Genomic DNA, 115,343 nt, shown 5'->3' with positions numbered 1-115,343 from the left:
ACGCTCTTGCAACTGCTGCAGATGCTGACGACTGCGCACTACATTTTGCGCCAAAATCTGCTGCTGCCGCTGACTGCTGGTCAATTGCAAGGTCAGCTGTTGCCACTGCTGCTGTTTTTGCAACAACCGGGCTTTTAATTCCGCTTGTTGCTGTTGCAACTGAGCTTTATCATCCTGCAAGCTATGCTGCGCTGCTTGATGCTGTTGCAAGGCCTCCTCGTGCAATAACAACTGTTCGCTCAGGCTTTCTTGCTGTAGTTCTGTCTCTTGTTGTTGGGTCTGTAGTCTCTCCAACTCTTGCTCAATACGCTGCTGCTGCTGTTGTTGCTGCTGATGCTGTTGTTGCAACAACAACCTGTTGGTACGCAATTCCTGCTCTTGCTGCTGCGCCTGCTGCCACAACTGATGCGCATTACGCTGTTGCTGCTGCAGGTGATCAACCTCGTTCTGCAATGCATCGAGTTCGTTTTGGCTGATGGATAGTTGCTGCTCTGCCATCGACAACTCATCGGTTAATTGCTGTAAACGCTCGGCTCTTGCCAGATAGCTATTTTGTAGTTCAGGTTGCGGTAACATGCACCAGTTACTGCCAAACCATAGTCCGTTTGCAGTGATCACCGAATAACCTGCAGTCAAACCAGGTAACATTTGTCGAGCTTGTTCCGGTTGTTCAGCCGTCAAAATGCAATGAAAAAAGTCCGGTACTTCACCACTTTGTACCTTGTGGGCTAACGACTCTGCTGAGCCGTTTCTGCCTGAACCAGTGCTATCGCCACTTGGCAACAATACTGAATGCTCTAGCTCCTCAGGCCAATTAGCCTGGAGTCTGGCATGCTGCAAACCACCTAAAGCCATGGTCACGGCTTGTGCCCAGCCCGGCTTAACATCCATTTGAGCAACCAAGGGTTGCTGCCCGGCCTGTCGTTGCGCCTGCTCAAGTTTCTGCTGCACGTTCTGCAATTGCTGCTGCTCCAACTGCAAGCGATCCAGCTGTCGTTGCTGTTGTTGCAAGCGATCATTGCTGTGCTGCAACTGTTGCGCTATCACTTCAGTCTGTGATTTTCGTTCAGCCGTCAACTCAGTCGACCGTTGATACTCCTGTTCTGCAGCATTAACCGCGGCAGGATCTATCGACTGTAGCTCTGACAATTCTTGCTTTAACTGTTGTATAGTTTGCTGATGCTGGCTGAACCGCTGCTGAGCATGCTGCAATTGCATCTGTTGCTGTTGCTGTTGCTGCTGCAATTGAAAGTTATGCTGCTGCCACTGCTGCCACTGCTGTGTTTTGTTTTCGCTTTGCTGCTCCAATGCATCGGCTTGATGTTGCAACTCCTCAACTTGCTGCTGCAATAGCTCCTGCTCTGGTGCCGTTACCTCAATCAACTCTTGCTGCTCAGCCAATTGCTGCTGTTCAGCAGTCAAGTGGGCGTTGGCATCCGCCAATTGTTGCTGCACCAGTTGCACCTGCTCATGGCGCTGCTGACGCTGTTGACGTTGATGCAACAACCGCTGTTCAATATGGCTGATTTCGGCTCCCAAACGATAAAAGGTTTCCTGCTCAGCCGCTTGCTGCTGGCGATGATCCTGCTGTTGCTCTTTTAACTCAATTAATACCCGCTGATCACCCAAATGTGCAGCCTGGTACTTCTCCAGCTCGGTTTCTGCTGCGGATAATTGTTGTTCAAGCTTGGTTTGCAACTGATGGAAAGTCAGCCAACGAAGAGCAGTCACCTCACTTTTTAAGGTACGTTCCCGCGCTTTTAGCGTTTTATAACGTTCTGCGGTACTGGCCTGACGCTTGAGCTTATCGAGATTTTTCGCCAGTTCTTCGCGTACATCAGCCAAGCGCTCCAGGTTTTCACGGGTATGACGAATTCGGTTTTCGGTTTCGCGGCGTCGTTCTTTGTACTTGGATATGCCAGCGGCTTCTTCGATAAATACCCGCAGCTCTTGTGGCTTGGATTCGATCAGGCGTGAAATCATGCCCTGTTCAATAATGGCATAACTGCGGGGGCCAAGACCTGTGCCAAGGAAGATATCGGTGATATCACGACGACGGCACTTGCTGCCATTAAGAAAGTATGTGGATTGCGCATCCCTCGTGACCAGACGCTTGATGGCTATTTCACTGCGATCAGCCATCGAGCCTTGCAAGCGACCTGCGGTATTTTCAAACACCAATTCAACCGATGCTTGCGACACTGGTTTACGTTGGGTAGAGCCATTGAAAATAACATCCGTCATGGCATCACCGCGCAAGTTTTTGGCTGAGCTCTCACCCAGCACCCAGCGCACCGCATCAATCACGTTGGATTTGCCGCAGCCATTGGGGCCAACCACAGCTGTCATTTGCTGTGGAAAAGGTACAGAAGTCGCATCGACGAAGGATTTAAAACCCGCCAGCCGGATCTGTTTTAAGCGCATCTCACCTCAATCAAGGTCGTTCAATGGCCAGCGTACAATGTAGTCTTCAAAGTCATTTAAATCGACCTGAGCTTCCGAAATGGTTTTATTGCGCACTGACATCTGTTTTTTATGCATAAGGCTTTTTTTACCATTGTTCAGCAATGGATGCCAGCTTGGTAAACCCCGCCCCTCATGCAAGCGTCGATAGCTGCAACTGGTTGGCATAAAAAAGATATCGGCCAGATTCTCTTTGGTCAGTTCAATGCAATCAGGAACCAAAATAGTGCGTTGATCATACTGAGTGCACTCGCACTTATGCGCATTCAGATAGCGACAGGCAATGTTGCTGTAATGCACCACTTCGCCTTCATGCAACTCATCCGTCGGTGCTAATTCAGCATCGTCATCAATAAACTTATTCAAGCAGCACTTAGCACAGCCGTCGCAAATCGCTTCCCATTCGGCCTGATCCATGTCGGCCAGAGATTTATGTTCCCAAAATTTATCTTGCAGACTCATGCGGCGATCACCTTGGTGGTCATATTCAGTTTATCGGCCAGTTGCAAGTGCAGCTCATCTCCGGGTAGCAAAGGTCCAACACCGCCAGGAGTCCCGGTCAGCACAATATCGCCTGGCTGCAAGGTAAACCAATGGGACATTTCACTGATCATCTGATAAATACCCCGGATCATATTGGCGGTAGTGCCAGACTGCCGTAGCTGTCCATTGACGCTCAGACTGAAATCCAGTTGTTGCGGGTGCTTGCACTCGGCTTGGGGGAGAAAAGGCCCCATCGGGCAAGCACCATCAAAGCCCTTTGCTATTTCCCAAGGACGACCTAGCTGTTTAAGTTGTTGTTGCACATCTCGCAGCGTCAAGTCGAGTGCCAGACTATACCCCCAAATACTGTGCTGCACTTGTTCAACCGAAGCATTTTTTAATGGCTGCTGCAGTAAAACGGCCAGCTCGGTTTCATTATGAACCGCCCCATGCTGGGTCGGAATGGCAATCGGCTGACTCAAGTCACAAAGTGCCGTCGCGGGTTTCATAAAAAACAAGGCTTCTACTGCCACCTGACTTTTCATTTCCGCAATATGGTCTTGATAGTTCTGGCCAATACAAACCACCTTGCCAACAGGTAAGGCTATAGGGTCGCCGCCTCGGGTTTTATGCTGATACATCATGCTTCTCTATGGTGAATGACTGGCGTGGCATCATGCGGCTCATTTACTCGCCTGCAGCGATTAAATCTGCCAGATAACCCACACTGGTGACAAAGTAATAGGAACGATTCCAATGCATCAGTGTTTTGTAGTTATCATAAGCCAAATAGGCGCGGCCATTTTCATTATCCGGTAAAATCAGTGCCGCTTTAATATCTCGCTCGGGTAAATCCCGGCCATCAGTACGGCGTACGCCCAGCTGTTGCCAATCGGCTAATGTCCGTTCGGTACGTGCCCACTCCTGCAACCACACCCTGTGATTTGGCGTGCCTCGCGGAATGGTATAATCCATCGAAAACCCTTCTGGCAGTTTCACTTCACGACCCCAGGTCAGGCTGTTATCCCAGCCACGGCTTTTTAAATAATTGGCAATAGAAGCAAATACATCCATCTGGTTACCCCAGATATCTTTCTTGCCATCGCCATCGAAATCCTGTGCATAGGCTAAGAATGAGCTTGGCATAAACTGGCTTTGCCCCATGGCACCGGCCCAGGAGCCTTTCATGTCTTCCAGCGCGATGTGACCATCGGCTAAGATATCCAGCGCATGAAAAAACTCGCCACGGAAAAACGCTTCCCTGCGACCTTCATAAGCAAGCGTTGCCAGCGAGGAAGGAACCGAATGATTGCCCATAAAGCGGCCAAAGCTACTCTCAAGGCCCCACAGTGCAACAATAAAGCGCCCCTGCACGCCGTAACGTGCTTCAATTTCTTTTAGTTCTTGCTGATACTGCTGATACCGCTCCCGCGCCATGCGAATGCGGGTTTCACTGACCCGTTTTGGTAAATAGGTATCTAAGGTTTCTACCCGCTCAGGCTGGCTACGATCAGCCGAGACAATACGTTCGTGGTACTCAAGGCTGGCGAACACCTGTTCGATTAACTCCGGTGAATAACCACGCTCAACAGCTTCTTGCTGCAAACCTGCCGCATACTCGGAAAAATCAGGTTTGGCAATCAGAGGAAAAGAAAATAGCACCGTTAAACCGACGGCTTGGAACCAATGACGAAGACGCATAAAACTCCCGAAATTATGAGTGTTGTTGCAAAAAAGCCTTGTTTTGTGCCAGCAAATCATCAACTGGCGGAGGCAATTGCAAATAATAGCCCTGCTCATCTAAGGCAGCGCGCACTTTGGTTAGGTCTGACTGTGCCAGAGAAGTTCGCCGATTCAAGTCCAAAATCGTGACCAGCACTGGCGTACCGAATGTTTGCAATAAGCTTTCAGGCACTGAAGCAAAGTCATCACGTCGTTTTATAAACAAATAGGTGTGCTCTTTTTTCGGACTTTTATATACCGTACATAACATAATGGAAAAACACTTTATCTAACTTGCCTAATAGTGAGCGAAACTATACCATGAAGCGATTGGCTTTGTACCGCGCTTCCAGCCATGAAGCACCTTGATTGGCGTGATTTTTGTTCAATTGCAATAAACCCATTCCAGTCTAGCTGCCTTGCTGTGTTCGTGAGCGGTTTTTTCGATCATATAACAGCACTATACGATCAATAACACGAGCAATAATAAAATAATAGCTACCATACGGATCGCCGTGATCAGCAGACAACCTACAATACAGATGACCCAAACTACATTATGTCAGAACCATTTTTTGAGCTGAAAGGCAGCCTGTTTCCGCTGTCCGTGATCCATAGTACGGATCTATCCGAGGCAGCCATTCGTGCGGCTTTGGAACAAAAGTTATCTCAGGCCCCGGCTTTTTTTCATCAAGCTGCCATGGTCATCCAGCTAACACCTGAACACGATGCCATTGATTTCATCGCTTTGAAGCATTTGTTTCAAGAGCTAAAACTGGTGTTGGTTGGTGTTAGTGGCGCTAGCCCAGAACAAAAAGCATTAGCACAGCAAGCTGGTTTGGCCTCGTTACGACTTGGCCAAAACAGCAAACCGAGCCCAAGCCAACCTCAAACGACGGAATCAACATCCAGCTCGGAGGTTCGGGTTGAAGAAGTGCCGATGCAAACCAAGCTGGTGGAGCAAAACATTCGCTCAGGCCAACAAATTTATGCCAAAGGTGCCGATTTAATTATTTGCGGAGCCGTAGGTGCCGGGGCTGAGGTGATCGCCGATGGCAATATTCATATTTATGGCTCGCTGCGTGGCAAGGCCATTGCCGGAGCGGCCGGAGATAGCAGTAAACGTATTTATTGTCAGAACCTGCAAGCTGAATTGGTGTCAATAGCTGGACACTATTGGCTGAGTGAAAGCTTACAGGGTGACTACTGGACGAAGCAGTGTTGCATCCAGATGCAAGGCGACAGCATCGCAATTCGCGACCTGTAAATTATCAATTGACCGATTTGTATGAAGGAATTTATTACCATGGCTAAAATTATCGTGGTTACATCAGGAAAAGGTGGCGTTGGTAAGACAACTTCCAGCGCTGCTATTGGTACCGGTCTGGCTTTGAAAGGCCACAAAACCGTCATTGTCGATTTTGATATCGGCTTGCGTAATCTCGACTTGATTATGGGCTGCGAACGCCGGGTTGTGTATGATTTTGTCAATGTGATTAATGGTGAAGCCAACCTAAAGCAAGCGCTGATTAAAGATAAACGCTTGGATAACTTATTTATTCTGCCTGCGTCTCAGACTCGTGACAAAGATGCTCTGACCAAGGAAGGCGTTGATAAAGTATTGCAAGATCTTGCAAAAGACTTTGAATTTATTATTTGTGATTCTCCTGCTGGCATCGAAGCCGGCGCCATGATGGCGCTTTATTTTGCTGATGAAGCCGTGGTAGTGACTAACCCGGAAGTCTCTTCAGTACGGGATTCAGATCGGATCTTAGGCATGCTGAGCAGCAAGTCGCGCCGAGCAGAGAATAGTGAAGAATCCATTAAGGAGCACCTGCTACTAACCCGCTACAACCCTGAGCGAGTGGCTAAAGGTGAAATGCTCAGTGTTGAGGATGTGCAAGATATTCTGGCCATTCCATTATTGGGTGTAATCCCAGAGTCGCAAGCTGTATTGAACGCCTCAAACTCGGGTCAGCCGGTGACGCTTGACCAAGAAAGTGATGCCGGTCAGGCCTATCTGGATACGGTCAGTCGTTTACTGGGTGAAAATGTCGATTTCCGCTTCTTGTCGGTGGAGAAAAAAGGACTGTTAAAACGGATTTTTGGAGGGTAACGCATGTCATTACTGGATTATTTTCGCTCGACCAAGAAGAAAAGCGCCAGCACCGCCAAAGAACGGCTGCAGATTATCGTTGCTCATGAGCGCAACCGTCGTTCCGGCCCTGATTATCTACCGCAATTGGAGCGCGATATACTGGAGGTGATCCGCAAGTATGTGGATATTCCAGCCGATCAAATCTCTGTATCTCTGGAGCAACGCTCTGATGAGCTCTCGGTACTAGAGCTCAATGTAAGCTTTCCAGACGAAAAACGCTAAGCGTTCATTGCCAACACCATAATACACGCTACCTTCTCGACAGCAGCAAGCAAATACAAGCACAAAAAAAGCCCACCTTACGGTGGGCTAAGCTGCACATCAGTCAGGATGTGGACACAGAATACCAGCAAACTGTATTAGTCTTGCGGTACAAAATCATCCATCAAAATTAGTCCGACGTCGGCCATCAAACCTGCACCATCACGAGCGATTGCGGTGTAGATAGCATTTGCTTCCAGATCCAGTGTCACCGGACCAATGGCGGCTGTTTTACTGTCAGCTGGTGTTACAGTGACTACGTAGCTGCCTGCGGCCAATGATACATACCCGGTTTCTTGCTTAAACTCGACACCGGCAAAAGCAGGCTCTGCATCAGTAATATCTGCAGTCGCTGTGACATAAATATCAACCGGACCGGCTAAAGTAGAGCCATGCACAATGCGAACTTGAGCTTCAGTAGCAATTCGACGTGGCTGATCAACCAATACCAATGGTTCAATGGTATCTTCGGTCAATGAGCCTACAGCGAGTACGCTGGCAAAAGCACCGGCAACCAAGTCCAAATCAGCATCAATCACTACTACGCTATTATCAGCATTGGCAGCGACTTTCACGTTGTATGTGTCTGGTGCAACACCTAAGTAGTCGGTAAAATCAGGGAAAGCCAGATCTTCTACCAGTTTTGCATCATCATTCGCAATCACATCTACTGCTGGTGCATCTGAAACATTGTGTACCACACGAACAGATGAAGTTGCACCCGCGTCAATCACATCAAAAAAATCACCATCTGGTGCGATAGCTAGTAAAGACACCGGTGAATCACCAGAGAAACGGCTGTTTATAGCAGCAACCACCAGATCAGTACCAGCGGCTAAATCCAGAGTTCCGCTGTCAAACACGACTGCATCTTCACCGGGTAAGGTAATACGAACACGGTACTCACCTGCACCAACATCAAGTGCGCTGGTAGAGTCTTTGTAATCCAAGGTGGCAAGCGGAGCACCTAAGTCATCATCTGGAGCAGTGACGTGGATATCAACTGCGGGGACTTCGTAAGCGGCATGCACTACCTGCAAACGAATGTTTCCTTCAGCAATATCTTCAATGTCCGAAGTCACCACCAATGGCTCGATGGTACCATCTGCAGCAGAACCCACTGCAAATACCTTGTAGTTGGTTACTTCCATCAGATCTAAATCAACTGGACCTATCACGGTAGCTGTATCACCACCAGGCAACAGAGCATCAACTGCAACACTATAGGTGTCTGGTGCCAGTTCAAGTCGACCTGAGCTTTCGGCATAAGACAGTGCCTCGACTGCAACATCGTCGTTGGCAAGAATATTAACATCTGGTGCATCAAAGACAGCGTGAACCACACGCAACGATGCATCAACCACTACCGGTGGTGGAGGCGGTGGTGGTGGATTGATAATAACTTCAGGATCGCTACTACTGTTGCAAGCGGCTAATGATGCAATGATAGCTGTAGAAACAGCCAGTCGTTTTATTCCTTTCATTGTTTTTTGCCCTTTTGATTGGAAGTTGCCTGGAAAGTTACGGCAAGCATTCATGCAGGGATCAAAAAAATACTTATAAAAAATAAAACGTTATCATGCAAAAAAAAGACTGAACCAAAAACCTAACCAAACGTATAAAATTGGTTAAGCACTAAACACTCGTAGGTTTGCTAGGTTTGCGAATGCCTAAACGCTCTGACCAGGGTAAATAGCGCTGCAATAAGTCACGACGCCAACCTCGTAATAGCTCAGGTTCTGGTAACTCAGCGCGGACTTCAGGGCTGACCCGCCAACACCAGTTCAAAAGTTCGGTTTGTTGTCGCTTAGTCGCCAGTAGCTCGGCCGGCACACCTTCACTTTCTGCCGCTCGCTGCACAGCCTGACGGATATGACTCATGGCTTCACGATAACCGGGGAAATGTTCAGCATCATAAAAAGGGTGTGGCCACTCCGAAGTCTCGCCATCAACAGCTTGCTCAATTAAGGCCAGTATGTGGCTGCCATGACGACGTAACTCCCGCTCAGGTAAATCACGAATAGCGAGCAATTGTGACATAGTACCGGGACTTCGTTTTGCCAGCTCAAATAGTTGAGCATCTTTAAAGATAAAGGTCAGAGCTAAATCTTTACTGCGGGCGTACTGAATACGCCACTCGGTCAGCCGTTGCAGTACAGCCAAGGCACGAGGGCTTAACTGCCAACTGTTTTTAATATCGATAAAACGCAAATGATCCGGCCACTGCATACTTCGCCGCAGCATTAGCTGCTCAGACTCTAACTGCAGTAATTCCACTCGTTCTGGTGATAGCTGCTGCATAAGATGTTGATACACAGGTAGCAAATACAGCACGTCGTTAGCCGCATACTGTAATTGAGCATCGCGCAATGGTCTGGCTAACCAATTGGTTCGTGACTCGCCTTTATCCAGCTGCTCCCCGGTAAAACGCTCTACTAAAGCAGCAAAACCAACACTGGCTCCCATACCAAGGACTAAAGCCGCCATTTGCGTATCAATCAATGGCCTGATCAGTTCAACGCCGATCGTTGCTAAAGCTTCGATATCTTCCATGCAAGCATGCATCACCTTAACCACATTTGGGTTGGCGAGCAGTTGCTGAAAAGGCAACCAGTCAGAGATAGTAAGTGGATCAACCAATGCTAGCTGTTCACCATCATACAACTGGATCAGCCCCAGCTTGGGCACTAAAGTGCTTTGCCGAATAAACTCGGTATCCAGCATCAACACTTTTTGCGAAGAAGCCTGCAAACAATAACGCTGCAGGCTTTGATTGTCATTAATGAAGGGTATCAAAAGCGCTCAGGACTCCCGTAGTTCGCGACGCAATATCTTACCCACATTGGTTTTAGGCAATTCATCACGAAACTCGACCTGCTTAGGTACTTTGTAGCCAGTCAAATTTTGCTTGCAGTGTGCAATGAGCTCTTCTTCGGTCAGTGACGGATCTTTTTTCACCACGAAAAGTTTGACTACTTCGCCAGCTGCTTCATTCGCAACCCCAACTGCAGCTACTTCCAACACTTTGTCGTTCATGGCAGCTACTTCTTCAATTTCATTCGGGAATACGTTAAAGCCAGACACCAAAATCATGTCTTTTTTCCGATCTACGATATAGAAAAAACCTTCCTCGTCCATCCGGGCAATATCACCGGTATAAAGCCAACCATCCTTAATGGTTTTTTCGGTTTCATCAGGGCGATTGTAGTAACCCTTCATCACCTGAGGACCTTGCACAATCATTTCGCCAGGTTCTCCGGCAGCAACATCCTGCCCCTCTTCATCAACAATGCGGATCAACGTAGATGGAGCTGGCAAGCCAATACTACCGGTGAAGCCTTCGGCATCGTAAGGAACAATCGTTACCAACGGACAGCACTCCGTTAAACCATAGCCCTCTAACAACCTTGTCTTGGTCATTTTTTGCCAACGCTCAGCCACTGGCCGTTGTACAGCCATGCCGCCACCTAAAGACAGCTTAAGGGTACTGAAATCAATCTCAGTGAAACCAGGCGTATTCATCAGGCCATTGAACAAAGTATTCACGCCGGTGAGTGCAGTGAATGGGAAGGATTTAAGCTCTTTAATGAAGTTGGGCATATCCCGGGGGTTGGTAATTAATAAGTTAGTACCACCATACTTCATAAACACCAGCAAGTTCGCTGTTAAGGCAAAGATATGGTAGAGCGGTAATGCCGTTACGACCTGTTCTTTACCTTCTTCTAAAATAGGATCCAAGCAGCCTGCTGCTTGCTCTAAATTAGCCACCATATTGCGATGCGTTAGCATGGCGCCTTTTGACACACCTGTGGTACCCCCGGTATATTGCAAAAAGGCAAGATCTGAGCCATCAATATCTGGTGCTTGATACTTTAAATGCTGGCCTTTATCCAACACTTGCTTAAACGGGATCACACCAGTCAATTGATAAGCGGGCACCAGCTTTTTCACATGCTTAACGACCAGATTGACGATGGTTCCTTTCAGGGTACCGAGCATATCGCCCATCTTGGTCAGAATGACATGTTCAACTTTTACTTTCTTGCGAACTGCTGCCAGGGTATGGGCAAAATTTTCGACGATTACTATGGCTTTGGCTTTGGAGTCATTAAGCTGATGCTCAAGCTCGCGTGGGGTATACAGTGGATTGACATTGACCACGGTACAGCCTGCCCGCAAGGTGCCGATTATCGCTACCGGATCTTGCAGTAAATTTGGCATCATAATGGCTACAGCATCGCCTTTACCTAAACCAAGCTCTTTTTGCAGATAGGCAGCAAAGGCTTTCGTTAACTTATCAAATTCACGATAAGTAATGCCTTTGCCCATGTTGATAAAGGCTGTGTGATCAGGGAATTTATTGATACTCTGCTCAATAATATCCAATAGGGAATGGTAATGATCGGCATTAATTTCAGCTGGCACACCGGCTGGATAACGTTCTAACCAAACTTTCTCCACCGTCCTCTCCTCAAGTTCTTTGTCTTTTTTCTGTTTTATTATACTAAGTCAGCTCATTACTAAACTGGAGCGCTCAGGTCATTGAGTTTTTACTCTATTTTGCATCATCCCATAAAATGACTATGTTCACAATCCGGTTTAATCTATCCCAGTTTGGCATTCAACACAAAACTCAGCAAGCCATGTCGCAACTAATGTCGCCACCAAAGCAGCTTCTGTCATGTGACAATGATGCCCACCCAACACTTGCTTGACGGCTATCGATTGATAATTACGAAGTAGTTTTTCAGGCTGAGTTTTAAACATACCATCTTCCGCCAAAATCGCCAGTACAGGACATTCAACTGCACGGATAAGCGCTGTTGCTTGTTCCATAGTCATGCGGTAAACCGACTGATGTCGTAGTCGCATATCTGCTCGCCAACTCACGCCGGCTTGATCACGCTCAGTGCCCCGCTCAGCCAATATTAACGCTTGTTGCATCGAAAAATCACTTTGCTTATGTCTGGCTTCAGCGGCTTTTTGTAAGGTTGTATAACGTGGCCTGCGTCCAGCCGGGCGTGCCAAGCGAGATTCGATACCCCGTCTCAATTGCGCGGGCACTTCGTTCTCGTCTGTGGTGATAAAACCAAGGCTATCGATCAAGACCAGTTTAGCCACCAGCTCAGGAAAGCTGGCGGCCAATGCGGTGGCAACCATTCCTCCCATCGAATGACCAATAACGGTTAACTGTTGCCATTGCTGCTGTCGGCAAAGAGCAACAAGATCATGCACCCAATCAAAAAAATAATAATGGGCATCAGCGCTACGATGGCTCGAGTGACCATGTCCCGGGAAATCGAGCGCCAACAAAGGTTCATTGCTTAGCTTGGCAGCCAGTGGCAGAAAACTGGCGGCATTATCCAACCAGCCATGCAAACAAAGGATCGGCGGCTTGTCATCGGCAAAACTCTCATCATGGCTGAGGCCCGCCCAGGTCAGACCGCCTACTTGAAATGAATGCGCATACTGCATACTAATTTGGTTTGATAAACTTTAACGTCATACGGTCACTTTCACCGATTGCGAGGTATTTGTCACTGTCTTGCGATCCCATGGCTAAGGTCGGTGGTAGGTTGTACACACCACGCGGATGATCTCGGGTATCCAAAGGGTTGGCATTAATCTCGCTGCGATCAAGCAGTTCGAAACCTATGCTTTCAGCCACTCGGATGATATAGGCTTCATCCAGGTAACCTTCAGATGCGGTACTGCTTATATCAGATAATCGACTAGACCGGTGCTCGACCATCCCCAAAATCCCACCAGGTTTCAGCACATGAAAAAAGGCAGTCAAGCTTTGCAGCAAGGTGCCTTCTTGATCCAAGATATGCGCATTTCGAAAACTCAGCACACGGTCATATGAAGCTTCCTGTCCAAGCTGAAGCAGCTCTGGCGGATCAAAAGACAACTGCTGTACAGCACCAAAATAATCAGGGTAGCTTTCAATGCGCTCCGATAAATCGCGACTGATCCGAGCCCAAAATCGTTGCTGTCCGTCTTCTTCATCCAACTGGAACTGACGATGATGCGCAATGGTCAACTGACCATTCTCTTTTAAGTAAGGTGCCAAAATTTCGGTATACCAGCCACGAGCTGGCCAAATCTCGAGCACTTGATGCTTTGGTTTTACCTCAAAAAACAGCAGCGTATCCACTGGGTTTCGAAATGAATTACGAGCAATATGCGCCTCAGATCGAAGATCGTGATTGGCAAAATACTGCAATGAAGCAGCATCTGGTTGCTCAGGAGTAGTGATCAATTCTCCGGCCTGAACTGCGGACAGACAAAGCACAGACCAGAGTAGTAAGTACGCATTTATTGGTTTCGTTATTAGCGTCATTGGACAACCTTTGATTGAAATACAAAGCATGACTTTACGGAAATACAAACGTTAACAATTTATCTGAACTCAGCATGGCAGGAAAGTTCATAGATACCAAGTTTTAAGCAACTAAATCGCTGAAAAAGCGTTATTTGTCGTACAAAGCAGGCAATCAGGCCATATGCTTTTGTAACTGTATCCGAGTTTAGATACACTAGCCAGTAAACCACATACGGCCTCGGAGCCTCTATGCGTCTCACTATTTTGCTACTAAGCGCTTTATTCTTCTTGTTAGCCTGTGCGCAATCCTCACAGATTGAGCAGACCAATACCCAACAACCCGCCCCCCAAAATATCATTTTTATGATTGGTGATGGTATGGGGCCTTCATATCTGACGGCTTATCGTTACTATCTCGCGGAAGGAAAGCAAACCGAGATTGAACCAACCATCTACGATGAACTTTGGAGTGGTATGTCCAGCACTTGGCCGGACGATCAAACATTGGTTACTGATTCTGCAGCATCGGCAACCGCACTTGCCACGGGTGTAAAAAGCTTCAACGGTGCCATTTCGGTCGATCAACAACACCTGCCGATTGGCACCATGATGCAGCAGGCCAAACGTTTGGGTAAAGCCAATGGCATTGTAGCAAGCTCACAGATCAATCATGCAACTCCGGCTGCCTTTTTAGCTCACAATCCAAGTCGCCGTAATATGGATGCTATCGCGGATATGTATGTCGATTACCGTATCAATGACCGTCCGGTTGCAGATGTCATGCTCGGCGGTGGTAGCCGCCACTTTATTCGTGACGATAGAAACCTGGTCAATGAGCTGCAACAGCTAGACTATCAATACGCTGCCAGCTGGGATGAACTCAACAAGCTAACTCGAGCCCCTGCCATGGCCTTATTGGCTGAAGGAGGATTGCCTTCTGTACTCAACCAACCTATTGAGGCTCCTTTGCAACATTTAACCAGCAAGGCTTTGGAATTGCTTGCGCCCAGCCAGCAAGGGTTTGTGCTGATGGTAGAAGGCAGCCAAATTGACTGGTGTGGGCATGCCAACGATATTGCTTGCGCCATGGCAGAGATGCATGATTTTGCCTTAGCCATACAAACCGCCAAGGCCTTTGTCGATGCGAACCCGGATACCTTACTGATTATTACCGCAGATCATGAAACCGGCGGCCTTTCACTGGGTGCCAATGGTGTCTATGAGTGGCGGGCCGATTTGATTTACGGAGTGCAGCATACCGTTCGTGAACTGACCAACCGCTTTAGCGACGTTGCAGAGCACGATGTAGCAGAGCTTTGGCGCCACCATACTAATTTACCTCTGACTGACGACCAGCTCGCCAACATAATAGCCGCTCAACATGACAAAGATGATTTGTATTGGGTACTCAATCAGCTAATCAATGACGCCACCCGCACCGGTTGGACCACAACCGGTCATACCGCTGCGGATGTTCCCGTCTTGGCGTATGGAGTTGGTGCCGAGCAATTTCATGGCTTTATGGATAATACCGATATTGCCCAGCGACTCATGCAAATGATCAACGCCTCAGCGCGCAGCCAATAACTGTCTGCGCAACCTCGGAGCACTGGTATCAGGATGCAACCAGATATCAAAAAAAGCGGGGCCAAAGGCACTATCTTCGATGCGGCCTGTCGGTTCATCATTCATAAAAAATTCCACGCTCATGTCTGGCTGTAGTAATGCAGCCAGCCGATCACCCTTATTCACATCCTGCCAAATGTCTTGTAGTTGCTCTGCCCATTGCTGCTGCTCATCCTCAGAGCTATGGCCTAAATGCTGCCATTGATCGATAGTGGCATCGATAAACTGTTGTTTGGTAATGCTACGCTGATAAGTCAACTCGAGCAGTAATGGTGTACTTTGTTGATAATCATTGAATTCACCTTGCTCACTGAATAACCGAGCTTCGTATAGATTCCATAACAGGTAGCGAAAACTGCCTTCACCCACTTTTTGCAGTTCAGGCATGGCTTGCGCCGAACTAAAAACCAGTACAAAGCTTAAGCTAAGTAACCATCTGCTACTGAGTAACCACCTGCGCATGCAATCTCTCCTTTGGTAATTTTGCGTAATAATATGCTAGCAAGGCCCACACTACAGCGAGGCAAACCCACGAAATCCAGCCTAAAGGCATAGTAAGAATACCTCCACTTAGCACTGCACCGCCCAAATATGACATAGGTCCGCCGATAGCTCCCATCAAAGGCGCCAGCCAGAGTGGCTTTAAAAGATCAGCAAAGGCCTCAACCACCGTCAAAGCAAACAAGCACCATAACACTAGAAACCAAAGCGGTAACCAGCCGGAGGTGCTAAAGCTCATTACCCCTAACCACACCAACAAACTATCGAGTACAATACCGATAAGCGCCAATTGCACTACTAAGGTTTGTTGGGTTCTGCCCAATCGCAGCCATGCCCAGCCAACGTAGATAGCCACAGGCAGTACAGCCCACAGCTGAAATATAACTAAAGCCAGCCAGCCCAGTTCAAAACAAATTAATGCCCGCCACTTCATGGTTTCATGCCTCTGGCAACAACTAATCGTAAACGATAGGGGAGGATCCGCAGCACATTTAAGCTCCACACCAGCCGTTTCGGAAAACGAATACGTGCCCGACGTTGAGCAATACCCTGACTGATGCGCTTTACCGCTTCGTCGCTCGATATTAAAAAAGGCATATCAAACTCATTTTTTTTGGTCAGTGGTGTATCAACAAAGCCTGGCTCAATCAAGCATACGTCCACTCCATTACCAGACCAATCTACCCGCAGACTTTCCGTAAAATAACTAACGGCGGCTTTACTGGCGCCGTAGGCTTCCGCTTTGGTAAAAGGAAATACATGAGCCAAACTGCTGACGATAGCCAACTGACTTTGTTGCCCTGCTTTTAGCAATGGCAACAACAGCGGTACAAGCGCCACAATAGCAAAGAAGTTAATGGCAAAAGTTTGTTCAAAATCACTTAACTGGAGTTGCTCAGCATCCACGTAAATGCAGGTACCCGCATTGAGAATAACTAAATCCAGTGATGGGCAATCGGCGGTAATCTCTGCGACTAGTGTCGATAGCGCAGCGCTATCTGTCAGATCACAGGCCATAGGTACGATAGTACTATGCTCAAGTGAGAGTTCCTGTAATGCTGCTTCAGAGCGGGCAACAGCATAAACGCGCCAGCCGTTGTGGGCATAATGACAGGCTAACGCTCTACCAATACCAGAGCTAGCGCCTGTAATGAAACATGATTTCATACAATTCCCTGTCATGAATACTGATCAGTAGTGATTGGTTAATATTATTAATACGCGGCAGCGTAGTCAGACGATCACGAAGGAATGGTGTTAAAAAGAATAAAGACGCTCAGGCGAATAAATCGATGCCGAGCATGCTTTGGATTTCTGCTCGTTGTGATTGGTTGGCTACGTCTTGATAAGCAGCAATACCACTATTGTTTCTGACTCCATCGAGACGATTATTGGCATTTGAGTTGCGCTCAGCGTCGATTTCCAGTAACTCGACGGCTCGTTCAGACCGGCGAATGCCTTGTTGTTGCGGACGTTGTTCTTGCGGACGTTGTATAGATTCGGAGCGATCCACCGGCGCAGGTGAACGAGCAGGCAGATCCCGAAAGATCCCCGCAACACCACCCGCTGGAAAATTGCTGTCAAAGCCAACGCTCATGGCCACACTACTCCGCCAGAATTGTAGAAAGGATGTATTGTATAAAACATCACCAGTATAACCAAGCCTTTATGACTATGCAAAGTCTAACCACGCCCCGGTAGCTTTTTCCAGCTGACTTCATCGCGCACATAGCTCGGTTCAGCAAGTTCAGCTGCAACAAAACATGCCTGCTGCCACGCAGGTTTAGCCAACACCAACATATCCTGAGCAGAAGGATACAAAATGCTACTCGAGCGAGCCGTCTGCCAGTGCTGTAACTCGTCACCATAGGTTTGCCAGCCAGTCCCTACTGCCACATAATCCGCAGCATCCGTTAAAGGGGTTAATGCTGTAGGCTTAATCGCTTGTTCTATGCCTTGCAACTGCATCAGGCCCGCACCATCAAGCTGGTACTGACCAAGATAAATTTCGGCCATACGGGCATCGATGGCGGCAATCACCTGCTTAGCTTGCATGGTTCTAAACGCCGCTTGCGCCATAGCCGCTAAAGTCGACACACCATGCACCGGTAAATCAGCACCAAAGGCCAAGCCTTGCGCCACACCGACACCAATGCGTACTCCGGTAAAGCTTCCAGGCCCTTTACCAAACACCAAGCCATCCAATTGCTGCAAACTCAGCTCAGCCTCACTCAGCAGCTGCTGCACCATCGGCAACACCCGTTTGCTATGCTGTTGCGGGCAAACTTCATCCAACGCCACGATCTGATCATCGACCATTAGGGCTACAGAGCAAGCTTCCGTTGAGGTATCCAGTGCCAGTAATTTCACCATAAACTCCATGCAAGACGACGGGGATAAAGCGCTGAATTCTACCTTGTCAGGCTATTAGTTACTAGCCCGGCTCGATCAGTCAGTTGCCGCATATGAGCCTATACGCGCTTGATCCCGCTCAGCGATAAACGCTTCCACCTCGGCCAAACTGCGCGTACGTTGCATCGGTGGCAGGCTTTTTAAAAACACAGCGCCATAAGGCCGGGTCACTAAGCGGTTATCACAAATCACCAGCACGCCGCGATCAGTGACATCACGAATTAAACGCCCTACCCCTTGCTTTAATGTGATCACCGCTTGCGGTAGCTGTACTTCGCTAAATGGATCACCACCACGTCGGCTAACCGCTTCCATTCTGGCTTGAAGTAAAGGATCGTCTGGCGAGGCAAATGGCAACTTGTCGATAATAACCAGACTAAGTGCATCGCCCCGTACATCTACGCCTTCCCAGAAGCTGCTGGTACCGAGTAATACCGCATGATCCAACTGAACAAACTTTTCCAGCAGCACTCGCTTACTGGTCTGGCCCTGAACCAGCACGGGCTGACGGATATGCTCAGGCAACACCGAAGCCATCCATTGCAGCATGCGATGACTGGTAAACAAGAAGAAACAGCGGCCATTATTGGCCTCTATCAAGGAAATAGCCGTCTTTAATAACGCCTGTTGCATGGCTTGATGTTGAAAGGGCTCTGGCAAATAACGTGGTACACAGAGCAACGCCTGCTCGGCAAAATTAAAAGGGCTATCTAGTAATAGTCGTTCGGCTTGCTCCAAGCCCATTTGACTGAGGTAATGATCAAAACCACCATCCACCGATAAGGTGGCTGAGGTGAAGATCCAACTGCGCGCCTCGGCAAACACCACCTGACGGAACTTGTCAGCAATGCTGAGCGGAGTCAGGTGTAAATTCAGATGCAAACGACTGGTTTCGTACCACAAGCTGACATCGGTTTGATTGGTTTCCGATAGCTTTTTTAGCCGGCTGCGACACAATGCCAACCGCTCAAAACAATGATCGGCGGCTTCACTGCGTCCCAAACTATCTTTCAATACCTGATACAAAAGCTCAAGCCCTTCATTCAGCCGTTGCATCATCAATTGCATCGCAGGTTGCTGACTGCGTTCACGCCAATTACCACGCTCAGGATCAACCGGAAATTGCAATCGCCAATCTTTCACCTGCTGCGCAAGCTTATCATTGATTTTGCGTAGCTGCGGGTGGTCAAGCAAGTCGGTTTTACAGACCAAATCCATATCCCGACACAGCTCCAGCAGTTGCCTCGATGACAGATGCTCGCCAAAATAGTCGCTGGCAATATCCGGTAGCTGATGCGCCTCATCGAAGATAAACACATCCATTTGCGGTAGTAACTCGCCAAAGCCGGTATCACGTAAAGCTAGATCGGCAAAAAATAAATGATGATTTACAATAACGACATCTGCTACCAACGCTTTTTTACGGGCTTTTAGTAAGTGGCAGTCATCATACACCGGGCAATCTTTGCCGAGGCAGTTATCGGTGGTGCTGGTAATGTAAGGTAGCGCTTTGGAGTCTTCAGCAATGTAGGTGAGTTCGCCAATATCACCGGTTTGCGTTTCAGCCGACCATTTATGAATTAAACTCAGGTCTTGCAGCAGCTGCGGCTCGGCATTGGGAATATGTTGTACATGTTGCTCCAACCGGTACAAACACAAATAATTGGCGCGACCTTTTAATAAGGCCAGCTGCAATGGGCTAGCCAAAGCGGCGGTCATGGTGGGTAAATCACGATAAAACAGCTGTTCCTGCAGGTTTTTGGTCCCGGTAGAAAGCAATACTTTTTTACCTGATAGCAGTGCAGGCACCAGATAAGCAAAGGTTTTGCCAGTCCCTGTGCCCGCTTCAGCGACCAACACCGCATCCTGATCGATGGTCTCAGCAATTTTTCCGGCCAATTGCAATTGCGCTTCTCGGGCATTAAAACCCGGAATTGCACGAGCTAGAGGGCCATCCGGCCGAAATGTTGCAGCAACGTCTTCACGAATAGAGGCCATGCCTGCCTTAACTTAAAATGCTTGGAATTCAGTATGGCGGCTATGGTAGCAGAAAACACGCTCAGATATAGATATCGACGTGGCCATGGGTATCGGCTGTTTGCTCCACTTCAGAGGTTATATCAGCTTAAAACCGGTTAAACCGTGCCTGATAGGCCTGCGCCAGCTGTTTAATCTTTTGCTCCGCTTCTTCCGGCGATGGTCGCACGCCAGCGGCCATTTGAGCATCCAACCAGTCACGCACTTCACTGCTAACATTGCGACTTTCTTCCAAACAATAACCGGGATCACTGACCCAAACTTCCATCGCCATCGCTTTTGGCGCGGTCATAGGGCCGCAGTAACTGTAACCATGTTTTTCCAAATAACCATCCAGAAAAAAGCCACCATAAATTATCCGGGTGGCTATCATTGCAAACAGGAGAAAGCCACACATCTTGAAACCAGCATTGAGCAGACTTTCATTCAACTTGTTGAGCTCTTTTAATACAATAGCTACTGCAAATAATAAAAAAACTGGTATTCCAAATATCAAAGCCATCACATTGTGACTACCCATGATATATAGCGGCCGATCTTCAATATTTAACAGCTGATTAATAGTAAGAAATAATTCAATGGCACCATAAATGCTAACACATAGTACAAATAGTAGAGTGAAACCTCTGTATAAACGATCAGACGAAGTCCTCGTATTACTTTCTTGTAAATTATCGCTCATCAAACAACCTTACATCAGGAATAGCAAACAATCTTTTTAAGAAACCAATACGGTCATTTTTATAATAAGATTTTACTTGTCTCGCGTTATCAATTGAAGCCTTAAGCTGTCCCTCACACTCCTCAAGTAATACAGCTATCTTCTTTGCAAGCTGCAAATGACTATCAATATATAAAGCAATGAAAGTAAGACCGACACCAACCGCAACAACTGCCAGTATCGGGCCTATGGCCAGCATAGCAGCCGTACCAACTACACCAGAAACAACTGCCCATGAACCAACAGAAATCGCCACTGCATAAATCGTATCAGCCGCTACACCACCAACAAAGTGATGCCAGGTGCGTTGATCATTCATTAATTGGTCCAAACCATGAAATGCAACCGACACAATCACCGACACGACGAAACCGGTTTTAATCGCATTTAAAGCGCCTAGCTTGCCAATTCCCATAGAGACAACTTTTGGATTGGCGGCCAAGTAGCGGGTGCCTGTAAGATGCTTACGCAAACCCGGATAGCCTTCAAACACAATGTGTGCATTGCCCTGAAAATATTGCACCTGAAATGTCGAAAAAGTATTGCCACCACGCTGAAGATCACGCGCCAGCACGCCTAATGCAGCGGCATCAATGCCGGAAGCAGTAAAGGCAGAAATAAATTGTACTCGATGATCATGATGTTGCCACTTTTGCTGCAAATCGCCATGCACATCCAGCAAAGCACAAAGCCAGTCTCTGGATGCTTGCTCGGTCATACCATGCAGTTTTTTTACATTCAGTGCGTACTCGATAAACTCCCCGGAGTTCATCACCACCAGAGTGGTTTGATGATGCTCAAGTGCATGAGCTATTTGGGTTTGTCGTTGCGCTTTTTGTACTTTTTCTGCCTGAAGATTTGCGTAGCCAGAACTATGGGGAGGTCTCATGCTTATTCATCCTTGATATTTATACAACATAGATGATAGCAAGGGTAACGATAAAAATGAACAAAAAAAATAAATTCAGTTAACTATTAATTCTCTACTAATGAACCTGGAAAGTAGGGATGTACTAGCAAAACACGCTCAGATATAGATATCGACGTGGCCATCTTCATCGATGGTTTGTTGGTCTTCTGGGGTGGTGTCTGGGGCGGCAGGCAAATCATCTTTTCTTCTGCGGTACTTAGATCTGTACTGTTGGGATGCCTCTCTTTGCTCTTTTTCTTTTTTTAACGGTGTTAAGCGCGCTTCTTTAAAGACTGGCGGCACGACTCTCGGCTCCTGTTCGACAGGCGTTCCCGGGGTACGCTGTAAAAATGGAATGATGACATCCATCACTGGCCTCCAGTGAGATGATTTGCACAAAGCATAACAGGTTATCGACCAGTATGGTTAAAACTTAAGCAACAGTATTCAACAAACTGTTGCTTAAGTAAGACTGCACACTAAATGCTTTAGTTCCCCGTTAGGCTGGCTTGCCAAAAGGCTGATCGATGGCATGAGCTGGCTCGGTAAACCAGACGGGACCTGCCTCGGTGATATAGAAATGATCTTCTAGTCGAACACCAAACTCACCCGGCAACACCAACATTGGCTCATTGCTAAAACACATGCCCGGCAATAAAGGCGTCACATCACCTTGAACCAAGTAAGGCCACTCATGGATATCAAGCCCGATGCCATGTCCAGTGCGATGAGGTAAGCCAGGTAAGTTGTAATCTGGGCCATAACCCTGCTCAACCAGATAACTTCGGGCTGCATGATCGACGGTTTCACATGGCTGGCCCGGCCTTGCAGCTGCAAAAGCGGCCAACTGCGCCTGTTTTTCATGCTGCCAAACCTGCCGCTGCTTATCACTTGGCGTGCCAAACACATAGCTACGGGTGATGTCCGATAAGTAACCATGCACACGACAACCGGTATCAATCAACACCATATCACCGTCTTCCAACGCTTTGGGGTTGGCGACCCCATGTGGGAAAGCGGTATCGCCACCGAACAGCACAATGCAAAAATAGGAGCCGCTGGCACCGACTCGCCGATGCGCTTCGTTAATAAAACGGCTCACCTCATCGGTGCTAATACCGGGATACAAGATACTAGCAGTGGCTTGATGCACCGCCAGCGTCATGTCCATTGCTCGTTGGATCAATGCCAGCTCCGCGGCTGATTTTTGCATCCGACAACCTGCCGTCACCGCTTTGGCATTGCTGAGCTGCAGCTCAGGCCCAGCCTGGCGGATGCCATCGGCAATAAAAAACTGCGCGCTTTCATCTATGGCTAACCGGGCTTGCTGGCCGGCAAAAGCCATCACTGCCTCGGCACAGATCTGGTAAGGGTTTTCATGTTCATGCCAGCTTAGGATGTCGCCCGATACCAGCATTAGGGGCTCTATGCTACCGATTTCAAAGTGCGGCAACACATACAGCAAGCGGCCATCGCGCAGCAATAAAGCGGCCACCAGCCGCTCACTGGCGTACCAATCTACCCCGGTAAAATAACGCAAATTGGTGCCGGCATTGAGCAAGACTGCATCCAGTTGCTGCTGTTGCATCAACATCCGTGCTTTATTAATACGCTGCCGGTATTCAGAGACTGCGATCGGAGCCACTGAGGCTGTCATATCATGCAAGCCATTCAAGGCTTCTTCTTTGTTTTTACCGCCAATGCCGTTTACCATTAAAAACTCCTGTTGGTTCGTTCGCCCCCCTAAAACCCGGTTTTGGGTGGGGGCTAGTGACTACTCAAAATACCAGGCTGGTACATTCTGATAGCATACCGGACGCACAAAGCGCTGTATCGCCCGACTACCGACTGCAGTATACCGACTGTCGGAAGCGGCCGGGAATGGCCCGCCATGGTTCATGCTGGCACAGACTTCCACCCCGGTAGGCATCTGGCCAACAATCACCCGGCCCGCCTTTTGCTCCAGCGCTTGCAATAGCGAGCGCACGCTAGCCTGCTCGCTGTCGTTGGCGTACAGGGTGGCTGTTAACTGACCCGCCAGAGTGGTCAGCAACATCTGCAGCTCAGTGATGTCACTGCATTCAATCAGCAGGGTTGCCGGGCCAAACACTTCTTCACGCAGTAATGGCTGCTCGACAAAGGTACGGGCATTGGTACAAAAAATACGAGCTTTGGTAACACAGCCCTCTTCCTCGCCCTGCCCCTCCGCCAATAAAGTCACACCAGCACTCTGCTGCAAGGTTTCGACCTGCTGCCGATACGATGCTGCGATCTTGGCGGTAAGCATGGCGCTGGCAGGGTGCGGCTGGCACAAAGCCTGCAACTGCGCTTTCAAGGCGTCACTGGCACTGTCGCGCAGTAAAAACACCAGGCCTGGCCGGGTACAAAACTGCCCCTGTCCCATCACCACTGAATTGAATAATTGGCCAGCAAAGGCTTCGCTATGCTGCTGCAGATAAGCGGGCAACACACAAAGCGGGTTTTGTGAACCCAGCTCGCCGTAAAAAGGAATCGGCTCTTTACGCTGCCAAATCAAACGCTGAAAGTGCATGCCAACCTGCTCCGAGCCGGTAAAAGCCACCGCTTTAATCGCCGGATGCTGGATCAATTGCTCAGAAAAGGCATGCGTCCTCGCATGCACCAAGGCAAACACCCCCATTGGCATCTGGCACTGCTCAATCGCTTTGGCGATGGCTCTGGCGACCAGCTCACTGGTAGCCGGGTGGGCATTGTGAGCTTTGACAATCACCGGGCAACCGGCAGCCAGAGCTGAAGCGGTGTCGCCACCAGCGACCGAAAAAGCCAGTGGAAAGTTACTGGCACCAAACACCACCACCGGGCCCAGCGCCACAGTGCGCAAACGCAACTCGGGTTTGGGCACTGGCTGACGGTCTGGCTCAGCCTGCTCGTGCACTTCCTCTTGCGGTGAACGCAACAAACGGGCAAAAAGTCGCAGCTGATTGCAGGTACGGCCTCGCTCTCCTTCCACCCGGCCCTTTGGCAGGGCAGTTTCAGCCATCACCGTCTCAATCAGAACCTCGCCCATCGCTTCGATATTCGCTGCAATTTGCTCCAGAAAGTCAGCCCGCTGCTGCCGGCTACTTAATCGATACGGCATAGCGGCACTTTCCGCCAATTCGGTCACTTGCTGTAACTCCATGGAGCCTGCTTCAGCAAAGGTCCAGCGTAATGGCTGATTTAATGCTGGGTTAAACGAGCATGTACCAGCTTGGGGCTGGCCATGCCAGCAGCCACCGATGTAATGTTGTCCTGTAATCAGGGTTCCTGTATTCATAGTTCCTGTCATCATAGCTCCTGTAATCATAGCTACCTCACTTCAAAACCAAAGGCATAGGGGTCAGCATCGTCCACCAGGATCTGGTTAAACCCGATCACCCGGGCCCAGCCTGCAATGGAAGGAATAATCGCCTCGGTCGAGCCGAGCATTGTTTTCGCCTCGACTTTACCAACAAACTGACTACCAATAATGCTTTCGTGCACAAAAGTATCGCCCACCGCCAGTTTGCCCCGGGCAACCAGCTGCGCCATGCGGGCGCTGGTGCCTGTACCGCAGGGGGAGCGATCAATGGCACCATCGCCATAGAACACCGCATTGGCAGCATCGGAACCGGCAGATTTGGGCATCCCCGTCCATTGCACATGACTGATGCCGCAAATGCTCGGATCCAGCGGATGCACACAAGGATAGGCCTCGGCAGCCAAAGCTCGCAGCAATGGGCTGTAACGCAGCACCTCGGCTGCAGTCCAGTGCTCAAGGCCCGGGAAGTTCGGCTGCAGTTCGACGATGGCATAAAAATTGCCACCATAGGCCACATCAAAGCGGATCCGCCCAAGGCCTGGCACATCAACCTCGGCATCGCGGATCGCCAGGTAAGATGACACATTGCGGATCTGTACCTGGCTAACTTTTTCTCCTTGCTGTTGATAGGTCACCACCAACTGCCCGGCCGGCACATCCAGCACCAGAGTTCCGGGCACCGCTGGCTGAAGCAACCCCTGCTCCAGCGCGGCAGTCACGGTACCTATGGTGCCGTGACCACACATAGGTAGGCAGCCACTGGTTTCAATAAACAAAATCGAGGCATCCGCACCCTCATTGCACGGTGGGTACAAGAAAGCCCCGGACATCATGGCATGACCGCGTGGTTCAAACATCAGTGCCTGACGGATCCAGTCGAAGCGCTCGATAAAATCCAGTCGCTTCTCACTCATACTGTGGCCGCGCAATTGTGGATGGCCACTGGTGACCAGCCGTACCGGATTACCACAGGTGTGGGCATCAATGCAAAAGTAAGTGCCTTTGATCATAGCTGCCAGAATTCCCGGTTCTGACCTGAGGTGCCAAAGCCAAACTGACTCAGATCAGGCCGGTTGGCCAACGCCTGTTGTACCACCTGTTCAACATAGGCTCGCTCCTGCCCTTCCAACGCTAAACGCGGTAGCCGGACATTCTCACTGCCCCGCAGCAGCAATTGCTCCGCCAGCTTGATGCACTGCACCAGCGTTGGAATGGTATCGAGCCGCAGCAACGGCATAAACCAACGGTAAATCTGACGCGCTTCATCAAGCCGCCCCAAGCGGGCCAGGTGAAATAAGGCCACGGATTCACGGGGAAATACATTGGTCAGTCCGGAAATCCAGCCAGTTGCACCCAGCAAAATGCTTTCCAGTGCAATATCATCCACGCCACAGAAAATGGTAAAACGATCAGCAAATCGGCTTTGTAACTCGGTGATACGGCGGGTATCTGTGGTGGATTCTTTGATAGCGACAATATTCGGTTCTTCGGCCAGAATGGCTGTCATCTCCAGGTTGATATCAATGCCGTAACCCACCGGGTTGTTGTAAATCATGATAGGTAACGCCGTTGAGCGCGCCACATATTGATAATGTGCCACGACTTCGCGGTCTGTCCCACGGTAGACCATGGCAGGCAACAGCATCAGGCCATTCACACCGATGGCTTCTGCATCACGGACATAGAGTGCCGCTGCCTGAGCAGTGTTCTCGGTACAACCGGCAATGACCGGAATACGCCCGGCGACTGTTTCTACGGTATGGCGCAGAAACTCTCGCTTTTCATCCACGGTCAGCGATGCATTCTCCCCGACAGTCCCTAAAGCAATGATGCCATCAATACCATCCTCAATCAGTTGATTCAGCATGCGGGCATTGCTGTCGTAGTTGATCTGCCCATCCGGGTGGAATTGGGTTGAAATTGCCGGGTACACACCGCGCCAGTTTATTTGCATTTTTTTACTCCTGAAGGTTGCTGTCGATAAAAGAATATTGTATACAATCTACATTATCAAGTCTTTCTGGAAAATTTTATGCAGCAAGTTACCGTGGTGGGGGCAGGAGTGGTTGGTTTATGCACTGCTTATTTCTTGCAGCACAGCGGCTACTCTGTGCTTTTAATGGATGCCAACCCGCCAGCCGAAGGCTGCTCTAAGGGCAATGCTGGCCATTTTGCTACCGAGCAAGTGTTTCCACTGGCCGATCCATCCTTGCTACGCCAGTTGCCTGCCTTGCTGCTACAAGCCAATAGCCCATTAAAAATACGAGCCAGCTATCTACTGAAAAGCTTGCCCTGGTTTTGCCGTTTTATCGGCAATATGGCAGCGGCCAAACAGCAAGCGCTGCAAGCAGCCCTTAGCCAGCTAAATGGGCCAAGTATGGCCAGTTGGCAAAAGCTGGCTACGCTTTGTCAAAGTCAGGATTTGTTTTGCCACCATGGTGCTTTGCTGGTATCGGAGCACTCCAATCAACTCAACCTGCAGCAGCAATACCAGAGGTACAGAGCAGCTGGGATTGATGTTAGTTTACGGGATCAGGCCGAAACACAAACGCTGGAACCCCTGTTGGCCAACAACATTTGCGGCTCGCTCGATTTTACCGAGGTAGCCCACACCGTCGATCCCTGGTTGTTGTGCCAACGTATTTTTGCCGCTTTTAAAGCAGCTGGTGGTCAATGGCTGCAAAGTAAGTTGCTGACCATCCAGTCAGGATCACCGCTGCAACTGAGCACCAGCAGCAGCATTTTTAACACCGAGCAGCTGGTGATTTGTGCCGGAGCGCATTCTGCCGCCCTGACGGCTCAGCTTGGCTGGCGCATCCCACTGGAAGCGGAGCGAGGCTATCACCTGATGGCACAAGCTGTTGGCCTTAGCCGACCAGTCAGCTCGCTGGAACGTAAATTTATTATGACACCAATGCAAAGCGGGTTGCGCCTGGCCGGTACAGCTGAGTTTTCCGGCCTGGATGCAGCCCCGGATTTTCATCGGGCGCACATGTTGCTTCAGCATGCTCGCAGCCTGCTTAGCACAGCGATAGAGCCCACCAAGCCAGCAAGCGTTTGGTATGGCAACCGGCCATCCTTGCCAGACTCCCTGCCAGTGCTGGGCCCCTGCCCTGCGCATGCAGGGGTGCATTACAACTTTGGCCATCAACACCTGGGGTTAACGCAAGCAGCGTACTCAGCAGAGCTGATATGCCAGAGCCTGCACGGCAATCTGCCACAAGGCAAACTTGCTCCTTACCGTATTGATCGGTTCGGGCCATACCGCCACCAGAAGAAACAGGCTTAATTTTGCCTGAAAATATTGCATACAAAATACTTTATTCAATAAATGCAGTGCCGAGGTGACGGCTGTATTCACCAAAACAACAGGAAGAAACAATGAAACATAAAAAACTTACCTTACTGATGAGTATGCTGCTCGGCACCACGCTGTTGCCCGCTCAAGCCCAACAACAAGACGAGACGCAGGCCAGTTCAGTCGAGCGCATTGCGGTGACAGGCTCGCGTCTGCGTCAGGTCGATATGGAAGGAGCCAGCCCTATCACGGTTATTGATAGTGATGCCATTATTGCCAGTGGTTTTAACAATGTGGGCGATGCGCTTCGGGCTTCTAACTTCAATTCGTTTGGTTCCTGGGGAGGCGGTGCCAATAATTCCTGGGCTTCGCAATCGACGGTGTCGATGAAAGGCGCTGGTTCAGCCCGTACTCTGGTGCTATTGGATGGCCAGCGCATGGCTAAATCACCCGTCATGGACGGTGGTTCAGCCAACCTCAATACCCTGCCTATGACGGCGGTAGAACGGATTGAGGTATTAAGCGATGGAGCTTCTGCCATTTATGGCACCGATGCCATGGCTGGTGTTATCAATATCATCCTGAAGAAAGATTTCTCTGGCAGTGAAGTCAGTTTGCGCCGGGAGCAAACCAGCCGTAGTGGTGGTGGTGATAGCTACGATTTTTCATTCTCTACAGGCTTTAGTGACAGTCGTAGCAATTTTATCATGACCTGGGAACACCAGCAGCGCGATCCTATCAGCATGAACTCCCGTGCTTATGAAGCACCTTATGTTGTGGAGGGTGGCGATCCAAGCCTAATGGATGATTGGCGTATGATATGGGAGTGGGGCCGCACCATTGTCAAAGCATCAGATGGTTCCTGGGATTATCAAACGCCGTTGATGAATAACGATTGCTCGGTCTACAACAAAGATGGTCAGAATGCCTTTGTTGGCCCGGTTTCTTCATTGGACTATCCAGCTGATCGCGCTTGCTTGTACGATCACTCCGTTGCAGCCAACATGACCTCTGGCAGTAATCAGGATAATATCTTAGTGATCTACAATCGGGAGTTAACCGCAGATATTCGCCTGAGTGCCAGAACTTACTGGGCCAGTAACCGCAGCAAAGATGTATCAGCCCCAGTACCAGGCGACATTACCTTCCCACATGATTTACCTTCCTACACCACAGCTGCGGGCCACACCTTGCGAGCGGTGAATGAAGGCGATCTGTTTTATTATCGCTTTGACTCAGCCGGTGATCGGGTGGCAAAACACCATGATCAAATCCTCGACTTCATGGTCAGTGTGGATGGAGACACTTCCTGGGGTTTTTGGGAAAGTGCGCTCAACGTAAACCGCTACGGCAACTTCACCTGGGGAACCGGCTACCTTTATACCGATGCCGTGGTTGGCCTGATTGGGCAGTTTGATGAGGACAGCAATAGCTTTGTGGGCTGGGATCCTCGCGACCCGGATTCTGCTGTGCCTGGTGGGGCCGCAGCCAATGTCGACAAATATTCCAAAGCCAGGGCGGTTGATTTCAGTATTGGGGCTGGTTTTGATTTGTTCGAATTGCCAGCAGGCACCATCAGCAGCTATGTCGGTGCCGCCATCCGTAAAGAACACTTCTTATCCGACATCGACTCTTTGACCAAAGCCGGCAAAATCACTGGTGGCAGCGGGGGTGCTGGTGGTGAGGGTGATCGCACCGCGAAGGCTGTCTATGCCGAGCTGGGCTTGCCATTGCTGGACGATCTGGAGCTGAATATTGCTGGCCGTTATGACCATTACAGCGACTTTGGCAGCACCTTTAATCCACAATTCGGCCTGCGCTACACGCCAGTGTCGAACCTGCTGTTACGCGCATCTTATGGTGAAGGCTTCCGGGCGCCTACCCTGGCGGACTTGTACCGGGGTCCAACCCAGGGCTGGTATACCATTACCAACTACCCGCTTTGTCATGATACTGCAGGTGAAGACATCGCTGGCTGTACCCGCCGCGACAGCCTCTATGTTGATATCGGTGGCAACGACAAGCTGGCAGCAGAAACATCCAAAACCACCAATCTGGGAGTAGTCTGGGATATCAATGATGCACTCAGCCTCACAGCTGACTTCTGGGAGCTGAAAATTGATAATATTATTACTCAGTTAAGCCCCGACCTGATCTCCTATACCCAGTCACAGCTATGGCAAGCAGCCGATACGGCTGGTATAGCACGTCCCTCGGTTTCGGAGTTATTCCCAAATACCGCTATCAGCTTTTTGCCCAATGGCCGTATTCAGAGCATGCAAATTACCACCAACAATCGCGGCTTTGAAGAAAAGCGCGGTATTGATGTACGCTTGAATGGTCGGCTGGCTACCGACTTTGGTGAATTCCGGGCCGATCTCGGCTTATCCCATATCACCCGTTTCAATCGCTCCCAGACCGTGCAAACCAATATGCAAGAACTGGAGCTGGGTATCAATGAAATTGGTCGCCTTGGTTATCCATCGGACAGGGTCAACCTGACGCTCAGCTACCGCTTAGGTGATCACAGCCTGACTTACTACGGCAACTACACCAGCAGTCAACAAAACAAAGAGCTGGATACCAATAACAACTGGGTGGTAGACAACCAGGTGGGATCCATGGTGGTACACAATATTTCTTATCAGCTGGATCTGCCCTGGCAAGGAAAACTCGCTCTTGGGGTGAATAATCTGACCGATGAAGATCCCCGGTTCGATAAGTGGGGTGGCTATTCGACCAGCTTGTACAGTGTCTATGGCCGTACCATGTATCTGAGTTACACCCAGAGCTTCTAAACCCTGGTAGGCAAAAGATGGCTTCTCCCACTCTTTTGCTTTTTGCTCCCGGTGAATCCCGGGAGCTTTTTTGAGGAACATCATGAATACCCTAGTTTTTCCAACCTGCATTTTGCTCGGGTGGACTACCCTGGCAAAAGCAGAGTCCGTACAGCCTGTGGAGTCTAGATTTATGGACTCCATTCAATACAGCAGCCAGCTACTAGAGCGGCATGTAATTGAACTTCCAAGGCTGGAGTCCCGGCTACGTTTTTTACGTGATTTATCGTATGAATTCGACTGGCACCAGCTGAGTAACGAAGCCAAAGCCGAAATGACGCCTTTACTGCTAAAGCTATCCGGGCACCCTGATTTCTTTAAATCAGTCCCTGAAGCCTGGCGCTGGCAGGAGCAATTCAGCGTACTGAGCTATCGTTACCCATCAACAGAGCCCAGCCAGCGGCTAGCGCTGCTACAAAAGCTGCAACGCATTAGCAGTCAACTGCCACAAGACCAGCTGGCTGCTGACTACGCCTGGTGGGAAGCCATCCGCGCTCAGGCATTTTTAGCGGTTGCTGCCCGCAATCAGGATGATTTAAAACAGCTCCTGAACCAAAGCAGATGGCATGAACCTTTACTGGATCTGGTGCCAAAGGCCAGTGGCTGGCAACTGGAGCACCTGTTGTGGCTATTGGCTTACCAGCATGTTCTGCTGCCAGAGGATGCCAAAGAGGCGTTCGATAGTGCTGTGCTCACAGCCTTACAAGCCCAGCCAAAGCTTAGCTTGCAAGAGCAAAAGCAACTTTTTACTCAGCGCTACCTGACCAATTCCTTTCGGGTTCGGGACAACTGCCTGCAGGAGTTTGCCGACTGGTGCCAATTGCCACCGCTTAAGCAAGCACTGCCCCATCAACACCAGTGTCACTCTGGCCTGATGATCCGATATCGCAGCATCAATAACCGTCAGCTACAGCAGCTTTGCCTGCAAATGATGGCTCAGGAAGATGACTTTCATCAGCTGCTTCGAACCGAACGTAAGCCTGTAGCCAATGACTGGAATGACCGACTGGAAGTCATCATCTTTGACGATTACAGCGACTACAACCTTTATGGCGCCCTGCACTTTAATATTCGCACCAATAATGGTGGCATGTACTTAGAAGGTACGCCGAGCGATCCGGACAATCAGGCCCGATTTTTTGCTTTTCAAAAGTTTTGGCAACCAGAGCCATTTGCCGTCTGGAACCTCGAGCATGAATACATCCATTATCTGGATGGCCGTTACGCCAGTTATGGCCCTTTTGGTCACTTTCCCAGCCATAAAGTCTGGTGGTCAGAAGGTTTGGCCGAGCTGATCTCAATGGGCAAGCAGAATCCCGAGGCTAACCGTATACTGCTAGACACGCCAGCGGAAGATGTACCATCGCTTAGCACTATTTTTGCTGCCAGTTACCAGGATGGGTTGGATATGACCTACCGCTGGTCTTACTTCACCTGGCGCTTTTTGCAAAGCGAGCTGCCAGAACGCATTCCTGAGCTAACACAGGCCCTTCGCACTGATTTTTTTGCCGGTTACCTGCACCAGCTCGAACAAGTGGCCGAGCTGCATCAGGATAGCTTTACTGCTTTCCTACAAGCGCAGCAACAGCAAACAGCAAAAAGAAAGACTGAGCAGCAAGAGCCACCGATTCTGGGGCGCTACCTATACCGTCGTTACCTGCAACCTGCTCATTTACTTAATCATGAGCAACATTTTCACCGCCTTAGCCTAAGCACCGATACCAAGGATCAGACCAATGACTGACTCAGTTCATAAAACAACCGACTTATGGGGTCACCCGAAAGGCCTCTTTTTGTTGTTTGGCACCGAAATGTGGGAACGCTTTTCCTATTACGCCATGCGTGCCTTGCTGGTGCTGTATCTGGTGGACCGGGTACAGGCTCAGGGTGGAGGTATGGGCTGGGATCATGCCAGCGCACTGCAATTGTATGGCACCTTCACCATGCTGGTGTATGTTACGCCACTGCTGGGCGGCTGGCTGGCCGATCACATCACTGGCCAGCGGCTGGCGATTATCCTTGGCAGTATCCTGATGGCCATTGGCCAGTTTAGCCTGGCTTTGCCCCACAGCTGGCTGCCCGGTTATGAGCTTTATGCCTTTTATACCGGCCTGGGTTTTCTGGTGGTCGGTAATGGCCTGTTTAAACCCAATATATCCACCATGGTCGGCGATTTGTATCAGCCCGGGGATCAGCGCCGTGATGGTGCTTTCACGGTGTTTTATCTGGGAGTGAATCTGGGGATGTTTCTGGCCGGGATCAGTGTTGGCCTGCTGATTGATCAGTTTGGCTACCAGCTCGACGTTGATGGAAACACCATTCAGGTACGCAATTACCAGGCTGGTTTTTTCTTGGCAGGGATTGGTATGCTGATTGCCTTAGTGTTGCAAATGACACTGGCGAAACGCTTCCTGGGCTCTATTGGCATTGAGCCAGCAGCCAAACGTGAGCGCCGCTTGCAGCAACAGGCTCGCCAAACACCTTTAACCAAACAGGAAGTGGATCGGCTCAAAGTGGTGCTGATTATGGGGCTCTTTACCATTATTTTCTGGGCTGGCTTTGAACAGGCTGGTGGCCTGATGAACATTTATGCCGACCGCTTTGTTGATCGCACCATTGGCAGTGTCGAGCTGAACCCTGCCTATTTTCAGTCATTAAACCCACTGTTTATTATGATTTTTGCCCCACTGTTTGCAGCGCTCTGGATGAAGTTAGGCAAACATGATCCCAACTCGCCGGTCAAGTTTGCTCTGGGTCTGGTGCTACTGGGTATTGGTTTTCTGATGATGGTGGCAGCCACCATGCAATACAGTGAAGCACAACAATCCAGTCTCTGGTGGTTGGTGCTGGCTTATCTGTTTTTTACGTTGGGCGAGCTATGCCTATCACCCATTGGCCTTGCCATGGTCACGCGCTTGTCGCCGTTACGAATGGCCTCGTTGATGATGGGCGCCTGGTACTTCTTTATGGCCGGTGCCAACAAACTGGCCGGGCTGATTGGTGCTCTGGTAGGGTCTGGTGAAGCAGCTACCGACGAGCAAATGGTTGCCAATGCCTTTGCTATCTTTGGCGGCTTTACGCTGGCTGCCTTTTTGGCAGCACTGGTGTTGTACCTGATGGCCGATACACTCATTCGCTGGATGCACGGCGCCGAACCCTCGCGAGCTGAACAAGCATTGCCGGTAGCAGTGGCAGAAACCAGCAAAGCATCCTGACATCATACCGAGATCATAAGGACATGATCTCTAGTACTTTTGGGTTAAACGCCCGTCCCTGATACTCATCCTAAGTACCAATAGAAGGTATATCAAGCTCAAACAAGTCAACCATTTAAAAATTAAAAAACAATTACTTACCATAAAAACCTGCCTATAAACCAGTAACTATTCCCAGTGGCTTAGCAGTCAGCACTTTCAGACAAAACACCCAAACAGACTATTGTATACAATATTTCATATGCTAAAAATAACAACTGCCAACAGGCAAACCACTAAAACGATAAGCAACAAGCAGGAACATCACCATGAAAACACCATTTCGATTCACTGCAGCGGCCGTATTGGGAGGGGCATTGCTGTCAACAGCTGCTGCTGCCCACCCACACCATCCGCCAGCAGCAGAAGCCCATCCTTCGCATCCACAGCAACGGATGCAGGAATTAAAAGCCCAGCACAGTCACAGCAATACCGAAGCACAACATCCCAGACCACCGCGGCAGCTATCACCAATCGAGTTTCAGCGTATTCAGGCACAAATTGATGCTGAACGCCGTAATACCAAGCTACCAGCTCAGTTGCTGGCGGATACGCCACATCTGTCTGAAGCTAAGTCGACACTGCGACTCTCCTCACTACAAAGCGGCAGCTGTACCGACCCATCGCAGCTGCAGCATTTGAGCGGCGATGCCCTGGTAGAGGCGGTAAAATCAGCTGAGCTCAGCAGTTGCCTCTATGGGATGTACAATGCCAGCCTGGTAGGTACCGCCCTGTTCTCTGATGCCAACCTGCAAAGCATTGTGCACGCCATGCTGCAGTTGCTGACACACTACAATGCCAACTCCATGTCGGATAGCTCCGAGTTAGAGAAGCTGGTGACTTTCCTGCGTGCTGTGCATTGGGCTGAATCGTCGGCTGGCAGCAATAGGGTTTATCCCGCTTCGTACACCAGTAATCTGCAGCAGATGTTCGATCAGTACTTTGCTGGCGAGCATTTTGTGCAATTTAACGGCAGCAGTAGCCGCGATTTTATGGTGCGCTATGAAATGCTGATCCTAGTCAACAGCAGCAACAGTGATCGTCTGCGCTATTTGCCCCGCTTCAGTGAAGCTATTCTGGGCTATGCCCATACGGTCTCCAGAGCGGACAACTGGGGGGTCGGTTATGAAGAAAGTGGCATGACACAACTGCTGACGCATTATTTTAATGCCTTAACTAATACCGGCCCGGCATTGGAAGCGGTACTGCTTGATCACCCGGAAATCATCACCAACCTGCGTGATTTTGTACTGAATGATGGGCTCTGGTTGGTCGGACATACCCGCGAATACCAATGGTCCGATGCCATTAGTGAGCTCGGCCGCTTTTTAAAGCTCGGTGGCAGTTTTGCCGACACAGTTCGTCCGGCGATGCAGCATCTACTGAGCAGTTACAGCTATAATGGCATTGGCGGTAATGGTTGGGTCAATGCCCAAAGCATGGTCACGCATTATGATGCAGCCAACTGCCATCTCTATGGCGATGCCTGCAGCTTTGACTTGGAAGCTGCGGTACTGTCTGGCCAGCATACCTGCAGCGACAGTCTGAAAATTCGTTTTCAGGAGCCTATCAGCGCTGCCAACCTTGGGCAAATCTGCCAAGATCTGGCAGTAAAAGAGCTGGACTTTCATCAGCTGTTTGGCACCATCCCGGAAACGCCCGTGGCCAATGATTACAACACCGATCTCGAAGTAGTGATCTTCAGCTCTTCTGGTGATTATCAAAACTACGCTGGTACTTTCTTTAACATCAATACCAATAATGGTGGTATGTACCTGGAGGGTACGCCTTCAGACCCGGACAACCAGGCTCGTTTTATTGCCTTTCAGGCAACCTGGCTATTACCTGATTTTGTGGTATGGAATCTGGAACATGAATACATCCATTATCTGGATGGCCGCTATAATCTCTGGGGCGGTTTTTCGGATACGCCAGGCAATGCCGTCTGGTGGAGCGAAGGTCTGGCCGAATACCTGTCGCAACCAGCCAATAATCCCAATGCACTCAATGTGGCTGCCAGCAAGCAGTATCAATTGAGCGAACTGTTTCAAACCACCTACAGCCATGGCACACCACGCATCTACCATTGGGGCTATCTCGCCAACCGTTACATGATGGAACAGCAACGCCAAGAAGTCGACAGTCTGTTGCTGCCCAGTTTCCGGGCACCGAAATATGCAGTGGTAGAGGCTCCCTGCCAGTTTGACTGGGGTTGGCGCGCCAAGCCTGAAGCCGAAGCCAATGGCTGGTACTGGTTGTACGACGACAGTGAGTGGGGCTCAGGCCACTGGGTCTGGACCTGCGGTCAGCTGCTAACGGATGACCTGCCCGAAGTGCCAGATTTTACGCCATACGACGATATTCTGGCAATCTGGGGCAACCGCTTTGATGCTGATTTCCACGATTGGCTGGATTGCATCATTGCAGGCAATGGTCACTGTGAAACCAACACATTCCACCCCGCCGATCTGGATCGCAATGGCATCATCGATAGTCGCGATATTCAGCTGTTCCGGCTGTGGCTGCGTCAGGGAATAAACCTGACTCCAGAGCTTGATTTCAACGGTGACGGCGTTGTTGACCAACGCGATATCCGCGCCATGATGAATTTGTGCGATCTGCCGCGCTGCCAAATCCCACAGTAACCCCAGGAGAGAATGATGAAAACTTTACTTACCACCTTGCTACTTGCTCTGTCGTTCAACAGTCAGGCGGCTCTGATTAAACTCGAAAGCCTGCATAATGATTATCAGGTCGGGGACACCGTAGAGCTGCAACTGAGCATCAGTCATCTAAGTACGACACTCGGCGGCTTTTTTTCAGAACTAAGTTACGCCACTGAAGGCTTTTCGCTAGTGGGCTGGCAGTTTGGCAACGGCTTTGACGATGGCTTTGGTAGCTGGCAGTTTGCCGATCACAATGCACTGGCGGGTCTACTGGCACTGGATGACTATGCCGATCCAGCGGCCGATGAACAGCTGTTGGCTGCCAACCAGGGTTCGGGCTTTGTGCTGGCGACGCTGCAGTTTTTGGTGCTGAGCGCGGGTGATTTCTGGTTCAGTTTCAATCCGGATTGGAGCGGTGCTCTTAGCTTCGACAATGAGTTTGTGACTGTTAACTTCAGTGATCTGCAACTTCAGGTTCATCCGGCATCTACACCGGTACCGGCACCAGCAACATTGGTATTGCTGCTTGCTGGCTTGTTGTTCCTCGGCGCCCGTAAACGCTGAAAACAGACAGGCATCCGGCAGGCCTGGCTGCCGGATGCCTGTCGCTTACTAAAACCAGGTGCATGATAACTAAAACACTCAATATTCAGGAACATCACCATGAAACTACAACGACAGCATCCAAATAAAATCAACTTAACCATTTCTTTTCTGGCACTGAGCTGTTTTGCTGCTATGGCAAGTGAACCGCAAAGCGTAGAGGAAGTGCAAAGTTCAACCCCTCAGGTACAAACAGCACCCAAGGTATCAGACCAGCAACATATTATGGCGCCTGTTGAGCCAAAGCCCATTGAAGCCTTTCGAAACCCGAATGACTTTTACCAAGCCCATACTCTGGAGCAAGCCAAACGCTTTCAACTGGATACCAGTGAGCTGATGGCACAATCAGACATGGAAACACTGGCCACCTGTACAAGCGCGATGATGCAAGGCTATGGCAACCAGACAGGTAGCGCACTGGTACAGCATATTTTAAACAACCCAAGTACCTGTATTGATGCCTTATTTAATGGCGGTAGCATCGCTTTTAATGCATTTTCGGCCAACAATATGTACAGCGTAGCTCAGCAAACAGCTCAACTGGCAAACCAATACAACGGAACATCCGGCACCGAGATAGGCAAGTTATATTACTTTCTGCGAGCAGGCTACTACGTTCAATATTACAATCCGCAGCAAATTCCTGCCTACCCTACCTGGGTAAGAACATCGGTTCAGTCAGCACTGGATAACCTGGTGAATAATTCATCATTTTATACCGACAGCGATTTTAATGGCCGTAATATCATTGATGCGCTAACGCTGATAGACAGTGCAGGCCTCAATGCGCGATACATTTATGTCATCAAAGAGTGGCTTCAGCGCTGGAACCAAAGCTATGCACAGAATTGGCATATGCGATCTGCGGTAAACTCCATTTTTACGATACTGTTTCGAGGTCACCAAAACTCAGACTTCGTACAAGCAACCCGCAATGATACGGTATTGATTCAACGATTAGGAGCTTTCGCCCGTAGCGACTGGATGTTAAACAGCCAGGCGTCTTTCTTACAGGACAATGCTGCCGCTGAGCTGGCCCGCTTCATTCAGTATAAAAATGCGCCTATCTACAATACGGTTCGTAGCGAATTGCAATCTTTATTTGACCGCTACAGCATGAACGGTACTGGTGCTTCCGTTTGGCTTAGAGCTGCGGCTTCAGTGGATTTTTATGGCGAATGCGCCGAATTTTCAATTTGTGGTTTCCAGCAGCAGCTGGAGCAGCAGATATTGAGTATCAATCACAGCTGCAGCTCAAGCATGCGCTTCCGTGCTCAGGATATGACCTCGCAACAACTTAACGAGTCCTGCAATATAGTAGAAGCTGAAGAACAATGGTTCCATCAGTTTCTGGTCACAGATCATCAACCGATTGCCAATGACTTGAATGACAGTCTTGAGATGGTGGTTTTTGACAGCAGTAACGATTACGGTTTGTATGCTGGTATCTTCTTCGGTATTGATACCAACAACGGCGGCATGTATCTAGAGGGTAACCCAGAAGACCCGAACAACCAGGCGCGCTTTATTGCCTACGAGGCCGAGTGGTTACGCCCAGACTTTGTTATTTGGAACCTTACCCACGAAATGGTTCACTACCTAGATGGCCGTTTTAACATGAAAGGCGGCTTTGCCGATTACCGGATTGGCACCCATAAAACCGTATGGTGGATAGAGGGCCTGGCTGAGTATGTTTCCAAGAAAAACCGCAACGACTATGCCATTAGCTTAGCCGCAAGCAAAGCATTTGCTCTTAGTGACATTATGGCCAATACTTATTTTAGTGGTACAGAGCGTGTTTACCACTGGGGTTATCTGGCAGTGCGATATATGTTTGAACGGCAGCCAGAAACCGTCAATCAAATTCTGACTAATTTCAGAACCGGCCAATACGATGCTTATTTAAGCGCCATCAACAGCATTGGCAGCTCTTTTGATCAGGATTGGTACAATTGGCTGGAGACGGTCGATAGCAATGATGATCAACCAGATATCACCATTGGCGGCGGTGGAACCACACCAATCCCCGGAAACGAATTACAACCCGGAGTACCGGTAACTGGGCTTAGCGCTGGTCAAGGTGAATGGCTTGAATACACACTGGATGTACCAGCCAATCAAAGCCAATTAAATATCGTACAAAGTGGAGGCAGTGGCGATGCAGATTTGTACGTTCGCTTTGGTCAGGAACCGACTTTGCAACAATACGACTGCCGCCCCTACCGTAGTGGCAATAATGAACAATGTGAGTTCACCAACCCTCAACAAGGTCGCTGGTACGTTTATACCCGTGGTTATAGTGCATTCAATGGCGTTAGCCTGGTCGCTAACCTGACAGGACAGCCTACACAACCGGATGCATGCAACAGCCAGAACCCAGTGGACTATATTCAGATAGAGCCAGGCCAACAGTACTGTGTTGTTTCAGGTCAAAATGACAACTACAGTTATTTCTACCTTTATAATACGGTTGCAAACGCCCGCTATACCTTTAACCTGTATGGACAGGGCGATGGCAATGCCGACTTATACTTCAGTCGCAGCACATGGCCAACAGCAGCCAATTATGAGTTGCGCTCTGTCTCATCTGGCCACCAGGAACAAATTACTACGGGGCAGCTTCCGGTTGGCTGGGTGTATATCAGCATCCATGCTAACTCTGAGCGACCAGAAACGACCTTGATAGTGACCCAAAACTGACAGAGAAAGCTAAGCGAGAACTTTCACAATAAAAAATGGCTAAAGTAACTCCCTTTATATAGGGGTTGCTTTTCCCATTTTGTCAAATTAGACAAACCAGAAGTTAAACGCTACCCTTCAAAAAATAGATAAAAACAATGCACTTATATGAAGAATTTCCCGTTACTATTTTTGATATTGTTATTTAACGTTTCAATAAGTAACGCGCTCGAAACTAATCTTGAATTCACTGATTTTGAAAAAAAGATTTGGTCGAAAGTCATGTCATACCAAACCAATAAACCAGAGGAAATTTATGATGCTCTTTTAACTTTAAAAGATGAGGCTACTTCAAAAAAACAGCACGAGTTATTGTCTATGCACCTTTGCAGGCTTTGGGCCATGCAGCATGTACAAGTTCCTGACTCAAGTACCACCCCAGAAAATTATGGATTCTCTGAACTATCTCCACCGGCTGCGGCATACTATCGCTGTCAGCAGGCAAAACTAGTAAGCATAAATCAATTGCGTCAAGCTTCCGAGCTATCCCACCTTGCCTACCATAGCTTAAGTAACGATGATTTGCCTGCTTTACGTATCTGGCTTGCTTATGACTACATTGAAACTGCAACAGAAGCAGGCGCCTTTGATGATGCAATAATGGCTGCACAGCTTTCTATACAAATAGCAAAAGCAAATGATTTAGCCGAATGGGAAGGTGAAACGCTTGCACGACTTGCTTTGATCCAAAGTGCCTTAGGGAATTTCGAGCAAGCATTATCGACTAATAGTGAAGCGCTGCAATTAATTAAACAGCCAGATAATCTTTTTGAGACGCAGGCAAACCGGGCTTACATTCTGATGACTGCAAACCGCTTAACAGAGTCAAAAGAAATCTACCGTGCTCTCTTGAATCAGAACAAAGGTATTGATGACTTTAAGTATCTAATTGCCGGCATAAACCTTACCGGCATTTATTTTTCACTGGGCATGTACGATGAAAACCGCAAGCTGACTAACGAATTACTAGAGTTGGCTATCAGATACCCTGGAAGCTATGTATTGGCCTATACAAAAGTGGCCATGGCCAATACCTTGCTTCAGCAAGGTGACAAAGAGGCTGCAGAGTCAATGTTTCTCCAGGCCCGCTTGTGGTTTGAAGAAAACCAGGTGCTCGAACCTTTGTCTCGCTTTTTAACTGAATGGGCTGATAACCTTTATAGATCAGGGTTTTACCTGGAGGCTTTTACTGCACTGCGCGACAGCATGAAGCTAACACAAGACATTGATGCCAGCAGGCAAAAAGAAAATGCCACGCTAACCAATGCATTGATAACAGCTGAGCAGCAAAAAAGGGAGTTACTTCTTTACGAACAACAACAGCAACAACGTGAAGCAAAACTGGTACAAAAACAACTTGAACTTCGCTTAACACTTACTATCCTGACGGCAGCATTTTTACTTATTTTTTCAATCGTTATGGCATATAAACGCGTTCAAAAAACAAATCAGCTGCTTTCAGAAAAAAACCAGCACTTAGATTATGCCAGCAACCATGACCCTTTGACGAATGTTTATAATCGTCGTTATTTCGAGAGTTTTGTACTATCTAGAGAAAATTCAGGGGATAAAGCTTTTGTTCTTCTTATAGATATTGATCACTTCAAAAAAGTGAATGATGTATACGGGCACAAGGCTGGTGATGAAGTACTCATTGTTGTTAGCAAAAGGCTTGCCAGTCGATTAAGGAGCACTGAATGTATTGTACGTTGGGGCGGAGAGGAATTTCTCATTTTTATTGATAGGCCAGATCAAAAAGAGCAATGCATTCAAATCGTTCAAAGAGTTTTGAGTGAAATAAATTCGTCACCGATCTACGTGAATAATCAACATATATCAGTGACAATTTCGATCGGTTTCATGGCGTTGACTCTTGAAACAATTTCTGAATTCGAAATAAAATTAAAAAAAATAGACTCATTTTTGTATCAAGCAAAAGAACAAGGTCGCAATCGAGCTATCGGCTACCTCGATGAGCACCTTGAAAAACTGACTATTGAAAGCACAGCTGTGGAGCTCTGATTTAGGATGGTATATAAATACACTGTAACCTTCCAGGCAGGATACACCACAGTATTATAAATAATATTTACCTAGCAGCAATTAAACGTCCCGATAGAAACTAACTTTTTTCAGAACGAACCAAAATATCATTTATCTCATCTGCCGCTTCCAGAATATGTTTTCTCAACAGCTGGCAGGCTCCGTCGATATCTTTCGCCTGGCAAAGCTGCAACAAGGCATGGTGCTCTGGATCGGCTTTGGTCACTCCGCCAGCTAACAGTAAATGAAAGCGAATGTAGCGATCAGAGTTGATCATCAGATTGTGCACCAGCTCAATCGTCTTGTGACGGCCGGCCGGACGATACAAGGTCAGATGAAACTCGGTATTGAGATCACTCCAAGAGCTGATCTCATCGCTTTTTTCAAAGGCGACCGTCATGTTCATACGCACCCTGTCGGCGGCTTTTAACACCACATCCGTCATCAATGGAATAGCCCGGCGCAATAAATCACATTCCAGCAAGGCCCGAAGCTCAAACAACTCGGTCACCTGCTCCGCCGACAGGCGGGTAGCCGTGGCACCTTTATGGGCTTCAAACTCGACCAGGCCTTCAGCTTCCAGCTGCAATAAGGCCTCACGCACGGGGATCCGACTCACATTGAGCTTCTCGGCCAATGCCGCCTGACGCAGAGGTTCACCTGCTTTGATTTGACCTGTCAGGATTTGCTTACGGATTTCCTCCACCACCACCTGAGTGCGGGTTTTGTATTCAACAGCCATGTCTGCTCCATCTGCTTATAACTAAAAATAATATGCAGTATACCAAATATAATAAGTCTTGCAGCCGGCATTGTAATATCAATCGGCAGAAATTGCCTTTACCCTGACAAAAGTATATTGTATACATTTTGCAAGGAGTAAAACCATGCGTTTACAGCACCTGCAGCAACAGCTTGGCAGCTGCCAAAGCCTGCTGATCACTGAGCCATCGAATATTCGCTACCTCAGTGGCTTCACTGGCAGCGCTGCTAGCTTGTTACTCACGCCACAGCAGGCTTTTCTTATCACCGATTACCGTTATACCGCCATTGCCCAAAGCCAGTGTGCCGGACAACCATTGGCTATTATTTGCCGTGATCGGGCCCACGAATCTCTGGCGGCCTGCATTGCGCGACTGCACCCAACGCAGCAACAGCTGTTATGCGAGTTCGATCACCTGACCGTTGGCTTTTTTCAACAGCTGCAGCAATGCCTGCCTGCCGTCTCGCTGAAGGCAGCGCCTAACTGGCTGGCACAGATGCGGGCCTGTAAAGATGCCGATGAGCTGGCCGCCACCCGGCAAGCGGTGACCATCGCCGAGCAGGCCCTTGGTTGGTTACTACCGAAGATACAGTTGGGCATGACCGAGTTACAACTGGCTACCTTGCTGGAACAGAAGTTATTTGAGTTGGGTGCTGAAGCGTTGGCCTTTCCAACCATTTTGCTGTCGGGGCCACGTTCCGCCCTGCCCCATGGCAAACCATCAGAACGCGTGTTGCAACACGGTGACTGGCTGCTGCTGGATTTTGGAGCTGAAGTACGGGGCTATCGCTCCGACATGACCCGCACTTATGTGCTGGGAGCCGCTAGCACCAGCCAGCGCGATTTTTATCAGACTGTGCTGCAGGCCCAGTTGGCAGCACTGGCTGTCGCTGGCCCTGGAGTCAGCGGCCATACCGTCAATGCAGCGGCCCAGCAAGTGCTGGCAGCCTCCCCCTATGCGGACTATGCCGGTGAAGGCATTGGTCATGGTACTGGTTTGGTGCTGCATGAATACCCGCTGATGCGCGAAGGTTGTGACGCTATTCTGCAAGCCGGCATGGTGGTCACCATAGAGCCCGGTTTGTACCAAGCAGGCTTTGGTGGGGTGCGCATCGAAGACGACATTTTAATTACCGAGACAGGTATCGAAATCCTGACCCAAAGTCCGAAGGAGCTGACCATCTTATGCAACTGATCCAAGCAGACAGTATTCATCAGACCATGCAATTTCCACCTCTTATCGCCAGTTTACGTCAGAGCTTTGCCGGTGATTTTGGCATGCCCGCCCGTCAGCTGTTGCCGCTGACAGCCGGGCAACCAGAAGCCTTGGCTTTGCTACCAGCCTGGGATGAAAAAGTGATTGGCTGCAAGCTATTTACCTATTTCCCGCAAAACCCAGCCCAAGGTAAAGAGCGCTTGCACGCCAAAATTATGCTGTTCTGCCGGCACAGTGGCGAACCATTGGCCCTGTTGGACGGGACGAGTATTACCCTGTGGCGCACAGCCGCCATCTCAGCATTGGCTGGATCTTATCTGGCCAATCCGGCCGCCAGTACCTTGGTGCTGTTTGGCACCGGCAAGCTGGCACCATATCTGGTCAAAGCCTATGCCAGTATCCGGCAACTGGACGATGTGTACATTGTCGGCCGGGATCCTGCTAAAGCGCAGCAACTGGCGGCCTCTTTGCAGGCAGAGTTGCAAACAGAGCGACCAGCACTGCGTATTCAGGCAGCTGAACGCTCTGCCTGTTTGCTGCAAAAGGCCGATATCATCTGCTGCGCCACCGCGGCTACTGAGCCACTCTTTCCAGCCGACTGGGTGCAACCGGGCACTCTGGTGGATGCACTTGGTAACCACCATGCCAATTGCAGTGAAATCGATACCCAGTTGGTGGTTGATGGCCTGCTGTATGTAGATAGCCGCGCCAATTGCCTGAACGAAGCGGGTGAAATTCTGCTCCCGCTGCAGGCGGAGAAAATCCAGCCGCACCATATCCGGGCCGAACTGGCTGAGCTTTGCCGCAACGACAGCCTGTGTTGGCAGGCCGACCGCATTCAGGTGTTTAAAGCAGTTGGCACTGCATTGGCCGATTTGGCAGCGGCCAGATTAATGCTGGAGTTCCCCTGACAATTTAGCGTTACCGGGCACAGACTTACTGTACCCGGTTCCAGTCGGGAGTATCTTGCTGCTTCAGATGACGTAGAAAAAAGTCAAACTGCCGACGCTGAACATAACGGATAGGTCCGCTTGAACGCCCAACACTGTGCTCTCCACCTGGGACAATCAGTAAATCAAAATCTTTATCTGCCCGGATCAGCGCATCCACCAGCTGCATAGTCGAAGCCGGATCGACATTGCTGTCTTGCTCGCCGTTGATAATCAAAAGTTGCCCCTGTAGCAAGTGCGCCTGCTCCACCACCGAGGATGCCGCATACTGGGACCCAATAGGATAACCCAACCATTGCTCATTCCAGCTGATCTTGTCCATTCGATTGTCATAGCAACCCGCGTAGGCGACGCCAACCTTATAAAATTCAGGGTGAAACAACAACGCAGCGACCGTACTTTGACCACCAGCCGATGCACCGTATATACCCATACCGTCCTCTATGTTGTACCAGGGAAACTGCTTCGCCGCGGCCTGATGCCATAAAATCCGATCGGGAAAGCCTGAGTCGACTAAGTCTTGCCAGGCTACATCATGAAAGGCTTTAGAGCGATTCGCCGTGCCCATGCCATCGATTTGCACCACAATAAAGCCCAGATCGGCCATAGCCTGCATCCCAATGACCTTATCGCCACCAGAATGAAAGCCAAAGGGCCAGAAACTTTTCGGTACAAAGCTATCGTGCGGGCCAGCGTAGATATTCTCAATCACCGGATAGGCTTGGTCCGGATCAAAGTTTTGTGGCTTGACAATCAAGCCCCAGATGTCGGTTTCACCATCCCGGCCTTTGGCAACAAAGGGCTGTGGCGGCCGAAAGCCAGCAGCGCTTAACTGGCTAATATCCGCCCGAGCCAACTCACGTACCAGTGAACCATCATGGCTTTGGCGCAGCTCAGCCACATAAGGTAAATCAACCCGTGAATAACGCAGGATAAAATGCTGGTAGTCCGGCGATAAAGTCACTTCATGGTGAGCATTACCTTCAGTCAGCGTCGTAAAATCACTGCCATCCAGACCAACACGGAACAGGTGTTCATAATAAGGGTCTTGTCCCGGATAGTAGCCACTGGCGGTAAACCAGATAGTACCTGAACTTTCATCGACAGCCAGTACCTGCCGCACCCGCCAGTTGCCCTGGGTCAATTGCTGTAGTTGTTGTCCGGCACTATCAACCCAATACAAATGCGACCAGCCATCACGCTCGGATAACCAAACAACGCCCTGATCGCCTTGCTGCCAGGCCAAACTATCGATGCGATAAGGGCTGGGAAACAGCGTAGTCGGAATATCAATTGCTGTTTTATCAGCTGGCCGAACTAGCACCGGTTGATCGACATCGACTGCATCTCCAGGCTTGGGATAAAGTTGCTGAATAACTTGTGGTTCAAGCTGATCGGCAGGCGCCGATAAAACCCTTGTGACGTAACGCGCCTTGCCCGGCTGCACCCTTACTAAGGCCAGTGCAGAGCTGTCAGGAGCCCAACGGATCAATTGCGGATCATAGAAGTTGCTGCTCACACCATCCTCAGTCTGAAATACCAAACGCCCCTGCTGATCGAGCACCAAAAGATTATGACCACTCACTTGAGCTTGATAGTTTCCATCCGGCGATGGCACAGGTCCAGATGCTGCTTGCTGCTGCAGATCCCTGACAACACCAAATGCGCTGGGCTGCCTTTGTTCGGTCACATCCTGACAATTTGCCACCTGCAGCTGGCACTGCCAGTGGATGTTGTGCAGATAAAATCGTATTGATTGGCCATCGTCTGCGTATTGAAATCTATCAAAAGGTAAGTTTAAAGCGGTGTAATCTTGCCCGGTCACGCGACTTAAACCGGTCGCAACCAACTGATGATCAAATGCGGGTTCCGTTTGAGATTGGTAGACCTGATCACGAAAAAATAAAAATCCCCCTTCCACACTGAGCTTATAATGAAAAGCATCCCCAGTTCGAGTCCAGACGGGTTCCAGCATCAGGTTGCGGGTCAATGGCAACCAGTTTTCGCGCAGATCCAAAGAACGCTCAATTACCGCTCTATCCGGAGCGGACTGAGCCACAAGGCAAACCAGCAGCAAACTGCCGCTAACCAATTGAGTTAAAGTCATTATTCACGCTCCACATCACATTGCCATGCACCCTAACAGGAACATATAGAATATGGTATGCAAAATCAAACCCCCGATAATTTGCACACACACAATGACTATACAACCTGAGCACTTTTTGAACTCAACTCGTTACAAGCAAACCAGTTACGATGAATTAAATTACCACCCTTACTGAACAACAATCAAACAAAACCTATAAAATCAAATATTTAAACAAAACCTTTCATTTTTGATTTTTCTAAAAATAACTTGCCATACCGCTGCCAAGACGATAACTTGTATAACAACTTATTTGACATAACCTGAGAGTAAAATGAACACTCTACGCTTCCACCACCATCATCACTACTAAGCCATCCGGCTTTGTCGGAGGGCTGTTAGTTGGTTCCTCTGGTGGCAGGTTATCGTAAAACCCCGGGAGAACCCGGGGTTTTTCTTATTTATTTCGGAGTACAGTATGACATTCAATCAACATTCTTCACGTTTGCGCATTGCCACGCAAAAGTCAGGCCGTTTGTCGCAAGAGTCACAAGCCTTATTCACCAGCTGTGGTTTAAAAATCAATTTACGCGAACAACGCTTGATTGCCCATGTGGAAAACATGGACATCGATATTCTGCGGGTGCGTGATGATGATATCCCCGGCTTGGTGATGGATGGAGTCTGTGATCTTGGCATCGTCGGTGAAAACGTGCTGGAAGAAGAATCCTTGCAGCGCCAGCTGGATAACGAGCCATGCGATTATGACATCTTAAGTCGTCTCAGCTTTGGTGGTTGCCGTTTATCCATCGCCGTACAGCAGGAAGCCGATTATCAGGGACCAACCAGTCTGGCAGGTAAAACCATCGCCACCACTTATCCACGCTTACTGAATCGCTATCTGAAGCAACAAGGGGTTCAAGCCCGTATTGTCAATTTAAAGGGCTCCGTTGAAGTGGCGCCACGGGCGGGTTTGGCTGATGCCATTTGTGATCTGGTATCCACCGGTGCCACCTTAGAAGCCAATGGGTTACGGGAAGTCGAAGTGATTTATCGCAGCAAAGCGGTCCTGATCCAGCGTAAAAACGTCAGCGATGCGGCGCAACTGAAGATTATCAACACCCTGATGCCGCGTATTTCTGCCGTGATGCAGGCCAATGAAAGCAAATACATTATGCTGCATGCTCCGAAAGCTAAGCTCAATGAAATCATTGCCTTACTTCCCGGCGCCGAGAACCCGACTTTGCTGCCACTGGCCGGCAATGATGAACAGATGGCCGTACACGTGGTCAGCAGCGAAACCCTGTTCTGGGAAACCATGGAGCAATTAAAAGCATTGGGTGCCAGCTCCATATTGGTGTTACCGATTGAGAAGATGATGGAGTAAGTCATGAGCCGTATTCTTGACTGGCAACAACTGAGTGGCGAGGGGCAACAAGCCGCGCTGGCTCGCCCTGAGCTGGCTGACTCTGCTAGCCTCAGCGCTCAGGTTGCGGATATTATTGCGCAGGTGCGCCGTGATGGTGATGCCGCGCTGGTTCGGTTAAGCCAGCAATTCGATGGGCTGGAGACTAATCCATTGCTGCTGGATAGTCAGCAGCGCCAGCAGTTGATAGCACAGCTGGATCCGAAACGGAAAGCCGCCATCGAGCTGGCTTACGATAACATTCGTAAATTTCATGCCGCCCAAACGCCAAAAGATATTGAAATAGAAACCAGTATCGGCGTGTTTTGCCAGCTGCGTAACCGCGCCATTGCCTCAGTTGGTCTTTATGTGCCAGGTGGTAGTGCGCCCTTGCCGTCAACCGTGTTGATGCTGGGTGTGCCAGCTCAGCTGGCAGGGTGCAACCGGACCGTGCTGGTAACGCCGCCGGGAAAACCAGCCGCTGGTGATATTGCACCAGAAATAATCTATGCCGCTGAGCTGTGCGATATCGATGAAATCTACACCATTGGTGGCGCTCAGGCTATTGCCGCTCTGGCCTATGGCACCGCAAGCATCGCCAAAGTCGATAAAATATTTGGTCCTGGCAACCGCTACGTGACGGAAGCCAAGCAACAAGTCAGTCAGGATGCCAAAGGCGCTATCATCGATATGCCGGCAGGCCCATCCGAAGTGCTGGTAATGGCTGATGACAATGCCAACCCTGCTTTTGTTGCTGCTGATTTGCTATCACAAGCTGAGCATGGCCCGGATTCGCAAGTGTTACTGGTTAGCCCGAGTATGCAACTGATTGAGCAAACCATGATTCAGGTTGAAAAGCAGCTGGCTACCCTGCCACGGGCTGATATTGCCCGCCAAGCTTTAAGCCACAGCCGTGCTATTTTTACCGCAGATTTGGCTACAGCCGTTGCGGTGACCAATCGTTATGCACCGGAACACCTGATTGTACAAACTTGCTGCGATGATGAGCTGGTCGATCAGTTCGACAGCGCCGGCAGTATCTTTGTTGGTCCCTGGACGCCGGAGTCTGCTGGCGATTACGTCAGCGGCACCAACCATGTATTGCCAACCTATGGCTATAGCCGCAGTGTGTCGAGCTTATCCTTGATCGATTTTTACCGCCGCTACACGGTGCAGCGTTTAACTGAGCAAGGCATGCGTACCATCGGCCCTGCCATCGTCACGCTGGCTGAAGCCGAGCAATTAGATGCCCATGCTCTGGCGGTGTCACTACGTCTGCAAGAACTGGACAAACAGGATCTGAGTGTACAACGAGTGGAGTCAGGCAATGACAACTAATATCTCCCCATTAGCACGCGCCTCGGTGCAAGCCATTGAGCCGTATGCGTCTGCCCGGCGCAGTATGAGCGGCGGTGCGGTCTGGCTTAACGCCAATGAAAATGCACTGGCCCCCAGTTATCAGCTGAATGGTTGTTTTAACCGCTATCCATCCTGTCAGCCAGCTAGTCTGGTGCAGGCCTACGCCAGCTACGCCGGTGTACAGCCAGAGCAGGTTCTGGTCAGTCGCGGTGCTGATGAAGGCATTGAATTGCTGATCCGAAGCTTTTGCGAGCCGGTGGAAGATCGCATCGCCATCTGTCCACCAACCTATGGCATGTACGCCATCAGTGCCCAGAGCAATCAGGTCGCAACCGTGACCGTGCCCCTGCTACCTGACTTTACGTTGGATACCGACGCGTTAATGCAATGCAACGCGAAGTTGGTGTTTATATGCAGCCCAAACAACCCAACGGGTGATTTAATCCCACGTCAGCAGATTATTGAGGTGCTGGAGCACTTTCATGGCGAAGCGCTGGTGGTGGTAGATGAAGCCTATATCGAATTTGCTATGCAGGCGAGTGTCATTGATTTGCTGGCTACATACCCGCACCTGGTGATACTGCGCACCTTATCCAAGGCCTTTGCTTTAGCTGGCTTACGTTGTGGCTTTACTCTGGCAGCACCTGAAGTCATTCAGGCATTGAAACAAATGATTGCGCCTTATCCTATCGCTGAACCAGTTGCTCAAATCGCGACCCAGGCATTATCGGAACAGGGCATTGCAGCCATGCAACAGAGTGTCGCTACCATTAATCAATTACGGAATGACTTCAGTCAGTTTGTTGCTGGTCAGCCTGGCGTCACGACCGTCTGGCCCAGCAATGCCAACTATGTGCTGCTGCAAGTGGATGATGCTGCAGCCTGTGTCTCAGCCTTGCAAGCCGAGGGCATTTTAATTCGCAACCAATCCGCCCAACGTGGCCTGAGTGAAGTGGTTCGGGTCTCCATTGGTAGCCCGGAAGAAATGCAGGCCTTGCAACAAGCTATGCAGCGCTATTTTTCAAGCTGTACCTCAGCCGACAGCACTCCCGATCAATCTATGCAAGTACAGGAAGAAAACACATGAGTGGCCAACCTATTCTATTTATCGACCGCGATGGCACCATGGTGGAAGAACCAGCTATCGACAAGCAACTGGATAGCCTTGAAAAGCTGGTGTACGAGCCGGGCCTGGTGCCTGCCTTGTTAAAGTTACAGGCCGCTGGTTATCGTTTGGTGATGGTCACCAATCAAGATGGCCTTGGGACCGACAGCTTTCCCCAAGCCAACTTTGATGCACCGCAGCAAAAAATGATGCAGTTGCTCAACTCGCAGGGCATTGTCTTTGATGACGTGCTGATTTGCCCGCACTTTGAACACGATAACTGCAGCTGCCGCAAACCCAAACTGGGTTTGGTCAAAGACTACCTGCAGCAAGGCCGTATTGATTTTACCAATTCCTATGTGATTGGCGATCGACTAACCGATGTGCAACTGGCCGACAATATGGGACTGCCCTCGTTTCAATACCAACGTGAGGCGCTGGGCTGGGCGGAGATCAGCCGTCGTTTATTAAGTCGTGGCCGTCAGGCCAGTGTACAACGCACCACCCGAGAAACCGATATTCGTATCGCGGTCGATTTGGATCGTGCCGGGGATAATGTCTTTGATACCGGCGTGGGCTTTTTCGACCACATGCTCGAGCAAATTGCTACCCATGGTGGTTTTTCGCTGCAGGTCGAAGTCAAAGGCGATCTGCACATTGATGATCACCACAGTGTGGAAGATACCGCCTTGGCGCTCGGCCAAGCACTGAAACAAGCCCTTGGCAATAAGCGTGGCATCAACCGCTTTGGTTTCGTGCTGCCGATGGATGAGTGCCGGGCAGAATGCGTGCTGGATTTATCTGGTCGTCCTTTATTTAAATTCACCGGTGAACTGGGTGAAGGCATGGTCGGCGGCCTGAACCTGGAAATGGTGCCACACTTTTTCCGCTCCATCAGTGACAGCATGCTGATGACATTGCACCTGAGCATCACCGAAGGCAATCGCCACCATCAGGTCGAGGGTTTATTTAAAGCATTTGGCAGGGCCTTGCGCCAAGCTATTGCCGTATCAGGCGAAGCCTTGCCCAGTTCAAAAGGGGTGTTGTAATGACGGATCTGGTGATTGTCGATACCGGTTGCGCCAATATCAGCTCCGTGTACTGTGCCTTTCAGCGCCTTGGCTATGAAGCATTGATCAGCAATGAAACCTCGATTATTCAAGGGGCCAGTCGGGTGGTTGTGCCCGGTGTTGGTAGCGCTGGTCAGGCGATGCGTAATATTCGCCAGCTGGAACTGGTAGACACCCTGCAGCAACTTCAGCAACCCGTGCTTGGCATCTGCTTGGGTATGCAAATGCTCACCTCACATAGCATGGAAGGCGATGTGGCTTGCTTAAGCCTGATCCCTGGCGAAGTCGTGCCTCTGCAGGCCGATGGCTTACGACTGCCCCATATGGGCTGGAATACCCTACACAGCATCCAGGCGCACCCACTACTGAAGCAATTTGGCCCAGAGGATTATGTCTATTTTGTGCATAGTTTTGGTGTAGCGCCCAATGAATACAGCCTGGCGCAGTGCAACTATGGTACTGACTTTTCAGCAGTGATTGGCAAAGGCAATGTCGCCGGTGCTCAGTTTCACCCTGAGCGCTCCGGTAAAGTGGGTGCCCGCTTATTACAGAACTTTATGGAGTGGAAACCATGATTATCCCAGCCATTGATTTAATCGACGGTCAGGTCGTGCGGCTGTATCAAGGCTCATACGATCAAACGACGGAGTACAGTTTCAGCCCGCTGGCACTGCGCGATCAGTACGCAGCGGCAGGCTCGCCTATTCTGCATGTAGTGGATTTATCTGGCGCTAAAGACGCCAGTCAGCGCCAGCTAAACTTACTGACGAAACTAATGACCGAAGCTCCGCTTCAAATTCAAGTCGGAGGCGGCGTTCGCTCCGAACAAGACGTGCAACAACTGCTAGCAGCAGGGGCTAGCCGTGTAGTCATTGGCAGTTTAGCCATTCGCCAACCTGAATTAGTGCAAAGCTGGCTACGTCAGTATGGTGGTGAGCGCATTGTGTTGGCATTGGATGTCGCCATTAATGAACAAGGCGAAAAAACACTGCCAAGCCATGGCTGGATAGAAGCGTCCAATGTGACGTTGGAGCAGGTGCTGGATGGTTTTATTGCGGCTGGTGCCAAGCATGTGCTCTGCACCGATATCAGTAAAGACGGCACCTTAACCGGCTCCAATGTAACTTTGTATCAGGAACTCACCAAGGCTTACCCACAAATTTCCTGGCAAGCTTCTGGCGGTATTGGTTGTCTGGATGATATTCGCGCTTTGCGGGGTTCAGGCGTGGCTGGCGTGATTTTAGGACGCTCACTATTGGAAGGAAAATTCACCCTGCAGGAGGCTATCGAATGCTGGCAAAACGGATAATTCCCTGTCTGGACGTACGGGATGGTAAGGTCGTTAAAGGTGTGCAATTTCGTAACCATGAGATTGTCGGTGACATCGTGCCGCTGGCGCAACGTTATGCCGAAGCGGGCGCTGATGAACTGGTGTTTTATGATATCACCGCATCGAGCGATGGCCGGGTGGTTGATAAAAGCTGGGTGCGCCGTATTGCCGAAGTCATCGACATTCCTTTTTGCGTGGCCGGTGGTATTAAAACCGTGGCGGATGCTGGCAAGATCCTGGAAATGGGCGCGGATAAAATCTCAGTCAACAGCCCTGCTCTGCTGCGGCCTGAGTTAATCAGTGAACTTCGTGATACCTTTGGTCAGCAATGTGTGGTGGTGGGTATCGATAGCTTTTTTGATGTCGCCAGTGGCCAGTATCAGGTGTATCAATTCACTGGTGATGAAAGCCGTACCCAGAAAACCCGCTGGCTCACCAGCGATTGGGTCAAGCAGGTGCAGCAACTGGGTGCTGGTGAAATCGTGCTGAACTGCATGAATCAGGATGGTGTGCGCAGCGGCTATGATATCGCTCAACTCAGCGCCATTCGGGCCATTTGCCAAGTGCCGCTAATCGCCAGTGGCGGCGCTGGTGCCATCGAGCACTTTAGTCAGGTGTTCCAGCAAGCTGATGTCGATGGTGCACTGGCTGCCAGTGTGTTTCATAAAGCAGTCATTGAAATTGCGGATTTAAAGACGCAGCTTATTGCTGAGGGTATTGCGATCCGGCCTTATACTTAGTTCAGATGAGTACATGGCTTAACCTTATAGCTCGGGTCTTGGATAGCTCGGGCCTTATGTAGACACAAGTGCTGCGTACTTTTTTCTGCGACACGCCATAAACCATCCATGGGGCTCGGTTACGGCCATCCATGGCCTCCAACGGTCGCAGAAAAAAGGACATCCGCAGTTGTGCTTCTGGCCAGCTGAAGCTCATAGCGCTCAAACAACATGTCACAATGACAAGAAAACAGATAAAGGCTTTTTATGAACAAAGACAGCATCAGCCAACTAAATTGGCCTGAAAGCGGCCTGCTTCCGGCCATAGTACAGCACGCTATTTCCGGCAAAGTGCTAATGCAGGGGTATATGGATCAGGCGGCTTTGCAGCAGACCCTGAGCAGCCGCAAAGTGACCTTTTTCAGCCGCAGCAAACAGCGGCTCTGGACCAAAGGCGAAAGCTCCGGCCATACCCTGGATCTGGTGGCCATCAGTAGCGATTGCGATCATGACAGCATCCTGGTGCTGGCTGAGCCCAACGGACCCACCTGCCATGTCGGCACCGAAACCTGCTGGCACGACGATAGCAGCAACAGCCCACAATTGAGCTTTTTGTATGACCTGGAGCAGGTAATAAAAAGCCGCAAAGATGCTGACCCGGCCACCAGCTACACCGCCAGCCTGTTTGCCAAAGGCGTCAAGCGCATGGCACAAAAGGTTGGCGAAGAAGGGGTGGAAGCAGCATTGGCAGCGACAGTTGGCGATCGCGAAGAGCTGAAAAATGAATCGGCTGATCTGTTGTTTCATCTGCTGGTCCTGCTACAAAGTCAACAGCTGGATCTCAGCGATGTGCTTGACGTCTTGCAGCAACGGCATAAGGAATAGCAGTACCTTACAGTGGCAAGCGTTCGTTACAATCGCCGGGCGCATGCTGCTAAAGTATCCTGCCACTATCTGGCGAAGCGGCCCTGGCTACACTAAGATAGAGTGTCATGACAAAAAAAATGCCACACTTACATCGTGAGGCAGACCTTATCCAAATGCTGGATCCGCTCGCGAGTGATTGGAATTTGGCTCTGCATTCACCAAATAATCCGGCTACACACGAGTTAGTAGCCGCAGCAAGCTTTTCTCAATTAAGCACCTTGTTTGATAATTTCCTGGATGTAATGGGCATTCCCATTGCTTTAATTGATTTGCAAGGCAAAGTGCTTGCATCATCGCGCTGGCAGCGAGCTTGTGCCCAGTTTCATCGCCAGGCACCAACCACCTTAAGCCGTTGCCTTGAAAGTGATAAAGACCTGGCACTGCAGCTTCAGGATGGAAAAGATTACTCCGTGTACCGCTGCCGTAATGGCTTGATCGATTGCGCCACCCCGATTGTTCTGGATGGTCAGCACATTGCCAATTTATTTATTGGTCAGTTTTTTACTGAAGAACCCGATGTGGAGTTCTTTACTCAACAAGCCGAACAGTCAGGTTTCGACAAAGACACTTATTTATCTGCTATTCAGGAAGTTCCTATTGTCGATGAAACTAAACTGCCGGCCATGCTCAATATGTTATCGTCACTGGCGCTACAAATAAGTCAGCTAAGCCTGCTGAACAGCCGCTACCAGGATAGCTTGCAGCAAACCGAGCAGCTGGTTGCTCAACGAACGCTTGAACTAACCATGCAAAATGAGATTCTCAGCCTGATCAGTGAAGGGGCGGAGCTTTCTTCTGTACTGCACCATCTGGTCGCACAAGTCGAGCAGCTGCATCCTGGGACACTCTGTTCTATCTTACTATTGGATAATGATGGAGCAACTCTCCGTCATGGTGCGGCTCCCTCATTGCCCGATGCATACAATCAAGCCATTGACGGAGTCGTTATTGGTAAAGGCGTAGGCTCCTGTGGTACTGCTGCATTTACAGGGGAAACCGTCATTGTCAGCGATATACAAACGCATCCGTACTGGCAACCCTATCTGGCATTGGCTGAACTGGCTCAGGTAAGGGCTTGCTGGTCAGAGCCTGTGAAAAATGCGGATGGCAAAGTGCTCGGCTCCTTTGCAATTTATCACCGTCAACCTGCTGAGCCTTCGGCAGGGTTGCTCGAAAAAATCAACGCTTATGGCAAACTTGCAGAACTCGCTATCAGCCGTAGTAAGAGTGCAGAACAAATTCGACGGCTGGCTTTTTACGATAACCTGACCGGTCTTGCCAATCGAACCTTGCTAGAAGAGCACTTACTGCAAGCCATTGCAGCGAGTCAACGCAGCCAAAAACTTTCTGGTTTAATGTTTATCGATTTAGATAACTTTAAGCCAGTGAATGATCTTTATGGTCATAAAGCAGGTGATTCCATGCTGGTTGAAATTGCCTCCCGCTTGCAACAAACAATTCGGAGTGCGGATACCGTCGCCCGCTTCGGAGGTGATGAGTTTATAGTGCTCATACGAGATATTGATGATGATGAAGATCGCTGCCGGCTGCATATGCAAACGCTAGCCAATAAAATCCAACAAAACTTGATACGACCATACGCACTGTCCGACGACAGCATGCATCAGTGCAGTTGCAGCATAGGCTTGGTTTTGTTTCAAGGAAATGCCAGTTGTGACGAAATTCTCCGGCAAGCTGACTCAGCAATGTACATAGCAAAGAAGAAACAATCGCAAACCAGCTGGTTTAGTCTGTAGTCATCAGCAGAAAGATCACTGACCACTTGATTCAAGACTCCAGCAACTGCCCTGCCAGCCGAACAAAATCAGAAGATGTTAGGATCCCCAATAACTTATCGTCCGCATCTACCACCGGTAAACACCCATGTTTGTTTTTCAAAAAGTAGCTAATTACTTCAGACAGAGTCTGTTCTGGCTGTACAGAGGCAAAGTCAGTATCCATTAACTCGGCAATAATCTGCTGCTGTTCTTTGCGCTCCAAGGCTGTCGTGCCATATTTCGCCAGTAAGCCCATCACGGTGGCAATCATTTTTTTCTGCGTTAGTACGCCTACTAGCCGCTCCTCGGTATCCAGTACCGGGATGTGACGAATGTTTTTTTGCCGCATCAAGTCATGAGCATCTTTCAAGGTTTGATCACGGCGCACAAATAAGGGGTTGGCCGTCATTAAATCTGCAACAATCTGAGCCGTCATAGTGAAACACTCCTCGGGTAGTAGCCTGTTTGCTATAGCATAGCTTACTGCACCCAGACTTTCAGGAGCCAGATCAAACTTTAGGTCGTTGGCAATTCATGGGCTGGTTGTTTCACTCACTGGTTTTGTAACCGCCTTGGTCAAACTACTGCCTAAGGAAGCTGTAATCACCAAAGCAATAGCCAGCCATTGCCAAAGGCTTAATAACTCAGCCAAAATCAATAACCCAGCCAAAGCTGCAACGGCAGGTTCTACACTCATCAGCACACTAAAGTTTTTTGGTGGTAGTCGCTTTAACGCCACCATCTCCAGCGAGTAAGGCAGCGCACTCGACATCACAGCAATCATCAACGCTAGCGGTAAGATCTGCCACTGAAACAAGTCGGCACCGGCGGTGACCACACCAATAGGAAACAGGTAAAGAGCCGCAATGGTCATGCCTAACGCCACAGTGGCGCCACCAGGAGCTAGGTTGCCCGCTTTTTGGCCAAATAAAATATAGCCTGCCCAGCAACCACCGGCGGCGAGTGCCAGCATCACGCCAACAGGATCCAGCGCATCGGCGCCACGCATGTCCGGCATGAGCATAAACACCCCAGCCAGAGCACAAGCCACCCAAAGCACATCCAGTTTACGCCGGGACGACAGCAAAGCAACGGCCAAAGGCCCGGTAAACTCCAACGCAACGCCCACGCCAAGTGGAATACGCTCGATAGCCATATAAAACAAGATATTCATACCGCCCAGACAGCCACCATAAACGATCAAGGCTTGCCATTGACGTCCTTGTGGCCAATGTCGCCAAGGGCGGAATACCAACCACAAAATCAATGCCGAAAAACCAACACGAAGTGCGGTAGTGCCTTCCGGGCCAATCACCGGGAAAAGCTGCTTCGCAATGGAAGCACCGGATTGAATAAAGACCATCGCCAAAATCACGCTGACCACAGCCAGCAGCAGCGATTTCAGACTTGCATCAGACATAAAAGGGAGTCTCAGAAAAAAGTAGACCTTGTCAGTATATCACTGTTGAAAAGTCAGAGTGGAATTGAAAGCTTAAGCCTTGGGGTAACGCCCGTCACTTTGCTGCCGCTTTCTCCTTTGGCTGCAGTGCATAACGCAGCACATCTTTCCAGGACACAATGCCCTGCAGCCGTTGTTCGCTATCTACCACTGGCAAACAGCCAATATTGTGTTCCAACAACAACGCCGCGGCTTCTTTAATTGGTGTTTTTTCAAACACACTAAATACCGGTGAGGTCATGACATGGCGCACTTTGCGGCTTTGCACGTAATTCTCCACACTGGTTTCAAAAGCCGACTCCATAACCGGACTCAGCGCTTTAAAGTAATCCTTAACGGAAATAATACCCAGCAAACGATTCGAGCTATCCACCACTGGCAGATGCTGATACCGCGCTTGTGAAAACACCTGCCGTAATGACGCCAGACTGGCATCTTGTGTGGTGGTATGCACTTTACGGGTCATAATGGCTGCTATCCGGCTCATCAGAACGCTTATCTCCAACGAAAAATCAAACTCACTGAACAGAAAAAACCGTATTCAACAAAATAAAAGCCGGTGATTAATCATCCGGCTTTTCGAATCCTTCAATGGTCACGCCCGACAGCCGCCCAGAGCCTTGTGTATCGTTACTGCGTAGCTTAATCATCAAGCGTAAATCATTCGGTGAATCCGCATGATGCAATGCATCTGCATAACTGATACGGCCACGCTCGTACAGATCATACAAGGCTTGGTCAAAGGTTTGCATACCGAGTTCACGCGACTTGGCCATCAGCGCTTTGATTTCACCCACCTGGCCCCGGGAAATTAAGTCTGCCACCAAGGGCGAGTTGAGCAATACTTCAATCGCGGCTACCCGTCCGGTGCCATCGGCAGTCGGAACCAGTTGCTGCGCTACAATAGCTCGCAAGTTCAACGATAAATCAAACAACAACTTCTGGTGCATTTCTTTTGGTACCAAGTGCATGATGCGATCAATAGCTTGGTTTGCATTGTTGGCATGCAGAGTCGCCACACACAAGTGGCCGGTTTCAGCAAACGACAAGGCATACTCCATGGTTTGCATATCACGCACCTCACCAATCAGAATGACATCTGGCGCCTGACGCAATGAGCTCTTCAGTGCAGACTCAAACGACGCCGTATCAATGCCGACTTCCCGCTGCGTGATCAAGCTTTTATGATGTTCATGCACAAATTCGATCGGATCTTCAATGGTTAAAATATGCCCTTTGGCATTACGGTTGCGATAACCAAGTAACGCCGCCAGTGAGGTCGATTTACCGGTACCTGTGCCACCAACAAACAGCACCAGCCCCCGCTTTGACATAATAATTTCTTTTAGAATGGGAGGCAGCCCCAAATCATCGGCATTCGGGATATCGGTGACAATGCGACGCACCACCATACCCGCCTGATCGCGTTGCCAAAAAGCAGAGACCCGAAAGCGCCCTGCTTCATTGGAAATGGCAAAGTTACACTCTTTGCTGGTGACAAACTCTTGCTTTTGCTTTTCCGACATTGGCGACACCACCAATTGAAAAGATGCATCTTCCGTCAGTGGTGTTTCATCAATCGGTAGCAGTTCACCATTAATTTTGGCGGCCACCGGCATGCCAGCGGTGACAAATAAATCCGATGCACCACGTTTCACCATCAGATCTAAAAAATCGGTCAGTTGCATACGATCTCCTTACATTCGGCCCATGGTACCGAAGGTATTTTTATCCTGCGCCTTGGTCATGGCATCTTTTTGCGACACCATACCCCGATTGACCAGATTGACTAAGCATTGGTCCATAGTCTGCATACCGGTCGCGGCTCCGGTTTGAATCACCGAATACATTTGAGCAATTTTATCTTCGCGGATCAGGTTACGAATGGCCGGCACCCCAATCATGATTTCATGGGCTGCCACCCGACCGCCACCGACTTTTTTCAGCAGCGTTTGAGAGATAACCGCCCGTAGTGATTCCGACAGCATCGAACGCACCATGTCTTTTTCTTCACCGGGGAAGACATCGATAATACGGTCAATGGTTTTAGGCGCCGAGGTGGTATGCAAGGTGCCAAACACCAAGTGACCGGTTTCTGCTGCTGTCATGGCTAAACGGATGGTTTCCAAATCCCGTAACTCCCCCACCAGAATGACATCCGGATCTTCCCGCAGCGCCGAGCGCAATGCATTGCTAAAACTATGGGTATCCCGGTGTACTTCACGTTGGTTAACCAAACACAGCTTATTGCTGTGAACAAATTCGATGGGGTCTTCAATGGTCAACACATGATCATGCCGGGTCGTGTTGATGTAATCCACCATCGCTGCCAGGGTGGTACTTTTACCGGAACCGGTTGGTCCGGTAACCAATACCAGACCACGCGGGTTTTCTGAGATGGTTTTAAATATATCCGGCGCTCCCAAATCATCCAGCGTTAATACCTCGCTGGGGATGGTACGGAACACCGCTGCCGCGCCTCGATTCTGCACAAAGGCATTGACACGAAAGCGAGCTAAATTTGGTACTTCAAAAGAAAAATCCGTTTCGAGGTTTTCTTCGTATTCTTTTCGTTGTCTATCAGTCATAATTTCATACACTAAGGCATGAACTTCTTTGTGATTCAATGCTGGAATATTGAGTTTCCGCACATCACCGTCGACACGGATCAGCGGTGGAGTGCCGGCAGATAGGTGTAAATCCGAGGCCTTATGTTGCACACTAAAAGCCAGTAACTCTGTAATATCCATGATCATTCTCACTTAATACGATTGAATTTATGAATACCATAGCAGAACGCTTGCAAAGCGCCTACCATCAAATAACGCAAGAATGCACTAAGCTTGGTTCAAACCCCGCCAATGTGCAATTAATTGCGGTCAGTAAAACCAAGCCGTTGGCTGCAATTGAGGCAGCCTATCAGCAGGGGCAGCGTCATTTTGCCGAAAACTACCCGCAAGAGTTCGCCGACAAAGCATCGCAACTCAACTACCCGGATCTGATCTGGCATTTCATTGGCCCTCTGCAATCCAATAAAACCAAACTCATTGCTGAGCATGCAAGCTGGTTTCACAGTCTGGATCGGCTTAAAATAGCGAAGCGCTTGTCTGGGCAGCGATCGGATACTCAGCCTCCTTTGCAGGTATTATTGCAGGTCAATATCAGTGGAGAAGCGACTAAGGCAGGGATCCAGCCTGAGGATTTGATGTCGTTAGCCGAAGAGGTCCATCAGTTAGCCAGACTGCAGTTACGGGGACTAATGGCCATCCCTGCACCCTCGGATCAGCAACCAGTAGAGCATTCTTTTCAGCGGATGCAGCAACTGAGTCAGGAGTTACAACAAGCCTATCCTGCTGCGACTGAATTATCCATGGGCATGAGTAATGACTGGCCAAGCGCTCTGAGATACGGCGCAACTATGATACGATTAGGCACCGCAATTTTTGGCGAAAGGACTTATGAAAGAAATGAATGACAACATCGTCGCTTTTATCGGCGCAGGCAATATGGCCCGCTGCGTTATTGCCTCCATGGTACAGGCTGGCTACCCAGCCCAGAACATTATTGCCAGCAACCGTACCGAACCGAAACTTCAGGCGTTAGCTAACGATTATGGCATCCAGACTACGCTGGATAATATCGAAGCGGTCACCAAAGCCGATGTGATTGTGTTGGCAGTTAAGCCACAGATGATGGGCGATGTGTGCCAAACTCTGATTGAGCGAGCACCGGAAATTCAAGAAAAGCTGTTTGTCACGGTTGCGGCTGGTTTGCCGGTCAGCCGTTATGAAAGCTGGCTCGGAGACATCCGCATGGTCCGTAGCATGCCCAATACGCCTTCTCTGGTTGGCCTTGGCGTAACAGGTTTGTTCCCCAGTCGTTGCTCCAATTACGAAAAGTCTTTTGTCGATGCCATGTTTAAAGGCACCGGCATGACGGTTTGGTTGGAGCAAGAGCACGAGATTGATCATGTCATTGCCGTCACCGGTAGCTCACCAGCTTATTTCTTTTACTTTATGCAATCGATGCAGCAAGTAGCAGAAGAGCTGGGTTTTGAACCAGAACAAGCTAAGCGCATGGTCGCTCAAACGGCAATGGGGGCAGCCAAAATGGCACTGGATAGCGACTCAAGCTTTGCAGAGCTACGTGCTCAGGTGACATCAAAAGGTGGCACCACGCATGAAGCCGTCACCTCTTTTGCCGATCAAGGGCTGGAAGCAATGGTAGCCAATGCCATGCAAGCCGCCATCACACGAGCTCGCGAAATGGCTAAAACACTGTAAATGTAGTGAATACTATCACTTACTAAACACATTATTATTTACTAACTGTGCGCAACGTCTGGAGACACTATGAACAACGCGTTGTTTTTTTTAATTAATACCGCCTTTAACTTGTACTTGATGGTAGTGGTGCTTCGTCTGTGGCTGCAATTGGCAAGGGCCGACTTCTACAACCCTTTTAGTCAGTTTATTGTCAAAGCAACCAACCCTTTGGTATTGCCCATGCGCAAAGTGATTCCAAGCCTGGGACAGCTGGATACGGCTACCTTGGTACTGGCTTGGTTGGTCGCCGTGGTCAAAATGCTGCTGATCCAACAATTGTTTCTGGGTCAGATTGCTATCCCTGCAGCGCTGGTTGCTGGTTTGATTATTTTATTAAAAGAAACCTTAAGTCTGGTGTTCTGGATTGTGATTATTCGTGCCATTTTAAGCTGGTTTAGTCAGGGCCGTAACCCGATTGAGCAGGTGATGCATCAATTGACTGAGCCACTGTTACGGCCGATTCGTCGCGTGATCCCTCCGCTGGGCGGTCTGGATTTATCGGTACTGGTAGTATTGATAGGTTTGCAGTTTATACAAATACTGCTGGCGGATGTATTGCGCGGTTTTTAATGCGATGGAATCACTAACTATACTGAGAACAACAGCCATTACGCCGAGGCACTAATGAAACAATTTATCTATCTTACCACCCTGCTGATGCTATTAAGTATGCCATTGCATGCCGAGCAAAAGCAGACACTTGGCCCCTGGGATGTGCATTACCTCGCCTTTAATGCCACCTTTTTAACGCCTGAGATTGCTCGCAGTTATGGTATTGAGCGCAGCCGCTTCACAGCGATTATCAATGTTTCAGTGCTGGACAAACAGGATCAGGCAGCGCAACAAGTCACCGTGGAAGGCAATGCCAGAAATTTGCTTGGCCAAAACCGCCCACTCAGCTTTAAGCGCGTACAGGATGGTGATGCCATCTACTACTTTGCTCCTTTGACCATTCGTAATGAAGATTTGTGGCGCTTCCAAATCACCATTCGACAAGGCAATGAACAACAACAATTGCGCTTCGAACAAACCTTCTACGTGGATTAATCGCCGTCTATTGTAAAGTTGTTACCGATGAGGTGTTATGAATAAAATCGTGTTGGCCACCGGCAACCAAGGCAAGGTGGCCGAGCTAAGCAGCATGCTGGAGCCTTTCTCCTGCCAGGTGGTGCCACAAAGTGAGTTTCAACTGAGTGATGCCGATGAAACCGGCTTAACTTTTGTCGAAAATGCCATCATCAAAGCACGCCATGCGGCTCTTGCTACCGGCCTTCCGGCCATTGCTGATGACTCTGGCTTAGCGGTCGATGCGTTGCAGGGGGCCCCCGGCATCTACTCAGCCCGTTATGCGGGAGAAGGCAGTAACGACCAGCTGAACATCGAAAAGCTCCTCACTGAGCTTTGTTCGACGCCAACAGAGCAGCGCCAAGCACAATTTCATTGTGTGCTGGTGTTTATGCGTCATGCCGAAGATCCTACCCCCCTCATCAGCCATGGCAGCTGGGCAGGGCAGATCCTAAAGCAGCCGGCTGGCGAAGGTGGCTTTGGCTATGATCCCGTATTCTACCTGCCTGAACAGGATTGCACAGCCGCACAACTGAGCAAAGCAAAAAAGCAGCAGTTAAGTCATCGCGGCCAGGCATTGCGGCAGTTACTGGCTCAATTGCAACAGCATGGATATCTAATCTCTTGAGCCTGTTATTACCTCCTTTATCGCTATACATTCATATTCCCTGGTGCATTCAAAAGTGCCCTTATTGCGATTTTAACTCCCATGCAGTGAAACAAGGCATACCCGAGCAAGAATACATCAGTCACTTGCTGCATGATTTAGAGCAGGACTTGCCATGGGTACCAAACCGTAGCATTGCCAGTATTTTTATCGGCGGCGGCACCCCCAGCGTGTTTTCAGCACAGGGTATTCAGCAACTGCTGGATGGCGTTCGAGCGCGTATCGCACTGCAAGCTGATTGTGAAATCACTATGGAAGCCAACCCAGGTACAGTGGAAGCCGATCGCTTTGCCGGTTATGTCGCCGCAGGGGTTACCCGGTTCTCTATCGGCGTACAAAGTTTTCAGCCGGAGCAACTGCAGGCATTGGGCCGTATTCATCGTGCAGACGAAGCCATTCGCGCCGCCGAACTCGCCACACAGCTCCCTTTAAATAGTTTTAACCTCGACCTGATGCATGGTTTGCCCAAGCAAAGCCTGACCGATGCAATAGCCGACTTAAGTCAGGCTATTGCGCTGAAGCCGCCCCATTTATCCTGGTACCAACTGACCATTGAACCCAATACTGCTTTTGCCTCACGGCCTCCGGTTTTGCCTCAGGATGAACAGTTATGGGATATTCAGGAGCAAGGCCATCAGCTCTTACTAGCACACGGCTATCAACAATACGAAACCTCAGCCTATGCATTGCCAGGCCATCAGTGCCAGCATAATTTGAATTACTGGCGTTATGGTGATTATCTGGGCATTGGTTGTGGTGCCCATGGCAAAGTGACTTTACCTAACCGAAACACCATCCTTCGCACTGTGAAAGTGAAGCATCCAAAAGGGTATATGGATTTAACACGCCCTTATCTCGATCAGCGTACAGAGGTGAATAGCGACGACCGTCCCTTTGAATTTTTTATGAATCGATTGCGTTTACTGGAGCCCTGCCCAACCACGGACTTCACCGCATACACCGGGTTACCGGTCGAAACCATATCGGCAGCGATGGCTGATGCGATTAAGCTGGAGCTGATACAACAGCAGCCGCATCATTGGCAGATCACTCCAAAAGGAGCCCGTTACCTTAACGATGTGCTGACTTTATTTATGTAAAAGGATACGCTCATGAACACCACTCGTCTGACCCTGATAGCATCAGCTATCAGCTTGGCTTTAGTCACTGGCTGTGAACCTGCCACCACCACTCCAACATACAACCATCAGTCCAACGAAACGGCTGCTGTAAGCACTCAATCTGAGTCTGAACGAGCGAATGCCTTGTTTGAGCAAATTTTTGATGACGAGATTGCTACCAACCCCGTCCGACAAACTCAGCTCGGCTTAAAAACCAATTATGGTTTATGGCAGGACCTATCCGACGAACGTCATCAACAAGACTTGCAGTTGGCACAACAGCACCTGTCACAACTAAAAAAACTCAACACCGACGCGTTGGATCCTCAGGTACTGTTAAGTTATCAGCTGATGAAACAGCGGCTAGAACATAAGCTGGAAGACGACCAGTGGCGCTTGCATAGTTATCCGGTCAACCAGATGCGTGGTACCCACACTCAAGTGCCGGTCACTTTACTCAATCAGCATCGCATTGATGATGAGTCGGATGCCAAAGCTTATATCAGCCGACTCAACCGGGTGCCACAATTATTTGAACAGCTGCAACATCAATTGGAACAACGGGCAGAGCTGGGTGTTATCGTGCCAAAATTTGTCTTCCCCTATGTGATTCAAGATAGCCAGAATGTCATTACTGGCGCTCCATTCGATGATGGAGAAGACAGCATCTTATGGGCCGACTTCAAGCGCAAAGTTGCCGCTTTATCCTTGTCAGACGCCGAGCAGCAATTGCTGCTGAATGAAGCTGAGCTAGCGCTGTTAAGCAGCGTACAACCAGCTTATCAGCAATTGATCGGTTATTTACAACAACTGGAGCAATTGGCAGGCACCGATGATGGTGTTTGGCGTTTACCTGACGGCAAAGCCTTCTATCAGCATGCATTGAATCGCATGACCACAACAGAGCTAACTGCAGAGCAGATCCATCAAATTGGTCTCGATGACGTCGACCGGATCCATCAAGACATGCTTGAAATTATGCAGCAGGTCGAATTTGATGGCAGTTTGCAGGATTTCTTTGCTTTTATGCGAACCGACTCACAGTTTTATTACCCGGATACCGAGCAAGGTCGGTCAGATTACTTAACCGAAGCAACGGCACTGATTGATCACATGCGCACCCGCCTTGATGAGTTATTTCTGGTGAAACCCAAAGCCGAGATGGAAGTGCGGGCCGTGGAGCCATTTCGTGAGCAATCGGCCGGTAAAGCATTTTATCAGCGTCCTTCGATGGATGGCAGCCGCCCGGGTATTTATTACGCCAACCTCTATCGTATGAGTGACATGCCAAAGTACCAAATGGAAGCTCTCGCCTATCATGAAGGTTTACCGGGCCATCATATGCAACTGGCCATTCAACAAGAGTTGGAGGATATTCCCCGTTTCCGTCGTTTTGGTGGCTACACCGCCTACACGGAAGGATGGGGGCTTTACACCGAGCTGCTCCCCAAAGAAATCGGTCTGTATCAGGATCCCTACTCTGACTTTGGCCGGCTAGCTATGGAGTTATGGCGCTCAGCCCGGCTCGTCGTTGACACCGGCTTGCATCACAAAGGGTGGACTCGTGAAGAGGCCATTCAGTATCTGGTTGACAACACCCCTAATCCCGCAGGTGATGCGCAAAAAGCCATTGAACGCTACATCGTGATGCCTGCCCAAGCCACCGCTTATAAAATTGGCATGATCCGCATGTTAGAGCTGCGTGAAACGGCCATCAATCAATTGGGTGATCGCTTCGATATTCGTGAGTTTCATGATGTAGTGTTAAAAAATGGCGCCGTGCCACTCGATGTACTTGAGCAGCTCGTGCATGATTACATTGCTTTAAAACAACACTAATCCTCCTAAAGACTTAGGATCCGGCCATACGGCAGTGCGTTTTTCTGCTGTATGGCACTCCACTATCGTACCCGTTAAAGAAACATGAATTTTTTTATAAAAAAAAGGTTGTTCATTACCCGGTAACTGCATAAAGTTAGTAGTCGACAAGACGACAAAATAAGCACAAGGAAGCGCGCATAATAAACTAACAGGCCGATATAATAATGAGAACAACAGAAAATCGAGTCCCTTTATCGACGGGCGCGCCGATCCATAACTACAGCGTAGTCAAAGCCATCTCTAGTGACGACATTAGTATTTGTTACCAGGCACTAAGCTCCACTAGTAATAGACTGGTCATTCTGAATGAGTTTTTCCCTGCCACACTAGCCACACGACACAGCAGCTTTCGTGATATCAACCTGATGGATCCTGACAAAGCAAGTACCTTGCAAGACAGCATTCAGAACTTTGAGCGGGTGACAGAGCTACTGATAGATTGTGAACACCCCAATTTGCACCGCACTATCGCCTGCCTGGCACACGGCGGGACAGTACTCAGCGTACATGAAAAAGTCGATCTGCCTTCTTTAGCCGAGTTCACTCAGCAGCGACAGAGCCCCATCTTGTCAGAAGCTGAAATACGCCAGTTGCTGCTGCCCATCCTTCATGGGCTACAGCAACTGCATAGCAAAGGCATACTCCATCTGGGGATCCATCCCCAGCATATCCTGCTCGAAGAGCTGGCCGCCCCCGTGCTGACACACTTTTGCCAAGCTCAATGCATTGGCAGCAACAGTAGCCTGGCAGCGGTGTTGTCTTTAGAGTCAGTTTCTGCGTTTCTGGCGCAAGAGCTGCTTTCAAAAAAATCTGAGCTAACACCGGCTAGTGATATCTACGCACTTGGTATGATGCTTTATTACTTAATGACTGGTCTGGAGCTTCCTCTGGCTCAGGATCGGCTCAACGCCATTCTCGAGCATGAGCCAGATCCTCTGCCGCCACTGCTGAAACAAACCACGGCTTATAGCCATAGCTTGCACAACTTGGTAGAGGCTTGCGTTGCACTGCGTCAAAAAGATCGACCGCAAAGCGTAGCGGAGGTGCTGGCCAAGCTTGATAAACCGGCGAACTCTCCGACAACTCGCCCAGCAAGCGGCACCGAAGCAAACCAGCCTGGCATGGCACAATCAAAGCATGCAAAAGCCCCTCAGCCTGCCAGAACTGCTGACGTGCAGCATGCAACCGAGACCTTAGAGTCACCTAAACGGACACCGCACTTACAGTATGGTGCTATCGCCACTGCTGCCTGTCTGTTGATTACAGTGACCTATGTTTTTAGTAAGCCTTCATCAGAAGACCAACAACTGCTCAGCCAACATCACAGCATGGAGCGGCTGGCTCAACTCGAGACGCAGCGGCTGAATGACATTCGCCAGCTGTATCAGCTGGTATCAATACCAGCTGGGCAGTTTAGCATGGGGTGCACTGGTATTGATTGTCCAGCAGCAGAGGTGCCTGCCCGAACCATTGAAGTGACAGCGTTCCAAATGATGGCACATCAAGTGACGTTTGCCATGTGGGATGCTTGCGTAGAACAAGGCGGTTGCACACATCGCCCACGTGATGAAGGCTGGGGGCGAAGCAGTCGGCCAGTCATTAATGTCAGTTATGAAGACATCGTGTTGGAATTTATTCCCTGGTTAAATCAGGCATCCAGGCAGACCTTTCGTTTACCCTCCGAGGTAGAATGGGAGTATGCCGCTAAGGCGGGCAGCCAGAGTGCCTATCAATTCGGAGAGAACATCCGTTGCGAACACGCCCGCTTTGGTCGCCGCAGTGGTGGGGAGTGCAGTACTCAGCTCGATGGGACTTCATCAGTGATGTCATTTGAAGCCAATGCTTTTGGTTTGCATGATATACACGGTAATGTATGGGAGTGGACTCAAGATTGCTGGAACGCCGACTACCAGCAAGCGGCAGCGACTCAAGAGCCAAGGCTGACGGGTAATTGTGTGCGACGGGTACAACGTGGGGGAGCTTGGCTGTCGACACCAGCAGAGCTCACCGTAACCTATCGCAACAGTCATGATGCCAAACTACGCCATCGAAACAATGGCTTCAGACTTTTACTTGAATAATAACAGGATGGGATTTACTACTCCCATCCGTATCCTTTTATTTTTCTACCACAACATCGTAAGCCATTAACGCTGGCAAGCTTTGTTGTAACTGGCTTTCAATCTCGTTCAGCTCAATTAAGCGCTGACAAAACAAAGCCGTTTTTTCTTCCAGTAAACTGGCCTTTTCATCAAGACCACTATTGATCCTGTCCACTAAATGACCGACGGCATCCCAGTCTTGCGGGTCGGTTTGTTCAAAATTGGCATCCGTATGTTGCAAGGCATCACGTAAGGCTTCCCACACCGCACCAAAGGAATGCCGTGCTAAATTATTGAGTTGAGGTTTTAACTCGCCATTGAGGAAGTGCTCCAGCTCATTCAAACTTTGCGGTGCCAGATAAAAATGATCGCCACTACGAACAAAGCGGGATAACAATTGAAAGGTTGTCTCTCGAATTAAATCATTCCACTCGGCTTGTTGCGAACGGCTACCGACGCCAGATAACATACGCTCCATGGTCGATAAGCCTAGTTCAACACCATCTACAGCAATCCCCACAATTTCGGGCACAAACTTACGTAAGCCCTGACTGTACTCTGTCACCAAAGCCGTTTCTTCTTCGGTCAGCTCTAACCACTCACCCTGAATAAATAATTGCGTATCATGATTAATTTGCATCATGGTCTGATTATTGTCCATGATACGAATTTCTGCTGGTGAGATAAGCAAACCATAGCCAAAGCCCATATTGCATTCACGGGCGAATACACCGGCTGAACAGAATAACAAGCCTAACAACAAAGCACGCATGAATAGTGATCCTACTATCGTCTACCCCATATAACCGCACGTACAGTGTAGCCTCTTCAGCTTGAAAACAAAATGCAAGCAGCCTCTACTCATCGGAAAAACGCACCAGCCTGACGTAGAGCTGCTGATCTTTGTGCTTCAGGTTATTTTTACCACTGTACATCGCTATTGCCCATGCTTGAGACGCAGCACCACGGTAAGTCGTACTGGTCCAGAGGTTTTCGCTGTTGGCCGAAGGAAATAAAGCCATATCGATTGCAGGATCGACGCATTGCCGCTCCACCACACTCATGGCTTCTTTTATATCCGGCAGGCGCCATTCAGTCCGCTCCATTTGACCGGCCGTAACACTCATCAGTAGCGCTTCAGACCAACTCAACCGGATAGGCTGACCCGAGCAGTGTTGTTCTGTCTCTTGCCATTGTTGGCCGTACAAGCAGCGCTGCCACACCAAGCCTGTGATTTGGTGCGCAATTTGGCCATGCGGCAACGCACTAAACTGATTAGGTTCAGTAGAGCGGTTGATGCTATCAAAGCATTGTTGCTGAGCAGCCACACTCATCGAAATGAAGAACCAACAGCATGCACTGATTTTCATGATGATCTTCTCTCCTTAAGGGTTCCGCACCAAGCGGATATAAGCGCGGCTATCGCTTCGCTTTGGCAGCGAGTTGTCGTTGCCATTTTGCATATCAATCACCCAAGCGGAGTGGCCACCTCCACCTTCGGCACTGCTTTGCTGCGTCCAGTAATACAGGTGGCCGAGTGCGGCTGGCTCTGCTTCGTGTAAAAACAGCTCCTCATCCAAGGTGGTTTCACCGCCAAAATCAAGCAAACTATTTAACTCAGTTACCGTCGGCAAACGCCAGTTTGCGCCGCCACAATATAAGCTGGCATTCACATCTGCAATATACTGCTCTGTGCCGCAATCGACGGAGCTCGGGCAAGAGCTAAGTGCAGCAGCCGCTTCACCGGGCTGTTCGCCATTACCATCTTCATTCAGAGTCCAGCTGTAGCTATTGGAGGCCGAGCGCAATTCAGCAGTTGCCACACCAGGAGCAGCAGGTTGTTTTAGCTCCCAAATTAATCCAGTGACGTTGTCTCTTAAACAAGAAAATACAGTCGCTGATGTTGGTAGTTCATCCCCAAACTGATCCAACTTACTGAAATCAAAGCCTGCCCGCCCCTGCCCTATTTTATTGAGAAAGGGGCTGATAGAATCCCGGCCAAAATCAGCATCCTGCCTTGGAAAGCTGGTATTTTCGCAATCAATCTCACCGATCAAATCAAAGCAACGATCCTGTCCGGTATCCACTTGAAAATGCAACTGTGAACTCAGCACCGTTAAGCGCAGAGTTGCACTGTCCGTTTCATCACGGCTATCACGAACATGCAATTGAAGTTCAATCAGCGGCTCTTGACGACTATCAGGCACAATGAAGTTCGTTTGGCAAGACAGTGGATCAGCCACGTCGATAGTTGCACCCGTAACTTGCTGCCAGTGACACTCTAGCTCACCATGCAAGGTTGCAGAATGCCTGCCATCAAGTTGCACACGCGCAAACTCCTGAACCGTTCTGTCCGGCCCTGCATCCGCATAAATACCATTCGCATTGGCCTGCACCTGAAACTCAATATCCGCACTGTCCAATAAACCTGCCGTATTGGTGACCGTCAGTTCAAAACGAAAGTTGGCATCGTCAGCCAAAAGCGGAGCTTTGAGCACCAACTCTGCAGCCGAAGATGGCTGAGGTAACCAGGGCATTGGCCCTGCAAGCTGTTGCCAATGATAGGAAAGACTCTGCCCTTCTGGATCGAAAGAGTCTTCCGCCGTCAGCAGTAAAGGGACACCGGTAGTTAGAGAAGTTCCAGGCGCAACAGAACTTTGAATTAAGGCAACAGGCGAAGAAACGCGGGGGATAACACGGACCTGTACCCGATCTCTGAGCACATTGCCATCGGCGAGGCGATACTCAACTTCAAACATTAAGAGTGCATCAGTGATTTCTGTTGGCAATGCAATGGTTAACTCTGCCCCTGTGGCAGGCAACTCACTGAGGGCAGGGCCTGACAATTGACGCCATTGATACTCACCACCAGCAGGATCACCCTGAGCCCGGAGTGTAAAACTACCCCCGGCGATGATTTCACGATCAGCACCGGCATTGACACTAGCAAGCGCAGAGGCTTCTTCCCCTTTACCTCCACAACCGAGCAAGAGACCGATCAACAACAGAAGCAATGAAAATCGTTTTATCGTCATGTTCCAGCCTTATTCAGCGTCTTCATTCATCAAACCATTCAGGCAAAGATCACTTTGCAGGACTCGCTTTGATGAAATAATCAGCAAGTTTCAAGCCAGCATGACAGAGTTATAATGGTTCGATTTCAGCTTTACCAGAAACGAGGTGAATTTTAGAGGGGCCATACTCCCTGCGACTCCGTACAATTTCTTTATCAAAATGAACCTCAACCGCAGAAAACAGCTCATTGCGTGCAATTACTTCAGCCTGCGCCAATACAGTTTTACGCTGCTCTTCTAATTGTCGAATATCCGCAATCAGCTCAGAAGCTGTACGACGGTTCTCTTCAAACTCTTCAGCTAACTCGTTGAGTCTGGCTTCAATTGCCGGACTGCCGTCCAATTTTTTGAATTGTTCAATTTTTTCTTTTACCGCAGCCAAATCGGTTTTTAACCCAGTGACACTAACGCGCAACACCTCTTGCTTCTCAACAATCGGATCGGTTAGCCGATTCACTTTAATCAACACCGAGCTGGTAGATAAGGCCCCTAAGCTCCCCGTGTAGACACCTTTATCCAGATAAAAGCTACCACCAATGACTTTACCAGTTGGCTTTTCTTCTGGTCCGGCATAAATAGCATGGGCATCTGCGCAGCTATGTACCAGCTGTTTATTAACATAAAGGTTCCCTCCGCAATAAAAACGCGCATACTGCGCCATATTGCACTGCACATCACCGCCTGCTTTAATGGTGGTACTGTAATCACTATCAGCATTAGGGTTGGATATCTGATGGCCTATTACAGCACCACCAATGGTGACATTTCCACCGGCTTCTAACAGTAAACCTTCGACAAAGCCTTTGACAAAAATATTGCCACCTGCAATTACTTTCATGCTTTCAGCGACATCACCACTTACCACCACAGAGCCTTTGAATATAATGTGCCCCGTGCTGTTATCGACTTGCTTCACAGTAAAAACATCATCAACCGTCGCACCCGATTCAATCACACGTGGCAAACCATCTTTGGTCGCTTGCAGTAAATCTGCATCGTCAGCTGACAAGCCAACACCCTCTCCCAAATTCCACTCAATAGTGAGGCCTGGCATCGCTGGTAAGGGTTCACCAGTCACGGTCATGCCTTCTTTACCAAGTGTAGGCGGGTGGCGACGCATCAAGGACTCGCCTGGTGCAATTGATGGGATCACACCAAAATCACGTAAATCTGCTTTTTTATCATCACGATTGACTACCGGACGATTACGCCGACTTTCCATCGATGGGATCAGCGCTTCAAAGCGAGAGTTCTCACCTTGCTGAACACCGCGACCTTGGGCAATCACATGCTTTAACTTTGCACCGGGATCAGCTTTACTGGCCTGAGATACCAGTTGAATAATATTATTTTTGATAAAGCCAAACACAATACCTTCTTTTTGTGCGGCTTTAACGAGCGCATTGGCTGAGATAGGTTCACCACCATAAGCCGCTGTGATATGTGCCGAAGCTGACATTTTGTCTTCTGCAACGGCAAAGCTAAGCTCTGCCGGGACTTTTTCTGCCACGGTGTAGGACAAAATTTTTGCTCCGGCCGCAACCAGCTTTTCTTTCACCTTTTGTTGGTCTTGTTCATAATGGGCAAGTAAATTTTTGATTTGCTCTGGTACGAGCTTACAACGACCATAGCCAGCTTGTTGCAATTGCTGTTGCAATTCCTCTTTTGTCAGAGGCAACAGTCCAACAGCAACTTCAGCCACTACCGCTTGTTCTTTTGCTTTAAAGGTGATTACAGTTTCACTCACAAGGAAGCCACACTACCATTAATTAGATAGTATCTAATGAAACAAATAATTGCGGGAAAGGCAAGCCCTGTACCCACTTTGGACAGGGCAAAAAGGAATTATTTAAATATAATTATCTTGGTGGACCCGAATGAACAGGTTGGTGCCCGACTTACTAAAATCAATTTTATATTCTTTGTTGTTCAAGGCTTGTACAAATAGCAATGTTTTGCACTCACCAAAAACGTCAGTGCTGGAAATATCAACCAACTCCATGTAGCGTTCTTTCGCTTCAATACGGTTGGCCGGTACGGGCTCATTAAATGGTTTGACACCATGTCGCGTGACGATTACAGGTGGATCTTCATCATCATTGATAATAATTAAATCGACTTTTTTCTGCTTGTGTATAATGGTATTTCGGCCACTGACCAAAAAAGTCTTTTCATAATTGCTCATTCACACATCCACCTGATTAGCAAAACTTAATTCTTGTTATTATGATACAGCACACTCCGGCTGTCTAGCCTACTCGGCTTTGTCCAACTGTTGCAAGCGCATTCGGTTCACTTCCTGACAAAATACTTCTGCAGGAACATCAATACAGTTCACCGGGATGAATAATTCGTAGCCACAAAATAACCCCAACTTTTGCATCCGATTGGCAAACATGGCTTTAACACCATCGTATTGTTTGCGTGGGGTATTGAAACGATCCTTCTCTGCCATCCATTCGGTGGCGCACTCCCCTGCCGGGCACTTTTCTTTTAAGATAGCAAACCAGAGCGCCCGTTGCTCCATCATTAACTTGATGGCGAGGCGAAGCGGCAATGGCTCCAAAAAAGCCGCTATATCGGTTACTTTAAACGCAATGTAATTCACTTCAACATCCAGATCAGGTTGTGGGCTGCAATGCGAGAATGCCTGCCAGGGTAGCAACCAGCTACCCTTTTTGTGGTGATAATGCACACCGGCTTCATCGCACTCGATACCATAGACAGGCTCTGCCAGTTTGGCAAAACCTGCATAGATGCCTATTCCAGCAGAGATAAAGCCAATGGCCAAAACCAGCGTCAAGGCATCCATAAATAAGATAGAAAAAACAAATAACCCGAAAAAAGCTCCTCCGCTGTAGAGCAAGGTTTTTGCACCACCTTCATTACCGCTTGCTTTGTACTGCTTGTGCATCTTGGTTACTCCCGTGCCATCTAGCCTGCTTGAACTCACAGAAAGAACTATACTTGATTGCAGTGTCTGTTGTCATATCAAGCAGTGTATTGCAAAAAAGGGACTTAATACGACCAATGCCATCTGCACTGCGACGATAAAAAAACCAATCGCTGCTTATTTACATACAATAGTCAGGTTTGTTAATCCTCAAGTCATTGGAGTTATTGTGGCCAGATCATATTCAGGTGTTGTGTTGTTTTTACTGGTAGCCCTACTGGTATTTGCTGGTTATTTATTTTACCAGACACAACAAGAGCCCAATGGGCAACGTCCGCCTTCGAGTGCAGTGACAGTGAAAACTGCAACCGCCAATGTCGAGCCTTTGCTTCGACAAATTTCAGCGTTAGGAACCGGCATTGCCAATGACTCAGTGCAGTTGATTGCCTCCAGTAGTGAATACTTGACCTATCTCAATATCATTGAAGGTCAGTCTGTACAACAAGGAGATATTATAGCCAGACTGAATGATGTAGAACAACGCGCCCGGGTTGCCGAATTGCAATCGCAATTGGAAGAGCAAAAGCGTCAACTTGATCGGTTAAAAAATCTGGCTGCAACTCAAGCCACCGCTCAATCCATGCTGGATGAACAACAAACACGAGTCAACAGCACTGTCGCTCAATTGGAAAGCGCTCAATCCCGGCTGGATCAAATGACCATCAAAGCCCCATTCGGCGGCATCCTTGGTCTTCGTCGGGTCAGCCAAGGGGCATACATTAATAGCGGCAGTGTTATTACCACCTTGGATGATATTTCTACGCTACGCATCGAATTTAGTGTACCTGAGCGGCATATTGCCGAGCTGGCTATCGACATGCCGTTAAGTATTGCCAATGTCGCCTATCGTAATACTGAATTTAAAGGGCGTATTAAAGCCATTGATCCTCGATTAGATCCAGTAACCCGCTCTGTTCGGGTACATGGTGTAATTGACAATAACGACTTACGCTTGCGTCCTGGTATGTTGATGAATGTCACTGTCACACTCACCAATCAGGATGCACTGATGATTGCTGAAAATGCACTGGTGCCGCTGCAGAATCGACAGTACGTCTACAAAGTCGGAGAAGATGATCGCGTGACCGAGGTTCAAGTGGAAATTGGACAGCGTATCCCGGGGTGGGTCGAGATTATTGATGGCCTTGAGGAAGGTGATGAAGTCATCATTGAAGGTGTCCAGAAGGTTCGTGATGGCGTCTTAATAAGCCGAGTGGAGTAAAGCACATGTTGTTATCGGACTTATCGGTTAAACGCCCCGTTTTTGCCACCGTTGTTAATTTGCTGCTGCTAACCTTTGGTATTGTGTGCTTTACCATGCTGCCGCTACGGGAGTACCCGGATATCGACCGTCCTGTGGTCAGCATCAGCACCGTCTATCCGGGCGCCTCGGCTGAAATAGTCGAATCAAGGATCACCCAATTATTGGAGGATAGGATCAGTGGCGTTGAAGGCATCAAGAGTATTAACTCCACCAGCCGCAACGGGCGCTCCAATATTACCATCGAGTTTATCGTCAGCCGCGACATTGACGCTGCTGCCAATGATGTCCGCGAGCGAGTGTCACGAGCATTAAACAATTTACCTGATCAGGCCCTGCCGCCAGAAGTATTTAAAGCAAGTGATGATGAAGATGTCGTAGTATGGTTTACCTTAAATAGCGAAACCATGACCTCATTGGAACTAACCGACTATGCCGATCGCTACATCGTTGAGCGATTCTCGGTAGTGGATGGGGTAGCACGTATTCGCTTAGGAGGGTCAAGGCGCTATGCCATGCGTGTTTGGCTCGATCAGGATGCCATGGCATCCCGACAAGTCACCATTCAAGATATAGAAAACGTGCTTCGAAGCGAAAACGTCGAGCTCCCCGCAGGTAACATCAAATCCAGAGATCGAGACTTCACGGTGCGGGTCGTTCGTACCTTCCTCACTCAAGATGATTTCAGTAATCTGGTGATCAAACGGGGGGATGACAATTACCTGGTGCGTCTTGGCGAAGTTGCTCACGTGGTACTGGCTTCGGAGGACGAGGAGAGTGAGTTTCGCAGTGATGGCCAAAATGTGCTCGGTATTGGTATCGTCAAACAATCGAAAGCCAATACGCTTGATGTTGTTCAAAATGCCAAAGAAGAGATGGAGCGGCTGATACCGAACTTACCAGCTGGAACCACCATTGTTCCCGGCTATGATTCATCACTATTTATTGCTGAATCAATTAAAGAAGTGTATCGAACCTTAGCCATTGCCATGTGCATGGTGGTGCTGGTGATTTATCTGTTTCTGGGCAATGTCAGGGCAACCTTTATCCCTGCTATCACTGTGCCAGTCGCGCTTATTTCAGCGGTTACCGTGTTGTATGCGCTAGGTTTTTCTATCAACCTGCTGACTTTGTTAGCCATGGTACTCGCCATCGGGCTGGTGGTGGATGATTCCATCGTCGTATTAGAGAACATCTATCGCCGTATCGAAAAAGGGGAAAACCCGTTATTAGCAGCATATCGTGGTGCGCGTGAGGTCGGTTTTGCTGTTATAGCCACCACCCTGGTGCTTATTTCGGTATTCGTGCCTTTAGTCTTTATGGAAGGTCAAATCGGCCGTCTGTTTACCGAGTTTGCCCTGGCCGTAGCGGCAGCTGTCGCCTTCTCAAGCATCGTGGCGTTAACCTTAACCCCGATGCTATGCAGTAAAATACTGACACACCGTAAGCGAGAAAGTAAACTGGGTAGCTGGCTACACCAAGGCTTTCAAAAGCTTGAGCATGGTTACACCAAGCAACTACAAGTGGTCACCAAACAACGCTGGCCTGTGCTTGGCCTGGTTGTATTGTGCTTACTTTCAACCGGCATGCTATTAAAGCTACTGCCTTCTGAACTCGCGCCTACCGAAGACCGTGGTACCTTTTTTGTCAGTGCCAATGGTGCAGAAGGCGCCAGCTACGCCAGTAATAGCCGAAATATGCAACTGGTCGAAGACGTGTTGATGCCCTATTACGAGCGTGGCGAATTCAACCGTTTGCTGATACGGGTGCCTGGTTGGGGCAATAGCGGTGGTATCGCCATTGTTGGTTCCGAGAACTGGCATAATGATCAACGTCCAACTGAAGAGCTGATGAATGAAGTTCGTGGTAAATTGAATGAGTTACCCGATATTCGTGCCTTTACCTTTATGCGAAGTGGCCTGGGCGGAGGCGGCGGTGGTGGCCGGCCTATCCAATTTGTGTTGCAAGGCAATACCTACGAAGAGCTGGCCCGCTGGCGTGATATTGTGTTGGAGAAAGCAGCTGAGAATCCAAACATTCTGATGCTGGATCACGATTATCGCGAAACAGTACCGCAAGTATTGGTTGATATCGATAGCGATCGTGCAGCTGATCTCGGTATATCGATCGGTGCCATAGGCCGCTCTCTTGAAGCCATGCTTGGTGGCCGCCGGGTCACTACCTTCCTCGACCGTGGCCGCGAATACGATGTATTGCTTGAAGGCTGGGATGATGACTTCCGCTCGCCATCCACCATCAGCAATGTCTACATTCGTTCAACCACGTCCAATCAACTGGTGCCATTGGGTAACTTAGTCACCTTACGAGAAGAGGCAACCGCTTCCAGCTTGAATCGCTACAACCGCATGCGCAGTATTACCATCAGCGGTAATATGGCATCAGGTTACAGCCTTGGTGAAGCACTAGAGTATTTGGAAAACATCGTTCGTACAGAAATTGATGACACCGTAGGCATTGATTACAAAGGTGAATCATTGCTGTATCAAGAAAGTGGTGATGCCACCTTCCTGGTTTTTTTACTTGCTTTGTTGATCACCTATCTGGTGTTGGCAGCTCAATTTGAAAGCTTTATTCATCCTTTGGTGATTATGATCACCGTTCCTCTCGGTCTGGTTGGTGCCTTGTCAGGGCTCTATTTTTCTGGCATGACACTCAACATTTATAGCCAAATTGGCTTGGTGATGTTAATTGGTCTGGTGGCAAAAAATGGCATCCTGATTGTCGAATTTGCCAATCAATTGCGTGACTCAGGTGTAGAGTTTGAGGAATCGGTGCGACGCGCAGCCGTACAACGCTTACGCCCGATTACGATGACGGCCTTTACCACTGCCATGAGTAGCCTACCGCTGATTTTGGCATCAGGCCCTGGCTCAGAAAGCCGTATGGTGATTGGTACCGTTATATTTTCAGGGGTTGCCTTAGCCACTATTATGACGCTTTATGTCGTGCCAGTGACCTACATGGCACTAGCTCGCAACACCGGCTCGCCAAAACGCCTGGCCAGAGAGCTGGAAGCGCTTGAAGAAGCCGCCGGTGAAGAAAAGCATTATTAAAAGCAATGTTGAATCATCAGTTAGCAAAACGGTCAGCTTAAGCTGACCGTTTTTTTATCCATAGACATCGTATGGTCTCTATGACCGAAAGACCAATTTAGTAAGGTAGGCTACTGCCATCCCAATGGAGTAAATGCCCGGTTTTTTCGCTCGTTAGATCAGCCGCAACCTGAGCAAGCCGGCTAGCCGTTTGCTCAGGTTGTTGCAATTGGTGAACAGGCACATTCGCTTGAAAAGGCGCCGATAAAGCAGTCGCCGTGGTACCCGGATGGACCGCAACCAACGAGGCGGTTTTATTGCGCCGGTGCAATTCAATACTGGCGGTTTTCACCAGCATATTTACTGCCGCTTTGCTGATGCGATAACTGTACCAACCTCCGAGCGCGTTATCGCTAATACTGCCAACTTTGGCACTTAGCACCAGCACACGAATACCGGCTGAACGAAATAACCATGGCATCATGGCTTGCAGATAACGGGCAGGAGACACTACATTCACCTCCATCGCGCGCTGTAGCTGCTCTGGTTTAAGTTGAGCAATGGCTTTTTCAGGTTGACACTGCTCATCATGCAACCAGCCCTGACATAAAAAAATGGTATCCACTTCCTCGATAAAACAGTGCTCCAGAGTAGATTTAAGCGCAGTTTCATCGCTTTCATCGACCCGATACCAGTTTAAGGCAGGGTGTTCGATTGTGGCAGGTTGTCGACTTAAAGCATCCACCTGCCAATGTGCTGCCAAATAATGCTGAATCAACCCCTTAGCAATACCACCGCTGGCACCAACAATAATGACCTTAGCCATGCAGCAACTCCTCGGCAGCTGCCTGCCCTGCCAGCCAGGCATTTTCGACCCGGCCACCAAAACTCCAATCCCCCATCACCATGCAAGGCCGATGCTGGCTTCGTAGCAGACCGACCTGCCGGCTTGAGTTGTCCACACTAGCGTACAACCAGCGATGATGATAACTGTCTTGTACTTGAATTGGTTCTGCCATCATTTCGCTCAGCTGCTCAGCTGCAATTCTGGCTAGATCAGCTGCTGATGCTTCCAGATGTTGCGCAGTGAACTCCGCAGTAAAGTGCAGTACCCATTGCTCGTGCTCTGTTAGACGCCCGGGCTTACTGCTGTGCCGGGCTACCCAGCTCAGTGGGCCCTGGCGCACAAAAACAGCGGCAGCTTCATGCCGAATAGATTGAGATAACTGCATCGCCACTGCATGACAGGGCAACAGTACCTGCGATGGCAGCCGATGTTGCAAATCAGTATCCATCCCCAGTAAAGCATGAGCCTGAGCTGGCGGTATAGCCAACACCACCTGATCAAAGCCAGAAAAATGACGGTCATCTTTCGACATGAGTTGCCAATGGCCGTTGTAACTGAGAGAGGTAATGCAGCAGTTTAGATGAATGGTTTCATTTGATAGCCCTGCACGAAGCGGCGCGTGCATGGCCGGCAGGCCAACATAGCGTAATTCACTGTCTGGAGAGGCTGCTAAACGATTATCTTGGTAGCGATAGACCTTGCCAAGCCATGGTGCCACCAAACCCGCCTGCTGCCATTGACGAACCTGCTGGATAAACGCCGGATCACGTGCGGTAAAGTATTGAGCACCGAGATCAACGTGGCCTCCCCACAACCTTTTGGCAGACATGCGCCCGGCCACCGCTCTGCTTTTTTCAAACCAACTGACATCAACACCTGCCGCCTGCAATAATTGACCGCAGCGCAACCCTGCAAGACCAGCACCAATAATAGCGACCTTCATTAAAACTCCTTGTTAGTTCACAGAGAGTGAAGTTGTTTGGGTATTTACCATAGCTTACGTTGAACCAATCACGTACGATCAGACTATACTGTTAAAGTTAAAATCGTTAAGGATCCACATGACCGATCAACGCGCGACCTTTGGTGCTGGCTGTTTTTGGTGTTTGGAGGCTGCCATGAATCAATTGCAAGGTGTCACACAGGCATTAAGTGGTTACATGGGTGGGCATGTCAATAATCCCAGCTATCAAGCAATTTGCACCGGCCAGACCGGCCATGCTGAAGTGGTCGAAGTGACTTTTGATCCTGATATCATCAGCTATTCTCAGCTGTGCCAGATCTTTTTCAGCTTGCACGACCCTACTCAGTTAAACCGACAAGGTAATGATGTTGGCACTCAGTATCGCTCGGTTATTTTTTACCATGATGCTAAGCAGCATAGCACAGCACTTGAAGTGATAGCAGAATTGACCAACATGAAGTTATTCGACGCCGCTATCGTCACTGAAGTAACTGCTGCCAGCGAGTTTTATCCGGCAGAGAGCTATCATCAGGGATATGCTAACAACAATCCGAACCAAGGATACTGCCAGTTTATTATTTCACCTAAACTGGCCACATTCAGACAGCGCTTTAGTACTTTACTGAAATCAAACTAAGCTCAGACCTACTTCATCGAGGCAGGTCTGATCATCCATTACGCATTAAAAGCCTTGGTAACTAAGACGTAATCCTAAATTACGACCGGCTGTCGCGTAGCCAATGCTGGTCTGATAGACCTTATTGGTCACATTATCCAGTTTCAACCGAAGTTGCCAACTTGGGTTAAGTTGGTAACTGCCACCAATGCCCACTAAGGTAAAGCCACCTAAATCCGGATAATTGGCATTGCTGTTCCAATCAAAGCCCTGAAAGGTTGCACTTTGGTAATCGAGCGTGGCAAAGCCGCTCCATTGTTGCAGTTGCAGCTGAGTTCTCAGATTCACGCTGTGCTTTGGTCTGCGGATCAGCGGTTCGTTGCTTTGCTCATTGCGAGCATCCAACCAGGTGTAGCCCAACTGATGCTGCCAGTTTGCTTGCTGAATGCCTAAGCTATACTCAGCTCCCCGCACCGTCGCCAACCGAACATTTTCTACCTGATCAAGGCCTTGAATCAGATTGGTGATCTCTCTATCGAAGAACACCAACTCAGAGTGGATTTGACGCCCTGAGTAGCGTAATGCAATTTCATCGGAACGAGACTCCTCAGGACGCAAATCAGCATTACCAAAACCAGGCCAATACAACTCATTAAACGATGGAGCTTTAAATGCCGTGCCCCGGCTTACTCTGAGTAACCATTGCTCTGTAAAATAGTAACCGGCGGCCAACTGCCAGGTTCGTTCGGTCCCATACTGGCTGAAGCGATCCTGTCGGGCTGCAATTTCAAGTAACCACTGCTCTGGCTGATACTGAATACCAGAAAATAATGCGCGGTTGGTGCGGCTACGCACCTCATAATCGGGCTCATTTTTAGCCACTTCTTCCTGATACCAGTTCGCACCCAACAGAACAGACCACTCCGATGAAAGCTGCTGGTTGATCTGATAATTAGCCTCATCACGCCGGGTCTCGAACGGACTTTCTGAATCAGGACCAAAGGTGGTATCGGCATCCAGGTTACGACTCAGTTGCAATTGATGCTGGCTTGCCGCTATTTGATGCTGCCAGCCAAGCACATGACTGCGTTGCAATATGGCTGAGCGATCCTCACTGCCCCAGCTGGTATCAAAGTCGTACCGACCAGAGTTAATATGGCTATGCCAATAGAAGCGCCCTAACTCCGCATCGTAATCAGCACCCAATTTAGCGAAACGCTGCCAGTAACCATCTTTATCCGGGTCAAAAGCTGGCTGCACATCAAAACCATCCGCCCGGCTATACCCCACATTTGCATGCAACTGCAAGGCCCCTTTGCGGTGCTGAAGCGCCAAGTCGCTTTCCAATAACCCATAGCTACCGGTGGCCACATTCAATTCTGTGCTCTGTGCTCTGCGCGTAGTAATGGCAATAACGCCAGCAACAGCATCCGAACCATACCAGGCGGCACGGGGGCCTCGGATCACTTCGATGCGCTCGATCAAATCCAACGGGATCATGGCCAGCGAGCTGATGCCAAGGGTAGCAGAACCAGTCCGGACACCATCCACTAAGACTAGTGTATGGCCGGTATTACCGCCGCGTAAAAAGATACCACTGTTTTGACCACGGCCACCATCACGGGAAATAGTTACCCCGGGCAGCTGATTCAATAACGCCGGTAAATCCTGCGCCTGACGAGATACAATCTCAGCACGATCAAGTACGCTAACACTATTCAGTGCTTGCTCAACAGGCTGAGCATGGCGGCTACTATAGACAGTAATGGTTTCAATGGATTCGGCATGAACTACCGACACAGCAGTGGCTACGGCTAAAGCCGCTAATGAGACGTTCAACATGAATAACTCCTGCAATGTGCCCACCGCACATCGATTGGGTGAATGGAATTTTCAGGCCGGTCTCCGGGCTTACAAGCAAATCAACCCATGTCATGGGTATAACGCCCTCACCTTCCCATCCTAAGACAGTGGTTTCGGGCTTAGCTTGTTACCGTTGCGGGGGCAGCTCTGGATTGTCACCAGATTCCCGTTTCACTGTACTTTCGCACAGCACCTGAAAAAAGCGCTGACAGTGTAGCGGGCACATCAAAAATGTCAATAGAAATCCAGATGGCTAAACCTGGTAAGCAGTTGCTGGGCTACCAGGTTATTGCAGGAGCGGGAGCATTGGAGGTGTTAATCGCGGAAATTAGTAAACTGGAACGGCTGCTCCAGATCCGATTGCTTAACGAGGGCCATGGTTTGCTGCAAATCATCACGCTTTTTGCCAGTCACTCGTACTTGCTCGCCCTGAATAGCGGCCTGCACTTTGACTTTACTCTCTTTAATCAGCTTCACCAGCTTCTTCGCCGTAGCACTATCAATCCCCTGCAGTAAGCTCAGGCTCTGACTATAGGTTTTTCCCGAGTGAACCACATCGTTTTCTTTAAAGGAACGGACATCAAGGCCTCGTTGCACTGCTTTAGCACGGAAAATGTCCAGCATTTGCTGCAACTGAAACTCGGCATCCGCTTTCATGGTGACAACCTGATCAGTTAAACTAAACTCGGCGTCTACGCCTCGAAAGTCAAAACGAGTCGCTAGCTCACGGTTGGCGTTGTCGACAGTATTGAGGACTTCCTGATTATCGAGTTCGGATACAATATCAAAAGAAGGCATGTGAGCTCCTTAGCTTGGCCTAAAAGTTACTTGTAGGATGATTATACTCAGAAAACTGCTACAATCCGAGCATTGTTATTGGTCAGTATGCGGTTATGAACTCCAACGTCGAAGTGTCCGCGAAGCCTCGCTGGACAGTAGTAGGTCAGGGAGCCATTGGCTTGCTGGCAGCCTGCCAGGCACAGTTGCATCATTGGCCCGTTGCCCTATGGCTGCGCCAGCCACAAGTCGTTGATATCAACTTCCAACAACTTAACCAACAACAGAGCCAGCATCACTTTGTAAGTTGGCCTCTGGATACAGCCATCACTCATATTTTTATCGCGGTAAAAGCCTTTGATGTCGAAGCCTGCTTACAACAATTGCAGCCACATTTAAGCCCCGAGGCTCATATTGTCCTCAGCCATAATGGCATGGGCACGCTCGATTCTGCCCGCTCGCAGCTATTACCTCAACAACAGCTGTGGTTTGCCAGTACCACTCATGGCGCCTACAAGCCAGCCCCGGATCAGTTAATCCATAGTGGAGCAGGCCAGAGTGTGATCGCAACCATTAATGCGCCGATACAGGCTCCATCACACAAGGCACCGAGACAGCACCGCCCTGAAAGCGTCACTTCTTTTATGGCCGATGCGCTAGGGCCGCTGACCGAAGTGACCGCTATTGAACCTTATTTGTGGCAAAAGCTGGCCATCAACTGCTTAATCAACCCAATCACGGCATTGCACCACATCCGTAATGGTGACCTGGCTCAAGCGAAGTATCACACTCAACTGCAACAACTACTCAAAGAAGTCTGTTTAGTGGCGGCAGCTGAAGGGGTCCCATTGCAGGAACACGATTGCTGGCAGCAGGTACAGCAAGTTATCAAAAATACAGCTGCCAACGTATCATCCATGCTGCAAGATCGGCAGGCGGGGCGGCCCACCGAGCTTGAGTTTATTAGTGGTTTTATTCTCAGAAAAGCACAACGTCATCAATTGCAGCTGCCAGCCCATACCAAGCTGTATCAACAATGTCAGGATGCGGGCTTCTGATACACGCCAACCTGTTTGAACCCTTGCTCTTGCAATAACAACGCCTGCATACGGCTCATCACGCCCTGCTCACAGAATAAGTAGTAGGGTTTATCTTGAGGTAGGCGACCGAACTCGCTGGCCAATCGATAAAATGGCAATTCAATCACAGCATGATCGTCAACCTGCAGCGGAGCCAGCTCGATTTCATCTGGCTTACGAATATCCAGCACCACCGCATCGACCGGCATGGCATTGACAGCATCGATGGTATTCACTTGCTGGCTGGATTGGTAATCAATGGTACGAATATCCATAATTTTGGCATCACGTACGACTGAGGCGAGTACTTCAGCATCAAACCGTTGCTCACTGGCTTCAACATCTGCCAGTATTGCTTTCACCGTTGGTTTTTTCGAAATCACTCCGCAGTACTCGGGCATACTTGCCGCCATATCTTCCACGCCAATGGCACGCGCTATATCAATAATATCTTGTTTATCATGGGCAATCACCGGCCGTAAAATCAGCATCGAGCTGACTCGGTCAATCACATTCAAATTAGCCAATGTCTGGCTGGATACCTGGCCAGCACTCTCACCAGTGACAATGGCAGGAATCCCCAGCATTTCTGCCAGCTCAGTAGCTGCCCGCATCATTTGACGCTTAAGAATAACACCCATTAACCCCGGATCTGAGCGCTCAAGGATCTGCTGAACCACAGGTGCAAAATCCACACTGATAAACTTTACTTTGTGCGACAAGCTGTATTTTTGCCATAGAAAATAGGCAATCTCTCGCACACCAGCCTCATGTGCCTGGCCGCCTAAATTGAAAAATAAAAAATGATTACGGGTGCCTTTTTTAATCATCAGGTAGCTGCTGATAGCAGAGTCAAAACCACCTGAAATCAGCGACAACACATCCGATTGCGAAGGCAGAGGAAACCCACCCATGCCACGATAGAGTGCTCGTACCATGATCAATCGTTCACCCCGAATTTCCAGTTGCACTGTGACCTGAGGGTTCTTGAGCCGAACGGTTGCAGTTGGAATATGCTGGTTTAAACCGCCACCAATGTAGCGTTCAGCTTCAGTCGAAGAAAAGTCATGATTCCCAGTCCGCCGTACCCGAACACAAAAGGTTTTCCCTTGCAGTTGTTGCTGGAATACCGGCAGCACCTGTTGAAAGATATCATCCAGACTGATAAAGCTACTGGATTGCATCTCTGCATATTGCGCAATACCGGGAATACAAGCTAACCGCTCCACAATCTTCTGATGTACGCGATCAGTGCTGTGCTCCAGCCGGACCGTCAGGTGATCCCAATGACTGTCGATACTGATGGAGTCGTCTATTTGCAATAAAATAGTTTTCAGATTTTGCTGCAGTAACTTAGTCTGGCGCTTACGCACCGACTTACTTTTGATGGTGATTTCAGAGTGAAGTTTAATGATAAATTCGAGCATGCCAGACTTTTATTCGCTTAAAAGTCCGGCATTATACCGAAAGATGAGCTATCTGACTAATGACTCCTCGTGGCTTTAATTCTCAAAACTCACCGGATCAGACTCTTTTGCCTGCCCTTGCAGTATGGAGATTTCTACCCGACGATTACGACGCCGATTTAAATCGCTGTTATTGGGTACCAGAGGACGGGTATCTGCATATCCCACCACTGCCATACGATTCCTGTCAAACCCGGGCGCCTTTAGCATCTCGGTTGCAACTGCAACGGCTCGTTTAGCCGATAAATCCCAGTTATTGTCATGCAGCTCATCACCAATTAAAGCATCATCCGTATGCCCGGTCACGGTAATTTCTCCGGGGATATCCGTCAATAAGCCACCAATTTTCTGAATGATCGGTTTAAAGCGTGGCTGCAAAAACGAGGAACCAGAAGGAAAAGATCCATTCTCACGAATACGGATAATAATCTGCTGTCCTAACGACTCTAATTCAATAGCGCCATCCAGAATTTGCTCTTCCATTTGTTCAGCAATACGCTTGACCAGCTCATTCACTTCTTGCTGAGCTTGCTCTGCCGCGGCTTCGCTTTCAGCAACTTCATCATCGGTACTACTGGAAATGCCCCCGGTCTGATCCTGCTGCTGCTCTTGACGACCACCGGATGAGTCCTCCTCCCCCGCCTGAAACTCAATCATTTGCTGGGTGATTTCAATGGTTTGCTGCTGCAGCGTTTCAATAGGTGTCGGGTCTGGCCGCCCAGGGCGAAACTCAAGGGCAATCACACTGGTTCCCTTAGGAATGTCTTCCACTTCTATCTTATTTTGCACCCCAAACGCGAACTTCATCGAGCCAGCAATCTGCTTGAATTTCAGTACATCCATTTCAGAGAAAGCCAACAGCAAGACGAAAAAGCACATCAACAATGCCATCAAATCGGCAAAAGTTCCCATGTACTGAGGCAGCCCCTTGGGGGGGCATTTACACTCTTCGAGCTCTTCTTCACTCATCAGCATTAGCCCTCTTCAACAGCAACTTCACGCTTACCCTGAGCAATATAATTTCGTAATAAGCCCTCGATGACCTTGGGGTTCTGGCCATCTTGTATACCCAAAATAGCATCCAAAATCAGTTGATTATTGAGCTTCTCTTGTGCATTGCGTAACTCCAGCTTATCCGCTAGCGGGATAGCAATGACATTGGCAATAAAAGCACCATACAGGGTAGTTAACAAGGCAACGGCCATCGCCGGGCCAATAGCTTTTGGGTCATCCATATTGGACAGCATGGCGACCAAACCAATCAGGGTTCCGATCATGCCCATGGCCGGTGCGACATCGCCTAAGCTACGGAAAATATGAATGCCTTGCTGGTGGCGCTTTTCCGTTAAGCTGATATCTTTCATTAAGGTTGCCCGAACTACATCGCCATCGTGGCCATCGACCAACATATTGATGCCCTTCTGCATAAAAGCATTGGAGATTTCAGCTTCTTCTAACGCTAGAAAGCCGCCCTTTCGAGCGGAGTCAGCCAATTGAACAGCTTGTTCAATCAAGGCCTCAGCTTCTTCTATTTTGAACATAAAAGCTTTAACAACCACTTTACCGGCGCCAAAGAACTGCCCCAATGGAAACTTTGCAATCACGACAAAAGTAGAGCCACCAACCACAATCAACATGGAGACTACGTCAGCAAACATGCCGGGGTCACCCGAGCTACCAATGATCATCGCCATGACTACAAAGCCAATGGCGCCAACTAAACCTATGAGCGTTGCTAAATCCACATCTGACTCCCCACAATGGACAAATGATTGAGGTTAATTGCTTTTATCTTAGCCGATAGCTGTTTATCGACAAAGTAAAACAAAGCTTAAATTCACTTTTACTGCAAAACCAGTTCAAATAATGCCGCCAATTCGCCATAATAGGCGGCTTACACCGTAAAAGCGCCGTTTTATCCATGAGGTTGCCATGACAAAAAAGAAAGCAGATCTAAGTCAATTTGAACAGCAGCTGGCTGAACTGGAACAGATTGTTAGCCAGTTAGAACAAGGTGATCTGTCTCTGGATGATTCGCTGAAACAATTTGAGCGTGGTATTCAGTTGGCCCGCCAAAGCCAACAACAATTACAGCAAGCAGAACAAAAAGTACAGATTTTGCTGCAACAACAAGGTAGTGAGCAATTAACCGACTTTACTGAAGCGACTGGTGATGCCAAGTGAAACCTTCTTTTCTGCACACTGATCAACATCGAGTAGAACAGTTTTTAAGTCATTACCTGCAACAACACGCTTCTCCAGCCGCTGACTTACAACAGGCCATGGCTTACAGCATATTACTTGGTGGCAAACGGATCCGCCCATCTTTGGTCTATCGCTGTGGAGCCATGTTAGGCGCTCACGCTGAGGACTTAGATGCAGCAGCGGCGGCCTTGGAAGCGATGCATTGTTACTCACTCATTCACGATGATTTACCGGCTATGGATAATGATGCCCTTCGTCGAGGCAAGCCAACTTGTCATATCGCCTTTAGCGAATCGACAGCTATTTTGGCTGGCGATGCGATTCAAAGCCTGGCTTATGAGCTACTCACCAGCCATAATTACCATCATGTGAGTAGCAGCCGTATCCTCGACATGGTTCGTTCATTATCTCGACACAGTGGCGCACAAGGCATGTGTGCAGGTCAGGCATTGGATCTAGCGCATACCAACCGCAGCTTTGCCGCCGATACTTTAGAGCAAATGCATCGGCTTAAAACCGGTGCTTTAATACAAGCTGCCGTCGAATTGGCGTACTACGCCAGCCCGGTGAATAATTCAGACCACCTGGAACTTTTACAGCAATTTTCTGCCTCACTGGGGCTGGCATTTCAAGTGCAAGATGACATTCTGGATATAGAAAGTGATACAGAAACATTAGGTAAACCGCAAGGCTCAGACCATAATGCTAATAAAGCAACCTACCCATCCCTATTGGGGTTAGCGGCAGCCCGGCAAAAAGCGCGACAACTCTATCAGGACGCCATTCAGGCATTGGAGCAACTGCCCTATCCCTGTGATGATTTAAAGGCCTTGGCGCAATTTCTTATTGCCCGGAAAAATTAGAATAAAAGGCTCAACGATGACTGTTGATATCAAAGATTATCCATTATTAGCTCAGGTAAATGTACCTGAAGAGCTACGTAAAATCCCGCAGGAACAACTGCCCCGGCTTTGTCACGAGCTGCGTGATTTTTTACTCAACAGTGTTAGTCAAAGTAGCGGCCATTTTGCCTCTGGCTTGGGCACTGTTGAGCTGACTGTTGCTTTGCATTATGTCTACAACACTCCCTTTGATCGGTTAATCTGGGATGTCGGCCATCAGGCCTATCCGCATAAAATCCTTACTGGCCGGCGCGATCGCATGGCGAGTATCCGGCAAAAAGATGGCTTACATCCTTTCCCATTCCGTGAAGAAAGCGATTACGATGTATTGAGTGTCGGCCATTCCAGTACCTCGATCAGCGCCGCTCTTGGCATGGCGTTAGCTGCTCAAGCCGAACAAAGCGGACGCAAAGTAGTCGCGGTTATTGGCGATGGAGCCATCACTGCAGGTATGGCGTTTGAAGCCCTGAATCATGCCGGTGAAACCAAACCCGACATGCTGGTGATCCTAAATGACAATGATATGTCTATTTCGGAAAATGTCGGCGCATTAAACCAGTATTTTGCCCGTATTCTATCCGGTAGCTTCTACACCAATTTACGTGAAGGCAGTAAAAAAATTCTTAGTGGCGTGCCACCACTGCATGAATTAGCTAGTAAGGCTGAAGAGCATTTCAAAGGCATGGTAACACCCGGTACCTTTTTTGAGGAACTTGGTTTTAATTACATAGGGCCTATTGACGGCCATGATGTTGCCTCGATGACAGATACCATCCGTAACATGCGGACGATGAAAGGCCCGCAACTGCTGCATGTAGTGACCAAAAAAGGCAAAGGCTACAGCCCGGCAGAGCAAGATCCTATCGGCTACCATGCGGTATCACGTTTTGATCCAACCAGCTCCAGTTTACCAAGCAAAAAGATCAGTAAACCCAGCTTTTCCAATATCTTTGGCCGCTGGCTCTGTGACATGGCCGAGCAGGATACACGCTTACATGCTATCACGCCTGCGATGCGGGAAGGCTCTGATCTGGTCGAGTTTTCCAAACGCTTTGCCGACCGCTATTACGATGTTGCTATTGCCGAGCAACACGCAGTGACATTAGCTGCGGGGATGGCAATTGAAGGTTTAAAACCGGTGGTGGCCATTTACTCGACATTCTTACAGCGCGCTTATGATCAACTGATCCATGATGTGGCATTACAACAACTGGACGTTTTATTTGCCATTGATCGGGCCGGTGTGGTCGGTCAGGATGGTCCAACTCATCAGGGAGCTTTTGATATCAGCTTTTTGCGCTGCATCCCAAATATGGTGCTGATGGCCCCTGCCGATGAAGATGAATGCCGACAGATGTTGTATACCGGTTACCAATTTTCAGGGCCTGCTGCCGTTCGCTACCCACGCGGCAGTGGTACCGGTGTCGCCGCTCAACAGACTATGCAAGCACTTGAAATAGGCAAAGCTTTGCAAATACGCAGTGGCAAACGTGTGGCCATACTTGTGTTCGGCCCCTTACTGCAAGCTTGCGAATCAGTGGCTGAGCAGTTGAATGCCAGTTTGATCAATATGCGCTTTATTAAACCACTCGATACCGACATGATTCATGCCATGGCAAGCAGTCACGAGTGGTTAATCACCGTGGAGGATGGTGCCATTCAAGGCGGTGCCGGATCCGCGGTAAATGAAGTCGTGCTGCAGCAGCAAATGGGCTGCAAGGTGATGAACCTTGGTTTACCTGATCAGTTTATTAAACACGGTACTCAGCAGGAGATCCATACCGAGCTTGGTCTTGATAGCGCTGGTATTTTAAAGCGTATTCAGGCGCTACTGTAAGATAATACTTTAACCTAGCCGACTATCTGGTCGGCTACTAGGACTCTGAGCGACTGCCCGCTGCCGTTAATTCAAAACGGACCAGTCCCTCAGCCAGTAGTTGCTCAATTTGCGCCTCAATATGCAATGAATCTTCAAATTCAAAGGCATCGACCTGCTGATCAAACACCAGGGTAGCTACACCGTTTTTGCCAGCATGCTTCACTCTGTACAATGCCATTTCAGCCAGCTGAAGCGAGATTTCCCAGTTAATCAACTGGCCACCTATCAGTTGCAATGGATAGATAGAATAGCCAATTGAGCAGCTTAAGCTCATGCTTTCTCCATCCGGTAACTGAAAACGAGTTGTGCTGGTTAGTTGGTGCAAACGATTGACAAAATCCCACAGCAAATCCATACCAATATCACGTAGCACCAACATGAACTCTTCACCAGCATAGCGCACTACGTAATCTGAACCACGCGTCTCTCGCAGCAACAAACCACTGACCTGCTGCAATAAACTATCGCCAGCACTATGGCCAAACTGATCATTGACCAGTTTAAAGTTATCCAGATCCAAGTGGATAAGAGCAACACACTTGCCTTGCTGCTCCAGACTTTCACGGTTGCGTTGGTAGTGTTCAATATCTTTTGGTAGTTGTTCAAATAAAAAACGACGATTGCGCAAACCTGTCAGTGTATCTTTATGCACCAACTGCCCTAACTGTTCATTTAGATCATTCAAGCGATTATTACTGTTCTCAAGCTCTTGCGTTCGTTGACGAACCAGACGTGCTAGTTCATGCTGTTGCATGAGATGATTACGACGAAAGAGCCAGAAAACGGCATATACAATCATGGCTAGCAAAGCCAGCCAAAGCGCACGATACAAGGTAGTCTCATCAAAACGGCGCGGTACCATCAAAGTAAGGCTGGTCCCTTGTGCATCAGACCAAGACTGGTTTTGGTGTCTGACTTGCAGAGAAAACTGATAGTTACCAGGCAATAAATTAGTATAAATCGCTTCACGTCGACTGCCTGCATACTGCCAATCCACATCAAAACCATTCAGTTGATACCGAAAATCCAGGGCCTGTGCATTAAAAAAATCAAGCGCCGTGTAATGCAATGAGACACTGCGTTCATTCATTGGCAATACCAGTCGTTGACGATCTGGGATCAGCTGATAATGTCGTTGACCGGTCAGGTGCTGCAATACAGGGCGAAAATCTTGATCTTCTTTGACACGAAAATCACGCTCAATCGCGACCACACCTTGCAAACTTGGATACCAGAGCTGGTCATGCCACATGGCCACTTTGGCATGGCCTGCACCATTACAGCATCGACCAGGCGCTGTCCCCAACTGCCGCTGATAGGGTGTTAATACATGCTCGGCTTGGAAAGGTTCACTACGAAACGTTGGTAAACGATCCATCGAGAAACGAAACACTCCTTTCAAGGTGCTTAGCCATACTTGTTGATGCATTTCATCAAACAATATGCTCACCACAGGGCTGTGAGGCAAGCCGTTGCTGTTATCAAATTGCACCCATTCGTTATCAGGGTAACGAATAAAAAAACCATCATCCAGGGTGCCCACTAACAAATGGTCATCCGGCAGAACCAACATTGCCGTGATGTAACTATTGTACAAAGGCGTACCTATGCCTAACCGCTGCAGACGGTTCTGTTGCAGTTGATACAAGCCACGACTGGAGCCAATCACCTGATACCAGACTTGATCGCTCATCACCGTCACGTTTCGTGACTCCAGCTCTCTATTCAGCAAAAAAGGGTGCAATTGCTCATCCTGCCAATAGTACAATCCAGCCGAACCACCGATCCAGACACCGCCTTCAGCTCGCGGTTGAACCAAGCGGACTGTACTGCCCTGAAGCTCTGGAAAAATAGGTGTTAAATACTTTGTTTCAGGTTCAAACTGATACACACCAACATCGGTAGCCAGCCACCAGTGTTCGGTATGGAAAAAAATATCATGAATAGTTTGAGAGCCAAGCTCGGCTTCCGATAAAAGCGATTGGAAGTACCCTTGCCGACTGAGATAACCAAGACCCGATTGCGTTGCAATCAACAATCGTTGTTCAGGTGTGACGGCGACGCTTCGCACCACAGCATCGTGCTGGCCTTGTCCGACAATACGTCGAACATGGCCAGGCGAAGCACGGAAAATACCGTCACTAAAACTGGCCAACCAGATGTTATGATCCCGGTCTTCAAAGATGTCATAAAACCAGGGAGCACTGCCAAGCTCGTTGGAACTAATATGTTGCCAGTTTTGGCCAAAATGGCGATGATACAACTGACTGTAGCTCGACACCCAGTCCGCACCTTGTTGATCACGGAAAATTCGGTAGATGGCGTTATTATCCTGCTGCAATAAGCCACAACGCTCAATCGTGCCTGATGAAGTGAGGCGATAGTACCCAAGCTCACTTGCCAGATGTAGCTCATCGTCGTAAACGCTAATGTCATAGATAGGATTTTGCTTCAGTTCGGCAGGTAATGGGTAACGCTGCTGTTCTCCATTACTCATATCATAGCGGATCAGCTCACTGCTGGTGGTCAACCACACATAAGAGCCAGATACTCGCAGCTGGCTCACCGGCTCACGGATCGATGAAATCCGACTGATCTCCCCTTCTCTTACCCGAAATAGCTGCTCAGCTGCAACCCACACTTCCCCTGGGCGTACCTCGGCCAGTGCCGTGACTTCCGTTAAGATATTGAGTCGCTCAAAACTTAGTTGATGCGGATCAAGCAGGCTTAAACCCGCTTTGGTACCAACCCAAATATCGCCCTGACTATCGGTTAATAGCACATTGATGGCATTACTGGCGAGTTGACGGTGTTGTTGTGTGGTAAAGCTTTCGAAGGAGTAACCATCAAATCGATTCAAACCAAATAAAGTTCCCACCCAGATGTAGCCGGTACTGTCCTGAGTTAAAGTGCGAGCGGAGTTGGACGACAAACCATCGGCACTATTCCAATGTTTGATGTCGTAGTCATAAATAGATTGAGGAAAGGCCGCATGCAGCGAAAAGCTGAACAATAGACAAAGCAAATACCACCTTGTTCTCATCCCTGCACCTTTTAAACCACCAGCCACCACAGCAGGCCGTGCAACACCAGACAGGCCATAATGCCTGCCACCACATCATCCAGCATAATGCCATGCCCACCATGTATTTTCTTATCCAGCCAACCAATTGGCCACGGCTTTACAATATCAAAAAATCGGAATAACACAAAGCCTAACAATAAAGTCCACCAATGCAACGGAACCAACAACATAGTGACACCGTAGCCGACAATTTCATCCCAAACAATAGCGCCATGATCATGCTCACCCACATCCTGAGCGGTGCTACCACACAGATAGACCCCAAGAACATAAGCCAATACCAGCACCAGTAGATAGCTCCATAAAGGTATCAGCATCAACAATGCAACCAATGGTACCGCAGCCAAGGTACCAAAAGTCCCTGGTGCTTTCGGGGCTAAACCAGCACCAAACCCCAGTGCCAGAAAGTGCCGCCAATTAGCGAGATTAAATAAATGTCGACTCATACAAAATGTTCAAAACCATGATGTTCGTAAGCGAAGGGTTGATTACCAGCTTTTAATTCTAACTTACCTGCTACGCCGGTAATACGACCAATACAGGTAACGGGAACGCCGTATGGGGATAACAACACATCGAGAGTGCCACGTTTGTTTTCCGGAACGGTAAACAATAACTCATAATCTTCACCACCGGATAAGGCCAAAGCAATAGCTGTCGTATGGTCACAGCTATCACGCAAGGCCTGCGACAATGGTAGTTTGTCTATATCTAAACTCACTCCGACTTGGGAGCGGCGCAATAGGTGTTGAATATCTGAGTACAAGCCATCTGATAAATCCATGGCACTACTGGCAGTTGTTCGCAATGCCTGGCCCAGAGCAACTCGAGCCGTTGGATAATGGAAACGCTGTAAAATATGAGCACTGTGCTTTTTACTGACTTCAACCTGCCCTTGGCACAAACGCAGACCAAGCGCAGCATCACCCAAGGTACCGGTGACATACACGTAATCCCCTACCTTGGCACCACTTCGACTGAGCATTTTGCCACGCGGTACCTGTCCCTTAGCGACCACGCTTAAGGTCAGTGGGCCACGGGTGGTATCGCCACCAACCAACTGACAATTGTAATAATCGGCCGTTTCACTGAATGCAGCAGCAAACGCCTTGATCCATTCATCATCCACTTTGGGTAATGTCATGGCTAAAGACAGCCAGGCAGGCTCTGCACCCATGGCGGCTAGATCACTGATATTGACCGCCACAAGCTTATGCCCTAAGGCTCTTGGATCGACATCAGGGAAGAAGTGAGTGCCTGCCACCATGGTATCAGTGGTCACCACTAAATCGTAGCCATCACGCAACTGCAACACAGCGCCATCGTCACCAACGCCTAATAACGTATCTGAGCGATGGCGGCCTGAATTGGCAAAATACCGCTGTATGACTTCAAATTCACCCATAGAAGAAAAAAGCCGACTGATGTCGGCTCTCCTTTAATTTGGTCGCAGTACGCGGACCGCTTTATCGAGGATGCCGTTGACAAATTTGTGGCTGTCGTCAGCAGCAAAAGATTTGGCTAACTCAATGGCTTCGTTAATCACCACTTTATAAGGTACATCCAGCCGATACTTCAATTCATAACCAGAGACACGCAAAATCGCTTTTTCGACCTGATCGATTTCATTAAAAGGGCGATCAAGAAAAGGAGTGAGGATGTCATCCAATGTTTGGTGGTAGCTGGCAACACCTCGCAGTAAGTCTTGGAAATACGCAACATCAATTTGCCTGACGTTATTTTCCAACAGCAATTGTTGCTCAACATCCTGAATTTTGTTGTGACTGATCTGCCAGCTATAGATACCTTGAACCGCTAAAGCGCGCGACTTGCGACGAGCATTCGGTTTCATTCTGCATTCCTCACAGCAAATCCAACACGTTAACCATTTCTAAAGCAGACATCGCTGCTTCAGCACCCTTATTGCCCGCTTTTGTGCCTGCACGCTCAATGGCTTGTTCAATCGAATCGACCGTCAATACACCAAACGCCACAGGTAAATCATGCTCCATCGCAACCTTTCCAATCCCTGAGGTGCATTCAGAAGAGACATATTCAAAATGCGGGGTACCGCCGCGGATGACAGCCCCTAAAGCAATTACTGCATCGTATTTCTTACTGGCAGCAACACGCTGAACGGCTAACGGCATCTCAAAAGCACCGGGTACGCGGATCACCGTGATATCGTCATCACTCACCTGTCCTACTCGTTTCAGAGTATCAACAGCGCCTTGCAGAAGGCTTTCAACAATAAAACCGTTAAAACGTGCTACAACCAAAGCAAACTTTTTATTCGGTGCAGTCAAACCTGCTTCAATTACCTGCATCTGCAGCTCCAATTGATCTATTCCACTAAAATTGCCGCGTATGATACCACAACTGCGGCAAAGCCGAAGTATTTAAGCATTCACAACCAAGCCCAACGCTGTCGTCAAGCGATCACCGTGACATCTTACTCGCTGACGTAGTCCACTACTTCCAGACCAAAACCAGATAATGCATGGTACTTCTTCGGCTGGCTCAGTAAACGCATTTTCCCGACTCCCAAACTAGCCAAAATTTGTGAACCAACCCCGACATTGCGCGATGTACCCTGCCAAGGCTTGGTTTTTGGTTGCTCGCCCTTATCTTCAGATTCAAAGGCTTGTACCATACGAATGAGCTCATCAGGTGTTTCATGCTTTCCTAGCAAGACCAACACCCCGCCCTCATCGGCTATGCGTTTCATCGCCTGATGCAATGGAAAGCTGCGATTAGCGGCCCGATCAGCCAGCAGCAAATCACTAAAGGTATTGTGTAAATGCACCCGCACCAGACAAGGGCTATCCGCTGAGATTTCTCCTTTGACCAAGGCAAAGTGTATTTGATTATCGATAGTGTCGCGAAAGGTCACCAGCTCAAACTCACCCACATCGGTGGTCAATTGGCAACGAGCCACTTGCTCAATGGTGGTCTCATTTAAATTTCGGTACTCGATCAAATCCGCGATGGTTCCAATCTTAATGTTGTGCTTGGCGGCAAACTTTTCCAGATCAGGCCGGCGCGCCATGGTGCCATCTTCATTTAATATTTCTACGATTACGGCCGCTGGCTCTAGCCCCGCCATCCGGGTTAGATCACAACCGGCTTCGGTATGACCGGCTCGGATCAGCACGCCACCATTCTGTGCCTTTAATGGGAAAATATGTCCCGGCTGCACAATATCACTGGCGCGAGCGTCTCTTGCGACCGCGGCTTTCACAGTACGGGCACGATCAGCCGCAGAGATCCCGGTGGTGACCCCTTCCGCCGCCTCAATCGAGACGGTAAAAGCGGTGGAAAACTGCGATTTATTGCTATCCACCATCAACGGCAAGTTCAACTGTGCACATCGTTGCTCGGTTAAAGTTAAACAAATCAACCCCCGGCCATGCGTCGCCATAAAATTGATGGCTTCAGGCGTCACATATTCAGCGGCCATCACCAGATCACCTTCATTTTCGCGATCTTCATCATCCATCAATATCACCATACGTCCCTGACGAATGTCTTCGATGATTTCCGCTGTACTATTTAATTGCATATAAACCTTCTTAGATAAAGCCTCAACTTTACAGCAATGAGGCAATGACTCCTGACAGCTGATCGTGATCAGCCTGTGGTAAACAATTCAGATAGCGCACAATGCCCGTCAACCTTGTTATTTCTCTTGCGTGTGCACACGGGCAATCAGGCGCAGATCAGGCCCAACATGGCGAATATCCTGCCAACTCAGTTCAATCGCTTGAGACAAGTCAGTCAGCTCGGGGACATCGACCAGACTACGGCTATGATGCCCTAATAATGTGGCAGCCTGATACAACACCAGCTCATCCACCAGACCAGCCTGCAACAAAGAGCCAGCCAAACGAGCACCAGCTTCGACCCACAAACTATTGAATGCACAATCCTTCAAAGCAGCAAAGACCGCCATAAGGTCGAAATAACCATCTGAGTCCAGCTCAGCGTAGCAAGTTTTGGCATGGTCAGGTGCAGTTGCTGCGCTCCCCGCGGGATACACCAGCAGAACATCACCGGCTTGTTGAAACAAGGGTTCATCGCCAGTCAGACGTTGTCGCGCATCCAATATCACTCGCACCGGTTGACGCCACTCGCCATCTTGCATAGGGCTAATAGGGTGGTTGGCTTGTTCAGCACGCAGGGTTAATCGCGCCTGATCCTGCAATACCGTCTCGGCAGTTGATAACACAGCACAGCTCAAGGCCCTAAAATGCTGTACATCTGCTCTGGCTTCAACCGAGGTGATCCACTGACTCTTGCCATTGGCCAATGCGGTTTTACCATCTAAACTGGCCGCTAATTTCAAGCGAACTAAAGGCCTACCCCGTTCCATGCGACTTAAGAACCCGGGGTTCAATGCTCTGGCTGCATCGGCCATCAACCCCGAGACCACCTCAATTCCGGCTGCTTGAAGCATCTGTGCTCCAGAACCTGCCACTGCGGGGTTTGGGTCTTGCATCGCCATGACGACTTTGGTCACGCCAGCATCAATTAGCGCCTGAGCACAAGGAGGAGTACGCCCAAAGTGACTGCATGGCTCCAAAGTAACATAACAAGTAGCACCACGGCTCTGCTCACCAGCCTGACGCAAGGCCATCACTTCCGCATGCGGCCCCCCCGCCTGATGATGGTAGCCCTGACCAACGACCTTATCCTGCTTCACGATGACACAGCCCACATTCGGATTTGGCGTGGTGGTATACCGGCCTTTCGCTGCAAGTTGTATAGCTTGCGCCATAAACTGTGCATCCAGTGGCGACCAGTTCACTCCTTGTCCCCTAATCGTGCAATGGCTTCGCCAAACTCACGAATATCCTTAAAAGAACGGTAGACTGAAGCAAAACGGACATAGGCCACTTTATCCAACTGCATCAGCTCATCCATGATCAGATTACCGAGTAACTGACTACTGACTTCACGCTCACCAGTGGCACGCAGTTGTGACTTCACTTTATTGATCGACTGTTCAATTTTTTCAGTGGCTACAGGTCGCTTTTCCAACGACCGCAGTAAACCACTGCGTAACTTATCTTCATTAAAAGGTTCACGAGAGCCATCTCGCTTCACAATACGAGGCATCACCAATTCGGCCGACTCAAAGGTGGTAAAACGCTCATGACAAGCTCCGCATTCTCGTCGACGCCTCACCTGATGGCCATCGGCGACCAAACGTGAATCAATGACTTTGGTTTCATCTTTACCGCAGAATGGACAAAACATAGTTGATAGTCCTCTGGCTGCCTGTTACAGGCAAAAAAGGCCGCAATAGCGGCCATTTTAGCATGAAAATCAAGCTTTAGGCATAGACAGGTAAACGACCGCACAACTCTGAAACCTGAGCGCGTACCCGATCGATCACGGACTCATCGCCCAGATTATCTAAAATGTCACAGATAAAATCAGCAACCAGCCGTGCTTCAGCGTCTTTAAAGCCACGACGAGTAATCGCTGGTGTACCAATGCGCAGACCACTGGTTACAAATGGTGAGCGTGGATCATTAGGAACTGAGTTCTTATTCACCGTAATGTGAGCACGCCCTAAAGCCGCATCGGCATCCTTACCCGTGATGTCTTTGTTGATCAAGTCTACCAGGAACAAATGGTTTTCCGTACCGCCTGAAACAATATCATAGCCTCGTTTGATCATCTGATCGCACATGGCTTTGGCATTCACAATCACCTGCTGCTGATACACTTTAAACTCTGGCTCCAATGCTTCTTTAAAGGCGACGGCTTTTGCTGCAATTACATGCATTAATGGCCCGCCTTGGCTACCTGGGAATACCGCAGAGTTTAGCTTCTTCTCAATTGCCTCATTGCTACGAGCTAAAATCAAACCACCACGAGGTCCAGCCAACGTTTTGTGCGTCGTAGTGGTCACCACATCGGCAAAAGGTACTGGATTTGGATACAGCCCGGCAGCAACCAAACCAGCTACGTGCGCCATATCAACCAGCAAATAAGCACCCACTTTATCGGCAATAGCACGGAAACGCTGCCAGTCAACAATACCGGAGTACGCAGAAAAGCCAGCAATGATTAACTTTGGTTTGTGCTCGAGCGCCAATTGCTCAGCCTGATCGTAATCAATGACGCCCGTTTCAGGGTGCAGGCCATACTGTACAGAATGGTAAAGCTTGCCCGATGAGCTCACGGTAGCACCGTGTGTCAAATGACCACCATGTGCCAAGCTCATGCCTAAAATCGTGTCGCCTGCATTCAGCAGTGCCAAAAACACAGCCGAATTTGCTTGAGAGCCAGAATGAGGTTGCACATTGGCATAATCAGCACCGAACAACTCTTTGGCACGTGCAATGGCCAAATCTTCAACAATATCTACGTGCTCACAGCCGCCATAATAGCGTTTATGAGGATAGCCTTCCGCATACTTATTGGTTAACTGGGTGCCTTGCGCTTCCAGTACCCGTGGGCTGGCATAGTTTTCAGAGGCGATCAGTTCAATATGATCTTCCTGACGCTGAGTTTCATCAGCAATAGCCTGCCACAAGGCAGCATCATAATCGGCAATCTTCATGTCACGCTTCAACATACGTTCTCCTGCGGCGCTCAACCATCATCAGTTCAATACGCTCGGTTTAATAGGTTTATACCTGAAATGCGACATATTCTACCTGCAAATTCAGGTTGATGCACTTAGAATTTAGACATCTAAACTTCCATAATCAGACAGGTCCGGTGAAATTGTGCATGAATACTGACAGTTCATACATCAAATACACTCTGTGTTACTTTGCGACGGCGAAAAAAACAGCTACAATACTGTTTATACATACAGTTATTATGGCGAATGCTTATGCAACGGAAAATTATTCATATCGATATGGATTGTTTTTTTGCCGCCGTCGAAATGCGTGATAACCCAACCCTATGTGATATTCCCATCGCTATTGGCGGCAGTAAAGTCGCGCGAGGCGTCATAGGTGCATGCAATTATCCAGCACGAGTGTTTGGAGTTCGCTCCGCCATGCCAACCGCTCAGGCGTTAAAACTCTGCCCCCATTTACTGCTGCTCCCAGGCTCGATGCATAAGTACAAAGCGGCCAGTCAGCAAATCATGCAGATCCTTGCCCGCTATAGTGACCACATTGAACCACTGTCACTGGATGAGGCCTATCTGGATGTCAGTGAGAGCCCGTTGCATCAGGGCAGTGCCACCCTTATTGCGGAAGAAATCAGGGCTGTCATTCTGGCCGAGACTGGCTTAACCGCATCGGCAGGAGTGGCACCCAATAAATTTTTGGCAAAAATTGCCAGCGATGAACGAAAACCAGATGGACTTTTTGTCATACGGCCCGAGCAAGTAAATGACTTTATAAAGCAACTTGCCATTGAAAAAATCCCTGGTATTGGTCCTAAAACAGCGAAGCGGTTGCATGATCTTGGGGTCTATGTTTGTCCTGATATCTTTGCACTGCCACTGGCTCAATTAGTACGACAGTTTGGAGCTTTCAGTCAATTATTGTTAGAACGCTGCCAAGGCATCGATCATCGTGTTATTTCCAGCCAGCGACAACGGAAATCGGTCGGTGTCGAACACACCTATTCTGAAGATATACAGCAACTGGAGCAGTGTCAGGCGCAATTGCCGGGGCTGCTTGAGACATTGAGGCAGCGATTAGAGCGGCAACAAACCAACCAACCGATCCAGAAACTGGGCATTAAACTGAAGTTTAATGATTTTCAACAAACGACGGTAGAACAGCAAGCGCAGCAGCCATCCTTAGCTGTGCTGCAACAGTTGCTGGTCACCGCGTGGCAGCGAGGGCAAGGACGCTCGGTTCGCTTAATTGGTATTCAGGTCGGTTTGGCGGATCAGGATCATCGTCAGCTATCACTCGAACTTTGAATCAAAAAAATAAAAAAACCAGCGCAATTGCGCTGGTTTTATAAGCTGGATCCACCGGTATTATGCAGTGACCGTTACATTCTCTGCCTGTGGTCCTTTTTGACCATCAACTACTTCAAATGTGACCTGTTGGCCTTCAATCAGGGTGCGTCGACCGGAGCCATTAATAGCACGGAAATGAACAAATACATCTTTGCCCCCTTCTCGCTCAATAAAGCCGAAACCCTTATCTTCGTTGAACCATTTCACTGTACCGGTAATTAAATCTGACATAACTCTCTCTTACTTAACTTTAGTAGCCAGCGAACTGGCCGGACTTAAACGTAGCAGTCATTCAAGCAGATGTGTATTCGCAAACCACACGACATAAAGCCGAAGCAACCTACCTATCAACCGCACTACCAGACCACTCAAACCGGCAGCTTATGACCATAAAGACAAAACCTAAGCACTTTGCTGTTGGCCTTGCTATGGGTAGTGAGACCCTCGCTCCCATAAATTTAGTGTAGCACTGAAAAAATGAAATACGACAGCAATGCATGATTAATTTTTTACGACATCTTCCGTGTAGTTGTTAACTTTTTTTGCGCAGTACAGGGATATCACCATCATCACCAGCGGTATACCCTTTCTGCTTTTTATCTGCGATCACAGAATCTGAAGGTTTATTTCGTTTGCTCACTGTGGCTTTGGCTTTTGCTGTCGATGTCTTTTTCTTTGCAACGGCTTTGGTGGGCTTTTTGGCCGTTACTTTGCCAGTAAAGCGAGCTGGTAAACTCTCTATCACATCAAATTGGATTGGCTTATGAAAAAATGCTTCCAATAATTGCAAGCTAGGCCAATCTTTTGGTCCGACTAAAGAAATCGCCTTCCCTTGCATACCCGCTCGTCCGGTACGACCGACCCGATGCACATATTCTTCAGCAAACTTAGGTAAATCAAAATTAAAAACATGCGAAACTTGCAGTAAATCGAGCCCTCTGGACGCAACATCGGTAGTAATGAGGATCTGTACATTGCCTCTGGCAAAATCCTGCATCACAGCATTGCGTTTGGCTTGCGATAACTGGCCACTTAAACCAATGGCTTGAAAACCCAACTGTTGACACCACACAGCCAAGCGGTCAGTATCTGCTCGGGTTGCCGTAAAAATAATGACCTGTTTAATAGTCTCTTGCTTCAAATGATACTCAAGAATCGCTTCTTTATGGCTTAAGTGATCACAAAGATAAAAATACTGTTGTATATCAGCGTGCTGCTTGTGAGCATCATCAGTGGTGATGCGATGCGGTCGGTTCAGTAAGGCCAAAGCAAGTTCATTGATGTCCAGTTGATCCAAGGTAGCGGAAAACAATAACGTTTGGCGTAAACGATGGTTCGCAGCTTTATGAATGGTTAATAACTGACTGGCAAAACCTAAATCCAACATCCGGTCGGCTTCATCAAGGATCAACAGCTCCAAGCCTTCAATAAAGACGGAGCGATGACTCAGGTGATCTGTAAAGCGGCCTGGTGTTGCAACAATGATTTCAGGTTGGCGTTTTAGTAATTTTTCCTGATCATTGAAGTTTTCTCCGCCTATGATCAAAGCAGCATTAATTCGTGTATTCGCTACCAATAAACGAAGCTGACCATACACCTGCGTGGCGAGTTCCCGGGTTGGCGCCAGAATGAGCGCGCGAGCATCTTTTTGCGAGAGCGGCTTGCTTTTCAGTAACCGCTGCATCATCGGTAACAAATAAGCCAGTGTCTTACCCGAGCCAGTCCGTGAGGAAACCAGTAAATCTTTACCACTAAGGACGGCTGGAATAGCTTCCTGCTGGATTTCTGTTGGGCGAGAAAACCCCAGATGTTGCATAGAGCGTAATAATCTAGGGTCTAAAGATAGTTCAGCAAAAGGCGTCATTCGTTACTCCAATGAATAGATGACGCCATTATAACGGATAATTAATCAGCCGGCTCAACAATTGCTTCAATCCGACGGTTCTGTGCTCTGTCTGCATCAGTGACGCCAGAAGCCCGAGGTTGTGTTTTGCCATAGCCTTGCGTACTAATTCGGCCTGATTCAATTGCAAAGCGATTGACCAGTAAGTCAGCGACTGCTTTGGCTCGCCGCTCCGACAAGCCTTGATTGTACTCGTAAGATCCCCGATCATCAGTGTGTCCGGCAATCAGCACCCGCGTATTGACAAAGCGTTTGAGGTAATCGGCCAACTGTTCAACTTGATCATAATACATTGGCTTGACATTATGTTGGTCAAAGTCGAACAGAATATCGATCTCCAGTACCACCTGATCCTCTTCAAAAATACTGCACCCAAAAGAATCAACCCGATCACCTTCTGGCGTATTCGGACAACGATCACATTCATCTGGAATGCCATCACCATCTGAATCCACTACAACAGGAGGCTCCGCATGCACGATCGGCCTTTCACGAGGATCATCGGTCGCTGACCAAGCCATAACCGATAGCACAAGGCAAGCCAGCAATACCCCACGGCCAATAAACTTCAATGTCATCGTATTTCTCCTTTATTAGATACGGTTTATATTTGATTCAGTTTGTAAAAATGGTTCAGGCTGATGCAAGTACCCTTGGTACCCATCAAACCGATAATGGGATAACTGCTCTAATTGCTCATTGTCTTCAATATGTACCGCAAGTACCTGAATACTTAGCGCACGTATGGTCGAGACCAGAGACGTTAAAAAGACACTTTCCTGTGGCGATGATGCCAGTGATTGCGTGAAAGCAGCATCAATCTTCACATAATCAGGCCGAACCTGTTGGACATAGGCCATGGATGCAAAGTTACGACCTACTCGGTCCAAGCCAAAGCATACATCAAATTCACGTAGCAATGTCACCAGCGATTGCACGGCTGCGCGATTGTACAAAACACTTTCCTCAGAGCACTCAAGACCAAAATGAGCTGCCACATCAGCATAATCTTGCAGCTGCGTACGTAACCAGCGCTGAAATGCTGTCGACTTTAATGATGCAGCCGATAGATTCAACACGACTCTGGCTTCCGGCTGCTTCCGTAGCTGCGCCAAGACCAAACGAATGGCTTGCTGGTCAAAACGAAGACCTAACTCACATTCATCCAAGGTTGACATAAAGTTGGCCGCTGGAAGCAAAGTACCTAATGGAAATTCCAGTCTGGCAAACAGCTCATAATGCACCAGAGCTTTCTCAGTCGACAACACATAAACCGGCTGTTGCGAGAAGCTAATCGAACCTTGCTCCACTGCTTGTTGCAGTGTACTGACTAACTCTGAACGCTGAATCACCTCAGTTTGGTCAACCTGCACCAGAACCTGACTATCATCTGCGGTTCTAGCCTGTTGCAAAGCCTGATCAACCAAGGACATGGCCTCTGAAACAGCCATCGGTTGATTCACCCAGCAAGCACCAACCCAGACCGAACGGTTTGATGCACTAAAGAGTTCCAATAATACTTGTTGCATCTGTTGCAATAATCGCTGGCTCTGCTCAATGCTTTGTCCCGGCAGGATCAGGGCAAACTCATCCAGCCCCAACCGGCACAATAATGCATCGGACACACCAGTCAGCTGATGCTGCATCAACTGGCTAGCTTTGGCAATGGCACGATCGCGTTCGACAAAGCTTTGTTGATCCCGTTGCGACAAAGCTGGTAATTTCAGCATGGCCAGAACCCCCCGGGGCTCTTGCTGCAACCAGACTTGCAATTGCTGATTAAAAAACCGTCTATTAGCCAAACTACTGACCGGATCGCGAAACGCCTGATCTTTCAGCTGTTGCTGACGTTGATCACTCTCGGCAAAATCCTGTTGCAACTGCTGCGACATTTGATTGATAGCCTGCACTACAGCACGAAGTTCACGAGTCTTTGGTAATGGGATAGCCGTATCAAACTGATGCTGACGGATCCGCTCGGAGGTATGATGAATATGCTGCAATGGCCGAAGTATTTTCCGGATCCCAAGCGCAGCTAAAGCCACGATAATCAGCGTGATCATGGCAAACCAACTTAATAGCTGAATCAAGGTTTGCCATAAAGTTTGAGTGGCCAGCCCCGGATGGCCTTTTATGGTGAGCTCACCATATTGCATCCAACCACTGGTCAAGATCACCCGTCGTTCGACGACAGGCAGTAAATTCAATTGCAAAAACCAATCGGGAACACCATCACGTGACACCTGCCGGCTTTCTGTCCAACGTTGTTCACTATCATACAAGGTCACCTGTAACTGCTGATAAAAACCGCCATCGGCATAAGCTTTTAACGTACTTTCAATAAGCACTGGCTGCAACGGGTCCAGATGGGGTTGCAAAGCCCCAGCCAAGGATACACTGGTGTTATCAATATCAGTGGTCAGCTGACTGGCCAGAAAATCCCGGCTATTATCAAAACTTAACCAAAGCACACCAGCCAAACTCAGCGTAAGACTAAGTAATATCAAAGCCAGTAGCTGTCGAAAAAGAGTCATAGTGCTATCCTTTCATCACTCAGGGTGAGCATAACGTTCGAGAAGTTCCATCCACTGTGGCAAACGCTCAGGCGAGCCTATCGCCTCGCTACGACCACGCTGACGGTTCAGCCACAGTTGCTGCCCATTAAAACTAAACACGGGGATCAAATCAGGCCGCTGAGACGCTGGTTTTATCATTCCATCCAAATTATCCAGTATCAGCGGCACGGCTGTTGGTGTTGGGTAATAAGCCAGAACCATATGAAACTGATTCAACTGTACCGCTTTTACATACACCAATCGCAGCTTGTTAATATCCACTCCCAACTCGAGCAGGGTAAAGTACTTGGCAATGCTAAAATCTTCACAATCACCAGCACCTTGACCAATGAACTCGAGCGGTGTTGCCCAATAATCTTCCTGCTGCCACAACACCGAATCATCGACGAACTCGAATAAATTAAAAAACCGATTCACCACCTCAAGCTGCTCAACCTCTGGCAGTTGCTGCTGTTGTTCTATGAGTTGGCGCCAACTCTGATAACGGCGGATCGCCTGCTCATTATAGTGTTCATTCAGGTAGCTAAGGGCCTGTTCTTGCTGCGATGCAGCTATGGCGAGCCAACCGAGCATCAAACCAAAGCCCGCAACCACAAAAGCCCTAAACGCTAGCATCACAAACCGTTACCAACCACTGGCCGAATGCGCATCCACCTCATCACCAGCACGCCCTTCCATCGAGTAAATGTGCCATTTTAGTACCTCCCCACTCGATAAGTTCTTCGCTTTGATCGCAATCTGGTTTGGGTTCATGACAAAAGCATCATCAACTTGCACCGTATCCACCCGAACTTTGATTGCTGGCAACTTGTGGCGGTACTCAGCCCATAGCCGCTCTTTCAGGTAAGCGATGCGGCGGTCAAACAGCCCTCTATCAAGCGCAGCTTGGCCTTGGATCTGATGGGCCAATAAAGTCAGCTCAATAGGCTCTTCTGCTAATTGAAAATGCTTAATCAATGCCATCAAGCTTCTGAGCTCAGCACAGCCAAGGATGCGATCGTCCCGGTAAAACTGCAATGGATGAACAGAAACAAAGTGTTGAGTTTGCAGTGAGCTGCATCCATCAACCGTCACTAAAGCCGCGGATCCTGTTTGTGGACAGAGATCACGCTGCCGGATCACACCATCCTCATCTCTATCTTTAAGCTGCTCTAACTCACTGTTGGTTAAAGCACCTACATGATTGGTTGGTGCTTGTGCACAAGCCAATAAGCTAAAAGCCACTAGTGCTATGATCGTCGCCTTCAACATCCTTTTACTCCTTTCCTTTCGTTTGGAAGAACTGATCAGCATCAATACGAAGCGCAGTCAATAATTCACCCTTTGCTTGTAAAATGCGGAAATTGGCAAAAACATGATCCATTTCAGCCGCAACGAAACTGCCCCGAGCCTCAAAAAGTTCATTTTCTGTATCCAACAAATCCAGTAAAGAGCGACGACCTAAATCAAACTGTTCACGGAAGGCAACTTGAGTTTTATAACTCTCTTCCACATGCTCTTGCAAATATGCCAATTGTTGAAATAAGGTTTGCTTGGCAGACCAAGATAAACGTGCACTCTCAATTACTTGCCGATAAGCTTGCTCACGAATTTCTTTTGCTTCTGCCGTCCGGTAGGCCAACTTAGTTTGTTGGTGATAATCACGACGACCGTTAAATAAGTTGTAACGCAGTACCAGACGCGCCTGAGTTCTATCTACGTAATCATTGTCTCGTTGCCAGCGGTTAAATTTATTGGCCTGTACTTCAAGGTGCAATTGTGGCCAGTAATTTGAGCGATGAGCTGCTTGATGCGCCTCAGTTGCATCAACATCAAAACTCGCTGAATACATAATAGGATGTTGATCCCGAGCCTGCTCTAGCAGCTGTTGCTTTGAAGCAGGAAGTAAACGTATATCAGGGACTGGCACACGCAGATTAGACGGGTAATAGCCAACCACTGCCATAAAAGCAGAACGAGCATCCACATCATTATTTTGAGCGGCCAGGTAATTTGCATGAGCTCTGGCTAGTCGCCCTCTGATCTGAGATAGATCCGATTGCGAACCAAGGCCTGATTCCACCCGGTCACTAATTTGTTCATAAATCGCCCGGTGAGATTGCAAGTTCTTTTCAGCGAGTGCTTTTAATTGTTCCGTTTTCAACACTTCAAGATAAACACGAGCCACTTCCAGTGCGACTGATTCGCTGGTCGCCAATAAGCTCCAAAATTCAGCCTGAGCTTCAGCCTTATTACGGTCTACCTCGTTTGGCGTATAAAAACCGTCAAAAAGCATCTGGCGTAGTGTTAGTGACACATTACCAGCACGACCAGACTCAACATCATCACGCAATCTGGATAAAGGCGATTCTGACTTATTAAGCTGAGCAACTGCTTGTAAATCCAACGTTGGAAGCCAGCCTCCCCGAGCCGTTTTTCTATCCTGCTCATAAGCGTGGTAGCGATAAAACACTTCACGGATCGCCGGGTTACTGTGCAGCGTTTGTGCCACCGTAAACTCCAGCGAGTCCGCCTGACTAACGGCAACAGGCACTGATGAAATCACCAGACAAAGAGCCAGCTTCCATGTTGTTTTTTTGTTGAACTTCAAGTCATCTCTCCTTTAAAGCACTTTGTTTTGCACGAGTAATGGGTTTCAATAAGTATTGCAGCAAGGTTCGCTTCCCCGTCAAAATATCGATGGAGGCAATCATACCAGGCATAATTGGCAGGGGCTCACCTGCGGGATCAGTGAAGTTTCCTTCGGTTCTGACTCTCACCAGATAATAACTATTGCCTTGCTCATCCACCATAGCATCAGCACTGATGTATTCAAGCGTACCACTTAGGCCACCGTAAATCGTAAAATCATAGGCAGTGAGCTTCACCATGGCCGTCAGCCCTGGCCGAATGAAAGCAATATCACGAGGTGACATTCTAGCTTCAATCACCAAGGCTTCTTCCTGTGGCACAATTTCAATTAAATCCATCCCAGGTTGGATCACTCCTCCGACGGTATTAATTTTGATGGAATTGATGATACCATTCACTGGCGAAACCACTTGGGTTCGATTTAACCGATCAGACAACTGTACCAAAGAGGCCTGCAGCACACTCAGACGAGAGGATGCCTCAGCTAGTTTTTGCTGACTTTCGGTGCGAAACTGCAACGCAGCTTCAACTTGCTTGCGATAACTTTCTTGCAGTGCGGCATTCACGCGTGGCAGGTTAAATCGGGCAGTATCCAATTCAGATTGGACTTCAGTAAAGCGGCGCTCAAGCTGCAACAGCTCTACTTCCGATACCACCCCGCGCCGCGCCAAAGGGCGAGTTAAATTGATCTCTTGTTCAACCAAGGCATAGCTGCGTTGCAAGTGACCAATACGAGATTCAATCTCAGCCCGCTCTTGCTGACGCTGTTGAATTTGCTCGGCGACAATACCAAACACATTTTCCAAGCCTTGCATACGCTCACGAAACAGCGCCTGATAATGTTGAAGGTTGCCCGATTCCATCTCCAGTGATGAAAAGTCAGGCTCCTGCAACTCGATATAAGCTCTGGCTACCTCAACTCGTACGGATGCAAGCTCAGCTTGGTATCGGGCAATATCAGCTTGCAAGGTTGATCGTTGATACTGCTGCTCCTGGACATCGGCTAAAAATCGAGTTCGGTCAATCGACATTAGCGCTTGCCCCTGAGTAACCTGCTCCCCTTCCCGCACTAATATCTGCTGTAAGATCCCACCTTCCAGGTTCTGCACAACTTGCAGCTGCTGCGATGGTATGACCCGCCCCTGCCCGCGCGATACTTCATCAATTTCGGCAAAAAATGCCCAGCAAAAGAAAACCAATACCATCACACTGATGATCATCAGTACTCGTCTGGCCCTGTAGGGTGGTTTAAAGGAGATACGAGAATGCAAATCATCAATGTATTCCAACTCTTGATCAGAAATCGCTGGTTGCGCGGGCCAAAACCAGCCAAGAAAACGCTCTAGTCCCTTAGTTAGCATGAGAAGCAGTTCCTTGCTTGAGAGCAGCTAACACCGTCGCTTTGTCTCCATCCGCCACAACGCGGCCTTTCTCCAACACGATCACTCTATCGACCAATTCTAACATCGACATCTTGTGCGTAATCAGCAACAGTGTTTTGTCTTTAGCAACCTGGCTGATATGGCGTGTTAACTGGAACTCAGTATAACTATCCATATGACTGGTCGGTTCATCCAGCACCAATATGGGAGGGTTGAATAACAAAGCGCGAGCCATCGCAACACTTTGCCGCTGTCCACCCGATAAATACATGCCTCGCTCACCCACTTGGCGATCTAACCCATTGGGCTCATGATCGGTAAATTGGGTGACGCCAGCCAGTCGAGCTGCTTTCAGCACCCGCTCATCATCGACATGCGGTACCCCAAGCGTAATATTGTCCCGTACACTGCCATAAAAAAGGTTGATGTCTTGCGGTACACAACCAATTTTCTGTCGCAGATCAATCGGGTTGATTTGCTGACTATCAACACCGTCAAAGCGGATAGCCCCTTCAGCAGGCTGATAAAACTGCAACATTAGTTTTTCAATGGTCGTTTTTCCACTACCAATACGGCCAATAATAGCCACTTTTTCACCTGGCCGTATGGTAAAACTGACATCAGTTAACACCTGATGCTGTGTGCCCGGATAGCTAAAACTCACACGTTCAAATTCTATTTTGCCGTCAAAGTACGAGCGATGAAGGAAATGGTCGGTCTGCTCTTCTTCCAAAGTCATCATCTGTTCAAGACTGGCTAAAGCTGCTTTAGCATTTTGATATCGTGTTGAAAGTAAAGAAATCTGTGCAAAAGGGGCGACCAAACGGTTGCCTAACAACACAATGGCAATCAAGCCCCCCAAACTTAGCGCATTATCGGTAATAAGATAAACACCGCTGACCACGATACCAAGCGTCACGCTGTGCTGCACAAAACTGGTGACACTGGCCACGGCAACCGTGTACTTTTTAATTTGCATCGACCATGCCGCGCTGTCGGATACCAGTGATTCCCACTTGCCCTGAAACTGACTTTCTGCACCGGCAAGTTTTAACGAGTCCAATCCAGACAAGGATTCCACCAAATGCGCTTGTTTTTGGCTGTTTAATCGAACACCTTCTGCCACCAAAGGCTCCATACGACGGAGTACCCATAGCGAAAACAACAACATGACGACAATACCAACAAAAGGGACCAGGGCCACAGGCCCGGCTAAAAACACAATGATCAGAAAAAATAACAACGCAAAAGGTAAATCAATCAGTGCCGCCATGGTTGATGAAGCAACAAAATCACGAATAGAATCAAAATCCTGCACATTCCGGGTAAAAGCGCCAAGCGAGTTTGGTCGTGCTTTGGCTTTGAGATTCAGCATTTTTTCAAATAAGCGTGATGACAAGATGACGTCGGATTTACGGGCCGCCACATCCAGCAAATAGCCTCGTAATTGCCTCAGAATAAATTCAAATGCAAAAATAATGACCATGCCACTGGTGAGTACCCAAAGGGTATCCATCGCCAGGTTAGGTACCACACGATCATAGACATTCATCACATAGAGCGGCGTCGCAACCGCAAATAAGTTGATAAAAAATGCGGCAATTAACGCATCACGATAGATTGGAGAAGATAATTTAATGGTATCCCAGAACCAATGCCCTTTTAGGCTGTGCAGTACTTTTGGCGATCTGGCATCAAACCGATGTTTCTTCTTAACCAGCAATAAGTGCCCGCTAAAACGAGCTTCAAACTCAGCCAGTGGGATCTCTTCTTCCGAATCTTCCACTTCTGGCCATGACACCGTCACGGTTGCTTTTGCCTGATCCCTTGCGAGTAAAACACATGCCTTGCCGTGCTCTAATAAGACCACACAGGGCAAAAAACCCTCGGCAAGGGTATTGAAATGCTGCTCAGAAAACTTAGCGGCAAGACCACCACGCTGAGCAGCACGGGGAATATCTTTTAATAGCAAACGGCCCTGATGCACAGGCAACCCCATGCTTAGCGTTTTGGCTGATAACGGGCGACCATAGTGCTTGCTAAAAAATACCAAGCACTGCAATAGCGGATCATGTTCCAGAGGATCAACCGGTATAGGTTGTGAAGACATTGCTTGCATTTATCCGTTCTTTTTTGTGCAGAGGCAAAAGCCTCTGCTTTATAATTACACCGGATCTATCACGAGTTGCCCAAGATCAAGCCATACATCAATCGCTTGTTCTGCTGAGCCAAAGACTGCCACCAGTTGCTCGTAATCCGCGTCTTGGATCACCACCGATTCAACTGCACCAGTTTCATTATTGGTTAACTGAAGCACGGCTTCACCTTGCTCATTACTAACCAGCTCAAGCAACTGCTCTAAACTAGCGGTATTAAGCTCAGGGAACAGGTCTTGCAGTAAAACGCCATCATGACCAAGTGTTATACCAGAGTTATCGGCCGCCACCTCATTAAGGAAACTTTCACTAATAAGTAACGGCTCTTCATCCATCGCAAAGCTAAACACTTCAGCACTTTCATTCTCAGATTCAGCCGACATGATATCAGGGTTAGCGTTCAATGGTACCGGGCTAGTATAACCATCTAGCAGAGCAATAAAATCTTCAAAGCTAAACAATACAGCACTGCCATCTGCCACATCACCATCGCCGTCTAACATAAACGGAGCCCCTAAACTGGTGCTGGCTCCATTGGCAAGATAAAACTCACCTTCTGATTTTATCACATGGTTAGTTAAGCGGAATCCTTCCTCGCCGTAATGAGCTCGGACTGCCTGAAGGAATTCAGGCATGTGCTCAAAAGCAAAATCCGATGGAAAGTCTGTTATTTTTAATACGAACGTTTCACCCAGCTCATTTCTTCCGTAAGCAGCAAAATAGTCGATTATTGAGTCGTCATCACCGTCGGCGTCTGCATCGGCATCCGCGTCGGCATCTGCATCCGCGTCGGCATCCGCATCTGCGTCGGCGTCTGCATCGGCGTCCGCATCTGCATCTGCATCGGCGTCCGCATCAGCATCTGCATCTGCATCTGCATCTGCATCAGCGTCTGCATCAGCATCGGCATCAGCATCCGCATCAGCGTCCGCATCAGCGTCTGCATCTGCATCGGCGTCAGCATCTGCGTCAGCGTCGGCATCCGCGTCGGCATCAGCATCCGAATCAGCGTCT

General features: G+C 48.9%; 101 protein-coding genes and 1 riboswitch (1 of these 102 running past the window's edge). Of the genes, 39 read left to right on the top strand and 62 right to left on the bottom strand.

Annotation, left to right across the window (positions count from 1 at the left end; all coding sequences use genetic code 11):
* The 5 genes in view from smc to Q3O60_RS00485 are tightly spaced (at most 46 nt apart) and all read right to left on the bottom strand, a layout consistent with a single transcriptional unit that may run on beyond the window.
* Window positions 1-2,424, bottom strand: the 5' portion of a protein-coding gene (smc, locus tag Q3O60_RS00505; protein ID WP_305891945.1) for a chromosome segregation protein SMC. It extends 999 nt beyond the left edge of the window; only the first 2,424 of its 3,423 coding nucleotides appear in the window; it begins with the start codon at window positions 2,422-2,424; its stop codon lies beyond the left edge, outside the window.
* 6 nt (window positions 2,425-2,430) lie between these two features.
* The gene (locus Q3O60_RS00500) at window positions 2,431-2,925 is read right to left on the bottom strand and encodes a YcgN family cysteine cluster protein (protein WP_305891944.1); all 495 of its coding nucleotides are present in this window, start codon (window positions 2,923-2,925) and stop codon (window positions 2,431-2,433) included.
* Complete coding sequence (locus tag Q3O60_RS00495; protein WP_305892089.1) at window positions 2,922-3,587, bottom strand: fumarylacetoacetate hydrolase family protein; 666 nt, start codon at window positions 3,585-3,587, stop codon at window positions 2,922-2,924. The genes Q3O60_RS00500 and Q3O60_RS00495 overlap by 4 nt, the downstream gene beginning before the upstream one ends.
* A 46-nt stretch (window positions 3,588-3,633) precedes the next feature.
* Window positions 3,634-4,647, bottom strand: coding sequence for a lytic murein transglycosylase (locus Q3O60_RS00490; RefSeq protein WP_305891943.1), 1,014 nt, complete (start codon window positions 4,645-4,647; stop codon window positions 3,634-3,636).
* Between the two features lie 13 nt (window positions 4,648-4,660).
* Complete coding sequence (locus Q3O60_RS00485; RefSeq protein WP_305891942.1) at window positions 4,661-4,939, bottom strand: YcgL domain-containing protein; 279 nt, start codon at window positions 4,937-4,939, stop codon at window positions 4,661-4,663.
* Window positions 4,940-5,227: 288 nt separating this feature from the next.
* Between Q3O60_RS00485 and minC the strand changes: the two genes are divergently transcribed.
* From minC to minE, 3 genes are read left to right on the top strand one after another with little or no spacing between them, the layout of a single operon-like run.
* Window positions 5,228-5,935 carry a septum site-determining protein MinC gene (gene minC / locus Q3O60_RS00480; RefSeq protein ID WP_305891941.1) on the top strand — a complete coding sequence of 236 codons (708 nt, stop codon included), beginning with the start codon at window positions 5,228-5,230 and terminating at the stop codon, window positions 5,933-5,935.
* A gap of 39 nt (window positions 5,936-5,974) precedes the next feature.
* The gene (gene minD / locus Q3O60_RS00475; protein ID WP_305891940.1) at window positions 5,975-6,784 is read left to right on the top strand and encodes a septum site-determining protein MinD; all 810 of its coding nucleotides are present in this window, start codon (window positions 5,975-5,977) and stop codon (window positions 6,782-6,784) included.
* 3 nt (window positions 6,785-6,787) lie between these two features.
* On the top strand, window positions 6,788-7,048 hold the full coding sequence (gene minE / locus Q3O60_RS00470; RefSeq protein WP_228591508.1) for a cell division topological specificity factor MinE: 261 nt from the start codon (window positions 6,788-6,790) through the stop codon (window positions 7,046-7,048).
* Between the two features lie 137 nt (window positions 7,049-7,185).
* Here minE and Q3O60_RS00465 read toward each other — a convergent pair whose 3' ends face one another.
* From Q3O60_RS00465 to Q3O60_RS00445, 5 genes are all read right to left on the bottom strand, one after another.
* Entirely contained in the window at window positions 7,186-8,571 is a 1,386-nt protein-coding gene (locus Q3O60_RS00465) for a DUF4397 domain-containing protein (protein ID WP_305891939.1), read from the bottom strand.
* A gap of 151 nt (window positions 8,572-8,722) precedes the next feature.
* Complete coding sequence (rnd, locus tag Q3O60_RS00460; protein ID WP_305891938.1) at window positions 8,723-9,883, bottom strand: ribonuclease D; 1,161 nt, start codon at window positions 9,881-9,883, stop codon at window positions 8,723-8,725.
* 6 nt (window positions 9,884-9,889) lie between these two features.
* Entirely contained in the window at window positions 9,890-11,548 is a 1,659-nt protein-coding gene (fadD, locus tag Q3O60_RS00455) for a long-chain-fatty-acid--CoA ligase FadD (RefSeq protein WP_305891937.1), read from the bottom strand.
* 138 nt (window positions 11,549-11,686) lie between these two features.
* A complete protein-coding gene (locus tag Q3O60_RS00450) occupies window positions 11,687-12,562 on the bottom strand; it encodes an alpha/beta fold hydrolase (protein ID WP_305891936.1) in 876 nt (291 codons plus the stop codon).
* Between the two features lies 1 nt (window position 12,563).
* On the bottom strand, window positions 12,564-13,430 hold the full coding sequence (locus Q3O60_RS00445) for a class I SAM-dependent methyltransferase (RefSeq protein WP_305891935.1): 867 nt from the start codon (window positions 13,428-13,430) through the stop codon (window positions 12,564-12,566).
* A gap of 231 nt (window positions 13,431-13,661) precedes the next feature.
* On the opposite strand from Q3O60_RS00445, the gene Q3O60_RS00440 reads away from it, so the two are divergent.
* Window positions 13,662-14,999 (top strand): alkaline phosphatase, encoded by a 1,338-nt coding sequence (locus Q3O60_RS00440; RefSeq protein ID WP_305891934.1) that lies wholly within the window; start codon window positions 13,662-13,664, stop codon window positions 14,997-14,999.
* Here the strand turns inward: Q3O60_RS00440 and Q3O60_RS00435 are convergent.
* The 13 genes from Q3O60_RS00435 to Q3O60_RS00375 form a co-directional block, all read right to left on the bottom strand.
* Window positions 14,982-15,500: a chalcone isomerase family protein gene (locus tag Q3O60_RS00435; RefSeq protein WP_305891933.1), complete on the bottom strand. Its 519-nt coding sequence runs from the start codon at window positions 15,498-15,500 to the stop codon at window positions 14,982-14,984. The genes Q3O60_RS00440 and Q3O60_RS00435 overlap by 18 nt on opposite strands.
* Window positions 15,478-15,972, bottom strand: coding sequence for a DUF2878 domain-containing protein (locus tag Q3O60_RS00430; RefSeq protein ID WP_305891932.1), 495 nt, complete (start codon window positions 15,970-15,972; stop codon window positions 15,478-15,480). The genes Q3O60_RS00435 and Q3O60_RS00430 overlap by 23 nt, the downstream gene beginning before the upstream one ends.
* Window positions 15,969-16,706, bottom strand: coding sequence for an SDR family NAD(P)-dependent oxidoreductase (locus Q3O60_RS00425; protein WP_305891931.1), 738 nt, complete (start codon window positions 16,704-16,706; stop codon window positions 15,969-15,971). Before Q3O60_RS00425 ends, Q3O60_RS00430 begins: the two co-directional genes overlap by 4 nt.
* A gap of 109 nt (window positions 16,707-16,815) precedes the next feature.
* Window positions 16,816-17,136 (bottom strand): hypothetical protein, encoded by a 321-nt coding sequence (locus tag Q3O60_RS00420; protein WP_305891930.1) that lies wholly within the window; start codon window positions 17,134-17,136, stop codon window positions 16,816-16,818.
* Window positions 17,137-17,222: 86 nt separating this feature from the next.
* Entirely contained in the window at window positions 17,223-17,909 is a 687-nt protein-coding gene (gene tsaB / locus Q3O60_RS00415; RefSeq protein WP_305892088.1) for a tRNA (adenosine(37)-N6)-threonylcarbamoyltransferase complex dimerization subunit type 1 TsaB, read from the bottom strand.
* 78 nt (window positions 17,910-17,987) lie between these two features.
* The gene (gene yoaA / locus Q3O60_RS00410) at window positions 17,988-19,949 is read right to left on the bottom strand and encodes a DNA repair helicase YoaA (protein WP_305891929.1); all 1,962 of its coding nucleotides are present in this window, start codon (window positions 19,947-19,949) and stop codon (window positions 17,988-17,990) included.
* Between the two features lie 127 nt (window positions 19,950-20,076).
* Window positions 20,077-20,670 (bottom strand): DUF1240 domain-containing protein, encoded by a 594-nt coding sequence (locus tag Q3O60_RS00405; RefSeq protein WP_305891928.1) that lies wholly within the window; start codon window positions 20,668-20,670, stop codon window positions 20,077-20,079.
* Window positions 20,660-21,427 (bottom strand): hypothetical protein, encoded by a 768-nt coding sequence (locus Q3O60_RS00400; RefSeq protein ID WP_305891927.1) that lies wholly within the window; start codon window positions 21,425-21,427, stop codon window positions 20,660-20,662. Before Q3O60_RS00400 ends, Q3O60_RS00405 begins: the two co-directional genes overlap by 11 nt.
* 309 nt (window positions 21,428-21,736) lie before the next feature.
* Window positions 21,737-21,988 (bottom strand): hypothetical protein, encoded by a 252-nt coding sequence (locus tag Q3O60_RS00395; protein WP_305891926.1) that lies wholly within the window; start codon window positions 21,986-21,988, stop codon window positions 21,737-21,739.
* Between the two features lie 130 nt (window positions 21,989-22,118).
* Entirely contained in the window at window positions 22,119-23,333 is a 1,215-nt protein-coding gene (locus Q3O60_RS00390) for a M24 family metallopeptidase (RefSeq protein WP_305891925.1), read from the bottom strand.
* 60 nt (window positions 23,334-23,393) lie between these two features.
* Entirely contained in the window at window positions 23,394-24,929 is a 1,536-nt protein-coding gene (locus Q3O60_RS00385; protein ID WP_369812605.1) for an aldehyde dehydrogenase (NADP(+)), read from the bottom strand.
* 17 nt (window positions 24,930-24,946) lie between these two features.
* A complete protein-coding gene (locus Q3O60_RS00380) occupies window positions 24,947-25,948 on the bottom strand; it encodes a 4-hydroxyproline epimerase (RefSeq protein WP_305891924.1) in 1,002 nt (333 codons plus the stop codon).
* Window positions 25,945-26,892 (bottom strand): dihydrodipicolinate synthase family protein, encoded by a 948-nt coding sequence (locus Q3O60_RS00375; RefSeq protein ID WP_305891923.1) that lies wholly within the window; start codon window positions 26,890-26,892, stop codon window positions 25,945-25,947. Before Q3O60_RS00375 ends, Q3O60_RS00380 begins: the two co-directional genes overlap by 4 nt.
* A gap of 78 nt (window positions 26,893-26,970) precedes the next feature.
* On the opposite strand from Q3O60_RS00375, the gene Q3O60_RS00370 reads away from it, so the two are divergent.
* The 8 genes from Q3O60_RS00370 to Q3O60_RS00335 all read left to right on the top strand — a co-directional run bounded on the left by Q3O60_RS00370 (window position 26,971) and on the right by Q3O60_RS00335 (window position 42,357).
* On the top strand, window positions 26,971-28,227 hold the full coding sequence (locus Q3O60_RS00370) for an NAD(P)/FAD-dependent oxidoreductase (RefSeq protein ID WP_305891922.1): 1,257 nt from the start codon (window positions 26,971-26,973) through the stop codon (window positions 28,225-28,227).
* A gap of 92 nt (window positions 28,228-28,319) precedes the next feature.
* Window positions 28,320-31,034: a TonB-dependent receptor domain-containing protein gene (locus Q3O60_RS00365; RefSeq protein WP_305891921.1), complete on the top strand. Its 2,715-nt coding sequence runs from the start codon at window positions 28,320-28,322 to the stop codon at window positions 31,032-31,034.
* A 172-nt stretch (window positions 31,035-31,206) separates the two neighbouring features.
* The gene (locus Q3O60_RS00360) at window positions 31,207-32,817 is read left to right on the top strand and encodes a collagenase (RefSeq protein WP_305891920.1); all 1,611 of its coding nucleotides are present in this window, start codon (window positions 31,207-31,209) and stop codon (window positions 32,815-32,817) included.
* Entirely contained in the window at window positions 32,810-34,288 is a 1,479-nt protein-coding gene (locus Q3O60_RS00355; RefSeq protein ID WP_305891919.1) for a peptide MFS transporter, read from the top strand. The genes Q3O60_RS00360 and Q3O60_RS00355 overlap by 8 nt, the downstream gene beginning before the upstream one ends.
* Before the next feature lie 308 nt (window positions 34,289-34,596).
* Window positions 34,597-36,972, top strand: coding sequence for a collagenase (locus tag Q3O60_RS00350; RefSeq protein WP_305891918.1), 2,376 nt, complete (start codon window positions 34,597-34,599; stop codon window positions 36,970-36,972).
* Window positions 36,973-36,987: 15 nt separating this feature from the next.
* Window positions 36,988-37,557, top strand: a complete 570-nt coding sequence (locus tag Q3O60_RS00345) for a PEP-CTERM sorting domain-containing protein (RefSeq protein ID WP_305891917.1) — start codon at window positions 36,988-36,990, stop codon at window positions 37,555-37,557.
* Window positions 37,558-37,656: 99 nt separating this feature from the next.
* Entirely contained in the window at window positions 37,657-40,296 is a 2,640-nt protein-coding gene (locus Q3O60_RS00340; RefSeq protein WP_305891916.1) for a M9 family metallopeptidase, read from the top strand.
* A 147-nt stretch (window positions 40,297-40,443) separates the two neighbouring features.
* Window positions 40,444-42,357, top strand: coding sequence for a tetratricopeptide repeat-containing diguanylate cyclase (locus Q3O60_RS00335; protein WP_305891915.1), 1,914 nt, complete (start codon window positions 40,444-40,446; stop codon window positions 42,355-42,357).
* 100 nt (window positions 42,358-42,457) lie between these two features.
* On the opposite strand, the gene Q3O60_RS00330 is transcribed toward Q3O60_RS00335, so the two are convergent.
* Window positions 42,458-43,120, bottom strand: coding sequence for a GntR family transcriptional regulator (locus Q3O60_RS00330; RefSeq protein WP_305891914.1), 663 nt, complete (start codon window positions 43,118-43,120; stop codon window positions 42,458-42,460).
* 145 nt (window positions 43,121-43,265) lie between these two features.
* Between Q3O60_RS00330 and Q3O60_RS00325 the strand changes: the two genes are divergently transcribed.
* Both Q3O60_RS00325 and lhpI read left to right on the top strand, forming a co-directional pair.
* Window positions 43,266-44,336, top strand: coding sequence for a M24 family metallopeptidase (locus Q3O60_RS00325; protein WP_305891913.1), 1,071 nt, complete (start codon window positions 43,266-43,268; stop codon window positions 44,334-44,336).
* Window positions 44,327-45,268 (top strand): bifunctional Delta(1)-pyrroline-2-carboxylate/Delta(1)-piperideine-2-carboxylate reductase, encoded by a 942-nt coding sequence (lhpI, locus tag Q3O60_RS00320; protein ID WP_305891912.1) that lies wholly within the window; start codon window positions 44,327-44,329, stop codon window positions 45,266-45,268. The genes Q3O60_RS00325 and lhpI overlap by 10 nt, the downstream gene beginning before the upstream one ends.
* A gap of 25 nt (window positions 45,269-45,293) precedes the next feature.
* On the opposite strand, the gene Q3O60_RS00315 is transcribed toward lhpI, so the two are convergent.
* Window positions 45,294-47,414, bottom strand: coding sequence for a S9 family peptidase (locus Q3O60_RS00315; RefSeq protein WP_305891911.1), 2,121 nt, complete (start codon window positions 47,412-47,414; stop codon window positions 45,294-45,296).
* Between the two features lie 460 nt (window positions 47,415-47,874).
* On the opposite strand from Q3O60_RS00315, the gene hisG reads away from it, so the two are divergent.
* The 9 genes from hisG (at window position 47,875) to Q3O60_RS00270 (ending at window position 57,068) form a co-directional block, all read left to right on the top strand.
* On the top strand, window positions 47,875-48,783 hold the full coding sequence (hisG, locus tag Q3O60_RS00310) for an ATP phosphoribosyltransferase (protein WP_305891910.1): 909 nt from the start codon (window positions 47,875-47,877) through the stop codon (window positions 48,781-48,783).
* 3 nt (window positions 48,784-48,786) lie between these two features.
* A complete protein-coding gene (gene hisD, locus Q3O60_RS00305) occupies window positions 48,787-50,139 on the top strand; it encodes a histidinol dehydrogenase (RefSeq protein ID WP_305891909.1) in 1,353 nt (450 codons plus the stop codon).
* Window positions 50,129-51,247 carry a histidinol-phosphate transaminase gene (gene hisC / locus Q3O60_RS00300; protein ID WP_305891908.1) on the top strand — a complete coding sequence of 373 codons (1,119 nt, stop codon included), beginning with the start codon at window positions 50,129-50,131 and terminating at the stop codon, window positions 51,245-51,247. Before hisD ends, hisC begins: the two co-directional genes overlap by 11 nt.
* Window positions 51,244-52,314: a bifunctional histidinol-phosphatase/imidazoleglycerol-phosphate dehydratase HisB gene (gene hisB / locus Q3O60_RS00295; protein WP_305891907.1), complete on the top strand. Its 1,071-nt coding sequence runs from the start codon at window positions 51,244-51,246 to the stop codon at window positions 52,312-52,314. Before hisC ends, hisB begins: the two co-directional genes overlap by 4 nt.
* The gene (gene hisH, locus Q3O60_RS00290) at window positions 52,314-52,910 is read left to right on the top strand and encodes an imidazole glycerol phosphate synthase subunit HisH (protein ID WP_305891906.1); all 597 of its coding nucleotides are present in this window, start codon (window positions 52,314-52,316) and stop codon (window positions 52,908-52,910) included. Before hisB ends, hisH begins: the two co-directional genes overlap by 1 nt.
* A complete protein-coding gene (hisA, locus tag Q3O60_RS00285) occupies window positions 52,907-53,644 on the top strand; it encodes a 1-(5-phosphoribosyl)-5-[(5-phosphoribosylamino)methylideneamino]imidazole-4-carboxamide isomerase (protein WP_305891905.1) in 738 nt (245 codons plus the stop codon). Before hisH ends, hisA begins: the two co-directional genes overlap by 4 nt.
* Complete coding sequence (gene hisF / locus Q3O60_RS00280) at window positions 53,626-54,405, top strand: imidazole glycerol phosphate synthase subunit HisF (protein ID WP_305891904.1); 780 nt, start codon at window positions 53,626-53,628, stop codon at window positions 54,403-54,405. Before hisA ends, hisF begins: the two co-directional genes overlap by 19 nt.
* Before the next feature lie 246 nt (window positions 54,406-54,651).
* A complete protein-coding gene (gene hisIE, locus Q3O60_RS00275) occupies window positions 54,652-55,269 on the top strand; it encodes a bifunctional phosphoribosyl-AMP cyclohydrolase/phosphoribosyl-ATP diphosphatase HisIE (protein ID WP_305891903.1) in 618 nt (205 codons plus the stop codon).
* 119 nt (window positions 55,270-55,388) lie between these two features.
* The gene (locus Q3O60_RS00270) at window positions 55,389-57,068 is read left to right on the top strand and encodes a PocR ligand-binding domain-containing protein (protein WP_305891902.1); all 1,680 of its coding nucleotides are present in this window, start codon (window positions 55,389-55,391) and stop codon (window positions 57,066-57,068) included.
* A gap of 31 nt (window positions 57,069-57,099) precedes the next feature.
* On the opposite strand, the gene Q3O60_RS00265 is transcribed toward Q3O60_RS00270, so the two are convergent.
* The 5 genes from Q3O60_RS00265 to Q3O60_RS00245 all read right to left on the bottom strand — a co-directional run bounded on the left by Q3O60_RS00265 (window position 57,100) and on the right by Q3O60_RS00245 (window position 61,298).
* The gene (locus Q3O60_RS00265) at window positions 57,100-57,525 is read right to left on the bottom strand and encodes a CBS domain-containing protein (protein WP_305891901.1); all 426 of its coding nucleotides are present in this window, start codon (window positions 57,523-57,525) and stop codon (window positions 57,100-57,102) included.
* Window positions 57,526-57,621: 96 nt separating this feature from the next.
* Window positions 57,622-58,509: an EamA family transporter gene (locus Q3O60_RS00260; RefSeq protein ID WP_305891900.1), complete on the bottom strand. Its 888-nt coding sequence runs from the start codon at window positions 58,507-58,509 to the stop codon at window positions 57,622-57,624.
* Between the two features lie 94 nt (window positions 58,510-58,603).
* A complete protein-coding gene (locus Q3O60_RS00255) occupies window positions 58,604-59,035 on the bottom strand; it encodes a CBS domain-containing protein (RefSeq protein WP_305891899.1) in 432 nt (143 codons plus the stop codon).
* Window positions 59,036-59,111: 76 nt separating this feature from the next.
* Window positions 59,112-60,236 carry a PilT/PilU family type 4a pilus ATPase gene (locus tag Q3O60_RS00250; RefSeq protein ID WP_305891898.1) on the bottom strand — a complete coding sequence of 375 codons (1,125 nt, stop codon included), beginning with the start codon at window positions 60,234-60,236 and terminating at the stop codon, window positions 59,112-59,114.
* 9 nt (window positions 60,237-60,245) lie between these two features.
* Window positions 60,246-61,298, bottom strand: coding sequence for a type IV pilus twitching motility protein PilT (locus Q3O60_RS00245; RefSeq protein WP_305891897.1), 1,053 nt, complete (start codon window positions 61,296-61,298; stop codon window positions 60,246-60,248).
* A 29-nt stretch (window positions 61,299-61,327) separates the two neighbouring features.
* Between Q3O60_RS00245 and Q3O60_RS00240 the strand changes: the two genes are divergently transcribed.
* From Q3O60_RS00240 to Q3O60_RS00205, 8 genes are all read left to right on the top strand, one after another.
* Window positions 61,328-62,023: a YggS family pyridoxal phosphate-dependent enzyme gene (locus tag Q3O60_RS00240; protein ID WP_305891896.1), complete on the top strand. Its 696-nt coding sequence runs from the start codon at window positions 61,328-61,330 to the stop codon at window positions 62,021-62,023.
* Window positions 62,016-62,831 carry a pyrroline-5-carboxylate reductase gene (gene proC / locus Q3O60_RS00235; RefSeq protein WP_305892086.1) on the top strand — a complete coding sequence of 272 codons (816 nt, stop codon included), beginning with the start codon at window positions 62,016-62,018 and terminating at the stop codon, window positions 62,829-62,831. The genes Q3O60_RS00240 and proC overlap by 8 nt, the downstream gene beginning before the upstream one ends.
* Window positions 62,832-62,900: 69 nt before the next feature.
* Window positions 62,901-63,443 (top strand): YggT family protein, encoded by a 543-nt coding sequence (locus Q3O60_RS00230; protein ID WP_305891895.1) that lies wholly within the window; start codon window positions 62,901-62,903, stop codon window positions 63,441-63,443.
* Window positions 63,444-63,497: 54 nt separating this feature from the next.
* Window positions 63,498-63,920: a DUF4426 domain-containing protein gene (locus Q3O60_RS00225; RefSeq protein WP_305891894.1), complete on the top strand. Its 423-nt coding sequence runs from the start codon at window positions 63,498-63,500 to the stop codon at window positions 63,918-63,920.
* A gap of 37 nt (window positions 63,921-63,957) precedes the next feature.
* Window positions 63,958-64,566 (top strand): XTP/dITP diphosphatase, encoded by a 609-nt coding sequence (locus Q3O60_RS00220; RefSeq protein ID WP_305891893.1) that lies wholly within the window; start codon window positions 63,958-63,960, stop codon window positions 64,564-64,566.
* Window positions 64,563-65,705 (top strand): radical SAM family heme chaperone HemW, encoded by a 1,143-nt coding sequence (gene hemW, locus Q3O60_RS00215; RefSeq protein ID WP_305891892.1) that lies wholly within the window; start codon window positions 64,563-64,565, stop codon window positions 65,703-65,705. Before Q3O60_RS00220 ends, hemW begins: the two co-directional genes overlap by 4 nt.
* A 12-nt stretch (window positions 65,706-65,717) precedes the next feature.
* Entirely contained in the window at window positions 65,718-67,565 is a 1,848-nt protein-coding gene (locus Q3O60_RS00210; RefSeq protein ID WP_305891891.1) for a DUF885 domain-containing protein, read from the top strand.
* 206 nt (window positions 67,566-67,771) lie between these two features.
* Entirely contained in the window at window positions 67,772-69,688 is a 1,917-nt protein-coding gene (locus Q3O60_RS00205) for an SUMF1/EgtB/PvdO family nonheme iron enzyme (protein WP_305891890.1), read from the top strand.
* A 37-nt stretch (window positions 69,689-69,725) separates the two neighbouring features.
* On the opposite strand, the gene Q3O60_RS00200 is transcribed toward Q3O60_RS00205, so the two are convergent.
* From Q3O60_RS00200 to Q3O60_RS00175, 6 genes are all read right to left on the bottom strand, one after another.
* Window positions 69,726-70,481 carry a DUF2884 family protein gene (locus Q3O60_RS00200; protein ID WP_305891889.1) on the bottom strand — a complete coding sequence of 252 codons (756 nt, stop codon included), beginning with the start codon at window positions 70,479-70,481 and terminating at the stop codon, window positions 69,726-69,728.
* A gap of 85 nt (window positions 70,482-70,566) precedes the next feature.
* The gene (locus Q3O60_RS00195) at window positions 70,567-71,079 is read right to left on the bottom strand and encodes an Lcl C-terminal domain-containing protein (protein ID WP_305891888.1); all 513 of its coding nucleotides are present in this window, start codon (window positions 71,077-71,079) and stop codon (window positions 70,567-70,569) included.
* 15 nt (window positions 71,080-71,094) lie between these two features.
* Window positions 71,095-72,744 carry an Lcl C-terminal domain-containing protein gene (locus Q3O60_RS00190; RefSeq protein ID WP_305891887.1) on the bottom strand — a complete coding sequence of 550 codons (1,650 nt, stop codon included), beginning with the start codon at window positions 72,742-72,744 and terminating at the stop codon, window positions 71,095-71,097.
* A gap of 109 nt (window positions 72,745-72,853) precedes the next feature.
* A complete protein-coding gene (locus Q3O60_RS00185) occupies window positions 72,854-74,530 on the bottom strand; it encodes a flagellar assembly protein A (protein ID WP_305891886.1) in 1,677 nt (558 codons plus the stop codon).
* Window positions 74,531-74,632: 102 nt separating this feature from the next.
* Window positions 74,633-74,968 (bottom strand): hypothetical protein, encoded by a 336-nt coding sequence (locus tag Q3O60_RS00180; RefSeq protein ID WP_305891885.1) that lies wholly within the window; start codon window positions 74,966-74,968, stop codon window positions 74,633-74,635.
* Between the two features lie 69 nt (window positions 74,969-75,037).
* On the bottom strand, window positions 75,038-75,697 hold the full coding sequence (locus tag Q3O60_RS00175) for a DUF2982 domain-containing protein (RefSeq protein ID WP_305891884.1): 660 nt from the start codon (window positions 75,695-75,697) through the stop codon (window positions 75,038-75,040).
* A gap of 208 nt (window positions 75,698-75,905) precedes the next feature.
* Between Q3O60_RS00175 and Q3O60_RS00170 the strand changes: the two genes are divergently transcribed.
* Together Q3O60_RS00170 and Q3O60_RS00165 are read left to right on the top strand one after the other, a co-directional pair.
* Window positions 75,906-76,958, top strand: coding sequence for an efflux RND transporter periplasmic adaptor subunit (locus Q3O60_RS00170; RefSeq protein ID WP_305891883.1), 1,053 nt, complete (start codon window positions 75,906-75,908; stop codon window positions 76,956-76,958).
* 5 nt (window positions 76,959-76,963) lie between these two features.
* A complete protein-coding gene (locus tag Q3O60_RS00165) occupies window positions 76,964-80,071 on the top strand; it encodes an efflux RND transporter permease subunit (RefSeq protein WP_305891882.1) in 3,108 nt (1,035 codons plus the stop codon).
* A gap of 97 nt (window positions 80,072-80,168) precedes the next feature.
* On the opposite strand, the gene Q3O60_RS00160 is transcribed toward Q3O60_RS00165, so the two are convergent.
* Together Q3O60_RS00160 and Q3O60_RS00155 are read right to left on the bottom strand one after the other, a co-directional pair.
* Window positions 80,169-80,876 (bottom strand): SDR family NAD(P)-dependent oxidoreductase, encoded by a 708-nt coding sequence (locus Q3O60_RS00160; RefSeq protein ID WP_305891881.1) that lies wholly within the window; start codon window positions 80,874-80,876, stop codon window positions 80,169-80,171.
* Window positions 80,869-81,840, bottom strand: a complete 972-nt coding sequence (locus Q3O60_RS00155; protein ID WP_305891880.1) for an NAD(P)/FAD-dependent oxidoreductase — start codon at window positions 81,838-81,840, stop codon at window positions 80,869-80,871. The genes Q3O60_RS00160 and Q3O60_RS00155 overlap by 8 nt, the downstream gene beginning before the upstream one ends.
* Before the next feature lie 118 nt (window positions 81,841-81,958).
* Between Q3O60_RS00155 and msrA the strand changes: the two genes are divergently transcribed.
* Complete coding sequence (gene msrA, locus Q3O60_RS00150; protein ID WP_305891879.1) at window positions 81,959-82,498, top strand: peptide-methionine (S)-S-oxide reductase MsrA; 540 nt, start codon at window positions 81,959-81,961, stop codon at window positions 82,496-82,498.
* A gap of 45 nt (window positions 82,499-82,543) precedes the next feature.
* Here msrA and Q3O60_RS00145 read toward each other — a convergent pair whose 3' ends face one another.
* The gene (locus tag Q3O60_RS00145) at window positions 82,544-84,319 is read right to left on the bottom strand and encodes a TonB-dependent receptor domain-containing protein (RefSeq protein WP_305891878.1); all 1,776 of its coding nucleotides are present in this window, start codon (window positions 84,317-84,319) and stop codon (window positions 82,544-82,546) included.
* A 37-nt stretch (window positions 84,320-84,356) separates the two neighbouring features.
* A riboswitch (cobalamin riboswitch) is annotated at window positions 84,357-84,552 on the bottom strand.
* A gap of 103 nt (window positions 84,553-84,655) precedes the next feature.
* Window positions 84,656-85,138, bottom strand: coding sequence for a YajQ family cyclic di-GMP-binding protein (locus Q3O60_RS00140; RefSeq protein ID WP_305891877.1), 483 nt, complete (start codon window positions 85,136-85,138; stop codon window positions 84,656-84,658).
* A 95-nt stretch (window positions 85,139-85,233) separates the two neighbouring features.
* Between Q3O60_RS00140 and Q3O60_RS00135 the strand changes: the two genes are divergently transcribed.
* Complete coding sequence (locus Q3O60_RS00135) at window positions 85,234-86,175, top strand: ketopantoate reductase family protein (RefSeq protein ID WP_305891876.1); 942 nt, start codon at window positions 85,234-85,236, stop codon at window positions 86,173-86,175.
* Here Q3O60_RS00135 and thiI read toward each other — a convergent pair.
* From thiI to pomA, 3 genes are all read right to left on the bottom strand, one after another.
* Window positions 86,157-87,623, bottom strand: a complete 1,467-nt coding sequence (thiI, locus tag Q3O60_RS00130; protein ID WP_305891875.1) for a tRNA uracil 4-sulfurtransferase ThiI — start codon at window positions 87,621-87,623, stop codon at window positions 86,157-86,159. The two genes, Q3O60_RS00135 and thiI, sit on opposite strands and share 19 nt — an antisense overlap.
* A 75-nt stretch (window positions 87,624-87,698) precedes the next feature.
* Window positions 87,699-88,631, bottom strand: a complete 933-nt coding sequence (locus Q3O60_RS00125) for a flagellar motor protein MotB (protein ID WP_305891874.1) — start codon at window positions 88,629-88,631, stop codon at window positions 87,699-87,701.
* Between the two features lie 5 nt (window positions 88,632-88,636).
* Window positions 88,637-89,407, bottom strand: a complete 771-nt coding sequence (pomA, locus tag Q3O60_RS00120; protein ID WP_305891873.1) for a flagellar motor protein PomA — start codon at window positions 89,405-89,407, stop codon at window positions 88,637-88,639.
* A gap of 187 nt (window positions 89,408-89,594) precedes the next feature.
* Between pomA and xseB the strand changes: the two genes are divergently transcribed.
* The 3 genes from xseB to dxs are packed head-to-tail and all read left to right on the top strand — an operon-like array spanning window position 89,595 to window position 92,606.
* A complete protein-coding gene (gene xseB / locus Q3O60_RS00115) occupies window positions 89,595-89,846 on the top strand; it encodes an exodeoxyribonuclease VII small subunit (protein WP_305891872.1) in 252 nt (83 codons plus the stop codon).
* A complete protein-coding gene (gene ispA, locus Q3O60_RS00110; RefSeq protein ID WP_305891871.1) occupies window positions 89,843-90,730 on the top strand; it encodes a (2E,6E)-farnesyl diphosphate synthase in 888 nt (295 codons plus the stop codon). Before xseB ends, ispA begins: the two co-directional genes overlap by 4 nt.
* 16 nt (window positions 90,731-90,746) lie before the next feature.
* Window positions 90,747-92,606, top strand: a complete 1,860-nt coding sequence (dxs, locus tag Q3O60_RS00105) for a 1-deoxy-D-xylulose-5-phosphate synthase (protein ID WP_305891870.1) — start codon at window positions 90,747-90,749, stop codon at window positions 92,604-92,606.
* Window positions 92,607-92,643: 37 nt separating this feature from the next.
* Here the strand turns inward: dxs and Q3O60_RS00100 are convergent, their stop codons facing one another.
* The 9 genes from Q3O60_RS00100 to glyA form a co-directional block, all read right to left on the bottom strand.
* Window positions 92,644-95,691, bottom strand: coding sequence for a ligand-binding sensor domain-containing protein (locus Q3O60_RS00100; RefSeq protein WP_305891869.1), 3,048 nt, complete (start codon window positions 95,689-95,691; stop codon window positions 92,644-92,646).
* Between the two features lie 11 nt (window positions 95,692-95,702).
* On the bottom strand, window positions 95,703-96,179 hold the full coding sequence (locus Q3O60_RS00095; RefSeq protein WP_305891868.1) for a phosphatidylglycerophosphatase A family protein: 477 nt from the start codon (window positions 96,177-96,179) through the stop codon (window positions 95,703-95,705).
* On the bottom strand, window positions 96,176-97,138 hold the full coding sequence (gene thiL / locus Q3O60_RS00090) for a thiamine-phosphate kinase (RefSeq protein WP_305891867.1): 963 nt from the start codon (window positions 97,136-97,138) through the stop codon (window positions 96,176-96,178). Before thiL ends, Q3O60_RS00095 begins: the two co-directional genes overlap by 4 nt.
* 33 nt (window positions 97,139-97,171) lie before the next feature.
* Window positions 97,172-97,585: a transcription antitermination factor NusB gene (gene nusB / locus Q3O60_RS00085; RefSeq protein ID WP_305891866.1), complete on the bottom strand. Its 414-nt coding sequence runs from the start codon at window positions 97,583-97,585 to the stop codon at window positions 97,172-97,174.
* 10 nt (window positions 97,586-97,595) lie between these two features.
* Window positions 97,596-98,060, bottom strand: coding sequence for a 6,7-dimethyl-8-ribityllumazine synthase (gene ribH / locus Q3O60_RS00080; RefSeq protein ID WP_305891865.1), 465 nt, complete (start codon window positions 98,058-98,060; stop codon window positions 97,596-97,598).
* Between the two features lie 125 nt (window positions 98,061-98,185).
* Window positions 98,186-99,295: a bifunctional 3,4-dihydroxy-2-butanone-4-phosphate synthase/GTP cyclohydrolase II gene (gene ribBA / locus Q3O60_RS00075; protein WP_305891864.1), complete on the bottom strand. Its 1,110-nt coding sequence runs from the start codon at window positions 99,293-99,295 to the stop codon at window positions 98,186-98,188.
* Between the two features lie 117 nt (window positions 99,296-99,412).
* Window positions 99,413-100,540, bottom strand: coding sequence for a bifunctional diaminohydroxyphosphoribosylaminopyrimidine deaminase/5-amino-6-(5-phosphoribosylamino)uracil reductase RibD (gene ribD, locus Q3O60_RS00070; RefSeq protein ID WP_305891863.1), 1,128 nt, complete (start codon window positions 100,538-100,540; stop codon window positions 99,413-99,415).
* Entirely contained in the window at window positions 100,537-100,992 is a 456-nt protein-coding gene (gene nrdR, locus Q3O60_RS00065; protein ID WP_305891862.1) for a transcriptional regulator NrdR, read from the bottom strand. The genes ribD and nrdR overlap by 4 nt, the downstream gene beginning before the upstream one ends.
* A 76-nt stretch (window positions 100,993-101,068) precedes the next feature.
* Entirely contained in the window at window positions 101,069-102,322 is a 1,254-nt protein-coding gene (gene glyA, locus Q3O60_RS00060; protein WP_305891861.1) for a serine hydroxymethyltransferase, read from the bottom strand.
* A 264-nt stretch (window positions 102,323-102,586) separates the two neighbouring features.
* Here glyA and dinB point away from each other — a divergent pair, with 264 nt between their 5' ends.
* Window positions 102,587-103,639: a DNA polymerase IV gene (gene dinB / locus Q3O60_RS00055; protein WP_305891860.1), complete on the top strand. Its 1,053-nt coding sequence runs from the start codon at window positions 102,587-102,589 to the stop codon at window positions 103,637-103,639.
* Window positions 103,640-103,699: 60 nt separating this feature from the next.
* On the opposite strand, the gene Q3O60_RS00050 is transcribed toward dinB, so the two are convergent.
* The 10 genes from Q3O60_RS00050 to Q3O60_RS00005 form a co-directional block, all read right to left on the bottom strand.
* Window positions 103,700-103,912 (bottom strand): cold-shock protein, encoded by a 213-nt coding sequence (locus tag Q3O60_RS00050; protein ID WP_305891859.1) that lies wholly within the window; start codon window positions 103,910-103,912, stop codon window positions 103,700-103,702.
* Window positions 103,913-104,213: 301 nt separating this feature from the next.
* Window positions 104,214-105,545: a DEAD/DEAH box helicase gene (locus Q3O60_RS00045; RefSeq protein ID WP_305891858.1), complete on the bottom strand. Its 1,332-nt coding sequence runs from the start codon at window positions 105,543-105,545 to the stop codon at window positions 104,214-104,216.
* A gap of 41 nt (window positions 105,546-105,586) precedes the next feature.
* Complete coding sequence (locus tag Q3O60_RS00040; protein WP_305891857.1) at window positions 105,587-106,162, bottom strand: OmpA family protein; 576 nt, start codon at window positions 106,160-106,162, stop codon at window positions 105,587-105,589.
* 15 nt (window positions 106,163-106,177) lie between these two features.
* Window positions 106,178-108,118: a bifunctional diguanylate cyclase/phosphodiesterase gene (locus tag Q3O60_RS00035; protein ID WP_305891856.1), complete on the bottom strand. Its 1,941-nt coding sequence runs from the start codon at window positions 108,116-108,118 to the stop codon at window positions 106,178-106,180.
* Between the two features lie 15 nt (window positions 108,119-108,133).
* On the bottom strand, window positions 108,134-108,775 hold the full coding sequence (locus Q3O60_RS00030; RefSeq protein WP_305892085.1) for a transglutaminase-like cysteine peptidase: 642 nt from the start codon (window positions 108,773-108,775) through the stop codon (window positions 108,134-108,136).
* Between the two features lie 9 nt (window positions 108,776-108,784).
* Complete coding sequence (locus Q3O60_RS00025) at window positions 108,785-109,411, bottom strand: hypothetical protein (protein WP_305891855.1); 627 nt, start codon at window positions 109,409-109,411, stop codon at window positions 108,785-108,787.
* 4 nt (window positions 109,412-109,415) lie between these two features.
* A complete protein-coding gene (locus Q3O60_RS00020) occupies window positions 109,416-110,750 on the bottom strand; it encodes a TolC family outer membrane protein (RefSeq protein ID WP_305891854.1) in 1,335 nt (444 codons plus the stop codon).
* Window position 110,751: 1 nt separating this feature from the next.
* Complete coding sequence (locus Q3O60_RS00015) at window positions 110,752-112,152, bottom strand: HlyD family type I secretion periplasmic adaptor subunit (protein WP_305891853.1); 1,401 nt, start codon at window positions 112,150-112,152, stop codon at window positions 110,752-110,754.
* Window positions 112,142-114,292 carry a type I secretion system permease/ATPase gene (locus Q3O60_RS00010; RefSeq protein WP_305891852.1) on the bottom strand — a complete coding sequence of 717 codons (2,151 nt, stop codon included), beginning with the start codon at window positions 114,290-114,292 and terminating at the stop codon, window positions 112,142-112,144. Before Q3O60_RS00010 ends, Q3O60_RS00015 begins: the two co-directional genes overlap by 11 nt.
* Before the next feature lie 45 nt (window positions 114,293-114,337).
* Window positions 114,338-115,343 (bottom strand): hypothetical protein (locus tag Q3O60_RS00005; RefSeq protein WP_305891851.1); only part of this gene is annotated, 1,006 nt, incomplete at its 5' end.

Origin of the sequence: Alkalimonas collagenimarina, from assembly GCF_030717845.1 — a bacterium.
Lineage (GTDB): Bacteria > Pseudomonadota > Gammaproteobacteria > Enterobacterales > Alteromonadaceae > Alkalimonas > Alkalimonas collagenimarina.
Note: the sequence above shows the minus strand (reverse complement) of the source record. Positions and strands in the feature narration are given on the sequence as shown.

What these genes read in the sequence shown, in the direction of transcription:
- Q3O60_RS00175 (WP_305891884.1), bottom strand. Translation starts at nt 75,697, where the DNA reads ATGCACAAGCAGTACAAAGCAAGCGGTAATGAAGGTGGTGCAAAAACC.
- Q3O60_RS00340 (WP_305891916.1), top strand. Translation starts at nt 37,657, where the DNA reads ATGAAACTACAACGACAGCATCCAAATAAAATCAACTTAACCATTTCT.
- minC (WP_305891941.1), top strand. Translation starts at nt 5,228, where the DNA reads ATGTCAGAACCATTTTTTGAGCTGAAAGGCAGCCTGTTTCCGCTGTCC.
- xseB (WP_305891872.1), top strand. Translation starts at nt 89,595, where the DNA reads ATGACAAAAAAGAAAGCAGATCTAAGTCAATTTGAACAGCAGCTGGCT.
- Q3O60_RS00360 (WP_305891920.1), top strand. Translation starts at nt 31,207, where the DNA reads ATGGACTCCATTCAATACAGCAGCCAGCTACTAGAGCGGCATGTAATT.
- Q3O60_RS00200 (WP_305891889.1), bottom strand. Translation starts at nt 70,481, where the DNA reads ATGCGTGCTTTGTTGTTAGGCTTGTTATTCTGTTCAGCCGGTGTATTC.
- Q3O60_RS00050 (WP_305891859.1), bottom strand. Translation starts at nt 103,912, where the DNA reads ATGTCAGATTTAATTACCGGTACAGTGAAATGGTTCAACGAAGATAAG.
- hisC (WP_305891908.1), top strand. Translation starts at nt 50,129, where the DNA reads ATGACAACTAATATCTCCCCATTAGCACGCGCCTCGGTGCAAGCCATT.
- nusB (WP_305891866.1), bottom strand. Translation starts at nt 97,585, where the DNA reads ATGAAACCGAATGCTCGTCGCAAGTCGCGCGCTTTAGCGGTTCAAGGT.
- Q3O60_RS00190 (WP_305891887.1), bottom strand. Translation starts at nt 72,744, where the DNA reads ATGACGATAAAACGATTTTCATTGCTTCTGTTGTTGATCGGTCTCTTG.
- Q3O60_RS00125 (WP_305891874.1), bottom strand. Translation starts at nt 88,631, where the DNA reads ATGAGTGAAGAAGAGCTCGAAGAGTGTAAATGCCCCCCCAAGGGGCTG.
- Q3O60_RS00385 (WP_369812605.1), bottom strand. Translation starts at nt 24,929, where the DNA reads ATGATGACAGGAACTATGAATACAGGAACCCTGATTACAGGACAACAT.
- Q3O60_RS00405 (WP_305891928.1), bottom strand. Translation starts at nt 20,670, where the DNA reads ATGAGCGATAATTTACAAGAAAGTAATACGAGGACTTCGTCTGATCGT.
- Q3O60_RS00375 (WP_305891923.1), bottom strand. Translation starts at nt 26,892, where the DNA reads ATGCAAATAAACTGGCGCGGTGTGTACCCGGCAATTTCAACCCAATTC.
- hisB (WP_305891907.1), top strand. Translation starts at nt 51,244, where the DNA reads ATGAGTGGCCAACCTATTCTATTTATCGACCGCGATGGCACCATGGTG.
- Q3O60_RS00260 (WP_305891900.1), bottom strand. Translation starts at nt 58,509, where the DNA reads ATGTCTGATGCAAGTCTGAAATCGCTGCTGCTGGCTGTGGTCAGCGTG.
- Q3O60_RS00025 (WP_305891855.1), bottom strand. Translation starts at nt 109,411, where the DNA reads ATGTTGAAGGCGACGATCATAGCACTAGTGGCTTTTAGCTTATTGGCT.
- Q3O60_RS00445 (WP_305891935.1), bottom strand. Translation starts at nt 13,430, where the DNA reads ATGACGCTAATAACGAAACCAATAAATGCGTACTTACTACTCTGGTCT.
- hisD (WP_305891909.1), top strand. Translation starts at nt 48,787, where the DNA reads ATGAGCCGTATTCTTGACTGGCAACAACTGAGTGGCGAGGGGCAACAA.
- Q3O60_RS00420 (WP_305891930.1), bottom strand. Translation starts at nt 17,136, where the DNA reads ATGAGCGTTGGCTTTGACAGCAATTTTCCAGCGGGTGGTGTTGCGGGG.
- Q3O60_RS00350 (WP_305891918.1), top strand. Translation starts at nt 34,597, where the DNA reads ATGAAAACACCATTTCGATTCACTGCAGCGGCCGTATTGGGAGGGGCA.
- minD (WP_305891940.1), top strand. Translation starts at nt 5,975, where the DNA reads ATGGCTAAAATTATCGTGGTTACATCAGGAAAAGGTGGCGTTGGTAAG.
- hisH (WP_305891906.1), top strand. Translation starts at nt 52,314, where the DNA reads ATGACGGATCTGGTGATTGTCGATACCGGTTGCGCCAATATCAGCTCC.
- dinB (WP_305891860.1), top strand. Translation starts at nt 102,587, where the DNA reads ATGCAACGGAAAATTATTCATATCGATATGGATTGTTTTTTTGCCGCC.
- Q3O60_RS00205 (WP_305891890.1), top strand. Translation starts at nt 67,772, where the DNA reads ATGAGAACAACAGAAAATCGAGTCCCTTTATCGACGGGCGCGCCGATC.
- hisF (WP_305891904.1), top strand. Translation starts at nt 53,626, where the DNA reads ATGCTGGCAAAACGGATAATTCCCTGTCTGGACGTACGGGATGGTAAG.
- Q3O60_RS00250 (WP_305891898.1), bottom strand. Translation starts at nt 60,236, where the DNA reads ATGCAACTGACCGATTTTTTAGATCTGATGGTGAAACGTGGTGCATCG.
- Q3O60_RS00500 (WP_305891944.1), bottom strand. Translation starts at nt 2,925, where the DNA reads ATGAGTCTGCAAGATAAATTTTGGGAACATAAATCTCTGGCCGACATG.
- Q3O60_RS00195 (WP_305891888.1), bottom strand. Translation starts at nt 71,079, where the DNA reads ATGAAAATCAGTGCATGCTGTTGGTTCTTCATTTCGATGAGTGTGGCT.
- Q3O60_RS00380 (WP_305891924.1), bottom strand. Translation starts at nt 25,948, where the DNA reads ATGATCAAAGGCACTTACTTTTGCATTGATGCCCACACCTGTGGTAAT.
- Q3O60_RS00180 (WP_305891885.1), bottom strand. Translation starts at nt 74,968, where the DNA reads ATGAGCAATTATGAAAAGACTTTTTTGGTCAGTGGCCGAAATACCATT.
- hisA (WP_305891905.1), top strand. Translation starts at nt 52,907, where the DNA reads ATGATTATCCCAGCCATTGATTTAATCGACGGTCAGGTCGTGCGGCTG.
- Q3O60_RS00400 (WP_305891927.1), bottom strand. Translation starts at nt 21,427, where the DNA reads ATGACCGAGCAAGCATCCAGAGACTGGCTTTGTGCTTTGCTGGATGTG.
- Q3O60_RS00210 (WP_305891891.1), top strand. Translation starts at nt 65,718, where the DNA reads ATGAACACCACTCGTCTGACCCTGATAGCATCAGCTATCAGCTTGGCT.
- ribBA (WP_305891864.1), bottom strand. Translation starts at nt 99,295, where the DNA reads ATGCAATTAAATAGTACAGCGGAAATCATCGAAGACATTCGTCAGGGA.
- Q3O60_RS00045 (WP_305891858.1), bottom strand. Translation starts at nt 105,545, where the DNA reads ATGACGCCTTTTGCTGAACTATCTTTAGACCCTAGATTATTACGCTCT.
- yoaA (WP_305891929.1), bottom strand. Translation starts at nt 19,949, where the DNA reads ATGGCCTCTATTCGTGAAGACGTTGCTGCAACATTTCGGCCGGATGGC.
- Q3O60_RS00450 (WP_305891936.1), bottom strand. Translation starts at nt 12,562, where the DNA reads ATGCAGTATGCGCATTCATTTCAAGTAGGCGGTCTGACCTGGGCGGGC.
- minE (WP_228591508.1), top strand. Translation starts at nt 6,788, where the DNA reads ATGTCATTACTGGATTATTTTCGCTCGACCAAGAAGAAAAGCGCCAGC.
- Q3O60_RS00325 (WP_305891913.1), top strand. Translation starts at nt 43,266, where the DNA reads ATGCGTTTACAGCACCTGCAGCAACAGCTTGGCAGCTGCCAAAGCCTG.
- nrdR (WP_305891862.1), bottom strand. Translation starts at nt 100,992, where the DNA reads ATGTTTTGTCCATTCTGCGGTAAAGATGAAACCAAAGTCATTGATTCA.
- Q3O60_RS00345 (WP_305891917.1), top strand. Translation starts at nt 36,988, where the DNA reads ATGAAAACTTTACTTACCACCTTGCTACTTGCTCTGTCGTTCAACAGT.
- Q3O60_RS00145 (WP_305891878.1), bottom strand. Translation starts at nt 84,319, where the DNA reads ATGTTGAACGTCTCATTAGCGGCTTTAGCCGTAGCCACTGCTGTGTCG.
- Q3O60_RS00240 (WP_305891896.1), top strand. Translation starts at nt 61,328, where the DNA reads ATGAATACCATAGCAGAACGCTTGCAAAGCGCCTACCATCAAATAACG.
- Q3O60_RS00430 (WP_305891932.1), bottom strand. Translation starts at nt 15,972, where the DNA reads ATGAAGTGGCGGGCATTAATTTGTTTTGAACTGGGCTGGCTGGCTTTA.
- Q3O60_RS00255 (WP_305891899.1), bottom strand. Translation starts at nt 59,035, where the DNA reads ATGAGCCGGATAGCAGCCATTATGACCCGTAAAGTGCATACCACCACA.
- Q3O60_RS00270 (WP_305891902.1), top strand. Translation starts at nt 55,389, where the DNA reads ATGCCACACTTACATCGTGAGGCAGACCTTATCCAAATGCTGGATCCG.
- Q3O60_RS00465 (WP_305891939.1), bottom strand. Translation starts at nt 8,571, where the DNA reads ATGAAAGGAATAAAACGACTGGCTGTTTCTACAGCTATCATTGCATCA.
- hisG (WP_305891910.1), top strand. Translation starts at nt 47,875, where the DNA reads ATGACATTCAATCAACATTCTTCACGTTTGCGCATTGCCACGCAAAAG.
- glyA (WP_305891861.1), bottom strand. Translation starts at nt 102,322, where the DNA reads ATGTTGAAGCGTGACATGAAGATTGCCGATTATGATGCTGCCTTGTGG.
- Q3O60_RS00490 (WP_305891943.1), bottom strand. Translation starts at nt 4,647, where the DNA reads ATGCGTCTTCGTCATTGGTTCCAAGCCGTCGGTTTAACGGTGCTATTT.
- Q3O60_RS00495 (WP_305892089.1), bottom strand. Translation starts at nt 3,587, where the DNA reads ATGTATCAGCATAAAACCCGAGGCGGCGACCCTATAGCCTTACCTGTT.
- dxs (WP_305891870.1), top strand. Translation starts at nt 90,747, where the DNA reads ATGACTGTTGATATCAAAGATTATCCATTATTAGCTCAGGTAAATGTA.
- Q3O60_RS00335 (WP_305891915.1), top strand. Translation starts at nt 40,444, where the DNA reads ATGAAGAATTTCCCGTTACTATTTTTGATATTGTTATTTAACGTTTCA.
- Q3O60_RS00440 (WP_305891934.1), top strand. Translation starts at nt 13,662, where the DNA reads ATGCGTCTCACTATTTTGCTACTAAGCGCTTTATTCTTCTTGTTAGCC.
- hisIE (WP_305891903.1), top strand. Translation starts at nt 54,652, where the DNA reads ATGAACAAAGACAGCATCAGCCAACTAAATTGGCCTGAAAGCGGCCTG.
- Q3O60_RS00010 (WP_305891852.1), bottom strand. Translation starts at nt 114,292, where the DNA reads ATGCAAGCAATGTCTTCACAACCTATACCGGTTGATCCTCTGGAACAT.
- Q3O60_RS00230 (WP_305891895.1), top strand. Translation starts at nt 62,901, where the DNA reads ATGAACAACGCGTTGTTTTTTTTAATTAATACCGCCTTTAACTTGTAC.
- Q3O60_RS00035 (WP_305891856.1), bottom strand. Translation starts at nt 108,118, where the DNA reads ATGACTCTTTTTCGACAGCTACTGGCTTTGATATTACTTAGTCTTACG.
- Q3O60_RS00390 (WP_305891925.1), bottom strand. Translation starts at nt 23,333, where the DNA reads ATGGTAAACGGCATTGGCGGTAAAAACAAAGAAGAAGCCTTGAATGGC.
- Q3O60_RS00225 (WP_305891894.1), top strand. Translation starts at nt 63,498, where the DNA reads ATGAAACAATTTATCTATCTTACCACCCTGCTGATGCTATTAAGTATG.
- proC (WP_305892086.1), top strand. Translation starts at nt 62,016, where the DNA reads ATGAATGACAACATCGTCGCTTTTATCGGCGCAGGCAATATGGCCCGC.
- msrA (WP_305891879.1), top strand. Translation starts at nt 81,959, where the DNA reads ATGACCGATCAACGCGCGACCTTTGGTGCTGGCTGTTTTTGGTGTTTG.
- Q3O60_RS00395 (WP_305891926.1), bottom strand. Translation starts at nt 21,988, where the DNA reads ATGGATGTCATCATTCCATTTTTACAGCGTACCCCGGGAACGCCTGTC.
- Q3O60_RS00365 (WP_305891921.1), top strand. Translation starts at nt 28,320, where the DNA reads ATGAAACATAAAAAACTTACCTTACTGATGAGTATGCTGCTCGGCACC.
- Q3O60_RS00165 (WP_305891882.1), top strand. Translation starts at nt 76,964, where the DNA reads ATGTTGTTATCGGACTTATCGGTTAAACGCCCCGTTTTTGCCACCGTT.
- Q3O60_RS00355 (WP_305891919.1), top strand. Translation starts at nt 32,810, where the DNA reads ATGACTGACTCAGTTCATAAAACAACCGACTTATGGGGTCACCCGAAA.
- Q3O60_RS00245 (WP_305891897.1), bottom strand. Translation starts at nt 61,298, where the DNA reads ATGGATATTACAGAGTTACTGGCTTTTAGTGTGCAACATAAGGCCTCG.
- Q3O60_RS00330 (WP_305891914.1), bottom strand. Translation starts at nt 43,120, where the DNA reads ATGGCTGTTGAATACAAAACCCGCACTCAGGTGGTGGTGGAGGAAATC.
- Q3O60_RS00040 (WP_305891857.1), bottom strand. Translation starts at nt 106,162, where the DNA reads ATGACATTGAAGTTTATTGGCCGTGGGGTATTGCTGGCTTGCCTTGTG.
- Q3O60_RS00015 (WP_305891853.1), bottom strand. Translation starts at nt 112,152, where the DNA reads ATGCTAACTAAGGGACTAGAGCGTTTTCTTGGCTGGTTTTGGCCCGCG.
- Q3O60_RS00370 (WP_305891922.1), top strand. Translation starts at nt 26,971, where the DNA reads ATGCAGCAAGTTACCGTGGTGGGGGCAGGAGTGGTTGGTTTATGCACT.
- Q3O60_RS00155 (WP_305891880.1), bottom strand. Translation starts at nt 81,840, where the DNA reads ATGAAGGTCGCTATTATTGGTGCTGGTCTTGCAGGGTTGCGCTGCGGT.
- Q3O60_RS00220 (WP_305891893.1), top strand. Translation starts at nt 63,958, where the DNA reads ATGAATAAAATCGTGTTGGCCACCGGCAACCAAGGCAAGGTGGCCGAG.
- Q3O60_RS00135 (WP_305891876.1), top strand. Translation starts at nt 85,234, where the DNA reads ATGAACTCCAACGTCGAAGTGTCCGCGAAGCCTCGCTGGACAGTAGTA.
- Q3O60_RS00425 (WP_305891931.1), bottom strand. Translation starts at nt 16,706, where the DNA reads ATGAAATCATGTTTCATTACAGGCGCTAGCTCTGGTATTGGTAGAGCG.
- thiL (WP_305891867.1), bottom strand. Translation starts at nt 97,138, where the DNA reads ATGGGTGAATTTGAAGTCATACAGCGGTATTTTGCCAATTCAGGCCGC.
- Q3O60_RS00100 (WP_305891869.1), bottom strand. Translation starts at nt 95,691, where the DNA reads ATGAGAACAAGGTGGTATTTGCTTTGTCTATTGTTCAGCTTTTCGCTG.
- Q3O60_RS00315 (WP_305891911.1), bottom strand. Translation starts at nt 47,414, where the DNA reads ATGACTTTAACTCAATTGGTTAGCGGCAGTTTGCTGCTGGTTTGCCTT.
- Q3O60_RS00435 (WP_305891933.1), bottom strand. Translation starts at nt 15,500, where the DNA reads ATGCGCAGGTGGTTACTCAGTAGCAGATGGTTACTTAGCTTAAGCTTT.
- Q3O60_RS00160 (WP_305891881.1), bottom strand. Translation starts at nt 80,876, where the DNA reads ATGGCTAAGGTCATTATTGTTGGTGCCAGCGGTGGTATTGCTAAGGGG.
- Q3O60_RS00095 (WP_305891868.1), bottom strand. Translation starts at nt 96,179, where the DNA reads ATGAGTCGACATTTATTTAATCTCGCTAATTGGCGGCACTTTCTGGCA.
- lhpI (WP_305891912.1), top strand. Translation starts at nt 44,327, where the DNA reads ATGCAACTGATCCAAGCAGACAGTATTCATCAGACCATGCAATTTCCA.
- Q3O60_RS00140 (WP_305891877.1), bottom strand. Translation starts at nt 85,138, where the DNA reads ATGCCTTCTTTTGATATTGTATCCGAACTCGATAATCAGGAAGTCCTC.
- thiI (WP_305891875.1), bottom strand. Translation starts at nt 87,623, where the DNA reads ATGCTCGAATTTATCATTAAACTTCACTCTGAAATCACCATCAAAAGT.
- Q3O60_RS00485 (WP_305891942.1), bottom strand. Translation starts at nt 4,939, where the DNA reads ATGTTATGTACGGTATATAAAAGTCCGAAAAAAGAGCACACCTATTTG.
- Q3O60_RS00030 (WP_305892085.1), bottom strand. Translation starts at nt 108,775, where the DNA reads ATGCTAGCGTTTAGGGCTTTTGTGGTTGCGGGCTTTGGTTTGATGCTC.
- Q3O60_RS00265 (WP_305891901.1), bottom strand. Translation starts at nt 57,525, where the DNA reads ATGACGGCTCAGATTGTTGCAGATTTAATGACGGCCAACCCCTTATTT.
- ribH (WP_305891865.1), bottom strand. Translation starts at nt 98,060, where the DNA reads ATGCAGGTAATTGAAGCAGGTTTGACTGCACCGAATAAAAAGTTTGCT.